The following is a 115,343-nucleotide window of genomic DNA, read 5'->3' as shown; positions in this document are numbered from 1 at the left end:
AGATAGACTTTATTTTTAAGCTTTTCTTTATTATACTTCATGCAAAAATATTATCTCTCAAAAATGAACCCTTCAATCTTATAGTTTTCTATTCAATCTTGTTGCCATATGAGACAATCTTCTAAAAGACCTTTCTTGGTAACAAAAACAAATTAATAAAGGAGAAAGTCTTATGGCAAATATTATGCTATTTTACAAAGATATCACACCAATCAACAAAATTTCCCATAAAAATCTAAAATTTGCTCCTCCAAGTGATATGTCTTTTGCCAAGGATACTCATTGGGTTCCTTTAGCAAGTACTGAATATTTTCAAGCAGCACTAGACTATCCTATTTTATTTATGTGCGCCGAAGATGAACAAAAAAAACGGCACTACACATCCGCAGCTCTTGTCGGTCTTTCTAATGACGAAAATGACTATATCGCTTCTGATAAAAGTTGGAAAAACAATACTTATGTTCCTGCTTTTGTCCGTCGCTATCCTTTTGTTTTGGCACAAATTAGCAATGAAAAAGAACTTTCTGTCTGCTTTGATCAACAGTCCGGTATGTTTAATGAAGTTGCAGGAACAGAACTTTTTAATTCCGATGGCTCTATTTCTCCTTTTATGGAAGAACGTATTCGCTTTCTTGAAAGTTTTAAAATCGCTATGGAGAAAACCTCTGAGTTTATTGATGTTCTTGTAGAAATGGATCTTCTAAGCCAAAAATCCATCAATGTGAAAAACGATAAAGGTCTCTCAGCGCAATTGGAACATTTTTGGGTTGTTGATGAAGAAAAATTGAATAAATTATCAGCAAGTCAACTTGCCAAACTTCATAAAAATGGCTTTTTAGGATTAATTTTTGCGCATTTGATGTCAACACACAATCTTGTGAAAATACTCTCTCTCAAAGGTGAAAAGCAACTTATCAATCGTGAAGAGCAACCCCAAAACAAGAATGGTCATTCTAACGATGAAAAATCTAAAAAGAAAGAAACTCTCAACTAGATAATGCCCATCAAAAACGACAAGAGAAAAGATGAAAATATTCCTCTCATTCCAGCAGACCATGCACTTTTAAACGCAAGGAAAAATTGGTTAGAGTGTCTTACCCAAACACGTCGTATGTCAGCACAAACAGTGCAAGCCTATGAACGTGATACGCGGCAATTTTTGTCTTTTCTCTGTCAACACTTAAATCATACACCAACCCTTACAGATCTTGCTCATTTACGCATCAGTGACTTGCGTGCTTATCTTGCTTATCGGCGTACAAACAATGTAAGTGCTCGTTCTTTAAGCCGCGGAGTAGCAGGCATCCGTTCTTTTTTCAAGTACCTATCACGTGAAGGAATCGTCAATGTTCCGGCGGCTCAGCTTATCCGAAGCCCCAAACACCCAAGATCGCTCCCAAAACCTTTAGCGATCAAATCAGCACTTCACATAGTCAAACAAGAAAACCAGCTAGAAAATGAACCTTGGATTAGCGCTCGTAATGCGGCTGTCCTCATGCTTCTCTATGGCTGTGGAATGCGAATATCAGAAGCCTTAAGCCTCACACCAGAACAATTTTCTGATCCTAAAAAAACAAGTTTATTTATAACAGGAAAAGGCGGCAAAACACGCCTTGTTCCTCTCATCAAAATTGTTTACGAAGCTGTACAAAATTATCTCAAATGTTGCCCATATCCTTTAGTGGATAACCAACCCATATTTCGCGGGGCACGAGGCGGTCCCCTACAGCCCGCCATTATTCAGAAAACTGTACGCAACTTACGAGCAAGCCTTGGTTTACCAGAAACTGCAACGCCTCATACACTGCGCCATTCTTTTGCCACCCATCTTTTATCACGGGGGGGAGATTTGCGCACGATTCAAGAGCTTCTTGGGCACGCTAGTCTTTCCACCACACAAATCTATACCCACGTCGATACAGACCATTTGTTAAAAATCTATCAAAAGGCCCATCCCCGTTCCTAAAAACGTCTCATCAAAAAATTAGAGTGTTTCAACCTCAAGTGCCAAAGCATGAACACAAGTAGCTAACTCTTCTTGTAAAACTTTATAAATCGCTCGATGTATTTCTACGCGTGTCATATTAGAAAAAGAAGAAGATAAAATTTTCACTCGAAAATGTGTTTCTCCTTTACCATCAAAAGCATGTTCATTATGAGGATGTCCCTCATGAAGATGACTTTCGTTAATCACTTCAAGCTTTTGCGGATGAAAAGCATCCTGAAGCTTTCTTTGAATTATTGTTTCTATAAACATTTTTTATTCCTCAAACAAAATGAACGTGCAAAAATACACCTTTTTCATAATAGAATAAGTGTGAAAACAAATTTTTCAAAAGTCAATTCTTGTAAAATTAATCAATTTTGCATAAACCAATAATATGACAATAACATCTAAATTATTCGATTCAATTCGCATAAGCTCAAATAAAAAACAAAAAGCTGAGCCAGAAGCACAACAGTGTCAGTGGGAAGGTTGTGAAAAAACAGGGTCCCATAAAGCACCAGCAGGTCGAAATCACGAAGGACAATATTTATATTTTTGTATTGAACACGTCCGCGCCTATAATAAAAATTTTAATTACTTCTCTGGTCTTAGCAATAAAGATATCGCAAAATTTCAAAAGGATGCTCTCACAGGACATCGTCCGACATGGCCTACAGATCTGAGCAATGGTACATCGAAAAAAACAGCCGCGAATTATGCAAAGATTCGCTCTGGCACAGCTGCCTATCAAAATCGCATGCGCGATCCCTTCACGCTTTTTACTGGGCAGCATTCAAACAATAAGTTCTCACGAAAATTAAAGCCCTTAGAAGCAAAAGCTTTTGATACACTGGGACTACAGGCAAACGCTTCAGCAGAAGACATCAAAATGAAATATAAAGAGTTGGTAAAAAAGCACCATCCTGATTCCAATGGTGGTAATCGTGCTTCAGAAGAGCGCTTTCGTGATGTTTTACATGCTTACAATTTGCTAAAAAAGTCTGGTTTGTGCTGAAAACATGCGCTTATATGAGTCTATTTTCATTTAGACCATCATTATTTGCGCAAAATGTTACTTTTTTTGCAAAACATTATAGAATACGTAAAAAAATCTTTCTTCAATATCTAAGGCTCTCATTATAGAGCATTGCATAAATACTTTAACTCTTGTATCGTTTCTAATGAATAAATAGCGTCCTCTCCCTTCCAGAAACATAATGACAAATCTTACCGTTGAAAATTTGCCCGATATTACACTTTGTGCTCGCGATCTATTTCATATTGAAACAGATCTGAAAGTCCCTGCTTTTAGCACAAAAAGTCCCCATGTTCCTGATATCGATCCTGATTATCTTTTTGATCAGCAAACAACTTTAGCGATTCTCGCAGGTTTTACCTTTAACCGCCGTGTAATGGTTTCTGGCTATCACGGTACAGGGAAATCAACGCATATTGAACAAGTTGCTGCACGTCTTAACTGGCCTTGTCTTCGCATTAATCTTGATAGTCATGTAAGTCGTATCGATCTTGTAGGAAAAGATGCTATCGTTTTAAAAGATGGCTTACAAATCACTGAATTTAAAGAGGGCATTTTGCCATGGGCTTATCAAAATAATATTGCTCTTGTTTTCGACGAATATGATGCGGGGCGTCCCGATGTTATGTTTGTTATCCAACGCGTTCTTGAAACCTCTGGAAAACTAAGCTTACTTGATCAAAGCCGTGTCATCTCTCCCCATCCAGCATTTCGTCTTTTTGCAACGGCAAACACCATTGGTCTTGGTGATACAACCGGTCTCTATCATGGTACCCAACAGATCAATCAAGCTCAAATGGACCGCTGGTCTATTGTTACGATACTCAATTATTTACCCCATGATAAAGAGGTTAATATCATTTGTTCAAAGGTCAAATCTTTTCAAACGGCTGAGGGAAAAAAGACAATTTCACAAATGGTTCATGTTGCTGATATGGTACGCCAATCTTTTATCAATGGAGATCTTTCAACTGTCATGAGTCCACGTACCGTCATTACTTGGGCAGAAAATACAACAATTTTTCAAGATGTCGGCTTTGCCTTCCGATTAACCTTTCTCAATAAATGTGATGAACTCGAACGTGCCACTGTTGCAGAATTTTATCAACGCGCCTTTGGACAAGAGCTTCCCGAATCACTCATTCATGGTGTTTCGCCTTAAGGAATCTGTCACTCATGGCTACCGATATTGGCGACAACAAAAATCTGGCAAAGGACTCTTCCAACAACACTCTTAATGCTGAAGCTTTTAAAAAAGCACTTTCCACCTGTATGCGTGCAATTGCAGGCACAAACAACCTTGAAGTTTCCTTTAGTCATAACCGACCATCTTTAAGCGAAAGTTGCGCGCGTTTACCAGAATTACCTCAATACGCAACGAATAAAGACATCACCATTACCCGCGGATTAGGTGATTCCATGGCTCTACGCAAAGCATGGCATGATAACCGTATTCACATGCAATTTGCTCCACTAGAATCAGAAGCACGTGCCGTCTTTGATGCCCTCGAACAAACACGTGTTGAAGCAATTGGTACTTTAGCCATGGAGGGACTTGCAAAAAATCTTGATGTCATGCTCGCCGATAAATACAAAAGAGCCCATTATCATAAGATTAGCAACCAAAGTGAAGCCCCCATCCAAGAAGCGATTGCACTTTTATTGCGTGAAAAAATAACAAAGCGCGCAGCTCCAAGAGAAGCGGGTTCTGTCTTAGAATTGTGGCGTAAAGAGCTCGAACAAAAAGCAGCAGCAGAACTCAATGAACTCCCACATTATATTTACAACCAACAAGCTTTTGCACAGATTGTTCGCCAAATGCTTGTTACACTCAAAATGACAGTGCAACAAGCTGAAGCTTCTAACAATGAAAACAATAAAAAATTAAAAAATGCGTGTGAACCTCAAGACCAAAGAGAAGAAGAGAGTAACAACAAAAAACACGCTCAAAGTGAAGAACAAACCAGCACTGAACAAGAAAGTGATGTGCAAGATGATGGAAAAACACAAGCGACACAATCAAACAACAATGATCAAGCTGACGGCGAGCAAAAAAATGGACCTTGGCAAGAAAAGCCGAGCAAACCCAAACACCTTTTTTCTGATTCGGAACAAATGCAAAGACTTGGCAATTATAAAATCTTCACCCGTCAATTTGATGAAATTTTGGAAGCAACAGATTTTTGTTCTGAAAACGAGTTAGATCACTTACGCCGTTATCTTGATAAGCAAATCAATCATCTGCAAAACATCGTTGGACGTTTAGCAAACCGTCTCCAGCGCCGCTTGATGGCGCAACAAAATCGCAACTGGAACTTTGACCTTGAAGAAGGATATCTTGATACAACACGGCTTCCACGTCTAATTATTGACCCCATGCAACCCCTTTCTTTTAAAATGGAAAGCAACACCCAATTTCGGGACACAGTTGTTTCACTCCTCATTGATAATTCTGGCTCAATGCGCGGACGCCCCATTAGCGTTGCTGCAAGTTGTGCTGATATTTTGGCACAAACTCTTGAACGTTGTGGTGTCAAAGTTGAAATTTTAGGTTTTACCACCAAAACTTGGAAAGGGGGCAAATCGCGCGAACAATGGCTTACCCAAAACAAACTCCATAATCCTGGACGCCTCAATGATTTATGCCATATCATCTATAAAAGTGCTGATACCCCATGGCGTCGCGCACGACGCAATTTAGGTTTGATGATGCAAGAAGGATTATTAAAAGAAAATATCGACGGAGAAGCTTTGATTTGGGCTCATCAACGCCTTTTATCACGGCGTGAACAACGTCGCATCCTCATGGTCATTTCTGATGGTGCTCCTGTTGACGATTCGACACTATCGGTCAACTCCAGCAATTATTTAGAAAAACACTTACGCGCAGTGATTCAAGAAATCCAAACACACTCCCCTATCGAACTCATTGCCATTGGAATTGGTCATGACGTCACACGTTATTATCAACGTGCTGTAACAATTATGAATGCTGAAGAACTCGCCGACGCCATAACAAAACAATTAGAAATACTTTTTAGTGATAAAAGAACTCATATTCATAAGAAATAAACCTGCCTTGAATCAGCAACGATTACATTTTAAAAAATTATCTCTATCATTAAACCATCGGAATTTGATGACTAACAACCTGAGAAGATAATCCCACAAATTGAATATCGAACTTTAAGGAAGCTTCTACTTTACTGGATGCATTATGAATCCTAAAAGAAATGCTCCAACCATCTTCAAAAATTATAATGAGTTTGTTTTTACTTTCTGGTTTTAGTGCAACGGATAAAATTTTGCTTGGAATTTTCCATTTACGACCATATCCTAGAGTGCCATTCAAATTAAAAGACTGAATAATAACCCGTTTTTGTTTAGATCTTGTATCTATCATAATCTTATAAAAATCATAAGAACCTATAACATACTGAAACAATAGCTTCACAAATTTATCTTGATAATCTAAACAAAGCCTTTGAAGTTCTTTAGAAAAAGCTTCTAGGATTGGAAGATAAACTCTGCTGTCTTTATCCTCTATATCTCTAAAGAACATCTTCTTATCTCTAAGCTCTGCTAAATAATCAAAAATAGGACTAACTTCATTGAAATAAACGCTGCTACAAGAATAACCTGTCCATTCTTTACCAAAATCTATTTTACTGGAAAGGCGAGGATGTTTGATAGCGCTATGATTATGTTTTGCAGAAATACCAATAGGATTTTCAGGAACTTTTAAAATAATATCACGGACATCTCCTTTGATCCCAACAAAATCTTCCTGAAGAACAATAGTTTTCGTGTTTCTAATATTTTTATCATGTAACTGTAAAAAATGGCTGCTTCAATAGAAGCAAGATTTAAAAGCCTTTTTTCAGTATCATTAAATAAATTATAAAAAGACTCCGCTATTTGAAAAGACGAATTAAACTCTATAGAAGCCTTTGTTGCTTTTTTAAAACCCATAGCCAAAGCATATTCAAAGGCTTTTCCATTTTCTACCTGATTCATGCAATTTCCTAAAGATCCTTACTCAAAATTACGAGTTCATTTGATTTTTTATTGTTTCCCATACCGTAAGTCCATTCAGGATTAAGTATTGTATGTCCTTTATAAAGTTCTCTAACTTCCACACAATCATTATAAGATAAAACCCATCCTTGACGCTTTCTCAAAAGTTCAGCAAGAGCTTGATGATCAAAAGAATTATGTTTATCGCCTTTGTGACCGTAAAGTTTTTGATTAATAAGGTACGGAGGATCACAATAAAGAAAATCGTTAGAGTGTTTAGGAATACTTTCTGTAAAATCTCTGTGTTCCACTATGAAGTTTTCAATCTTAAAATCTTTAAGCCGTTCAATAGAACGATAATTGAATCGGGGGTGTCCTGGAGACATACCACCAGAAAGTGTCGTTCCGGAAAAAGAAGAACGATTAAGAACAAAAAAACGGCAGCAATCTCTAATTGATTTTTAATATTCCCAAAAGTTTTTTGGAGATTATAAAACATTACGGGAGTCATATCTTCATATTCTCTCACTTTTTCTGCAAGAGCTGAAGCATCTTTCAAAAGCATCTGCCAAAAAATAACAAGCGGCTTAAAAGCATCATAAGCATAAACCCTTGTTCCTCTTTTTGCTAAGGTTAATTCAATTGAACCGCCTCCTACAAAAGGAGAACATAAAGTTTTCTGTTTCCTTATATAGTTATTAATAATCATAGGAACAGCACGACTTTTCCCTCCCGGATAACGAAGAAGTGATTTTACAATAGGCAACTCCCTAGTCTCTCTCTGTTTTTTCAAGGAAGTTAATACAAAATTATCAAATAAAGCCTCTGTATGATCTGTTTGATTTATCATTTTATTCATACTATCAGCTCCAAGTATCGCATTTCTAACCTACAATTATCTAAAATAAACACTCGAAGCGTTTGCCAAATTCTACAGAGATCGCATTATAACAAATTGTAAATTCATTAACATATCTGCACAAACATTTGTTACTAAAATAATGATAAATATCAGTATAACCAAATTTTAAAACTGTCAAAAAATACTTGATACCATTGGTATTTATTTTTCTATTTATATACTACCCAAATGTATATCGAAATGTTTTTTCCTTTATAAGAACCAAGTTTCTTATAGCTCAAATAATCATAAGTAAGACATCACAACTCTTAACAAAACATTTTTGATCCTTTATAAGAGCTTTATTATCTGTTTTTAATGCTGATAAGATGCTCTTATCCCATACTGAATCAGTCAAAACCATTTCCTTACACATCGTAAGCATAGATGATGTATGGATAAATACAACTTGAGAAAAGAATCAAAATACCTCTTATAAATCCGCTTAAATTCTGCCCTTAGAGGACATAAATCCCCTCCCCTCTTCTTTAGCAAAACAAAAGAACAAAGACCATTATTTGTTACAAACAAAAGAAGAATCATCCTTTGAAGGACTTTGATAAAGAGGAAGCTTTACAATATTAAGAATTGTTCCATAAGGAATCAACATAAACAGGCTCATAATAATTTTTACCGAAAAATCACCAAAAGCAAGCGATAACCAAACTGGCATGCCTATCCCTCCCAAAACAGTACTCTCCACTAGTGAACTATCAGCATAGCCTGTTATCTTATCAAGAACAGCAAACGAGCTAGAAAAAGCAAGAGCAAAAAACAGCACTGTATCCAAAGCCGAACCAACCAACGCTGCTGCTAAAGGTGCTTTCCACCATGTTTTACGTCGCAAAGGAGTAAAAACAACAATATCAAGGAGTTGCCCAAATAAAAATGCAAAACTAGAAGCAAGTGCAAGCCGTGGTGTCGCCAATATCCAAGAAACAAAGACACCCGTAAAAAAACCAGCATAAACCACACGCCGCGCAGCAGATGGACCATAAAAACGATTGGTCAAATCATTGATTAGAAAAGAAAATGGATAGGTAAAAGCCCCATAAGTCAACAGTTCATTCAAATCAAACCAATAGACAGGATATTGAACTAAAATATTAGAAGCCGTGACAGCAAGGCACATTGCAAAAATAGAAAAAACAACATACCTTTTCTTTTGCTGTTCTAATAAAGGACCGCTTGAAGACATTTTTTTAACCTGGGATATGGAACCAATAAAACAGAGCGATCAAAAAGAAAAAAGCCAAAAACAATAACGCTGAAAATTACGCTGCTTGTTCAGCCTTCTGCTCACCTTCTTGCTCAGCTTTTTTCTTAACGATTTGGCGTTTTAACAAACGCGCACGTTGTGACAACTCTTTATCGTCTGCTTTAATCAAAAAACCATCAAGACCACCGCGGTGCTCAACAGAACGCAACGCATTTGCTGAAATACGCAAGCGATAACTTTGCTGTAACACCTCTGAAATCAATGTCACATTGCAAAGATTTGGTAAAAAACGACGCCGAGTCTTATTATTCGCATGGCTAACATTATTACCATACAGAACCGTCTTCCCTGTCAATTCACATGCACGAGACATAAACTTCACCCTTAAACTCTAAGAAACTTTCAAATCCCCATACCCAAAGGACACAATGAACGCAAAACACGCGCAATGCAACCTTGAACGGGCATCATTGGGAAGTTTCTTTCTAATAGGGGGTCGACAACAAAAGGTCAAGTCTTTTATAAAACCTTTTTCATCTCTTGTTGGCTCATTTTTCATCTTTTTCCTCAATAAGGCGTGCAAATTCCACCAAAACGCGTACAAAATGTTTTTTTTAATATATACATGTTAGAATAAAAGCCTATTGTCCCGAAAGGAAGCACAAATCATGAGCAAAAAAGAGCCCCCTATGACAAAGCTTCAGGGAAATTCTTGCCGTTTTTCTTCTTTTTTATTTGGAACTTTATGTATTTGTTTTTTTCTTCTCTTCAGTGCATTAGGTATATGGCAAGTACAACGGTTAAACTGGAAAACAAATCTTATCACCAGTACCAATCAACGCATTCATTTGCCCCCCATAAAAGCCCCTCCAAAAAATCAATGGTCAGATGTTACTTTTGAAAAATATGAATATCAACCTGTTATTATCACAGGAAAATTTTTAACAGATAAAAATATTTTAGTCACTGCTGCCGCTCAAAATACTACAGGCTATTGGGTTTTGACTCCTTTAAAAACTGCTGATAATACACTGATCTTTATCAACCGTGGCTTTATCCCCATGGATGAACGTAACAATTTTCAAAACACAGAGCAATCACATACAAATGCCTTATCTCAGCAAAATTCTACCACAGACACAGAACAAACAACGATTATAGGTTTATTACGCATGAGTGAAAAAAATGGATTTTTCCCGCGTAAAAATAATCCTGACAAAAATTTATGGTATACGCGCGATCTCCCCGCTATGGCACAAAAACTTGGTTTGTCCACTGTTGCCCCTTATTTCATTGATGCCAGAAAAACATCTCCACAAGCAAAACTTCCCGTCGTTGGTCTTACGATTATCCATTTTCGAAATAATCATCTCGTTTATGCAATCACGTGGTTTATTTTAGCTACTGGTGTGTTAGGAGGTTTTCTTTTTCTGCTACGGCAAAAAAACTAAAAAAAAATACCTCTTCCATCTCAAGTAACAAAAATTTTTAGAATCTTGAAAACTGATAAAGAGAATAAAAGCTACCAACTTGCGCCTTTGTTAAATTAAAGATCATAAGCATACAATGAACTTTATACCATCCACAAAAGATTTACGCGACACTCTTAAAAAGAATTGTCATAAACGCTTTTAAAAAATATAAAGCTAAATTTTAAAATAATAGAAAAGATGAGCACTCATTTTTGCCTTTATAATTTTATATTCTTGCTTCATTATATTGTTTCCCATTTCAGAGATTACTCCAATTGATATACGCAATACTTTCGCCTTCATCTAATATAGCAAAGAACATACGGATACATTTTTTGTTTCACAACTGCTATGAAGATGAGATATTGAGTTATAAGCAACAAAAAAATATTTAATGTCTCAATGAGACTTTTATACCTATCACCACACCTCAAATGAGAGGTTTTTACAGGATAATAGAAAAAGGTGAATCATCCTATATTCTAAAAAGACAGTTTATCCTTTCAGTGTATTTTGCTAAAGGCTTATGCTATAAATGTATAAGCTTGTTTTACTAGAATTTTAACTCTTTCATTTTTAAGGCTGCTGTTATGGGTGTTGTTGCCAAAAATTTTCCCGTACCTGATCTTCATCGGGTTTGTCGTGTTCTCTTTTCTGTGTCTGATAAAACGGGTGTGGTTGCTTTTGCACAAGCCCTTCATGCTACTTACAATGTTGAATTAATTTCAACAGGAGGAACAGCCAAAACCCTCATAGCGGCTGGTTTACCCGTAAAAGATGTTGCTGAAGTTACCGGATTTCCTGAAATAATGGATGGGCGTGTAAAAACACTCCATCCTTTGATTCATGGTGCTTTGTTAGGGGTAAGAGAAGATCCTAACCATAGGGAAGCTATGGAAAAGAACAGCATTCATGGAATTGATCTTTTGGTGGTGAATCTTTACCCTTTTGAAGAGACGATCCTTTCGGGAGCTGATGGGCAAACGATTCTTGAAAATATTGATATCGGTGGACCGGCGATGATTCGCGCCGCGGCAAAAAATTATGCTTATACCGGTGTTGTAACAGCGATAAAAGATTATGATTCGATTCTAGCTGAATTAAAGCAGCATAATGGATGTTTAAGCTTATCTATGCGTCATCAGCTAGCAATGCGCGCTTATGCACACACCGCTGCTTATGATACGGCAATAGCATCATGGTTTGCACGGGATTTAGAAATTGAAACTCCATCGTGGCAGAGTTTTTCTGGTCATCTTGAAAACGTTATGCGCTATGGAGAAAATCCACATCAACAGGCAGCATTTTATCGCAATAATGAAAAACGTTTTGGTATTGCAACAGCAAAACTTTTACAAGGCAAAGCGCTTTCTTATAACAATCTGAATGATACAGATGCAGCCTTTGAACTTGTGGCAGAATTTGATCCGCAAAAAACCGCTGCTGTCGCTCTTATTAAACATGCCAATCCTTGTGGTGTTGCGGAAGGAGAAAATTTGAAAGAAGCTTATTTGAAAGCTTTTATGTGTGATAATGTATCGGCATTTGGTGGAATTGTTGCTTTAAATCAAATCCTTGATGAGGAATGTGCTGAAGAGATTGTTAAAATTTTCACAGAAGTGATTATTGCTCCTGATGCCACAATGGCGGCACGTGAAATTATTGCCAAGAAAAAAAATCTTCGTTTGCTCATTACAGGTGGAGTTCCTGATCCACGCTGTGGAGGACTTCTTGCGAAAACACTTGCAGGAGGTATTTTAGTGCAATCACGTGATAACGTGGTAGTCGATGATCTTAAATTGCAAGTAGTGACAAAGCGGGCACCAACTCAAGATGAAATGCGTGATCTTCAATTTGCTTTTCGTGTAGCAAAGCACGTTAAATCAAATGCTATTGTGTACGCGAAAAATAGCGCAACAGTTGGAATTGGAGCCGGACAAATGAGCCGCATCGATTCAGCCAAAATTGCTGCAAGTAAAGCAGCAGAAAGTGCGCAAAGAGCAGGCTTAATAGAAACTCTCACAAAAGGATCTGTTGTTGCATCAGATGCATTTTTTCCTTTTGCAGATGGTTTATTAGCAGCAGCTGAAGCAGGAGCAACAGCAGTTATTCAACCAGGAGGCTCCATGCGTGATGAAGAAGTTATCGCCGCTGCTGATGCACAGGGGTTAGCGATGGTTTTTACAGGAACACGTCACTTCCGCCATTAATAATTTTGCTGCTTTTCTTTTCGTATGAGACAAATGTTTCAAGGAATTTTTCATAATTATCGTATGACTATTGATAACTGTTGAAATGGAAGCAGTTATTCAATCCAAAGAATCTACACGTGAAGAAGTTTATCACCGCAGAAAATGCACATAATTTAGCCATTGGTTAGGGATAAGATGTTCTTGTTGATATTTTTAATGGTTACCCTTTCGCATGAGGAAAATGTTAAAGGGATATTATCTTGTATGTAGATGCATACCTGCTATGATATTATAACACAACTCTTTTTAGTAATATACTCTATTCTTAAACTAAAGAGTGTAATGAAAAGTTTGAGTAGAGGATATGAATATTCTACGTTTTTATAGTAATTGGCGCCGTTATCGTCGAACCGTTAATGCGTTAAGTCGTCTTTCAACATATGAACTCAGCGATCTTGGAATTTGTCGAGGTGATATTGATTCAATTGCACGACGTTATTCGCGTAAATCTTTATGAAAATTGTTTGAGATATTTGAGAGAATGCTTTGCTATAAAAAAGTGCGCATTTTGTGGTTTGTTATTATGACTTCATTTTTAGTATAATAACAAAGAGCAGAAGGGTTATTTTTCTTGGCCATTGTAATGTATTGTTTCTCGAATTTTCAATGCTTCTGTGATGTACAACATTTGATTTGTAATAATAATTTAGCGTTATTCATATTAAATTAGAACCCCGAATACCGTAAGTTTCTCTCATTTCAAATCTATGTATGTTGAATCAACCAAAACCATTCGCCTGCACGTTACAAGCGGGGGGAGCTGTATGGATAAAAGCCATTAAGAAAAGGCTAAAAATGCCTCTTATGAACCCTCTCTAGTGCCAAGAGCTTGTTACAAACATTGGACACTGATCAATAGTGTGATAGTGCCGAGCTGCTCCTTCATAAGCGTAAAGATGGGGGGTGCTTAATGGATTTACCGTTATACCCATCACGGGCATCGTCGCAAAATAGGCTTGGAAGCGTTAAGGGATTTTTCTTTAAAATAAGTCCGTGAATATACAATACAATAGCGCTCTGTTTTTCGTGAGGAGTGTAGCCCTATTAATGCAACTCTCTCAGAGAGAAATATTGATCCCAACATCACACTTAAAAACTTATCGAAGATAAGCAACGACTTAATTTTCTCTCCATATCTTTAAAGGATCAAAATCCTTAACTAGTACTCATCTGTCAACAAGGGTCTTTCAAAAACTTTTTTTCTGAAGCCAATCCCTTTAGCATCACCTCATGAGATTCTATGAGCAAACCTTGCCTAAAAACATCCAACCCATACTCCCAAAAAATGCTTCGTGTATAAAATTGATATGATCTTCAAATTTTGAGAATATTACCACAATAAACAATAATGTTTTGCGACACGCAATATAAAACGCAATATACTATGAGTTGGAACAATGTTCTAATTTTTTATCAAACGCTTTACGGATAAAACGCCAACGAACTTTTTCCTGAAATGCAGGACGAAAATATAAAACAATCTGTTGTGTCCGTTGTGGACCTGTTAATTCTGCAAAATCAATCGAATCTTCAAGACAAATATCTGCGTCAGGCGATATAAAATACCATATTTGTTCGCTCTTCACGTTCTCGTTCTTTACGGCTAAACACACACGTTTGCCATCATAGTTAACTTCAACTTGTGGATGAAGATGAAATCGAACAGCAACATAATTTTGTTCATTTTGCACACTCTTGTGTCTTTTTCTCCCTTTACTTGGCATAAAAAAGCGATCAAAACCTTCGATCGTATCTCCATTTGTCGCCAAAATAAGACCACGCTCATGAATAAGATTAAAGGGTCGCACATAACCATTATGACTCGCAATAAAACCTGTCTTCTCTGAATCCTCTATACGGCACACTTGAACATCTGTTGGTCCATCAAACAAAAATGGCGCGCCATTTTTCTTTTTATGATAAAAAGCACCCACTGAACAATCATTAAGCGTAGCTGTTGAATGTGCTGCAGTAACACGCCCTAAATGTCGATACTCTTCCCGCCCATCAGGATTAACACCGGTATTGATAATAAAACGGTGCCCTTGTGAAGACATTTCAAAAGACAAACACCCCGAACAAGCCTGCTGTGCTACAGAGCGGGGTGGAAACTTTCCTGTATCTGCAAGCACTGTTGTTTGATTGGCTTTTAAGCGCTGAAATCCTGAATAACGGGCATAACTAAAAGGATGTCCTCCTGTTTCATCAAGCTCCAAAAGTGATGATAATCGTTCCGATACAAGGGGACCAACCCCATTAAAATGGGCCAACGTTTGATCCTCATGGATAAAGAATCGTAAAGCTGGCAACATACGCTCAACAGAATCAATCAAAATACGGGGTGCTGTTTCATTGCTACGCATAAAAAGATGCCGTAACGACAATAAATCCGATAACAAATTCAGCAAAATAACAGGACTACGGGAAATATGCCCACCATCAACTAGGATTTGACGGGAAAGCTCCTCTATAAGTGTGGTTTGTACCTTTTTTTTCACTGCCACAGAAACAGGCAAAGCAAGAGATGCGAATGTCAAAGCCACTGCTGCTTGTAAACGTTGATCATTGTGCTCCATACTACAAATTGTCACGCGCAAATAACGAAATTGCAAACCAAGTGCACGCAAAAAGCGTTTTTCAAACCGCTCACTTGCCCCTTCTAACAACATTTTCGAATGACAAATCCATGAAATCAAGCGCCGCGCCACAACAGGACCACTCCAAGCAAGCCCTTTTACCTTCTTGCCAGCATGGTCAAACCAATCTTCTAAAAGAGAGCGTGCATGTGCAGAAGCTAAATCACTTCCTGCTGCCTCCATATGGCGCAACCAATGAAAATCATGTAGAGCCGCTTCCCATTCTAGCGTTGGTGGAACCAATGAAAACGGCGAAACAGCACCAGAATGAACAATGTGACCAGCAAAAGCAAAACGACCATGATAAAATTCATGCGCCATCATCGGATCTGCTACATGCAAATCCATGGGATGCGCTAAAATTTTATGAGGACGAAACCCTGAAAATCGCCAACGAAACAATGGTCCAACCCATAAACGCCGCATAACATTCTGTATCGTATCGATACAGGCTGCCACTTTTACCTGAGGAGCTTTTACCGCAACCGCCAAAATTTCATCTCCATTTATGCTGAATCAAATACAATTTCGACCATTTTTGTAAATGAAGCGTTAATTAAGCAATTTTTCGTAAGCGCGCAGCAAAAAAACCATCCATTCCTAAAAATACGGTTTTCTCAGCATCAAAATTTTTATGACAAAAATCCGCAGGCGTTGTCCGTAACATCCCCCCACAAAGCAAATGTTCCAGTGCTCCCATTTCCTCTGGATAAATAGGGTCTAAAACAATGTCATTGCGTGTCGATAAAATTTTCTCAATAAGATCTTCACCTTCTTCTCTTGCCAATGAACAATTGGAAAAAACAATCCGCCCCCCTACCTTCACCAAAGAAATTGCTGCGACAAGCAAATCATATTGCAACGCCGCTAACTTGACGATATCTTCCCTCGATTTCGTCCATAAAATATCTGGATGACGACGGATTGTTCCTGTAGAAGAACAAGGAGCATCAAGAAGAACCACATCAAAAAGCTGTGTGGGATAGAAATTTCTCACATCGCCCTGCCAAATGTGAACTGAAAAATGAAGCCGTTCCATATTTTCTTTTAAACGCTTTATGCGGTTAGCAGAAAGCTCAATTGCAGTCACCTCAGCCCCTTGCAAAGCCAATTGTGCTGTTTTTCCTCCAGGGCTCGCACAAAGATCAGCAACGCGTTTACCCTCAATATTCCCAAGTAAACAAGCAGGCAAAGCTGCTGCAAAATCTTGGACCCACCAAGACCCTTCACGATAGCCTGGTAAATCAGAAACAGAACACTCCAGACGCTTCAATCGAACAGAACCATTGGGCAATACCACACCGCCAAGCCTTTCAGCCCATCCACCACTATCAGATTTTACTGTCAAATCGAAAGGAGGTTCCACACTTTGAATTGCGATAATCTTATGCGCCTTTTCTGTTCCATAAGCTGACACTAAAAGCTGTCCAAACCACGCTGGAACACCTTCAATGGTAGGAACTTGTTGGCGTAAAGGCTCTGCCTCACGCGCAACATTGCGCAAAAGAGCATTCACCACCCCTGAAAAACGGCGCATTCGAGGATCAAGTTTCGCCACACGGACAGCTAAATCAATAGTCGCATGATCGGGAATATCAAGATAAAGAATTTGTGCAACACTGATATGCAAAAGATGCTGAAGTGAAAGTGCTTGTGAAGGCAAAGGACGCACCAAAAAGCGTGAGAGAGCCGCCATAATCTGCCCTCGATGACGCAATGAAGCTGTTAAAATAGCCCGACATAACAAACGATCTCGTTGTGAAAGCTTCAAATATTGTGGATGTCCGTGTTCATTATCCGTCAAACCAGACAGAGGCGTGTACTTATCAACTACCGCCCCCAAAAGACGCACACACACCTGTCGAACAGCTAATCCTGGAACATTTTTTTCAGACACATGCCCCGCTTTTTTGTGTTTCAAAACACCACCTTTATATCACAGTTTTCTCAAAAGCTCCCTCAATAACTCTATGAACGAGATCTTTTTGAATTTTCATAACGAAGCCAAGAAGGACGTTTTGTAACACGCTGAAAAGAACTGTTTTCCTGTTCACCTAATACATGAGTCTGACCACTATGAAAATCTCCATAGTTCATCCCGCTGCTTTTTTCATGTATAGCGTCTTCTTTATTCCATCCCACACTTTTGGCAAGAGCCCCTTTCATCTCTTCTGCTTGCTGATAAAGAGCAGCGATACGATTTGCAGTTGCTGGATGTGTCGAAAAAAGACTATCCGCTCCCTCACCGCTCAAAGGATTAATAATAAACAGATGCGCGGTTGCTGGATTATGCTCTGCTTCTTCATTATATACCCCACATCCTCCATCAGCAATCTTACGCAATGCCGAAGCCAACCATAAAGGATTACCACATATTTCAGCCCCTCTACGATCCGCAGCATATTCCCGTGTACGGCTAATCGCCATTTGCACCAGCATCGCTGCAAAAGGCGCCACGAGCAATGCAATAAATCCTCCAATTGCCCCAGCGCCATGAGAATCTTCTGAAGAATTACGCTGTCCTCCCATAAAGAAAGCAAAATTACCAAGCATTGAAATTGCCCCTGCAATCGTTGCGGTTAGAGTCATTGTTAACGTATCACGATGCTCAATATGTGCGAGCTCATGCGCCATAACGCCGGCAATTTCCTCAGCGCTTAACCGCTCTAACAACCCAGTACTTGCAGCAACAGCTGCATTTTGCGGATTACGTCCCGTCGCAAAAGCATTTGGCTGTGCATTCTCAATGACATAAACCTTTGGTTGAGGAAGAGAAGCTTTTTTAGCTAAATCGCTTACAATCTTATAATAAACTGGTGCTGAATGCTGATCAACTTCACGCGCCCCGTACATGCGTAAAACGATTTTATCTGAATTCCAATAAGAAAAAAAGTTTAAACCACTTGCCATTAAAAGAGCAATGACCATGCCACCACCCCCTCCAACAAGATAACCAACTCCCATAAAGAGAGCAGTTAAAAAAGCCAAAAGCATAGCTGTACGCATTATATTCATTACTCAAAAAACTCCATGATAAAAGTCAATCAATACTATATGATGGTGTTTTCTTTCTGCTTTTTCAATGGAATAGGTGTAAAATGAATAAAAAAGATGAGAAAACAAGCAAAAAAAATGCAACTGTCATTAAACAGCAATCTCTTTCTCCCGCAGCACAACGCGCCCTTAAAGAAGCTGAAGAAAGACGAAAACGCGCAACAAAAAAAGAACAACCTTTAGAAAACGGCGGACGCGGCGGCAAAGACCCTTCCCGCTATGGAGACTGGGAAATTAAAGGCCGCGCCATTGATTTTTAAAACCATTGATTTAAAAAACCAGCGCGATTTAAACAAGCAACTTTTTAAAGAAAATCCGTTTTTGATAGACAAAAACGGATAATATTTATTTTTCTAAAGCTTTTAAAAACACGTTGATTAAACAACTATGCTTCTTATGCTGTAGCAGATTCTGCTTCAGCCGCTGCCGCTGCTTCTTCTGCCGCTTGCTTTGCTGCTGCTATACGTTCTTGTGCTTTTTTACCCGGTTCACCTTTATGTGGATTATTACGAGTTGGACGCTTTTTCAAGCCAGCTGCATCTAAAAACCGTAAAACGCGATCTGTTGGTTGAGCCCCTTGCGCAAGCCAATATTGGATACGTTCTTCATTAAGTTTCACCCTCGGTCCATCTTTAGGCAACATTGGATCCCATGCACCAACACGTTCAAGAAACCGCCCATCGCGCGGACTACGAACATCTGCAACGACGATATGATAGTAAGGACGTTTTTTTGAACCTCCACGGGACAAACGAATTTTCAATGCCATATTTTATCTCCTATTGTCAGCTCTGGCTTTCGTTTAAATTGACTTTTTTTATTTTTTGCTCTTCAGCAATAACTTCATGATGACTCACAACTTCTTTAATAATAAATTTTAAAAATCTTTCAGCAAAATCAGGATCAAGATGACTATCTATAGCCAATTGCCGCAAACGTGCTACCTGATATTGCTCACGCAGAGGATCTACTTTAGGCAAATCATAACGCGCTTTTAAGCGCCCAACAGCTTTCGTACAACGAAACCGCTCTGCTAAGATATGAATCAAGGTTGCATCAAAATTATCAATGGATGCTCGTAAATGTGCCAATTCGTTTAATACTGTTTCCTGCATTATATTCCTTTCCCTCTTTACATCTTATTTTTTCTTAGGATGCTGAGGAAAATTTCCCCCATCGACAATGCCATTGGAAAGACCAGGAAATGTAGGTCCACGCTTAGGAAGTCCGGGCAAGAGCTTCCCTCCATTACCATTTTCAATTTGCTTTTGAAGCATTGAGAATTGCTTTGGATCCAATCCCGACAAATCCGGCATAGCTGGAGAATCCCCTCCCAAGTTTCCCATACCACCCAAACCCATTTTGGAACCAAGGCCTCCCAACATTTTTCCCATAAAACCACTTTTTCCTTTACCACCCATGGCTTTCATCATATCAGCCATTTGGCGATACATCTTCAAAAGTTTATTAATATCAGCCGCTGTCGTACCAGACCCCTTAGCAATTCGTTGTTTGCGGCTATGTTTTAAAAGCTCTGGATTCGCCCGCTCTTTGGGTGTCATAGATGAAATAATGGCCAATTGACGATCAAACAAACGATCATCAAACCCCGCAGCCGCAATCTGCTCTTTGACCTTCCCCATTCCTGGCAACATGCCCATAATACCGCCCATTCCACCCAGTTTTTTCATTTTCTGCAACTGTTCTGCAAGATCATTCAGATCAAATTTTCCGGCTTGCATTTTTTTTGCAAAAGCAGCAGCTTTCTCGTGATCCATTGTTTCAGCAGCTTTTTCAACCAAAGAAACAATATCCCCCATTCCGAGAATACGATCAGCAATACGACTGGGATGAAATTCTTCTAAAGCATCTATTTTTTCACCAGTTCCAATTGCTTTAATTGGTTTACCTGTAACAGCAAGCATAGAAAGAGCAGCGCCACCACGCCCATCACTATCCATCCGTGTTAAAATAATCCCCGTAATCCCTACACGCTCATCAAAAGAACGAGCAAGATGAACGGCATCTTGCCCCGTCAAACTATCAGCCACCAACATAATCTCATGAGGAAGGGAACATGCTTTAATTTCAGCCAATTCGAGCATCAAAGCTTCATCAATATGATTACGTCCTGCTGTGTCAAGAAGAAGCACGTCATAACCACCCAATTTAGCAGCCTGCACGGCACGTGATGCAATATCAACGGGCAGCTGACCCGCAATAATAGGCAAGCTTGCAAGTTTTGCCTGCTCTCCCAATTGGCGTAATTGCTCCTGTGCAGCGGGACGGCGTGTATCTAATGACGCCATGAGAACTTTTTTATTGTGCTTATCAGTAAAACGTTTTGCAAGCTTTGCTGTTGTGGTTGTTTTTCCCGAACCTTGCAAACCAGTCATCATGATAACAACAGGAGCTGGTGCATTTAAATCACTCAGAACGCTTTCATTTCCAAGAATATGAACCAATTCATCATGAACAATTTTAACCACCATTTGGCCTGGTTTAATTGATTTAACGATTTCGGCCCCAACAGCTTTTTCCCGAACTCTATCGGTAAAAGAGCGCACAACATCAAGAGCAACATCAGCTTCCAATAAAGCGCGACGAATTTCACGCAGCGCCTCTACAACATCCTGATCCGATAAAGCGCCACGTCCCGTCAAATGAGACAGGATAGAACCAAGTCGCTCTTGCAAGGATTCAAACATCATTTACCTCATTGTTGCATAACAAACAAACCAAAATAGCATCCGAGAACGCATCGCGCCGTCGGATGTTGACCTCTGAGATCTCTTTATACCCTTAAACCGGGGTCTCAGTCGGTGGCTCCAAGTTAATTTTGTCACTGAAAGCTTGCTCCTTCAAACAATAAAACCCCAGCTTTGTCAAGTTTTATCATAAAATATCTTTTTATACGAAGAAATAAAAACAACAAATACTATACTTCAAAACTTTCAACTTCAACACGCATAAAACAACCTGTTTCCTGTTCCATGCTCCATAATTTTCCGCTAGAGATATCAAACCAAACCCCATGCAATGTCAAAAAACCTTGATCTTTGCGAAGCTTTATCCACGGAAACGTCTCTAAATTTCTCAACGAATGGCGAATAGAAAGCTGCTCTAATGCCGTCTGTTTTTCTGGCCAAGACAGCGACTTATTATTCAAAACGATTTCTGCTGCTGGAGCTAAGAGACTTATCCATTGACCGATAAAATCATTTGATAATAAAGATTTATATGTCTCATTAAGAGCAGTACGAATGCCTCCACAATGGGCATGACCAAAAACGACAATATGTCTCACCTCAAGCAATTGCACAGCATATTCAAGAGCTGCTGATGTTGCGTGATATTGGTCATCAGGAGAAAAAGGAGGAACCACATTCGCCACGTTGCGCAGAGTGAAAATTTCCCCTGGCTTAGCATCAAAAATCATTTCTGGTACTGCACGCGAATCACAACAAGCAATGACCAAAACTTCAGGTTTCTGCCCCTCAATCGCCAATTGCTGATAATCTGCTATTTTATATAAAAAATGATTGTTTATAAAGTTTTGGTAACCACTTAAAAGTCTTTCTGGTAAATGCGCCATTCTCTCTTTACTTTTGCTTCTTTTTTTACTTTCATTTTGTATAGTTTAAAAAACAAACTATTAACATACAAAAATACTAAAAATGCCCTTTCCTTGAAGCAAAATATTTCTTTAAAGTACAAAATATTACTAAAAATAGCAAAAACAAACTCATTCTTTCTAAATAAAGTGCTATTTTCTTCAGAAAGAAGGTGTTACAGTATATAAAAAATATAATGGTCTGCTTTTAAAAAGAGAAGAAAAGACCCCTTAAGAGCAAAAAGGGAGAGTGAATGTGTTGCAACAAAAAAAAACAGAAACAAAAAACACCCAAGATAAAATAGAACAAATCCTTTTTGCCCAAACCGATAAAGAAGATATTGCTTATTATGAAAATGAAGAACTTAAAAAGGCCACAGCCATCGCGGTAAAAGCTTTTAATCTCCATCAGACGGGAAACAACACCATCTGCTTTGAACAAAATTTAACCCGTAGTAACAGACCTGTAACCGTTATCACGCTTGTCAATGATAACAAACCCTTCCTTCTCGATTCTATTTTAAATGTTTTTAATCAACACAAAAACCATATCTATTTGATTGCACACCCCATTATTGATTGTGCTTCTGGAAAACGCATCAGTCTGATGCAAATTCACATCGAGTCATTAAACAAACAGCAAATACAAAAACTTGAAAATGAACTCACCTTAGTTCTTGAACAGGTTAATGCTGCTGTACAAGACTGGAAACCTATGCTTGAAGAAGTTGAAAAGCATATTCATGCCTACCAAATAAGTCTTCCCCCGCACTACAAACAAGAAGGCGAAAAAGCCATTGAGTTTCTTCACTGGCTAATGGACGATAATTTCATTTTCCTTGGTATGCGCACTTACAACTTCATCAAACACCAAAAACCCCTAAAATCCTTTACAGCGAGTAATATTGAACTTGGTATACTCACGGATGCTTCTATTCATATTATTGACGATAAAAGCATGAAAGAACCTCCTCAAGAAGTTTTATCCTTCATGGAAAGCGATAATCTGTTTATCGTGACAAAAGCGAACAGCCGCTCCAAAATTCACCGTTCTGTTTGGCTCGATTATATTGGTCTTAAAATCTTTGATAAAGAAAACCAACTCTGTGGAGAATTACGCATTGTAGGGCTTTTTACCTCCTCAGCTTATACACGTTCTATTTTGCAAATTCCTTTCTTAAAAGAAAAAGCCCGAACTATTATTCAACGTCTTGGACACAATCACGCCGATTATTCAGGAAAAGCACTCATCAGTGCTTTAGAAACCTATCCAAGAGATGAAATGTTTCGCTCTGATGTTGATACATTGACAGAAAACACTAAGCTTATTCTACAATTAGATGAGCGCCCACGTTTACGGGTTCTTGCCCACACTGATTCTTTTGGACGCTTTGTTTCTATCCTTGTCTACGTACCGCGTGACCAATATAGCAGCAGCCTGCGTGAAAAAGTTGGCGAACATTTTGTTGAGCTTTATAAAGGTGACTTTTTTGAATCTTATCCGCTATTTTTGGAAAGCACCCTTATACGTGTCTATTATATCATCCATCGCAAAGGAAATGAAACTGTTCCTCTTCACGAGCGCTCCACACTTGAACAACATGTACGTTCGATTGCACGAAGTTGGGAAGACAGGGTTCAAGCCATCGCTCTTAACAAGAAAATAACAGAGCAACAAACACGTCTAGCCAGTGAATTCCCCAATAGCTATCGTGATTTATTTTCAGCTGAAGACGCTATTAACGATGCCGGACATATTCTAAGTCTTCATGATGAAAAGCCCCTTTTCGTGATCTTTTATCACGCACAAAACAAAGAAAAACAGTGCATTTCTCTTCGGCTTTTTCACCGCCATGAAGCACTTGCCCTTTCCAAACGTGTACCACTCCTTGAAAACATGGGGTTTCGCGTTATTGCTGAACAAACCCTTGAATTACCAGATGGCAATGGGCGCTCTGTGTATCTTCATGATATGCAGCTAGAAAGTACTTTCCAACGCTGTATCGATTTTGAAAAAGACGGTCAAAAACACGCCGAAACCTTTGAAGCCATTTGGGCACAAAATGCTGATAATGACGGCTTTAATGCTCTCACCCAAACAGCTGAGCTTGATTGGCATGAAATTGTTATTTTGCGCCATTATGGGCGCTATCTCCAACAAGCTGGAATTCCTTATTCGCAAGATCGCGTTGCCCAAACTTTAAATGCTTATCCTGACATTACCCAAGATCTTTATGCTTTATTTCATTTAAAATTTCATCAAAGCCATACAGAAAAAGAACGGGAAAAAAACCAACAAGTCATTCAAAAGCGCATTGAAGAAAAATTACGGAAAGTCTCTGGTTTAGATGATGATCTCATTTTACGCCGTTATTGTAACCTTATCGAGGCGAGTTTACGAACGAATGCCTTTACACCTCTTCCTGATGGAAGTCCACGGCGTATTTTAGCCACCAAATTAAATCCGCGCCAGATTGAAGGTTTGCCTGAACCGCGCCCTTACCGAGAAATTTTTGTTTATGGACCAGAAGTTGAAGGGGTCCATTTGCGTTTTGGACCTATCGCTCGTGGCGGAATTCGTTGGTCTGACCGTGCATTAGATTATCGCACCGAAGTGCTTAGCTTAGTCAAAGCCCAACAAGTTAAAAATGCGGTTATCGTTCCTGCAGGTGCAAAAGGTGGATTCTATCCCCATCGGCTTCCCCAAACAAATGACCGTGCTGTCATCATAGAAGCAGCACAACAAGCTTATATAGACTTTATAACAGCTTTGCTCTCCATTACAGACAATCTGATTAACGGCAAAATAAGTTCTCCCCACAATGTCATCTGTCATGATGACCCTGACCCCTATTTTGTTGTTGCGGCAGACAAAGGAACAGCAACTTTTTCTGATACAGCCAACGCCATCAGCCAAGCAAACCACTTTTGGCTTGATGATGCTTTTGCCTCTGGAGGTTCAGCAGGTTACGACCACAAAGACATTGGTATTACAGCTAAAGGTGCATGGGAAGCCGTCAAAAGACATTTTAGAGAATCATTTAATCACGATATTCAAACAACGCCCTTCACCTGTGTCGGTGTTGGCGACATGTCTGGTGATGTTTTTGGCAATGGGATGCTGCTTTCCAAACAAACAAAATTGATTGCCGCTTTTGATCACCGCGATATCTTTATTGACCCAGATCCGAACATAGACGAAAGCTATGCAGAGCGTACGCGTCTCTTCAAACTGCCTCGCTCAAGCTGGCAGGATTACGACCAAAGCAAATTATCAAAGGGCGGTGGTATCTTCTCACGAAAAGAAAAAACCATTACTCTCTCACCTGAAGCAGCAAAAGCCATTGGTTTCGAAAAACAAACAGGAACACCCTTTGAAATTATCTCTGCTCTTCTCAAAGCCCCTGTTGATCTTTTATGGTTCGGTGGCATTGGTACTTATATCCGTGCTGCAACAGAAAACGATGCCCAAGTAGGTGATCGCGCAAATGATGCAATACGCATTACCGGAGAACAAGTGCGTGCAAAAATTATTGGTGAAGGAGCTAATCTTGGTGTTACACAACGTGGACGGATTGAATATGTCTTAAATGGTGGTCGATGCAATACGGATGCCATTGACAATTCTGCTGGTGTGAATTGTTCTGATATTGAGGTCAATCTCAAAATTGTTCTTGCATCAGCACTACGTGCCAAAACGTTAACCCGCGAAGATCGCAATAAGCTCTTGAAAAAAATGACGCCTCAAGTCGAGCAACTCGTCTTGCGCAACAATTATCTACAACCCCTTGCGCTTTCTTTGGCGGAAAACCAAAGCACTACTGATTTGCCCTATCAAATACGCTTTATGCACGATTTGGAACAAAAAAAGCTTCTAGATCGTAGAGTTGAAATACTCCCTGATGAGCAAATTTTACGACAAAGAACAACCCAAGGCAAAGGTCTTCTCCGTCCAGAACTCGCCGTTATTTTTGCCTATGCTAAATTGACCTTAAAAGAAGAAATTGCTAATAGCCCCATTGTTGATGATCACTATTTCAATACAGCCTTGCTGAACTATTTTCCAACCCAAATTCAAGAAAATTTTAAGAAGGAAGTTATTAACCATCAATTGCGTCGTAATATTATCGCAACGCTGATTGCCAACGATATTGTAAATCGTGGAGGCCCCACTTTTGTTAATAGACTACACGATGCAACAGAACAAAAGACTGAAAATATTATTCGCGTTTTCATTGCCATCCGCGATGGTTTCGAAATTCCTCAATTGTCTGAGCAAATTGATAAGCTTGATAATAAAATACCCGGTCTTGTCCAAAATAAATTCTACGCAACAATGACCCCAATGCTCTTTGAAACAACCAATTGGGGTTTGCACAACATAGATCTCTCACGTCCATTAGAAGAAATTGTAAAAACAATAAAGCAAGCCCGTAGCGTTATTGAAAAAGAGCTTATGCATTCTCACGACAACGATATTAAGCAAAAGATTGAAGAAAAAGCATTACACTACAGCGAAGAGGGAGCACCAAAAGCATTAGCGAAACAATTAGCCCTCTTGGAAGCTGCTTCAACAATCTGTGATATTTCTTTAATTGCAAAAAAAAGCAACAGTGATCTTATTAAAACCGCAGAGATCTACTTTTCACTTGCGCAAATCATTCGTATAAACCGCATTAACGAAGCAAGTCGTATAATCCCTGTAGTAGATTATTATGATAGTATGGCTTTAAGCCAAGCCAAAGAAAATGTTTCTGAAAGCTTTCGGCAAATCGTTATGAAAATCCTCAAAAATCATGGAAAGAAAAAAGATCCTTTTGACACTTGGAAAAAAACAGAAGAAGATCATATTCACAACATTACAAACCGCATTAGCGCCCTTATTGAAAATGATCTCAATATTTCTCGTTTTACTTTTGCAGCAGGATTGATTTCTCAACTTCAAAATATTGGCTTTCAAACCTAAAGCAAATACAAAACGACCCACTCAATCTCCCGTTCTATCCCACCACCACAACAAACCAACAAAAATAGAGAGCGGGAGTTTGCATTTTTAGGCAAGGTTCCAAAAATAAAAATCTCGCTATTTATCACAATAGAATTGTTTGCAACAATTTCAAAAAAACAACAGGATTTATTTTTCACCCTAAAAACATAAACTTTCAGACTTAAAAGCAGTACAAAACAGCTAAGCTTTTGCTCCGTTCTATCCATCCATGACTAATCAGCAAGGGAATAACGGAAGCCCTATTCTGCATTTTTAGACAGAGCACTCAAAATAAAAAATAAATTCAAATTTTACTGTCAATTAACCCCATTTCCCCTTGCATATTGCAAATGGGAAAGCCGAATAGATAAAAACAGTAAAGAAAGGACTAAAAATGCCCCTCATAAACCGCCCCAAGTGCCAAAAGCTGCAGTAACATTGGGAGTTAGCAAATATAATATGATGGTGTTGCCCCCTAGCTTATTACTCCATAACCGAAAAGATGGTGGTGTTTAATGGCTTTATCGTTATACCATTCATAGGCGACATCGTGAAATAAGAAGCACTGAGAAATATTGTTTTAATAAATACGTAAATATGCAATACAAATATATTCTGTTTTACGTGGAAGACATATGGCTTCATTAAAAAATATCAGAAATAAAAGGATAAGTTTAATCCATTATTTAAAAGATATAACTGTAACTGCTTTTGAAATGCGTAAAATCGAATAAAAAATGACAGTAAAGATGGATGTTGATTTTCCCCTTTACAACTTCATATCTTCCTCCAACTAGGCTATTTACTTGTTTTAAGAGGTTACACCCAAACAAATATATGCAATATGCTCATTCCATATATAAAGAAAAAGGTTCCTAACAAAAACCACACCACCTGTATAAAAAGGCAATTCAGCATACTTTAAAATGCCACTTTTTCCATACAAACACTGTTGCTATATGTAGTTTGACATAAGATTTTGTACTAAGTGAAAAGAGGTTGGACGAATTAGGAGTAGGTGGTAATTTTTTATTTTTATAGCTATTTTTTTACCATTAAATACGCATTTTGTTAAAATAGATTTTGACACTCTAAAATTGCAAAAAAGTATGAAAATCAGAAAAAATCGAAATTTGGTAGTAAAAATGAAAAAAGACTTTGGTACAACACCTAAAGCGGAGCAAGACGACCAAGTTTTAAAAAGCCTAATTTTACCCACCCATTGTTAATGAGCAAGGAAAGAACGGGAGTGCCGTCCGCATTTTTAGGCAAAACACCCAAAATAAAAAATAACGCTTGAAGATTATTGGCTTGCGCGGGAAATAAGTGCTGCAGAGTGTCAAGAAGCTTCATGGACTGAATAAGGACAAGTTCAAATTTTGCTGTCAAATATCCTTCATCATCAAAAGAAAAAGGTCCACTAATACGCACTGCACCACCTGTATGAAAAGCCAATTCACCTTGCTTTAAAAGTCCACTTTTTCCATACAGTCGCTGTTGCCAATTTTTTTCTTCATCTTCAGACTGAAAAGAGATGTCATTTAAAATCCATTTCAAATTGCCATCAATTTTAGGAATATCAACAAAAGAAGATTTTAAAAAAGGAGAAGCATCAAAACCGTCAAAAGTTATATGTCCCGATAAATTATTCTTTTCATGTTTTAGATCAAAACGCAAAAATTCTGCCGTTATTTTTTGAGGCATATCTTGTGGCTCTAACGGCTGAATAATCACGTCATGCGTATTTTGCAAAGATGCCGGATCTTCAATATTTTCTTGTGTCGTTTTTTTATCTGCCGTTTGTGCTCTTAATGCTTCTTGAAGCTTTTGATCTTCAGGGGAAGAGGAAAAAGATGAAATATCAAGCCCTTCAGCTATAAATTTCAATGTTTTACCCGTTTTCCAATAAGGCTCTGTTTCAATCACCAAATTGCGCCAATGCGATACTATGGGAGTTTTTCCGGAAAAAACAATTAATGCAGGAGAATGAACATTAAACTCGACCAAATGAGGTGCGTAAATTGGTGCACCAGCTGTCAAACGCCCCGTCGATAAAGAAACCCCATGTAAAGGCCAAGAAAATTGAAACTTGTCACAAACAACACCGACACGTAAAGGATAACCATCCTTGTGCACATTCTCACATACCGCCGCCATATTATAGGAAGATACTTTTGTGAATATATCAGAAACATAGTCTTCTATTTTACGTGAAAAAAAACCAGAGTGCGCTATAAATAAATATCAGAGCAAGACAAAAGAGCCCACAAATTAAATAACTCAAAGAAAAACTTTTTTGTGATGATGGTATTTGAAAGGATTTAGACAATATTCAAACTTTCTTTATCTCTTAACTTCCTCCCCACCCTAAAAAGGATAAAGATTCCCAACCACGTTCAGTTTATACACAATCCAACTTCTTAATCGATCGGATTTTATCTACTGATCACTTCAAGAAGTCCCTATACATCGTTCTAAAGTACAGTATCTCATAAGCTCAATAAACAAGATTTTCTTAAAAAAACCATTACACCCTTTAACAAAAAACACCTCATGTGTAAAGTTTTACATAGATTTTCTACCTCTGCCTTAAACCATACTGTTTTACAGCACAACAAAAATGATAATGAATAGTGTTTCTTAACGATAAAGCCATTGAGCCCCCTCTTTACGCTTATGGAGGCCCCAAAGCCAGCACCATCATTATATTTGGCTAGCCCCCAAATGTTGCGACAGCCCTTGGCACTTAAGACAGTTCATAAGAAGCATTTTTAGTCTTTTCTTATACAGTTTTTGCCCACACGCCAGCCCCACTTGTGACATGCAAGCAAGAAGTTTTTATTGAGTCAACATACACAGGTTTGGAATGAGAAAACCTTACTATATTCGGGGTTCTCATTCAATATACAAAACCGTGAATTACCTATATAAATCAATGCTTTGTCAACAATCACACAAGTACGGGCGGTGTACAAAAAATCTGGTGTAATGCGCTTTCAAACCATTGGCTCAAAGCTCGATCATAGATTAAACGACCTTTCAAATGTGCACAAGCAGGTTGAGCACCTTTTTCAGTCAATTTATGTGCCGAACGCACGACCAAACGCCGCATCATAGCGCGTGTAAATTCAGCATGAAACTGCAAGCCCCATGCATTGTTTCCATAACGAAAAGCTTGTGTAGGATATGTATTCCCTGTTGCCAAAAGCATTGCCTCTTTCGGTAAATCATAAATACCTTCATCATGGAAATGGTAGACCATCTCTGGCCAATTCATCAATTCCTTCCCTTGTGGGGTTGCTTCTAGTGGATACCAGCCGACTTCAACAGTCCCATCACTTCTTGTACCAACGCGCCCCCCTAGATTTCGCGCTAACATTTGTGCTCCAAGACAAATACCCAAAAAAGGCTTATTTTCCTTTAGTGATAACGAAATCCAATCAATTTCCTCACCAATATAGGCTTCGCTGTCATTCACACTCATCGGTCCCCCTAAAATAACAACGCCGGCATAATGCTCTAATGTATCAGGGAGTTTTTGTCCAAAAATAGGACGATAAATATCAAGAACAAAACCATTTTGTTGTAAAAATTTTCCCAAACGACCAGTATAGGTAGAGCGCCGATGAATAACGACAGCAATCCTTGGTTTGTTATTTTTTTGTTTTTTATCAAGACATCTCTGATTTAAAAACATTTTTTAACCAATCACCTCTGCTACCAAGCAAAACTTTATTTTTAAAACATAAGAGAATAATTTTATTGGATAAGACTAACGATATTTTTTCTTCTAGGTCAATTGTTTCTTCTGAGAAAACATTCGTATTATCACATTGGTGCAATTTAAAATAAACGAAATTTTTTCCTCGATAAAGATGTTTCTTCTTCTGTTTTAACCCCTGGATCATCAACATTTAAGTGAGTTTGACTGAACATTTTTACATCTTTTTCTTTTATATCTTGTTTCTCCACCTGCGCATTATGCAAAAGAGAATCATCTATAGGTGTTGATTTTTCAAGCTTCTTATCTCCAACATCATCACTTTTTCCCATAACATACTCTTTGTCTTGCCTTTTCGACACAATATTGTCCGCCTCTAATGTGAGAGAAGGCATACAAGGAGGCGCCTTCCATTCAAAACAGCCCAAACGTCCACTGATTGGAGAAACCGCTGACCAAGAAGAAAAAATGGCCCCATCACACATCCACACTGGATCACGTTCAGCACGAAGTGCTAAAGAAAGCCATTGACGCACAGCACCTTGATTGTTTCCCTGTGCCTCTTCAATATCTGCCAACAATAAATAAACACTTTCCCGTGGATGACATTGTAATGCTTTTTGTGCCTTCTCTCTTGCTAATGCTGTTTCACCAGCATCCAAAGCTGCTTTAGCAATAAGGAAAGCCGACTCAAATGCATCTTTATTATAAGAAGCAAGTGTCTTAGCCCTTTTCAATCGCCCAATGGCTCCTTCTTCTCTTTCAAGATAAAGCGCTCCCAAGTCAGGATGAGGCTCCTTTTGCCAAGCCGCTATAATCATTTTATCCGCTTTACGCGTTTCGTTTAATTTATAAAGAATATCAGCGGCAATAACTATTGTTGGAACAAAATCATGCGCCAATTTATGGGCTTTCAAAATAGCTTCACGTGCTTGTACAGGATGTGTATCAAACAAAGAAAGTGCCTGCCCACTTAGTAGTAAAACCTGTATATGCTGCCGCTCTGGAGTCGCGCGAATAGAACGCGGGAGAGCTTTTTGCGTTCTTTCAAAAATAGTAAGTGCCTTATCCCATTTACCCTCAGTACTTAACCGATCAAGCACCGCCTGATGCGCCCATAAAAGTGCTGGCGATAAAGTCAGTGCCTCTTCGGCATATTGTTGCGCTGCCTCATAAGCTTTACTCTTCATCGCTTCACGAAACAAACCATAAAGTCCAACCAGTTTTGTCGGATCTTCCTTTCTCATCTCTTCATAAAGACCGATGGCGCGAACAGAGTCATTTTGTAAAGACAAGGTTTGCGCTTGTAAGAGTTTTACCAATGGCTCTTGTTTTCCTGCAAGATATTTAGCAACCCGTGCTTCCATTTTTTGCGCAACCATACTATCACCAGCAAAAGTTGCAAGAATCCCCTTTGAAAGAGCTTCGTAACCACGCTTTTGATGGCGTTTATAAAAATAATTGCAAAGAGCATTCGGTATGGAAAAAAAGAAAGACAATAACCACCATAAAAGCACCAGCGTTATAAAAAACAAAATAAGCACACTTAACACTGTAAGAAATGAAGCAGAAAATCTGAAATGCAAAAATGTGAGAACAAAAATACCATTGTGATTAGCTACCCACGTGAAAGCTAAACCGAGGATACAAACAACAAAAATATAAATAAAAACACGTATCATCTTGGGCCTATTTACATCTTTGTTGCTTTAAAAGATCCTTGTTGCACAGACAATAACAATTGCTGCAACAACTGTTGAATAGCAATATGTCTTTCAAGCTGCTTAACAAAATCCATTGAAACATCTTTTGCACTTTGAGGCAATGATTGCCATTCGCTCAAAGCCTTTTCGTAATCACCAGCTTGAATGGCAACTTCCATGCGTGCCGCAATAGCCCCCAGTGTTGGCCCTTCAACATTTCCAATCGGTCGCGAAACAATGAGCCCTTTTATCCATGCTAAAATTCGGTCAAAAAAACCAGCATCTGACGCAACAAGATTTTGCGTACCAACAATTGCATCGGCAACATTAGCAAAATCAACTGAAAGTTGTGCTGAACTTGGAAGACCCACAGTAGCTGTTTTTTGCAACACATCAAGTCCATTAATCGAAGGCGATAATTGCTGTAACAGCTTTAATTCATTATTATAAGATCCACCACGCTCTACAGCATTTTTTAATGAACTAATTGCAGTAAAGAGCGCGGTATCTATTTCTTTTTTCTCACTATTTTTAACAGCAGTTTCTTCCTGTAGTGCTTCTAACTGTTGTTTTAACGCAGAAAAATTATTTGCATTGCTCTGCCCAACAGACAAAGCCGTCTCTATATCTTTCGACTTTCTAACAAAAGTTTGTACAGTTTCTTCAAGAGCTTTTACTTTTTCCTCTAAAATCGCAAAAGCTTTTTTGCTTTCTTCTTTCGATAGTTCATCATTTTTCGTTGTTTTAAACTGTTGTGATGAAAAAGAAGAAAACTCTGTTTTTAACGTATCAATTTCTTGAAAGACCCGCCTCAATTGTTCCTTTGTGTCTTCACCTTGACTTTTTGCGGCTTCAGCAATCTGCAAAGCTTTTTCTCCTCCAGCAGAATTTTCCACAAAAGGAGAAGGAAAAAAACCAGCCCATTGAAGCCCCATAAAAATTCCCAAAGCAATGAATCCTCCCAAAATCCCAGAAAGGGACAAGAAAAGCCAAGTTGTACTAGAGGTACTTTTATCCTGACCTTGCATATTCTGTTTTTCTCGCGCATGAGCTTCTACAGAATTGTGGATTTTTTCCTCTGAATCATGAGGAACAGCTTCATGTTCAATAACTGGTTTCTTACGGCGCGTACCAGCATAATGTGGTTTAACTTTTGGTTTTGAAGAATCGACCATCTCTGTCACTTTTCGTGCACACTTTTTTTAATGATAAAATAATAAAATGAAAAAAGTTTTAAAAATGCAGCTTTTCTCAATAATATTTACAATTATCGCCTTTAATAGAAAAGTTTTTAAAAAACATTTGCATTTTATACTCGAAAATACAGCTTTATTTTTTAATCAACGATATCATAAAATTCAAAGAAAATGCCAAAACACATATTTTTCATAGAAAAAAACAATTCTAAGAGAAATACTTTGCATCTTTTTCTGTTCATGGTACGCACGCAGGAAAGAAGCTTCAATATAAGGTTTTGTTTAAAATGCGTCTGCTGGGAATAGAAACAAGTTGTGATGAAACGGCAGCGGCTGTCATTGAATATAACAATGAATCAAACAGCCGAATTCTTTCCAATGTTGTTTGGAGTCAAATTGATCACCATGCACCTTACGGCGGTGTTGTTCCTGAAATTGCTGCTCGTGCCCATGTTGAAGTTCTTGATCATTTAATTCTACAAGCACTAACAGAAGCAAACACAAAATTAAAAGATATTGATGGCATTGCAGCCACCAGTGGACCTGGTTTGATAGGAGGACTGTTGGTAGGGGTTATGAGCGCAAAAGCACTCTCTCTTGCTACTGGAAAACCATTTATTGCCGTAAATCACTTAGAGGGACATGCTTTAACAGCTGTGTTGACGCACAATGTCAACTTTCCTTATTTATTACTTTTAGTTTCAGGTGGCCATACACAAACAATCCTTGTTCATGGAGTAGGTAACTACCAGCGTTTAGGAACCACCATTGATGATGCATTAGGAGAAGCCTTTGATAAAACAGCAAAACTTTTAGGTCTTCCTTATCCTGGTGGACCAGCACTTGAAAAAGCAGCTTTATTTGGTGATAAAAATCGCATCCCTCTTCCACGACCTTTAAAAGGTGAAAAACGGTTAGACTTTTCTTTTTCAGGACTCAAAACTGCTGTTCGACAAGCCGCAACAGCCATAGCTCCCCTTACAGAAAATGATATTGCTGACATTGCCGCAAGTTTTCAAGCCGCCGTGACCGATACAATACATGATCGTATTCACCTAGCCCTACAACACTTTGCCCACCAATATCCTCTCTCTCATGATCAAGAAAAGCGTTCTCCTGCTTTGGTTGTCGCAGGCGGTGTTGCCGCAAACCAAGCCATTCGCTCTACGTTGCAAGAACTTGCCCATCAACATGGTTTTGAATTTATAGCCCCTCCTCTTTCCTTGTGTACCGATAATGCTGCAATGATTGCTTTTGCCGGTGCACAAAAACTCGTACGAGGAGAAACAAACTCTCTTGACATTGCACCCCGCTCACGCTGGCCATTAGATGAAAAAGCCCCGCCCTTGATCGGGATGGGACGCCGTGGAACAAAAGCATAATAAAATTGACGTCCTACACACATCTTAAAGAACGAAGATTTCTACTCAATCCGGTCTATAGATAGTCCGAATTCTCTATCGAGCAGATTCCACCTGCTTCCCACTCACACAATTCACTTAACCCAAAGATCGACACGTAAACCTAAATATTCACCACACATTCTTAAAAACTTCATGTTTCAAAAAACTGCCTTATATCATTACACTTCAAATGACGGTATTTTACAGCATAATAAGATCTACTCTCTCCCACGAAGCATAGATATGAATGCCATTCGTTGACCTCATCATCTTTGATCATTTATTCGTTTCATTGTCATTGTAATCTTAAAGCTTTTTAGAACCAATTTTCTTAATTTTTTCCAACAAACTCTTATAGTAACCGCATTTCAAACCATAGCTGAAAAGATAAGCAAAGAGCAAAATACTTTTATACAACATGAAATATCAATGGAGAGCGTCTCTCTACTACACATTATTTTGAAACAAGAAAAAATAGATAATAGCCGTTCTTTACCCCATTTTTAAAATCATCGTTGATGGTATTACAAAGATGCTTATAAAAATGCATAACAGTCTATGAAAAAGGAGAACTCATGGCTTATTGGCTTTTTAAATCTGAACCCCATAAATGGTCATGGGAGATGCAAAAGAAAAAAGGAGCTGATGGCGAACAATGGGATGGTGTACGCAATTATCAAGCCCGTAACAATATGCGCGCTATGAAATATGGTGATAAAGGTTTTTTTTATCATTCAAATAAAGGTTTAGAAATTGTAGGAATTGTAGAAATATCTGCTGAAGCGCACCCTGATTCTACAAGCTCTGATCCACGCTGGGAATGTGTGGACATCCGTGCACTTTGTGACATGCCAACACCTGTTTCATTAAAACAAATTAAAGCCAATCCCAAACTAGCAAATATGGTGCTGGTCAAAGCCAGCCGCTTATCAGTGCAACCCGTAACAGAAGATGAATGGAAAGAAGTCTGTTTAATGGGCAACCTTAAGGAGGAAATGCTTTTATCTTAAAACAATAATTTTTATTCATTAACTCATATAAAAAGATGCTTCATAGCGCAGAAGAATAAGCTCAACACATCCTTCTGTTGAGGTGTTCTCATGCTAAATGCATAAATATGATATTTTTCTTTGTCATTTTTTATCCTGCACTCTTTCTCAATACAGTCTCCTTCCAAATTACACAAAAAACCTCTTTATGATGCATCTTTTCGGCATTGCTAAAGGCAAAGCTTGCTCAACGATTATAATAAGCAACACCACGAACATAACACACAATCCCCTTCGCACACAAATGCAACAAAAAAACAAAACTGAACGTGGATAAAAACAATAAAAACGATCGTGAAGTTCTCCTAAACAGTGCATATGTGCTAAGTGTTGCACAATTCTCTTCACGCTTAAAAAACGCATCATATTGCGTGTTCATTGTTTTGCATGTTGGACGAGTGCGCCTCATACCGCAGGATTCTCTCATTCCCAACCTGTTTTATATTGAATCAATCAAAAGCTATTGGCTTGCACATTCTAAGCGGAGAAAGTCCCATATAGATAAAAAACGTGAAAGAAAGCACTAAAAATTCCTCCTATGAATCGTCTCAAGTGCCAAGGACTGTCCGCAACACCCACGAACTGGCAAAGTGAATGATAGTGCTAGCTTGTTTCTCCATAAGCGTAAAGATGATGACACTCAATAGCTAAAACACGTTCTAGAACATAAAAAACGCTTCCAACCAATACGTAAAATACTCTGCAGACGGAATACCTTCTTTTCAGCAAGCAACCATTAGAAATTATAAAAGTTTATTTTTTAGAAGCGTTCTTTTTTAATTTTCTTCTTTTAATTTTTCTTGCATGAAATCTCATTTTTCATGAAACTATATCAATCAGTGCATCAACATGCCTATAAGGAAAAACATGAACCACTATACTCTTTTAATCGTTGAAGACGATGATCTACGCCCCATTTTAGTAGAACAATTGCAAATGCATCAAGAGTTTAAAATTTTCCAAGCAAAAACAGCAGAAGCGGGAATGAGAATAATCCAAGAAGAAAATATTGATCTCACTATTTTGGGATTTCAACTTCCTGATCTTGATGGCTACAAAGCCGTTAAACAATTACGCACCCAAGGATTTCGTGCCCCCATTATCATGATAACAAATTATGATACAGACTGTGATAATATTTTAGATCTTGAAACAGGCGCCAATGATTATGTAACAAAACCCTTTCGCTTTGCGGTGTTATTAGCGAGAATTCGAGCACAGTTGCGCCAATATGAACAAAATGAAGACGCAACCTTTCATATTGGTCCCTATACTTTTAAACTAAGACAAAAACTTCTTCTTGATCAATGCAACAATAAAATCTGTCTCACAGAAAAAGAAGCAGCGATTCTTAAATGTCTCTATTATGCCAATGATAAAATTGTCAGCCGTGAAACATTGTTAGAACAAGTTTGGGGTTATAATGAAAATATTGTCACTCATACTTTAGAAACCCATATCTATCGTTTGCGACAAAAAATCGAAAAAGATCCCTCCAATGCACAAATTCTCATGACAGATCAAAATGGTTATCGTTTAAATCTTTAATTCGAGATTTACTGTTTCAAAAATAATTTTAATATCCTAAATGAAAACAGAAACGAGATGAAAAAACTTTCACGTATAATTCGAATGCTATTACATATACATAGAACTTACTCTTATCTGTACTCTTATGACAAAATATATAACATTATGAATAAAAAACGAAATATTCCAACATGAGAACCAGAAACAAAAATGCTTTCAACCCTCACGATATACTTTGTAACTTCTGTTTCACATGCTTTTGTTCTTTCTAAAGTTTTTAATATGTTTCGCATATAAATAATCGTGATATCTTTTAGCAACATTCTTGATCATAACTATCATCTTTAGATGAGTGCTATTTATGACTATTTTTTCAGAAAAACCGCTCCACGCACTGCTTTATCTCATATTCACTAGCCTAAATTGAGAGATGTTTTTTATCTTTATAGTTTTCTTCTATTCTTTATGATTTTATCTCCTCTTAAGAGGTTATATAATTAATGATATAACGCTAAATGTTTATCCTAACGATAAAGCCACTGAGCACCACCATCTTTACGTTTATAAAAGAATAAGCCAGCACCATCACACACTTATGTTAGATCTCGATGTTGCAGAGGAGCCCTTGATACTTGAGATGGTTCATAAGAAGCATTTTAATCCTTCCTTGTACAGTTTTTAACCACCATAAACCATATTATGCAAGATCCCTTGGACTCTGCTATTTTTACGAAGATACCAGCATTTTTTTCTTTTAAAATGTTTCCACTATTCATGAAATATGGTTCGGTATATAGATACTTGAGATTTTTATTCACATACCAATTCCACATATTAATGTACAAAAGAATATTTTTAAATTGTAAATGCAAAAAATTGAAATAAGAGAATCCTTCTATACTTGCGGTTCTTATGACAATGACAAAATGATTAATTATCTTTATAAATTAAAATATTTCTTGTCTGTGGCGATAAAGCAGGAATAAAAATACGTCGCGACTGACGACGCTGTACGAGCAAACCCTGATAAACACGTTTTTGTGCCTGACACATTAAGAGTCCACCAAAATAAGGCAAAAGATAGCGAGCAAATGGCTCGTAAAAAAATGAGAACAACCGCGAAAAATACCCCGTAGAGGGCATATAGTGTACAATTTCTTGTATTGGACCAGAAACAAAATTTGTTTTTTCGAACAAACGAGTAATTTGTTGCCGACTATAGGGTTCGCCATAACCAAAGGGCGTAGTAATATTGCGCGCCCAAAAGCCAGAGCGATTAGGTACAATAACGATCAAGTGGCCATTGGGTGCTAAAACACGCCATATTTCATTCAACGTTTCAAATGAATTTTCTGTATATTCTAATGCATGTACTAATAAAATACAGTCAACTGACGCATCAGGAAGCGGCAAATCTTCTTCAAAAACAAGCGCTGTAGCAACTTGCTCAGAACAAGGCCAAGGCGAAACACCCTGAGCAGCAGGCATAAAAGCAAAACATTGTTGGGCACGTTCACGCAATGTAGAAAGATAAGGAAGTGCATAACCCAATCCCATAATCCGTTTATCCGTAAGATCAGGCCACCATAAATTCAATTGGTCACACAGCGTCTTTTGCACACGTAGTCCAAGTGCAGAAGCATAAAAATCTTTCAGCGTAACGATATCCAACTCAACATACCATGTAGAAACAAATTTCAAACATTACAGATTTTCATATACCAAACCTATATGGACTTCTGCTTTTTTTCCGCAATAGCGAACATTTCAATATTGCATATTTTAAACTTAAATGATTAAAAAATCAGTACAACAGGATGATTATTGCCTTACAAGCACTTTAATCATTTTTTTGGAGATAAACCCCATAGAGGTTCTTCATACACTGTTTTTGACATCAATTAAGAAAAAAGCCAACACTGGTTAATTAAAATGAAGCAATCTTTCAAGATAGTTTTTTTCTTCTTCTGAAAGATGCTCTTTACCAAGACGTTTGCGAATTTCATCCAAAATCTGCCGCGTACGCATTTGATCACTTTCTTGTGGTAGTGCCTCGCCTTCTTGTTCTTCATCTGTTTTTGAAGAAAGTGGACGTCCTAACGGATCTTTAGGACCAGAATCAGCATTTTGCTCATCTCCCGTTTCTTTAAGTGTTTCGCGCATTTTTTTCAAAACATTTTGTGCACCTTGCCTCAAAGATTCCAAAGCATCAGACTGATTTTGTATAGATACCTGATGATTTCCATTATCAAGCGCATTTTCCGCAGAATTCATTTTTTCTTCTGCCCTTTTCAATGCGCCCCCTGTTTCAAATCCTCGTTCTGATAATTCTTTTTCTAATGTTGATAATTCAGATTGCAATTCAGCTTGACGTTTTTTTAAAGATTTTTTTTGTGTTTCCGGTACATTTTCTCCGCGTTTTTGTTCCATCTCTAACTGATGTGTTTCATTGAGAATTTCTTGCTGACGACGCATTAAATCTCCAAGCTGGTCCATCTTTTCTTTCATTTGTGCAGATTGGCTTTTTTCTCCCTCATTTTGATTGCCTTTTTGCACATGCAAATGATCAAGCGTCTGTTCAACTTCCGCCAAGAGTTGTTCAGCTGCTAAAGAAGAGCCTGTTTTAGCCATTTCCTCAATTAAATTTAGCTTTTCTTGTAATGTAGCTTCAGAAAGATTAGGACTTTTTGAGCTTTTAGAATTTTTAGAAACTTGACTATCCGGTGCTTTTTCAGCCAAAGCACGAATATACTCATCCATAGCTTGACGTAAATCTGCCATAAGCCGTTCAATTTCTGCCGCTGAAGCACCGTAACGCAATGCATCACGTAAAGCAGCTTGTGCTTGTTTTAACTTTTTTTGCACGGATTCAAGTTGATTGCCTTCAATACCCAAAGCAATTTGCCATAAATAATCCACCACATCGCGCAAATCCTCGTCTGTTTGCGCTAAAGAAAGTCTTGTCCACGCACTTTGTAGAACAATAAAATGCGATGCATTTTGCAACCCCTTTTCTGGACGCACAAGCAAAGCAGAAAGCATATCAAGTACCCGCTCTCGCGCTAAAGGATTAAGAGCTAATAAACGACGCAGTTCAACCACTGCGCGTGCAACAGGATTCGAAAAAACACACTGTGGTAATATCATAACAAAAGTTTTGCTACGCCCTTTCTGCCCCGCACCATCTTCTGCCACCAAAGTAATTTTGACTTGCGAACCCGCCCATGGATGCGCTGATATATCCTGCACCATTCGCATTTTCCCCTTTCCACCACGCGGAAGAAGAAGCTCTATTTCCGGAGCATTATAAAGAGAAGAAGCACTTTTATTCTGAGGAAGAAAAGGCTCTATTTCAACAAAAGCCTTTGTCACACCATAATCATCATCCACCACATATCGTAACTCCAATGATCCTGTTAAAATCCTCCCTGGTTTTTCCAACCAATGAATTGTTGGAAGCGTGTCCTTAATTATCTGCAAATGCCATTGCTGTTTTTTACGACGTGATGATACAAATAAATTTATTGAATGCTTTAAATGTGTTTCAAAATGAACAATTGGATCATTCAAAGCTGTTTGTTCCGTTTTCTCTGAAAACGAAACTTCCCTCCCATCTTCTACAGACTTTGCTTTTACTGTAATGCCAGCCCCATTGACAACACGCACAACAACATTACTCCCTTCAGGGATTTCTAGTTGTGTTTTCTCATCTTTTGTCAAATAAATCGGTGCCACACCGGTATAAGCAGGTGGTGTTACCCAAGCATCAATCCGCATGAGTTTTTCATCAACGACAGGACGAAAATCAAAGGCATCAGCCAAACGCCCCCCTTGTGAACCAAAAGAAAAACTAAAAGCGCACACAAAAAGAAGAGCACACAAAGCCCTTAAAGCCAAAGGATCATAATCCGCACTATTAAGAGAGATAAATCCCGTTTTTAAATGGTATAATTGCTTTGCCATTCGGCGTTGATGTTCACGCCAAATAACAGCACTAAAATCTTCATCATTTTCAGAACATAAACGATCTGTCTGAATATTCAAAGGCTGATGTCTAAGATCATTGACGCGTTCAAGGCGGCAATTTACTTCCCGCATTGTGGGAAACCGAAAACGAATAAGAAAAAATAAACTCGCCCCAGCACAAATAAGTATAACCCCAAGTAAGAGCAAATGTGACCAATAGCCCAAAATACCAAAAAGTCCCAACCAGCTAAACGAACAAAAGAGACTAAGAACGAGGAAAAATGGCAACAACCGTACCCACATCCGTTCAAATGAAAGGATCCCCCACATCAAAATGCGCACACACAAAAGCTTCATTGCAAAACCTTTGATGTTTTTATTTTTCATAAACAAGCATTTATCCCCTTTTATCGTGGTGCATTAAGATCATAAACCCCATACAAAACAATTTCTAGAAAATAAATTGTTTCATCAAAGTTTAGTAAAAATAAGACCCAAAATATTTAATAATGCTCAATCTAATTTGGGCTCAATCCAATCTGGAATATGATCACAGCCTATCAATTGTGCATAATCAAGGCGTGGACGAATGACTGCATAACGCGTATCCTGAACCAGAACTTCCGGCACCAAAAGTCGACTATTATAAGTGCTTGCCATCACTGCGCCATAAGCCCCTGCTCCTGTTAACATCAAAACATCACCCGCTTTCAACACTGGTAAAGAACGTTCCAAGCCTAAATAATCACCAGTTTCACAAATAGGACCAACAATATCAGCATTAATCAGAGGGGCATCTACTGGTGTTTTTTTCACTGGCATTACATTTTGCCACGCATCATAAAGCGTTGGACGCATGAAATCATTCATCGCCGCATCAACAATAACAAAATTTCGTCCTTCCCCCTTTTTTAAATACACAACCGATGTTACCAATACACCGGCTTCACCAACAATACTACGCCCAGGTTCTAGGATAATATTGATCCCTAAAGGCGCAATATGTTTCTTTACCAGTGCTGCATACTCAAAAGGAGAAGGTACTGGATGCTGCTCATAACCATAAGGAATACCAAGCCCGCCCCCAATATCGATATGGGTTATCGCATAACCATTATTCCATAATTGACGCACAAAATCTGCAACAATAACAAATGCATCTTCAAACGGTTTTAAATCACAAATTTGACTGCCAATATGGAGATCAACACCACACACATGAAGACCGGGCAATTGGGCTGCTTTTTTATATGCATCACCCGCCAAAGACAGTGGAATACCAAATTTATTCTCAGACTTACCTGTTGTAATTTTCTTGTGAGTCTTAGCATCCACATCAGGATTAATGCGTAAAGAAATACGAGCCGTTTTTGAAAGCGCAGCAGCCCGCGCCGATAATTGTTCAAGTTCTGGCTCTGATTCAACGTTAAAACAATAAATATCTTGTGCAAGAGCAAAATCTATTTCTCTCACTGTTTTACCAACACCAGAATAAACAATATTCTGCGCAGGAATACCAACAGCAAGTGCACGCCGTAATTCCCCTTCTGAGACCACATCAGCTCCCGCTCCATTGTTAGCTAAAAGTTGTAAAACTGCTTGATTGGAATTCGCTTTAACCGCATAAGCAATTAAACTCGGCATATCATGAAATGCATTCTGATAATCTTTAAAATGTGCAACGATTGCGCTAGCTGAATAACAATAAAAAGGTGTTCCAACTTCCCGCGCAAGTTCCAAAAGAGAAAGACCTTCAGCGTAAAGCACACCCTGATGATAAGAAAAAAAACGCATAAAAATTCCTATTGTATTAACCGATCAAGAATAAAAGGTTTATCTGTTTTGCCTTGAGAAACAAAAGTTCCTTGTGAAGAATTCACTCCTGTTGAAGGAGGTAACTCTAATGACCCTTTACGCCCACACCCAACAATACCCAAGCCCCCCAAAAGGACAATCACCAACCCCTTTAATATAATTTTCATTTGTCCTCTTTCCTCATCTCGATTTCTTTTTTACCTTTAAAATACAATCACTCAAGCGCTCACGAGACGCTTTTTCCAATACGCAATTTGCCGAAGAACCTCTGAAGGCGCTGTTCCCCCAAAGCTTTTACGACTTTCAACAGATTTTTCAACGGTCAAAACATCAAAAAGTGTCGCATTGATATCAGGACAAATTGCTTGAAGTTCATCTAATGATAAATCATGAAGGCGACACTGTTTTTTTTCTGCCAATGCCACAGCACACCCTGTGATGTGATGTGCTTTGCGAAAAGGAATCCCTAAATTGCGTACAAGCCAATCCGCAAAATCTGTAGCTGTTGCATACCCTAAATCCGCTGCTTGTTTCATGGCTTTTTTATTCACTTTCAAATCAGCAATCATCCCTGTCATTGCTGCTAGTGATAATTCCAAACTCAAAGCCCCATCAAACACATATTCCTTATCTTCTTGCATATCCTTTGAATAAGCAAGCGGTAATCCTTTCATCACCGTTAACAATCCCATAAGTGCACCATTCAATCGACCTGCTTTCGCTCGTACTAACTCTGCCGCATCAGGATTTCTCTTTTGTGGCATAATGGAAGACCCTGTTGAAAAAGCATCTGATAAATGAATAAAACAAAACTGTGCACTTGACCAAAGGACAATTTCTTCCGCCAATCGCGAAAGATGTGTTGCACAAAGAGCGCCAGCGCTTAAAAATTCCAATGCAAAGTCACGATCTGAAACACTATCAATTGAATTGCGTGTAGGTTCCCGAAAGCCTAGCGCTTTTGCTGTCATAAAACGGTCAATTGGAAAGCCTGTCCCCGCTAAAGCAGCCGCCCCTAAAGGCGATTCATTCATTCGCTCAACAGCATCACGCATCCGCGATAAATCTCGACCAAACATTTCAACATAAGCCATCATATAATGACCCAATGTTACGGGTTGAGCCAATTGTAAATGCGTAAAGCCTGGCATAAAGGTATCAACATGTTGTTCTGCGCAAATAAGTAATTGCTCTATCAATCCTTTTAAAGCTTGTGCTATTTTTTGCGTTGCTTCACGTACCCACAAGCGAAAATCAACAGCAACTTGATCATTGCGTGAACGCGCCGTATGCAAACGTCCTGCTACAGGACCAATCAACGCACTCAACCGCGCTTCAATATTCATATGAATATCTTCAAGCTTTCGTGAAAAAACAAATTTACCGTCTTCAATTTCTTGGCGAATAAGTTTCAAACCATGAACAATTTTTTCATAATCTGATTGTGAAATGATTTTCGTTTGCGCTAACATAGCTGCATGAGAAAGAGAACCTTCAATATCTTGTCGATAAAGTTTTTGATCAAAATCAATAGAGGCATTAATTTCTTCCATAATTGCAGCAGGACCTGCCGCAAACCGACCACCCCACATTTGGTTCTTTAACTTCTCATCTGTCATATTCTGAAAACACCCATCCAAAGGACAAAATTATGATTTTTCAAATTTTCATCAGCGAAAAAAACAATAAAAAAAGGCAACTCTCCCTTGCATTCTTTATCATTGCACTGAGTTTATACGCAACCATAAACTACGATACCAAAAGAGAGTTTTTTCTTTTCAATTTCATTTCAGCAGCACAAGCACAAGAAATAAACATTAATAAAGCACGAGCAGAAAAAATGATGGCGATACGAAAAGCAGCAAAAGGCTTTTTTAGCCACATACGATTTGCTGATACGCTCTCAGATATGAATAAACTCTCTTTCAAGGATATTCAAGGAAAAGAGCGCACACTCAGCGAATTTACCGGAAAACCAATGCTGGTCAATCTATGGGCTATTTGGTGTGCACCTTGCCGCACAGAAATGCCTGAACTTGCGCAATTAAAACGTGAATTAGGTGGAGAAAACTTTGATGTCATAGCTATTAATATCGATAAAACTGCTTCTCCTGAAAAAATTCAGCAATTTTTACAGAATATTCATTCAGATAATTTGCTTTATTATCGCGATGAAACAATGGATATTTTCAACAATGTTAGAAAACAGGGTCTCGCTTTAGGACTCCCCATTACATTGCTCATTGATAAAGAAGGATATCTCATTGCTTCTTTCAATGGTGTAGCTCCATGGGCCAATGACGATGCCAAAGCACTTATAAAAGCAGTCATTAAAGAAGCCCTATAACTTTAATAACCGCGTCTTTTTAAACGTTGTATAACAAGATCCAGTGCTGACAAAAAAGCAGAACGGTCTTTACGAGAAAAAGGACGGGGACCACCTATTATACTACCCTGTCCACGCAAATCTTCCATCAAATTGCGCATCGCCAAAGCCTGACCAATTGAATTTACATCAAAAATACGCCCCGTTGGCGAAAGACAAAAACCCCCAGCTTGCACAACCCGCGCTGCTAAAGGAATATCACTGGTAATAACGATACTTGCCTCATGCACATGTTCTACGATCCAATCATCAGCACCATTGAATTCACCAGCAACGACCACTCTTTCAATGAGTGCTTCATCTGGAAGGGACAAAGAACGATTTGCCACAACAAATGTCTTAAGCTGATAACGATTCATCACACGATAAACTTCATCTTTTACGGGACAAGCATCTGCATCAATCAACAAAGTGATAGCAGGCTTTATTGGGATACTCATACCTTGGCTTTCAAGTAATAATAAACTCTTTCATTCATCTGAATGTTGCAAATCCTTGCGATAAAACATTATCGCCGCGTTTATTTCTCCTCCCAAAATAAAAATTGCACTCAATATGTAGAGAAAAATAATAGCAACCATAATAGATGCCAACCCTGCATAGGTAGAAATATAATCAAACATCGTTAAATATTGCGCAAAAGCGATAGAAGCCATAAACCATATAAACATTGTCACCACTATTCCTGGTAAAATATCTATAAATTTCCGCCGCCCTGCTGGAAGCCATTTATGAACAATCAAAAGACTGATAAACAAAATAATGATTGCAACTGTATAACGCCATACACGAATAGCAGCAATATATTCAGTCATAAAAAAAGAATGATTTTGCATAATTTTGATCAACAAAGGCGCCAGAATCAATAAAAAGCTAATCACAACAAGACCAACAGCTCCAAGGATTACAAAAAACAGACTTTGAAAACGACAAAACAACAAACTCCGTCGATCAGTAACACGGTAAGCTTTATTTAAAGCCGTACGCAAAGCCTCTATCCCATTAGAAGCAAAATAAGCCGCTCCAATGACAGAAAGCGTCAACACACCTCCTCGATGAATGGTTAAAACATTGACAATTTCCTGAGATAAAGGCTCTGCGATAACATCAGGCAATAACTGCACCAGTGCTTTAATTTTTTGCGGTGTATAGGTAAAAGCACCTAGAAAACGAGCAAACGATGTTCCAAAAATAAAAAAAGGGAAAAATGCTAAAAGCCCCGATAGCGCAACATGGCTTGCAAAAGCACTCCCATTATCACGCCAATAATGACTTACTGCGTCACCCAAAATACGATAGCTATACCAAAAGATATTTTTTAACAAAACTCAATACTTTCTGGTAAAACTCTTCCTCAGTCTATTTCAAGTTTTATAAAAATCATCAAAGCTCTGCAAATAAACATTTTGCAATGTTGCAATATAACGGTCAATAATCAATACGGTCAAGCCCGACTTTATACCAAAACAAAAACAATAACCCACTCTATGAAGTTCTACAACGACCTCATTTTTTTGTTACTTCTACAGATCAGTAACCTCTTCTGTACATCATATGCCCTATAGAGAGCTAAGCAAGATGATCGTGCACACATAAAACCTTTTAAAGTCATGGTTATCTGTATCGGAGCAATCGTCACTCTTTTTTATTGCAATCTATGACTGAATAAAGAAAAAACTTCTTATCGATTTCTAGAAAAAACCAACGAAATTCAACAAAAACCCCTTGCTTTTATTCACCCTTTTTTAGAAACACTCTGACGTCCAAAATCAGGAGCATCAATTTCCTGTCCAGCATCAATAATATTGCGACGTACAGCACGCGTACGTGTAAAAAAGTTAAACAGTGTCTCACCATCTCCTAAATGAATTGCCCGTTCTAAAAAAGCAAGCCCCTCACTAAAACGGCTCAACATTTCTAAAATAGCATCCTTATTATGCAAACAAATATCTCGCCACATAACGGGATCAGAAGATGCTAAACGCGTAAAATCACGAAAACCGGAAGCGGAATAAGCAATTACTTCCGAATTTGTTACTTTTTCTAAATCACTCGCTGTCCCAACAGTATTATACGCAATCAAATGGGGTAAATGTGAAACAATAGCCAAAACAAGATCATGATGCTTAGGTTCCATCTTTTCGACACGCGCACCACAAGCTTCCCAAAACGCTGTTAATTGTGCGACAGCAGCAGCATCGCTATCCGCAAAAGGCGTTAAAATACACCAACGATTCATAAATAAATCAGCAAAACCAGCATCCGGTCCTGAATATTCCGTTCCAGCAATTGGATGCCCTGGAATAAAATGAACCGTTTTTGGCAATAAAGGTGCCATTTCCGCAATAACCAACGCTTTCGTAGAACCAACATCACTCACAATCGCTCCAAGTTTTAAATGATCACGAATGGTTTTTGCCACTTCTGCACTAGCCCCAACAGGAACAGAAAGAATAACCAAATCTGCTCCTTCAACAGCTTTTGCATTATCTGTCGTATAAAAGTCCCCAAGCTCCAATTCACGCGCTCTTTTCAGGGTTTCTGGACGACGTGTTGCAATAGAAATCTGAGCCGCAAGATTTTTCTTTTTAATCACTCTTGCTAAAGAAGACCCAATCAGACCGATCCCAATGAGTGCTATTTTTTCAAACTGAATATGGAGCATCTTTCACCTTCAAAGATTCTTTGCAAATGGCAATAAAGACAATTGTAAAATCACAATTTTCTTGTTTGTTTGTTCAAGAGTTATGCGTAAAACATTAAAAAATGACAACTAGGGAATAAAGAATAACGCAGTTTACCAATTATCACCTGCGCAAGCTGACAACAGATCACTTTACCTAGAAAACACATAAAAAATAAATGACGAGAAATCTAACATCACGCTCTAAAACTCCCTCTTAATTACTGATCAAAGCGCATCACCGAAACAAAATAAAATGCACTCTCAATTAGGATAACAACGACTCTACATAAAATCCCATCAGTTTACTTTATCTTACTAATTTTACTCACAAAAAAACACATCAAAAGCGTAAGCAGACACTAGCTCTTCTCCAATTATCCCGATACGTTCATTAATTTGTACATCAGACCTATATAAAAACGTATTACGCCTCCACCTACAACAACAACATAAGTTTCGCGAATATTGAAAACACCGTAAAACAACGCATACCAAAAGATACCATTAAAAACATTTTCCTCTCCAGATTCCGGATACCATAAATCAAATAAATATGAGAAAAACACGACCTCTCAATAAAGAAAAAGTTTGATAATAAAAACACCGAATATCCCTTTAATGGAATCACACCCCTCACGTAAAACAGAACGCCCTAAATAGAATAGATTTGGATTACAAATTCATGCGTTTGTTTTAAAAAGGCATCTCGCTCTCTAGCCTATCTCACGACAGTGTTCGTAAATGTTATAACTATAAATCTATTAAGCACGACCCTCTTCACACTTAATAAAACACTATCATTATATTTTCCTACCCCCAATGTTGCAAAAAACCTTGGAATTTGAGAGCATTCATAAGAGGCATTTTAGTGCTTTCTTGCACAGTTTTTATCCACACGCCCCCACTTATGACGTGCAAAAGACATTGTTCTGATTGATTCAATATGAAAAATAATAAATTATTAATAATAAACAATGGCTAGCTCTGTTTATGAGACACATTCATTGCTAAGATAATCATCTCTATATCAAACATAAAAGTTTCCCCATAGGTGTTGTCATTTTCATCATAATCTATTTTGACTTTCTCCTCACCCCACGAAGATTCTTAATTCATACCAATCTGCAAACAATTCATTTTCTTGTCTAAAAGATTCCTCTGGCTCACTATTTTATGTGATTCAATTAATCTATAATACATTGATTTATAAAAATAATACTTTTTTCAATTTGAATCATAACTTCGAATACTGTAAAATTCTTCCATCACAAACCCTCTTATCAATTAAAATCTCTTGTCTACACATCACAAGAAGACATGTGAGCAAAAATGATGAAAAACGCTTTCTAATGCTAAAAACTGTAGCAACATTAGAGGCTAGCAAAGTATATAATGAGTGTCGACTTGCACTTTTATTAAGCGTAAAGATAGAGTTGCTCTATGGGTTTTATATTCTTCACAAGGAACTTTACTTCTACACCATTCATAAACACCGCCGCAAAATAGTTATAACGCGCATTGAAAAATATTTCTAAGAAAGCGTATGAATCTACCATACAAGTGTCTTCTGTTGTTTGAGATACTCTTTTTTACACGGGGGTGTTACTCCATTAAGACTCTATGAACCAACCTAATATTCACCAAATACCCACACAAAAAAACATCGAACACATAAAATTTGATATGGGCCTCGTATCACTACCCTAAAAAACAGTATTTTACGACACAACAAAATAATAAAACTGTTTCAAAATGGCCTTTTGAAAATAAACTATTTCTTTTGAAGAAAAATTTCTATCAAGCTTTCAAGCTCCTAAAATGCATCCTCAAAAATACAAGTTCCCTCAACCTCTACTTGATAGCATAACAGTTTTAATTACTGAAAATACCTCTGTGGTATACCAAAAATAAAAAATCATTATATTTCTAGGCTGTTAAGCTGCCATCTGGCGTCGTGCAATAATTGTAAGCCCTAACAAAACTTGACGAATGATAGCTTCGCCCAAAAGTGGATTTTTACGACTGTCTAAAACAGCACTCTGAATTCTTTCCATTGCATAAGAAATTTGTTCTAACTTCCAATATTTTAAAGCTTGTTCAACGATCTTTTTCCGTTGAAAAAAAATGGGAGGACGTGCCTGAGAAACCACCGTAAAAGGTGAATTTCCTTCAACCTCTACCTGATAACGCAATAGCTGTAATTGCTGAAAATGCCTTTGAGCTGTACTCAAAATTAAAAAAAGTGCCCCCTGCACTGCTGCATGTCGGTTAAAATGCGCTTCAAAGCCTGATATATCGCCCAATAAAAGAGCATCAATGACTTCATCTTGAGAAAGAGCACTGACATCGCTTACAACAGCTTTCACATCTTCAAGAGTAATACGAACATTTGCAGCGTAAAGACAAAGCTTTTCTAATTCACCTCGTGATACAAGGCGATCCGCCCCTAAACATTCATGCAACCATCTACGTGCATCTAAAGAAAGAGTCTTCTTAAACTGTCCTAAAACCTCATCAATCAAACCGTCAAGAGAACGCATATCATCGGCAAAACAGGGCAAAGCCATCGCTTTTGATGCTGTTTCAACAGCATTGCGCAACCCTGTTCCTTTTTTTAAATCCCCTGCCTCAATGAGAATAAAACAAGCTTCTGGTGGTTTCTCAATTAAAAGCTTTAAGGCAGCAAGAAAACCTTTTTGGTTAGCAGCATTAGAGATCCATATCAAACGATCTCCCCCAAAAAGCGATAACGTACGCGCTTCATTTTCTAAACGTGCAGGATCTTTATCAATTTCAGCAGCATCCAAACGAATTGTCGAAAATGGATCTTCTATTGCTACCCGTGTAAGTTTTGCAAAACATTGTGCACGCTCACAAATAAGACCACGATCTGGCCCATAAATGAGAACAATAGGAAAAGCACGTGAAAAGCGCATTAGAAACTGATCAACTTCATGTGCTTTTTTCTGAGCCACACTATTAATCCATTAACAGTTCATCATCATCAAGAACTTCCCCGCGAACTTTCTGAAACATGCCAATTAAATCATTTACATCCAAGCCCTTACGCTCTTCATGACAGACATCCAAAATCACTTTTCCACCATGCAACATCAAGGTACGATCGCCATAATCAAGAGCCTGACGCATAGAATGAGTCACCATGATAGTCGTTAATTTTTTCTCTTCAACGATTTTTTCAGTCAACCGCATCACAAAATCAGCCATTCCAGGATCAAGCGCTGAGGTATGTTCGTCAAGCAATAAAACATCCGCATGTGCTAATGTTGCCATCACAAGACAAACTGCTTGGCGTTGCCCACCTGACAAACTATCCATAGGATTATGTATATATGCTTCAAGACCAATGCCTAATTGAGCAATTTTCTCTCGAAAAAATTGCCGTTTCTCATGATTTAAAGCCGCACGCAAACCACGACGACTTCCTCGAAGAGCAGCAAGAGCCAAATTTTCTTCAATTGTTAAAGAACCACAACTTCCCTCTAAAGAATCTTGAAAAACACAAGCAATCTTTCCAGCGCGTTCACTGACTGATTGCCTAGAAACATTTTGTCCATTGATAACCACTTTCCCCGTTGAGGGAAGCGTTGCACCCGCTAAAACACTGAGCAAAGTTGATTTACCAGCACCATTTGAACCAATAACCGTAACAAAACTACCCTGATCAATTTTCAGGTTAATATCAATTAAAGCCTGTTTTTCCAAAGGTGTTTGCGGTTTAAATGTGACCCCAACATGAAAAAATTCAATCACGTTTATGCCTCCTCCAATAGCGTGGCACAATAAGGGTTAAAACAACCAACAACGAAGTAATCAACTGAAGATCTGTCGACGTATCAATACCAATGCCATTTGCTTCAAATGCAAATTGCACCGCCACACGATAAAGTACAGACCCTACAATACAGCTGATTATAATCCAAAAAATATTGCGCGTACGAAAGAGAGTTTCACCAATAATCACGGCTGCCAATCCAAAAACAATTGTTCCAATTCCACCGGTAATATCTGTTGCAATCGCAGTTTGAATATAAAGAGAACCACCAAGTGCCACACACGCATTGGAAAGCCCCATTCCAAAATATATCAATGCTGATGTATGAACACCTTGCGCCGTCGCCATGCGTGGATTAGCGCCCATTGCACGCATAGCAAGACCAATTTCACTTTCCAAAAAGCGCCAAATCAAAAACGCCATAACGAGCAACACAATACCAACGAAAAGAGGACGCACAAAAATATCAGACAAACCAAACAGATTATAAAAGGGCGTTAACGCCGTATCAGCAAGAGCTAAATTAACATTAGACCCTCCCATAATTCCCATAATACGAAGATTAACCGTATAAAGTGCCGACATTGTTAAAATAGAAGCTAAAAGATTCAAAATACCAAAATGCAAACTCAACAGAGCGGTTAATAAACCAGCTACCATGCCTGCACAAAAAGCACATGCCATAGCTGTCCATGCATTAAAACCTAAAAGAATCAAGACGCCACAGACACAAGACCCAAGAAGAAATGAGCCATCAACTGTTAAATCAGGAAAGTCCAAAACGCGAAAAGAGAGATAAACCCCTATAGCCACAAACGCATAAATAAGACCTAATTCTACAGCGCCAGAAAACGCAAATATATTCATGTAAAGACAATCCCCATGAAAACTTAACGTATTTTATTGTATCAACATCCTATCAATGAAAGTCATTGAATCACTTTTGTTGCACGATCAATAACTGCCTGCGGAATAACAATCCCCGCTTTTTTTGCTGCTTTCATATCAATTCGAATGTCATTATTAGCCGCCTGCACAACATCAATATCACCAGGCTTTTCACCCTTTAGAATACGCACAACCAGCTTCCCAGCATCAACCCCTACATCATAGAAATTCACACCTTGCGTCATAAAGGGACCGCGTCCAATAGAATTAGCATCAACAGTAAATACAGGAACATTTGCTTCCTGTGAGACCTTTACTGCCCCCTCTAAAACAGAAAGAACCGTATTATCAGCGGGAATAAAAATGATATCTACCTTACCTATTAAAGCCCGTGTTGCCGCCTGAACATCTGAAGGTTTTGGTGCTGATGAAGGAATGATTTCAATTCCAACTTTTTTTGCCGCATCTTTTAACACCTTAAGTGTTGAAACAGAATTTGCTTCAGAAGCATTATAGAGATAACCAATTTTTTTCAAATCTGGTTTTACTTCTTGTAAAAGTTTAACACTTTCTGCAACATCTATACGATCAGAACTCCCCGTCATATTACCGCCAGGTTTGGTAAGCGAAGAAACGATTTTAGCTCCGATAGGATCAGAAATCGCCGCAAAAACGATAGGAATTGTTTTTGTTGCCGCAAGCATCGTTTGTGCTGAAGGCGTGGTAATTGCTACAATAACATCGGGTTTATCACCAACAAATTTACGTGCAATTTGCGTTGCTGTTGAAATATTACCCTGCGCTGATAAAAAGGTAAGTTGAAAATTTTCACCTTGCTTATAACCATTTTCTGCAAGAACATCTTCCACACCTTTACGAACGGCATCCGCAGCAGGATGGACCATAATTTGCGTTATTGCAACTTTAACGCGTTTAACTTGGTCATCTGCCTTTGCAACACTGTTCATCATAAAAACAGTTGCAATGATAATCCCTAATATATTTATTCTCTTCAACATTATATTCCACCCCTCTCCATGCAAAAATTAAAAAAAGAATAATCTATTACTGAAGAATTTTCTAAAATCAATCTTTATTTCATTTTATTTAAACATGGACAAAATAAATCAAACTAAAATGATATTTTTTTGTTGCAATTCGTAGAAGCCTACGCCATACAGACAAGACATATATCGAATCGGTAAGCGGGTGTAGCTCAGGGGTAGAGCACAACCTTGCCAAGGTTGGGGTCGTGGGTTCGAATCCCATCGCCCGCTCCATTGAATTTTGTATTTATTCGTTCTTGTGTGGAGTTATAGCTTGTCATCGGTTGTTGTAGCTTCATGTAGCTTGCCAGCAGGTTTTGTATATTTTTCCACTCGATCTTGTATCAATTTATTTTTTTTTCAAAGTTTTTCTAAGATTCGTAATTTCTTATGAAGCATCTATTGGATTGGGGGCTTAGATCTAAGATAATAATTTTTAACTTAGACGGATTTTTACAGCCCCCGTATAAAAGATTAATTAGAAATGATGAGCAATGACAAGAAAAACAAATGTTAAACAAATCAAAAATTGACTTATCATTAGAGAATAATTTTTGTTCAAAAGTACGTTTTTTACCAAAATTGTGCCCTAAAATGAAGGTTGTTGATTTTTCAAATGGCGTGTCTTCTATTAATTCAACATTCGCTTCAGATACATTCAATATTATCTCTTCTAAAAATTTACAAGAAACTATACCTGTAGAGCAGGAAAAATCTATAATCGCTTCCTTTAATGCGCAGAAACTACCTTTAGTTTAGTGGGTTGGACCTCATTCATCTCATTATAAAGTTGATGAAGTTCTCTTATCTATTGGCTTAGAGCATGTTGAAATAGAGGTAGGAATGGCAGCTTTAGCGCAAGATATAGACTCACATGTTACTTCTATGCCAGATAGCTTCAAAATCAAGGAAGTTGAATCACTTCAAGATTTTAGAGATTATGGAAATGTCATGGCATCAGTCTTCGAGCCTTTTAATGAAGAAGCAGTTATATTTTATGAAACAATAGGCCGTTGTTATAAAAAAGACTCTGATGTAGAGATGTTCGTTGGTTATATAAATAACAATCCTATAGCAATATGTTTTTGTATTAAAGCGGATGGGATTGGTGGATTGTATGATATTGTCACCAAGCCAGATTTTCAGAAAAAAGGTATTGGGACATTCATGACAAAAATTGCTATTGAGCATTTAAAAAGAAAGAGATGTCATGTTATTGGTATGCAAGCCTCTCACGAGGGAATTAGCATTTATAAAAAATTGGGCTTTACAAACTTCTGAATTCTTTTTTGCTCATCAATTAAAAGAATTTATTATTTTCAGCAGAACTCAAATATGATCAAGCAATCGATATAACCAAGGAAGCTTGGCCAATCCCCTTTAATACTGATAGTGAAAAGCTAAAATCAGTTTTACAAACATAATTGTTTCAAATGACTCACTCAAATTTTCTTATTTTTTACTTTGTCTTAAAAAAGATATCTATCACAAATCTAAGTTGAACAAATGTAATTTTTTATATGATCGATAATCTACTGTCTGTTACTGATATTTATGAAGAGCTCGAAAGCAAACATTTAAAACGACAGTTGCATCATAATTTGTTAGATGGTTAGTCTGTTAGTTAATTAATAGAAAAAATTTTCGCTTTATAAAATAACCAAAGGAGCTTAAAAAATCTTTCAAAGATCATTTAAAGGTCCTTTATGTGTATTGTTTCTTTTTCTATGTCACAGTTGATGATGAAAAATCCCTCACGCTAATTGTAATTATTTTCAAACGAAATAAACTGTTTTCACCTATTATTTAGAGTAAATTAAGTTTTTGGGATTTCTGGCACATCATTTGATAATCCTCTTTCTTGAACAAATTCTTATCCAGAATAATCTTCAACACAAAAATAAATTAATAACTTGATTTATAAAGATAATTTATCATTATTCATATTGAGCAAGCGTCTCAAATATCATAGGATTATCTCATTTCAAATCTCTATACATTAAAATCACTCACAATCATCTGCTCACGCATAACAGGAAAAATTGAGGCATCAATAAAATTCACTTGAAGAAAGGAATAAAAACTCTTCTTCTGAACGCTCTGAAATACCAAAGATTATCGCAACATTGGGAGCTAAAATAGTATAGGGAGGTACCCCTTTCACCTTGAAAACGTAAAAATGGGAAGCATAATAGCTTTATACACTTCATAGAGGCTTTAGACCATTCACGAACGTTATTATAAAATGGATGTGACATACTTTGAGAGAAATCTCTTTAAAATAGACATGTGAATTAACAATATTAAGTGCATTCTATTTTACATGAGGAACATAACTTCAAATCAAGATAAGGTAACATAAAGTATTGAAACCGTCATAGTGCACAATAAAATCAGACCATTTTAAATGTTTAATGGTAACATCAGCTAAACAACAGAATAAAAATTCAATTTTGAAAAGATTAAACCATACGCTACAAGTCTATTGAAACTCCGATTGTGCAATCGACTACCTTCTCGCTAAAACTGAATCACTATAAATATAAAAACCTTAAAATCCGCTCTAAATTCGTAAAAGTTTCTAGATCTTGCTGTATTAAATGTTGAAACTCCTCATGGCTACTCATCTGAAACGCCAATAATTCTATAAAGCAGTTCCATAAAAAAGGATAATGACGTTGTAATATCCGAAAAAAATTTACCACATCACCTGAAAGATCATTAATAATTCCATCAGGAAGTATCAATTTCTATTTAGAAAACCCTATCCATGCCGACAAAAACTATGTAAATGTTAGATATATAATAATTTTGATGACGATTTTGGCTCACCCTGTTTTGCCACCAATATAAGAAACAGCGAATATAGCGGGATCCGCCAGCTTTAATATCGCCTTGTAAAAGGTCTTTCCCTCTACTCTTTTTGCTATCAAATCCTGATTTTACAATTCCTTGCTCTCTTTTTTATACTCAAAATTGCCTCTGAAACAGGATAGATTAATCGTAAAAAATATATAAAAGAAGCAAATTATAACATTTTTTCTTATCCTTCTTAATACAAAATAACTGTTAAGCTACAATGCGCTAACACTTATCAGTCATAAGTCCAAAACATCATATAATGACGAAACAAATTCATAGAGTGAAGATTTTTCACAATCAATCGTTGTATTAATCTTTCCATAATGCATAAAAATGATGAAGCGGCCCTCGCCCTTTCCCTACTTTTAAAGCATCTGAAGCAGTTAAAGCGCCATGCAAATAATCTTTTGCTTGTTTAACAGCGCAATCCAAAGGTTGAGTAGGTAACAGAGCTGCAATGGCAGCAGAAATGGTACACCCTGTCCCATGATCATGAGTGGTTGAAAGACGAGAAGCTTCAAGTATAAAAAGGTTTTCACAATCACAATAAAGATCTGGACTAGAACAATCGTAATTTTCTGTGCTATTTTTGGTAAGCGTATTCAAATGTCCCCCTTTTAACAAAACTGCATGACACCCTAGCGCCAAGAGTCGTGGAGCATATTGATACATAGTCTCTAAAGACCATTGCACTTCACACCCCAATAACAGTGCAGCTTCAGGCAAATTTGGCGTGATCAAAGTTGACATCGGCACAAGAACATCACGCATAATTTCAATTGCATCAGACTTTAAAAGAACATCACCACTTTTTGCAACCATAACCGGATCAAAAACAATGAAACGCACTTTATGATAAGCAAGACGTTCTGCAATAACCTGTGCAATCTGAGCATTTGCAACCATACCAATTTTAACGGCATCAACATGGATATCCTCAAAAACAGAATCAATTTGATCTGCAACAAAAGAAGCATCTAATGCCTGAAAAGAACGCACACCCTGAGTATTTTGTGCAACAACAGCTGTAACCACACTCATACCATAAGTTTTCATAGCTGAAAAAACCTTCAAATCCGCCTGCATTCCAGCGCCACCAGAAGGATCTGTTCCCGCAATAGATAAAATCCGTGGAATAAAAAGTTTATCTTTTTGTAATTCCATTAACCTCTTTCCTTCTGTTTTTAAATATCGGAAAATGAGTTACCGAAAAAATAGATGCTTGAGAAAACATAAAGAAGATGTTTTCTCATGTGAATTATATTATATATGAAGTCTTCTTATAGATATAAAATGGAAAATGTAGTGCTTATCCTTCGTTCTATTCTTTTTACGTTCGCTTTTTATACAACAACTTTCATACAAATGATTCTTTACGCTCCCGTTTATTTTTTAATGCCCCGCAAAAAGGCATGGATTGTCCCTAAAACATGGGCACGCGTTACACTCTTTTTGCAAAAATACATCGCAGGCACAAGTTATGAGATTGAAGGTTTAGAAAATCTTCCCAAAGGCCCCTATATCATTGCTCCAAAGCATCAATCAGCTTGGGAAACTTTCAGTCTTGTTCCTTATTTTGATGATCCCACTCTCATTTTAAAACGTGAATTGATGTGGATTCCATTGTTTGGCTGGTATATGGCAAAAACGCAAATTATCCCCATTAACCGCACAACACCCATCAAAGCTTTAAAAATGATTATACAAAAAGCAAAAGAGAAAGTAAAACAAGGGCGCCAAATCTTGATTTTTCCCGAAGGAACACGCCGACAACCCGGTCAAGAACCAGATTATAAGTCAGGAATTGTCGCGCTCTATAATGAATTAGGACTTCAAGTTGTCCCTATTGCACACAATGCGGGTTTATATTGGCCACGCAATAATTTTCGCCGCTATCCCGGAACAATTCGTGTCCGTATTCTTCCCCCGATAGAAGCGGGTTTAAGCAAACGTGATTTTCTAGATCAACTTGTCCAAAAAACTGAAAAAGCGTGTGATGAACTGCTTCTCTTAGCAGCTCAAGATCCTACCCCTCCTCCTATGCCACCATACGCTGTTCAGAAACTTCAAAAACTAAATCATCATGAAACAATGCACTAATTGATAAGAATAATGCATAACTTTGTATATTGAGCGGAGTATAGGGAACAAAAATATAAGAAAGATACTTCAAACTTTCTAATTCAAAATTATAAAACACATGTACATGATAAGAAATAATCAATGTGTAAATTTTTTTGAAAAAGAATTCTTCCTCTCTTTAAAATCATTTAAATAACATACATCTCATTGACTTATAAGGATGTTTTAGCGTTATTCAACTTGAATGAGAACCCTGAATACCGTAAGATTCTCTCATTTCAAATCTATTCTAGGTTGAATCAATTAGAATCATTTTCTTACACATTACAAGCGGGGATATCTGTGTGAATAAAACGATACAAGAAAAGATTAAAATGCTTTTTACGAACCGTCTCAAGTGCCAAGGGCTATCCTAACAGGAGAGCAAGAAAAATGCATGATTATGCAGATTCATTCCTTTCTGAGAAATTCAATCCCTCCAAGAACATGAAATCTTGTACAATCTTCATTATTTAAAAAGTATTTCTTGAGATACTTAAGTCATCAAACCAAATTCAAGGGGAAAATAAAAATGAGTGTTGGTTTTTATCCCACAGACACAACGGATACAGCAATTAACCATCTTTCCTCCCTATCCTAGACTTAAAAGCTTTGTGTGCTACATTAAAACAATTCTAAATAACGAATAAGAGGGAACTAGATTTAAATTAATGCAACGTCTCTTCTATAATTTATTTTTTTCTGTGATTTTGAGTTTATCCAGCGCTGTTGCTTTAGCGCAGCCTTTTATTTCTGTTGATGTTACAACGAGGCGTATCTTAAAACATAATCAAGCTTTTGAGCGTTGGTATCCTGCTTCCTTGACAAAATTAATGACCGCTTATGTTATTTTTCGTGCCATGAGCCGAGGAGAAGTTTCACCAAACAAACATATCACCATCAGCGAATACGCCGCAAAAGCTCCCTCATATCGTTCAGGCTATAAAGCTGGTTCTGTACTCACACTTGATACAGCCTTAAGTATCACCATGGTTAAATCTACCAATGATTTAGCCATTGCCATGAGTGAAGCTGTTGCGGGTTCACAGAAAGATTTTGTACATAAAATGAATAGCGAAGCTAAACGTTTAGGCATGTTTGGCACCCATTTTGCGAACGCAAGTGGTTTACCAGATCCTCAAAACTATTCCACGGCACGCGATATTGCTCTTTTAGCCGTTCAAATACGTAGAGAATTTCCACAATATGCTCATTATTTTTCTATTCCAGCCATTGATTTTGGTAATAATCGAAAAATCCAACATAACTCAAACAACCTCATTGGCCGTTTTTATGGGATAGACGGTATGAAAACAGGCTTTATTTGTGCCTCTGGTTTTAATCTTGTTGCCTCAGCCACCCGCAATAAACGTACAATTATTGCTGTCATTCTAGGTGCTAACAACATAAGTGAAAGAGAAGAAAAAGCTGCACAACTTCTTGAAATAGGATTTTTGCACCAAGGAAACCCCCAATTAACACTAGCAACATTAAAACCTTATGGGAGCAACATAACAAAAGCCAACAATATGAGACAACAAACATGCACACCTGAAGCCATAAAAATGCATGCAAAATCATATGATGATCAAGGAAATATTATTCTCACCTCACCTTTTATCACTGCTCCACCTTCTTTTTCTCATCCTTTATCAGTACACCTCATTCGTACGCCACAAACACCTAAAATGACAGTAAAACCACTAAGAAAACCCTATATTCCGTATAAAAGGCACGCAAACCATTCTATAAAAAGCCATAAATCATAATCTACAATTAATTATAATACTTTGATTTATAATGATAATTAATTATTTTGTACCTTATGTCAAAACCACAAGTATTGTAAGATTCTCTCATTTCAAATCTGTATTTGTTGAATCAATAAAACCAGTCTCTTGCGCGCCACAAGGTGGATGAACATGTAGATAAAATAATTAAAACAAGGAATAAAAATCCTTCCTATAAGTCCTTTCAAGAACCAAGAATTATCATAACATTGACGCTAAAAAGTGTATAATATACCCACGTGCACCTACCTTTATAAGCGTAAAGATAGAGGTACAATGGATCTCATGAGGGATTAACCATTACATCCCTCACGGACATCATTATAAATTGGTTAGACATACTGAGATATATTTTTTAAAAACAAAACTATGATTGATGATTAACATGAAAATAAAGCGCATCCCTCTCACGCTTATTACGGGTTTTTTAGGCTCTGGCAAAACAACTTTGCTCAACCGTATGCTACAAGACCCTCTTCTAACAGAATGTGCTGTTATCATCAATGAATTCGGCGAAATCAGTATTGACCACCTTCTGGTTGAAAAAACAACAGAAGGAATTATTGAGCTTGCCAATGGTTGCTTATGCTGCAATTTACGCAGTGATCTCATCGACACATTAATTGATTTAATAAATCGCGTTCAGACAGGACAGATCAAACAACTCCATCATATTATCATTGAAACCACAGGGATGGCTGATCCCGCCCCTATTTTACAAATACTTTTAAGCCACCCATTGTTTATTCAAACATTGTCCATAAATGCTGTTCTTGCAACATTTGATACATTAAGCCCACTTTCCATATGTGAGCGCTATCCTGAAATATATAAACAATTAATATTTGCTGATAAAATCATTCTCACCAAAACAGATCTTAGAGACCCACAAACGCTTTCAGATGCACTCCTTAGCACACTTAAAACAATGAATCCTACAGCACAAATCATTGACGCCCATTCTAAAGATTTCTGTTCAAATCTATTAATAAATAACACATTATGGGATGAAAAAGTAGAAAATACAAAACTTAAACAAAATCTTACGACTACCCCACATGATCATAGCCCCCATAAAACCATTCGTACCTTTTCACTAAACTGTGAGGGTCCTGTTGATTACGCCACAATTGAGGCTTTTTTAGATCTCCTACAAGAGCGTTATGGTACAAAATTATTACGTATTAAAGCAATTATCGCATTACGTGATGACCCTTATCGCCCACTTGTATTACATGGCGTACAAACATTTTTTCATCCTCCCATAAGATTGCCAGCATGGCCAAAAGGAATAAAACAAACACGTTTCGTCATCATTGCCGATGGTGTTGAAAAAGACGCAATACAAAAGCTCCTCAATGCTTTTTTTAATAAACCAGCAATAGATACTGCAGACAAAACAGCTCTCTTAGAAAATCCCCTGGTCATTCCAGGAATAAAATTTTAATTTTTTCTCCCCTTCAATGATATAACATTAAATTCATTAGCACCACCATCTTTATGCTTTTAAAGGAGCAAACCGGCACCATTACACACTTTGCTAATTCCCAATGTTGAAACAGCTCTTGGTACTTGAGACGGTTTGTAAAAAGCATTTTAGTCTTTCTTGCACAGTTTCACCCACGCGGCTATCCCCGCTTGTAACGTGCAAGCAAATGGTTTTAATTTATTCAACATGGAACGGCTTTGAAATGAGAGAAGCTTACGGTATTCAGGGTTCTAATTTGACTTAAAAACTAAATTATCATTATAAATCAAATTGTTATGATACAAAATTTAATACCCATCAATCTGCAAATAGATTGTTTTCTTTCTAAATGCGCTTCATCTGCAAACCATTTCATGTGATTCATTTCACAGACCGATTGGCCAAATTCTTGGTTCTAAAATATTCTGCTCAACTCTATATTTATTCAAGCTAATTGAAATCAAAATCCCTGTTAAGAAAAAAACCAAAATTAGACAGAGGCAATATCGCATTTTAAAATATGTGAATGTATCTTATATAACAGCACGACAAGACAATATTTCACAGCATAAAAGAATAAAACTCTTTGAAAGAAATAAAAAGAGAGGTACATTTTATATTAACTTACTCTTCACTAAAAACGAAGATTGATACCAGTAACGATGTGCAAACAATCCAACTTCTTTGAGAAAATTCCTCTTGGCTTCCCACTTCATATGATTTACTTACATAAAGCTCTATGAAAAAACTCTGCACTTTAAAATATTGACCACTCACTTAAACATCTTATGTGCAAAGTTTTTGCATATCCTGTATCACCATTATTAAGTGATAGTGTTTACGGTGCAGTAGGATACAATACCACTCACTGCATTAGAGAAACTGAATTTTTATCAATATCGCGATTAAAAACGTAACGTTTTCCATAAACCTCAACAGTTGGAGGTTGACGATTTTTTTCAAAAAAATCATAACCTTTCTTAAGCATAACCCAGAATTGATAATGAGGATTCTTGCTATGACGTGACATATTAACCTCGGTCATGCGGAAAGGAAAAGCCTGCAACTGAAACTCTCTTTGTCCTCCTTTAAAAGCATCCCGTGCAAACGCATAAATCTGAGCCATGTTCTTATCACTCATAGAATAACAACCTGCGGAAAAGCAAGAACCATGCACCATAAGATTGCTTCCTGTGCGACCATTTTCCTGATCATAAAGGTTAGGAAATCCTATATTAAAAGAGAGATAATATTTTGAATAAGGATTCATTTGGTTTGCGCTAATAGTATAAAAACCCTCTGGTGTCTGAAGATCCCCTTCTTTATATTTAGGTCCAAGCTTACCAGACCATTTGCAAATGCCATAGCGAGCAACCAAGATAAAAGGTCCTGAACGAGATTGCTTCCAAACTTCAGCAAGATTTTCTTCCTTAAAAAACCGCATCATAATCGGTGCATAGGGATCTATATCATACAGAACCATTCTATTTTTGATTTCTTGCGGCAACGGCTGCTCAACTTTAGCGCGAATAGAGGCTGGTAATCTTCCTTCACATGCTGTCAATAGTCCCATTACAAACAACACACACACAGCGAGGAATCTGCTAAATGTCATCGAATAAAACTCCAATCCAACACCCCTCACAAAAAATAACCTATGTTAGAGATCGACCAATTTGAAGGTATTTTTCCCTTCGCTCTTGTTTAAGCACTTGACCATCTTTTCCAGCCATAGCTTTTAAAGCCTCTGAAATAACATCACCCGTTGCATCAATGACAATCTCTTTGCCACGATGCGCTCCCCCTAAAGGTTCCGAAATAATGCCATCAATAATCTTTAAGCGATACAAATCTTGAGCGGTAATACGCATATTCATTGCAGCATCTTTTGCACGAGCTGGATCACGCCATAAGATAGAAGCTGCTCCTTCTGGTGAAATAACAGAGTAAATTGCGTGCTCCAACATATAAACTTTGTTGGCAGCCGCGATTGCTATCGCCCCTCCAGAACCGCCTTCTCCAATAACAACGGAAACTACAGGAACTTTCAAACGCAAAGTTGTAGCTGTTGATTGAGCAATTGCTTCCGCTTGCCCACGTTCTTCAGCGCTTACCCCAGGATAAGCACCTGCTGTATCAATAAAAGTGAGGAGTGGCAAACCAAAGCGGTCAGCCATTTCCATAATACGTACAGCTTTACGATAGCCTTCTGGACGTGCAGAACCAAAATTATAGCGCAAACGTGTTTGCGTATCGTGACCTTTCTCTTGACCGATATAAGCAACGGCCTCACCTTTAAAGCGTGCAAACCCCGCTTGAATAGCCTCATCTTCAGCAAACTTGCGATCTCCGGCCAAAGGCGTAACGTCACTCAATAGGCGTTTAGAATAGTCCATAAAATGGGGACGATCCGGATGACGAGCGACTTGTGTTTTTTGCCACGGCGATAATTTTTTATAAATATCGCGCAACGCTGTTTGGGAACGCGTTTCAAGACGAGCAATCTCGTCACTCATATCAAGACTGCCTTTTTCCTGAGAAATTTTTTTTAATTCAAGAATTTTCCCATCAAGATCAGCAACTGGTTTTTCAAAATCAAGATAATTATACATTTGTATCAACTCATTCAGTGTCACTTATACACTTATAATTTGCTTTATAAAGTCTTTTTCAAAAACATCACCTTTTCTTTAACGAGCCTTTTGCTCATCGGCAAGTGGATGATGCTCATTGACTAAACGATAAAGTCCCTCTTCCAACACATGGGTATAAATCTGAGTGGTAGCAATATCAGAATGACCTAACAAATGTTGAACGGCACGCAAATCAGCACCATTTTGCAAAAGATGACTAGCAAAAGCATGACGCAACACATGGGGAGAAAAGCTATCACTTCCTATCCCTGCTCTTCTAGCGAGATTTTTCAACTCTCGTGCAACGACTTGACGAGCAATATATCCTGTCTCGGAATGCGCAGGAAAAAGATAAGAACTCGTAGCATCCTTTCCCTGATCACGCAAGTTTAACCACTGTGAAAGAACTTGGCATGCTTTTTTTGATAACAGCACCATTCGTTCTTTTTTGCCCTTACCACGAACCAAAACGCTGTATTCCTTCCTTCGAACAGACTGAACCGGCAGACTCACCAACTCACTAATACGTAACCCTGTTGCATAAAGCATTTCAATCAATAGCTGAAGACGCAGTGCACGGAAATAACCTTTGGACCCATAGTCTGCTTGATTGACTTCTAACTCCGCAAAATCAAGCAATTTTATCACTGCATCTTCACTCATGATTCTGGGCAAAGGACGCCTCTGACGAGGTGCATCAATATCATGAGAGGGATCATCTGCTCTCAACCCTTCAGCATAAAGGAATTGATAAAACTGACGCAAAGTTGATAAACGGCGCGCTTGCGACGATGCCGCAAAACCAAAAGTATGCATAAGCGACAAAAGGGTAATTAAATCTTCTTTTTGTGCTGAAAAAAGCGAAACAGAGTGTGAAGACAATTCGTCTTGTGCCCACTGCAAATCATGCTGATAAGCCGCAAGCGTATGAGACGAAGCCCCTCTCTCCGCACTCATCATCTCAAGAAAATGATCTATCACAGCACCACTTTTCATTTCATTGATTCGCTTCCGTAGAAAAATTCCATGAATCCAAGGGAACATCAATGTACATATCCACAGTTACTGGTTCAACCCAAACCACAAGAGCACCCATTATAATGAAAAGAACAGAAAGCAAAATGAAAAGAATCATCAAAAATCTAGTCAATGTTGGCATAAGACAATAACCTACCCAAAAATATTCTATCTCGTATTATGCCTCACAAAGATTAACAGGAATTGACTTTAAGATGGATAAATGCCGAAATAAAGTTATGAAAAGCAATCGACCAAAACGCGTCCCCATAACACAAATAAAGAATCAGCTCTTATCGTCCCTTGATAAAAGAGCACTTGTCCTTGTTGGTCTTATGGGGGCAGGCAAATCAGTGATCGGAAGACGCGTCGCCACCATGCTCCGTTTACCTTTTTATGATTCTGACCAAGAAATTGAAAAAGCTGCACAAATGACAATTACGGAACTCTTTGAAATTTATGGTGAATCCGAATTTCGTGCTCTTGAACAGCGTGTTATTCTAAACCTCATGAAAAAAAATCCCCTTGTTTTAGCAACAGGTGGTGGTGCCTATATAAATGAAAATATCCGAAAAGCCATTCACAAAAATGGTATATCCATATGGCTAAAAGTCGATCTTGATATCCTCATGCAACGTGTCTCAAAGCACCCGACACGTCCCTTGCTTCAAACAGCCAATCCTAAAGAAACCATGCAAAAACTCATGGAACAGCGTTATCCTATCTATGCAAAGGCAAACTTAACAATTAACAGTCATAAAGAAAGCCGTCATACCGTAGCACGAAATGTTATACGATCCGTACAGCACTACCTATACACAGAAATTAACAATAGGGATAACCAGCATGCAAACCAAAACCGTTACTGTTAAACTGGACAAACACTGTTACGATATCATCATTGGTCCGGGTCTGATTACACAAGCTACTTCACAAATTAAACATGCTCTTAATAAAAAAGATCCTCATCAAACGCGCTTGGCACTTGTTACAGATACAAATGTTGCTTCCCTTCATTTGGAGATATTGCAAGCAGAATTAACAAAAAATAAAATTCATACTGTCCCTATTATTGTAGAAGCGGGAGAACAATCAAAATCATTTTCAACCCTGCAAGTTGTCATCGATCAAATTCTTGCTGCGCGTTTAGAAAGAGGCGACTGTGTTATTGCTTTTGGCGGTGGTGTCATTGGCGATCTAGCAGGATTTGCGGCAAGTATAATCCGCCGTGGTATGAACTTCATTCAAATGCCCACAACGCTTCTTGCACAAATTGATTCCTCTGTTGGTGGAAAAACTGGAATCAATAGCCAATATGGCAAAAATCTTATTGGTGCTTTTTATCAACCACAATGCGTTATTGCTGACACGTGTCTTCTTGATACCCTGCCGCCGCGCGAATTTCGCGCTGGCTACGCAGAAATAGTAAAATACGGTCTCATTAACCAACCTGACTTTTTTGAGTGGCTTGAAAAAAATGGGCAGAAAATTTTCTCTAATGGCCCTATACGAACAGAGGCCATTGTTCGCTCATGCCAATTTAAAGCTGACATTGTAGCACGCGATGAGTACGAAACGGGAGAGCGCGCACTCTTAAATCTTGGCCATACATTTGGACACATGCTTGAAACAGCAACCGCTTATGACTCCAACCGTTTAATCCATGGCGAAAGCGTAGCAATTGGGATGATTCTAGCTCATCAATTCTCTGCTCAATTAAATTTAATAAGCCCCACGCTTACACAACGCATTGAAGCGCACTTCAAATTTATAGGATTGCCTACACAATTAAAGGATATCCCAGGGTGTCTACCAGATGCTGAAACTTTAATGACTCTCATTGCCCAAGATAAAAAAGTTTCGCAAAACAATTTGACTTTCATCTTAACACGCGGACTTGGCCAATCATTTATTGCAAAAAATGTTTCACCAGATGCAGTTTTATCCTTTTTGGAACAAAAATTAACAGAAATTCGTTAATTCATATTGAATATAATTGATTCGTTTTTATACTTCTATTAAAGATTAAATATGATGATGTCTGCGTAGCTCAGTAGGATAGAGCACAGGATTCCTAAAGAAATTGGGCACTTTGAGGAGAAATCCTCAAAGTGAATCTGCTCAAATTCGGGGAAAGCTTCATGGGCGACTATATGCCAATCCCGAGCCAAGTCTCTTTTCAAATGAGAGAAAGGTGTAGAGACTGAACGGGCAGCACCTAAAGAGCAAAAGCTTCAAGGTGAAGAGACAGTCCAGACCACAAACAGCCGATAAGGCTGGCGGTGAAAATCGAAGTGGTATGAATCCTGGGGTCGCAGGTTCGAATCCTGCCGTAGACACCATCGTATCAGTCAAATTATTCTTTGTGCACAATATTAGAAATATAGGGAAGCATCATGAAAAAAACTTTGCACATTTTAGGATTTTTCACCGCTTTAAGTTTATCACTCTTCAGCTCAAACAATAGCTTAGCTGGTTCTTTAATCATTGAAGTACCAGACAATCCAGAGCCCAAAACAGAGACCATTACCTATCAGTGTGATACTGAAACAGGTAAAGAGCGCGTAGAGGCAGTTTATCTTAATGCTGACAATATTTCGTTGGTTGATTTCAAATGGAACGGTGATCGTGTCATTGCTGCTAATGTCATCGCGGCAACAGGAGCAAAATTTGCAGGAGCTCAGTACATCTGGTGGGAGAAGAACAAAGAAGTCACGCTTTATGACCTTGCTCAGGATCCAGAAGAAAAAAAACCTATCCTATGTAAAGATGAGTCAACATTATTATTTTAAATAACACGGGAAATATTATGAAAAAAATTTCTTTTACTAAACAATTTTTCATTACTTTAAGTGTGTTCCTCCTCGGTTCAATTAATGCATTAGCAAGTTCTTTAGTCATTGAAGTACCAAATGATCCAGAACCAACAACAGAGACCGTCTCCTATCAATGCGACATGGGAACAAGCAAAGAGCATGTTGAGGCAACTTATCATAATGCTGGCAATATTGCGCTTGTTGATTTAAAATGGAACGGTAAGCGCATCGTTGGTTCTAATGTAATTGCCGCTTCTGGAGGAAAATATGTGGGTGGTCAATACATTTGGTGGATAACTAAAAATGAAGCCATATTTTACGATCTTATTAATGATCCAAAAGAAGAAAAGCCCATCCTCTGTGTAGAAGAAAAAAGCACAGAATAAAGAAGGTTCTTACATTTCAAGAACCGCGCTGGCTCTCATCTCTTGATGTTCCTTCTGACGTGGATAACTTTTCCTCCGTCTGGTGTAATAAAAGAGCCAGCGGTTTTTCTGACTGTTCTTCTGAATGATGTCGATAAGCTGCTGTATGTGAGAGCAACATAGAAGCTACCGGTGCTGTTAAAAATAAAAAAAACATTAGCAACACTTCATGAAAAACAAAATAATGGTCCACAAATATTGAATAAAGAAATGAAGAAATAAGAATACTACCAACGCCCCAACTCGTACATACTGAAAGCATATGCAAACGCTTATAAAAATTGGAAAAACGCACCAAACCTATCGTTGCGATCAATGTCAATCCAGACCCTAATATTAAGAAAACTGTGATAGCAATAGCAACCACAAGCGATATATCATCTTTCATTCAATAATCTCCCCCCGCATAAGAAATTTCGCCAAAGCGATGCTTGAGACAGATCCCAACAATCCAATAATGAGAGCTGCGACAAAATAAGCGGTTGTTCCTGAACGAATATCGAATGTAAGAAACAAAAGAATAGTGCTTATATAAAGGGCATCCAAACCAACAATTCTATCCTGCGCCCGTGGACCACGAATCAACCGAAACAGCGCGAAAATCACCGCTAAACTTAAAAAAAACTGTGAAAAGAAAAGCCCCCAATAAAGAATCACCATACTCATAAAAAAATCTCCAAAAGCAATTGCTCATACCGTTGTTTGATCAACTGTTTGTAATCATATCCATTTTTAAAATTTAAGACATGAAGCAAAAGTTCACCCTTTTTACTATTATAGGCAACCCAAGCAGTTCCAGGGGTTGCCGAAAGGATGCATGCTAAAATAGCCAAAGCAGTGCGATTATGAAGCAGAAGAGGTACTACAATAAAACCAGATTTCTGCTCTCGAGACCTTTTTGTTAAAACAAACCAAGTCACCGAAACATTTGAGAATATAGAATCTATAAATACTCGAAAAACGAGACGAAAAACCGCACTCCAGCTTTTAATAACAGCCTTCTCCGGCTCCAGAAGCCGTATCATCCAACCACAAAACAAAGCGGTTAAAATCCCTAAAAGCAATTGCCCTAAACTAAAACCATTTAAAATAAGCCACATAAGGACAATGACACCACTGAAAAAAGGGGAAGGACAAAAACGATTCATTTACTCACCTCCCTATTTTCGAGAGAAAAATCCGTTAAAACGCTCCCAATATAGTTTTGAGGTTCATACAAAGTCTTAGCAGTTTCAGACATATAATGACTAACAGGACTGGCTACAATTGTTATAAGAAAACACAAAGCAAGGAGAACGGCAATAGGCGCAAATTCTATCACTTGCACACGGGGAATACGCCCTTCAAGAGAAACCCAAAAAGTTCGGATACCCGTTCGTGTCAATGCAATCAAAGCCGCAAAACCAGAGAGAGTGACAAAAACTACAAAAAGCCAATCTTGGTAAACCGGTAGAGAGACAGAAAAATCCTCTCTACTGTGATTTAAAATTGCCATGAACATCATAAATTTAGCAACAAAACCAGAAAAAGGCGGCAATCCAATAATCAAAATGGCACAAATACCAAAACAAGCTCCAAGAATTGCCAAGGTTACCGGAAAATAGATGCCAACTTCATCTTCTTCCTCCTCTTCATCGTCACCATACACCTCCATTGTGACAGCAAGAACATTTGCAGCCACATCTTGACAGCGTTCAACCAACTCTACCAAAAGAAAAAAAGCTCCCAGTGCTAAAGTTGAAGAAACAATATAAAAAAGTGCACCTGCTGTCAGTGCTGCATTGCCGATCCCGATCGCGGCCAACAATGTACCAGAAGAGACAAGGACACTATAAGCTGCCAAACGCACCAAAACTTGGCTTGCCAATACCCCAATAAAACCAACAATCATAGTGGCAAGCCCACCATAAAACAAAACCGTATGACCAAAATGGTTAAAATATTCACTTTCAGAACCAAACCATAGCAACGTTAAACGTAAAATAATATAAATACCCACCTTGCTCAAAAGTGCAAAAGAAGCTCCAACTGGCGCTACTGCTGCACTGTAAGTTGGAACCAACCAAAAATTAAGCGGCCACATACCCGCTTTAAGCAAAAAAGCAATACCTAAAAGTGCAACACCTATTTCGAACAAAACAATATCTGTAGAAGATATATATTTTATTTTAACAGCCAAATCGGCCATATTAAGAGTACCAACGACTCCATAAATGAGCGCTATACCAACTAAAAAAAATAATGAAGCAACAAGATTAACCACGACATAATGCAACCCTGCGCGCACGCGTGTCTGACCAGAACCATGCAAAGCAAGCCCATAGGAAGCTGTTAACATAACTTCAAAAAACACAAATAAATTAAATAAATCACCAGTCAAAAAAGCACCATTTATCCCCACCATAAAAAATTGCATTAGTGACTGAAAATGAGAACCAGCTTTGTACCAATGAGCCCGCGCAAAAACCAACACGCTAGTCACCAACAAGCTGGAAAGTAAAAGCATCATAGCGCTTAAGCGATCAAGGACTAAAACAATTCCAAAAGAAGACGGCCAATTACCAAGTCGATAAACATCGCAAGCCGGTGCTATTTCAAGAGTACGTATAATCAATAAAATGGCAGTAACGACCAACAGTCCCGCAGAAGAAAGACTGATGAATGATTTAAGTCTTGCACGACGTTCATCATAAAAAAGAAGAAGTGCTCCAGTGATTAACGGCAAAAGAATAGGCAAAATAAGGAGATGATGCACTCCTATTTTCATTATTGCACCTCACGTCCATCAACGTGATCAGAACCCGTTAAACCACGTGAAACCAACAAGATAACTAAAAATAAAGCTGTTGTTGCAAAACCAATCACAATTGCAGTTAAAACCAAGGCTTGTGGGAGAGGATCGACATAATTAGCTGGATTAATAACAGGGGTAGGATCAACAATTGGAGCAGCATTACTACGCGGTCTACTCATTGAAAATATAAAAAGATTAACACCATAGGAGATCAAGGACAAACCAAGAATGACTTGAAAAGTACGTGGACGCAAAACAAGCCAAATACCTGATCCGACAAAAACACCGATACCCAAAGAAAGAACAATTTCCATTAATTTTCCTTCTCTTTTAAAATAGGTTTCTTACCGATTCGGTAACTCCGAATTGACTGGTGTGCAAGTGCAATTAAAATGAGAACAGTTGCTCCTAACACAAGAGAAAGCACACCAAAATCAAACAAAAAAGCGGATGCCATGGAAACTTTCCCAATTAACGGAAGATGAATATATCGAAAAAAGGATGTTAAAAAAGGATATCCAAAAAACCAAGAGCCCATCCCCGTTACGACTGACAACAATAAGCCAAAGCCTATCCAACGCAAAGGTAAAACTCTCAAATGCGTTTCCACCCACCGAATATCGCGTGCAAGATATTGTAAAATAAATCCTATAGCCAAAGTAATCCCACCGACAAATCCACCTCCTGGCAGATCATGCCCTCGCATGAATAAATAAATAGCAAAAGCGATAATAATCGGAAAGAGCCAACCCATAATAACAGCAGGAACAGCTAAATAATTCAATACTGTATCTCCCACATTTCGATTAGGCTGTGCTATATCAAAGGCTTTCTGGATACGTTGTTGAAAAGGCGCATCAATACTCTCAGGCGCAGGACGAAAACGTCGTAAGAGTGCAAAAACAGTAAGGGAAACAACACCCAAAACCACAATTTCTCCCATGGTATCAAAACCACGGAAATCAACCAATAACACATTCACAACATTGCGACCACCAGCATCTGAGTAAGCATGCGTTAGAAAAAAATCAGAAATCGTTGTACCTTGGGGACGTGTCATCACTGCAAAAGAAAGCCATGCTACACCAGCACCTCCTACAAGGGATATGACGAAATCACGGAAACGACGCAAGCGAACCCAAAAACGAACAGCAGCTGGCCCAGGGTCATGCAAACGTTTAGGCAACCACCGTAAACCAAGCAATAATAAAACGACTGTAACAACCTCAACAACCAATTGTGTTATTGCTAAATCAGGAGCAGAAAGCCATAAAAAGGTTGCACAAGTCATCAAACCAGCTCCCCCTAAAAGCATAAGTGAAGCAAGACGATGAAACTTTGCTCGCCAAGCAACTAAAAGCGCACATAATCCGCCAACCAGCCAAAGAGCGAGAAAAGGAATATCAAGTGGAAAAAGCGGTAATGTCCCCACTGGAATGAAACCATCGCACCAAAGTAAAAGACCAACAAAGGCAAAACAGACCCAAAAAATCCAATGCAATTGGATCTGCAAACGGCGTGTTGACAAAGCAGATTCCACCGCACGGGCCCATTTCCAAGAAATAATTACGAGAATGCGTTCAAAAATACGCGGTCCTTTTAAGTGACGGAAAAAAGGAGCCCCATCATCACAGGATAAAAAATAACGATGCCCGACAGCATAGAGCAATCCGCCCCCTAATAATGCAACAAAACTCATCACTAATGGAGTGTTAAACCCATGCCAAACAGCCAAACTATAAGGAATTGTCATTGGTCCTAAAACAGACACGACCGCATTATCTAAAATAGGTCCTATTGTTAAATTAGGAAAAATACCAACCGCTAAACAAATAAACACCAAAAGCTCCATTGGTAAACGCATGAAATGCGGTGGTTCATGGGGAGTCTTGGGTAAATTGTCAGGCTTTGGTCCTAAAAAAACGCCATGAATAAAGCGTATAGAATAGGTCACACTAAACAGACTAGCTAGCGTTGCCACATAAGGTGCAATCCAATCGAGCCATGATTCCATATGCGTTTCAACAGCTTCAGCAAAAAACATCTCTTTCGATAAAAAACCATTCAACAAAGGAACCCCAGCCATCGCTGCACTCGCAACTAAAGCAAGAGTCGCTGTAATAGGCATAGAACGATAAAGCCCTGACAGTTTGCGCATATCACGTGTTCCCGTCTCGTGATCAATAATGCCAGCAGCCATAAATAAAGAAGCTTTAAAAGTAGCATGATTGGCCATATGAAAGATCGCCGCAACACATGCAAGTGGACTACCAAGACTTAAAAGTGTTGTAATTAATCCAAGATGACTAATAGTCGAGTACGCAAGCAGTCCTTTCAAGTCTTGCTGAAACATGGAAAAATAGGCACCTAGAAGAAGAGTTGAGAGTCCTGAAAAGCCAACCAGCCAAAACCAAGATTCTGTTCCAGAGAGCACAGGCCATAAACGAACAAGCAAAAACAATCCTGCTTTTACCATTGTTGCCGAATGCAAATAAGCCGATACAGGGGTTGGAGCAGCCATCGCGTTGGGTAGCCAAAAATGAAAGGGAAATTGCGCGCTTTTTGTTAACCCTCCCAATAAAATGCAAATAAGGATAGGACTATAAAGAGAACTTGACCGGATCATATCTCCAGACTGCAGAACCTTATCCAAATCAAAACTGCCAACAGTATACCCAATCAATAAAACTCCAATAAAAAGGGCAAAGCCGCCAAAACCTGTGATCGTTAGAGCCATACGCGCACCCTCACGCGCACTTGCATTATGGTACCAATAGCCGATCAACAAAAAAGAAAAAATACTGGTGAGTTCCCAGAAAACAACCAAAAAGACGAGATTACCTGATAAAACTATTCCTATCATTGATCCCATAAAGGCCAAAAAAAAGGAAAAAAAACGCGGTACAGAATCCGCTGGATCTATGTAATAACGTGAATAAATGACAACAAGCAGCCCAATCCCTGTAATAAGCAAGCAAAAAAGCCACGACAAACCATCTATGCGGAGAATCAAATCGCTTCCCCATTCTGGAAGCCAAGAAATATCTAAACGCACTATGTGGTTTCCGCAAACTTCCGGATAAAGCATTATTGTAAAAATAAGACAGAAAAGTGCGACAACCCCAGCAAACCACGCTTCATTATTTTTTGCTGTCGAACGAAAAAAGCCAATGACAGCACTTCCACCAAAGGGAAGCAAAACGAGCAATACCAACATTGCTTCCCGTGTTGTCATTCTTTAAACTCCATTTTGCCTTAATATTTTGTCATCGACAAAACAAAAACTTATATTCTCACCCCCCATTCCACACTTAATGATAATAAGATTTAATAAAACTTAAAAGCATTTAAAATTTTTAAAAAAACAATGCTGGCATGAAAATACTGCGCACAACAAAAGTCTTCTCTTTATTGTAAGAACAATAACGCCCACGACAAGAAGCAATTAAAATTTTATTTAATTTCTATCCTTTAAAAAAGCGTGATAAACACTGCCTACGCCCCCCATGAAAAGGCTGAAAACTATTATCATTTTTATTATAAGAGCGATAACGCGCACGGCAAGATTCAATATGTTGTTTAAGCATCCATGGCTCTTTTTTTTCTAATTTTTCCGAAGAAGACGTTAAAAACACTTTTTTAGCATTTGATACAACTTTTAATGATGCGCCTTTTGTGCTTAAGTGCGGTGATGTAACAAATGCCACTTCAGGATACCACCAATTATCACTGTATTTACGATAACCACGCCGATAATGACGATAACCTTTGAAACCATTAAGTTCTCTACGCCCCGTAAAAATCAGAGGCACCGAACTATCTAGGACAGAAGTCTGAGTAACCAGTTTGGCTTTAGCGTCACTTCTATTTTGCCCCCAATTAACAAGAGTGGTTGTTATAATGAAAAAACTGCTAACAAATACAAAAGCTAAAGCATAATATAATTTTTTTTTCATACTCATAACAAAAAACTCAACATAATAAACAACAGTAATTACAGAAAGCCTTTCTCTTGCTAGACAGAAACAGATTCTTTTCTTAAGATTCTTTTTTCTTGAGACATTCTGTTACTCTTTGTACTAAACGTTGATCTTGGCAATAAGATCCTTCAAAAAAGAATGAATAAATGATGATAAAAACCCCCTACTATCTTATAGACAAATCGAAACTCATCAAAAACATGCAAACAATTTCTCGTTTACGGGAAATGTCCGGAGCTAAAATTTTACTTGCTTTAAAATGTTTTGCCACATGGAGTGTTTTTGATTTAATGTCTGAGTTCATGGATGGAACCACATCATCATCCCTTTATGAACTACGTTTAGGAAGAGAAAAATTTGGCAAAGAAACCCATGCTTATTCAGTGGCTTGGGCAGATGATGAAATTGATGAAGCCTGTGGTTATGCAGATAAAATCATCTTTAATTCCATCCAACAGCTTCAACGCTTTTCTGATGCAACAAAAACCATTCAAAGAGGTTTAAGGTTAAACCCAGGAATCAGCGCATCAAATTTTGATCTTGCCAACCCCTCTCGCCCTTTTAGCCGCTTAGGAGAAACAAACCAAAGCGCTATCAAAGAAGTTCTGCCTCTTATCAACGGATTGATGATCCATAACAATTGTGAAAATGCTGACTTTAATCTTTTTAACCAAATGCTTGGATATATGGAAGAAAAATTTGCAGAACTTTTTTCTGCTGTTGACTGGATAAGCCTTGGCGGCGGAATCCATTTTACGGCTGAAAATTATCCTCTAGAAGCTTTCGCAAAACGCTTAAAACAATTTTCTAAAACTCATGGTGTCACTCTTTTTCTAGAACCAGGAGAAGCTGCTATTACCAAAAGCACCACATTAGAAGTCAGTGTTCTTGACACATTGTATAATGAAAAGAATCTAGCCATCGTTGATAGCTCAATTGAAGCACATATGCTTGATCTTCTCATTTATCGTGAAAATGCCAAATTAGAACCCAATCTAGGACCACACGAAATTATGATTTGTGGAAAATCTTGTCTTGCCGGCGATATTTTTGGAACATTTCAATTTCAAAAACCTCTTAAAATAGGCGATAGACTGTCTTTTCAGGATGCAGCAGGTTATACAATGGTCAAGAAAAACTGGTTTAATGGCGTTACAATGCCTGCTATTGTTCTCAAAGAGTGCGATGGTACATTAACACTTCAACGCCAATTCAGCTATAACGACTATCAGGAAAGCCTTTCATAAAGATAAACCATAAAAAACGTCATACAACAGTATTAAAAAGGGAGATGGACCTACAATGAAAAAAAATGTTCTCATTATTGGTGCTGGAGGTGTTGCACAAGTTGTTGCACACAAATGTGCTCAAAACAACGATATTCTTGGTGAAATTCATATTGCTTCACGAACACTCAAAAAATGTGAAGCCATCATTGCTTCTATTAAAGAAAAAAACACAATGAAAGAGCAAGGTGTTCTCAAAAGCCATTCGCTCAATGCCATGAATGTAGAAGAAACTATAAAGCTCATCCAAAAGACCAAATGTGAAATTGTCATTAATGTTGGTTCTGCCTTTCTTAATATGTCTGTTCTTTCAGCTTGTATTGAAACAAAATGCGCTTATATCGATACAGCGATTCATGAAGACCCATTGAAAATTTGTGAAACACCTCCTTGGTATGGCAATTATGAATGGCCTCGGCGTCCAGAATGTGAAAAAGCTGGTATAACCGCTATTTTAGGAGCAGGTTTTGACCCAGGTGTAGTGAATGCTTATGCAGCATTAGCGCGCGATGATTATTTTGATAAAATCACAGATATTGATATTATTGATATTAATGCCGGAAATCATGGACGTTGGTTTGCTACAAATTTTGATCCAGAAATTAACTTCCGTGAATTTACAGGACAAGTATGGTCATGGCAAAATAAAAAATGGACTTCCAATAAAATGTTTGAAGTCAGCCATGAATGGGATCTTCCCGTTGTGGGAAAACAAAAAGCCTATATGACAGGACATGATGAAATTCATTCACTTTCCAAAAATCTTGATGTAGAGAATGTCCGTTTCTGGATGGGATTTGGTGATCGTTATATCACTGTTTTTACGGTTCTGAAAAACCTCGGACTCTTATCCGAACAACCGATTAAAACAGCAGAAGGTCAAGAAGTCGTGCCCTTGAAAGTCGTGAAAGCCGTCTTACCCGACCCTTCCTCTCTCGCCCCAGACTACACAGGAAAAACCTGTATTGGAGATCTTATTAAAGGCGAAAAAGATGGACACCTGCGAGAAATTTTTATCTATAATATAGCCGATCACAAACAAGCTTTTCATGAAACTGGGGCACAAGGCATTTCCTATACGGCTGGCGTACCAGCAGCCGCAACAGCTCTTCTTATTGCCACAGGTGAATGGGATGTAAAAACTATGGTCAATGTGGAAGAATTACCACCCCACCCTTTCCTTAAATATCTTGATCATATGGGGCTTCCCACTTTTATAAGAGAACAACAAGAGGATAAAAAATTACAATTTTAATACCTATAGAAAGCATATGCTTGATTTTTTAAGTTATCACAAAACTGCCCAATGAAAACAAACTTAATATTCTCGTGTAATTATGGTTTTCAAAAAAATTTTAGCTATTCGTTATATTTTGGCAACATTGCGATTTCTTAACAACCCTAAAGAAGAGACATAGCATCTTTTTAAGACATAGCGAGCAATGATCAAGAAAAACAGAGAAGAAAAAACTAATTTAATCACACTGTATAACTTGTCATTATCATCAAAAAGATAGTGTCATAAACAAAAGATATAAAAATACTGCTCTTTTAAAGAAGAGCGGTATTTTGTAGAATATTCAATCCCTCCCCCCTCTTCATCTTAAATGACAAAGATCCTTAACCCACACCAATCATTAAACAATTCAATTTCTTTGGGTGAATTCCTCTTGGCTTCTCTCTTCATATGATTCACCATCGTATACAACATGTTGATTTATAACGCTGAATACTGTAAAATTCTCTTAATCACAAACTCTCTCACATTGAAGCAATTAAAATCTTTTGTCTGCACATCACAAACAAAACGAGCGTGTGAGGTAAAATGATAAAAGAACAGAATAAAAATTCTCTTATGAAAACTCTCAAATAATAAAGAGCTTTAGCAATATTGAGAACTGAAAAAGTGTATTATAATACCAGCGTGTACTTTTACTAAACATAAAGATGATGGTGCACAATAGGTCTTATAACAGTTTGAATGAATTTCATATATTTCAAGAGGAACTTTACAGCTATACCATTCATGAACACCATCGCGAAGTAGATTTAAGCATTTTGAGAGATGTTTTCTTAACACAAAGCACACAGATAGGTTCAGAATCTTATCTTAAATATTTTATAACAGTATAAAAACTACCCCATATATAAAACTTTACATAGACTAAACACCACCGCTCTAAACGATAGTGCACAACAGAATAATCAATCAAAACTGCACAACAGATATCTAAAACAGTAATTATCGAAAAGCATACAACAAATGGAACATTTCAATACAATTGGTTATATTCTTTTTTTAAGTTTTAAAATGTTGTTGCATGCTTCACAAATATTTTCTGCCCCCCGTACCTTTTAAAATTTACTTTTTAAAAGCTTTTTAAATATGAAGTGGTTTAGCAAATGTTGCCAAAGCTGCCTCACGCACGGCTTCTGATAAGGTAGGATGTGCATGGCAACAACGTCCCAGATCTTCTGATGAACCACCAAATTCCATTAAAACTGCAATTTCATGGATCATTTCACCAGCACCAAATCCAAGAATATGCCCCCCTAATACCCGATCTGTTTTTTTATCAGAAAGGATTTTAACGAACCCATCACTCTTTTGCATTGCACGTGCACGACCATTGGCCATAAAAGGAAATTTGCCAACATTATATTCAATACCAGCAGTTTTTAGCTCTTCTTCTGTCCTTCCTACACTCGCAATTTCCGGCTGTGTATAAACAACACTAGGAATAACATCAAAATTAACATGCCCTTTTTGACCTGCCAAAATTTCTGCCACAGCAACGCCTTCTTCCTCTGCTTTATGTGCTAGCATTGGCCCTTTTACAACATCACCAATCGCATAAATTCCTGGAACATTCGTCTGCCAATGAGCATCAATTGAAATAAATCCGCGTTCATCTAACTGAACACCAACCTCTTGTAAGCCAAGCCCCTCTGTATAAGGAGAACGTCCAGTAGCAATAAGCACAACATCAGCCTCTAAAGTTTCAGATTCACCACCTTTGACAGATTCAAAGCTCACCTGAGCAGTTGAGCCAGATTGTGTAACAGCTGTTACCTTTGCACCCGTTTTATATTCAATCCCCTGTTTTTCCATTAATTTCTGAAATTGCCGTGAAACTTCACCATCCATTGAGCCCAAAACTTTATTAAGATACTCAATAATGGTCACCTTAGCACCTAAACGGCTCCAAACTGATCCAAGTTCTGAACCAATGACACCAGCACCTACTACAATCATATGCGTTGGTACTTTTTCAAGTGAAAGAGCTCCCGTAGAAGAAACAATAGTCTTTTCATCAATTTCAACATTTACTCCTGGAATGCCTGAACTCTCTGAACCGGTAGCAATAATAATATTTTTTGTTTCAATTGTTTGTTTATTACCATCTCTGGCAACAACTTCCACATGACCCGCACTCAAAATTTTGGCTGTCCCAAAAAAAGTATCAACTTTATTTTTTTTCATCAAAAAAGAAACACCACTCGTATTGGCTGTCACCACAGCTTTCTTATGAACCATCATTTGTTCAAGATTAAGCTTAGATTTACCAATAGAAATACCAAGCGTTTCAAAACCATGCTGGGTTTCAGAAAACACTTCTGAAGCATGCAGCAACGCTTTAGAAGGAATACAACCAACGTTGAGACATGTTCCTCCTAATGTTGTACGCTTTTCAATAATTGCTACTTTAAGTCCCAGTTGCGCCGCTTTTATTGCTGCTACATAACCACCTGGACCCGCTCCGATCACAGCCACATCATAAGACATCCGTTTCTCCTTTCATCCTGAAAACTGTATTTTACAAATCAAGAACAAGGCGTTCCGGATCTTCTAAGCTTTCCTTAACACGCACAAGGAAAGTCACAGCTTCTTGCCCATCCACAATACGGTGATCATAAGAAAGCGCTAAATACATCATGGGGCGGATCACAACTTGACCCTCAACAACCATTGCTCGCTCTTTAATCGCATGCATTCCCAAAATACCAGATTGTGGTGCATTCAAAATCGGTGTTGACATCAACGATCCATACACACCACCATTGGTAATGGTAAAAGTTCCGCCCTGCATATCAGAAACGGCTAATTTTCCATCACGCGCAAGACGCCCCAAACGACCAATCTCTTTTTCAATCTCAGCCAATGACATTTGATCTGCATCTCGCACCACTGGAACAACAAGCCCTTTATCCGTTCCAACAGCAATTCCAACATTGACATAGTTTTTGTAAACAATATCTGTCCCATCAATCTCTGCATTAACAGCAGGAAGTTCTTTTAATGCATGACAAACAGCCTTGGTAAAAAAACCCATAAAACCAAGCTTAACACCATGTTTCTTTTCAAAAAGATCCTTATAACGCTTGCGCAAATCCATCACCGCTGACATATCAACCTCATTAAATGTGGTTAACATTGCTGCTACATTTTGTGCATCTTTAAGACGGCGAGCAATTGTTTGACGCAATTTCGTCATACGAACCCGCTCTTCACGTGTTTCTTGGACAGGAGTTGCCGAAGAACTCGTCGCAGAAGAAGAGGGTGTAGGAGCATTTGTACTTTGTTTTAATCCACCAAGAACATCTTCTTTAAGAATTTGTCCACGTTTTCCAGAACCTGAAATATCGCTTTTTGCAACATTATTTTCAGCCATCAATTTTGCTGCTGAAGGAGAAGGAGGCATTGCACTGCTCAAAGCAGGCTTCTCCGATTCAGATGAAGCCGCTGGAACAAGTGTAGCAGAAGGTGAAAGTGATTGGGAGATACCAGCTTCTCCAGCCTTCACCACTCCTAAAAGAGCATTTACTTCAACCGTATCGCCTTCTTTTGCAATGATTTCAGATAATTTCCCAGCAACAGGAGAAGGAACTTCAACGGTTACCTTATCAGTTTCTAATTCAACCAAAGGCTCATCCATAGCGACAGCTTCGCCAAGTTTTTTAAACCATTTGCCAACCGTTGCTTCGGTAACCGATTCGCCCAAAGTAGGAACACGAATTTCAGTAGTCATAATATTTTTCCATACATCAGAGTAGTAATAAATTAAGAACCTAACGCGTCTTTAAGAAACGCAGCCAGTTGTTCAAGGTGTTTCACCATTAACCCAGAGGCCGGTGACGCACTCGCAGGACGTCCTGCATAACGAGCACGTGAATATTGCGCATTAATATGCGTCAAAACCCATTCCAAATAAGGCTCAATAAATGACCAAGCCCCCATGTTTTTTGGTTCCTCTTGGCACCAAAAAACTTCCGCCTGCAAAAAGCGCGATAATACATTCACCAAAACTTTTGCAGGGAAAGGATAAAGCTGTTCAACACGAAGGAGGTAAACATCATCAATACCCCTTTTTTCACGTTCTTCATAAAGGTCGTAATAAACCTTACCAGTACAAAGAACGACACGGCGAATCTTATTATCTTTTTGCAACTTAATGACAGAATCTTTGAGACATTCTGCATCATCAAGCAACACACGACAAAAACTTGTTTCTGGCCCCATTTCATTGAGAAAAGAAACAGCTCGCTTATGACGTAAAAGTGATTTCGGTGTCATCAAAATCAATGGCTTCCGGAAATCACGCTTAATTTGTCGACGCAAAATATGAAAATAATTTGCAGGGGTTGTACAATTAGCAACCTGCATATTATCTTCCGCACAAAGTTGAAGAAACCGTTCTAAACGTGCAGAAGAATGCTCCGGCCCTTGCCCTTCAAAACCATGAGGCAATAAACACACAAGACCAGACATACGAAGCCACTTACGCTCTGCGGATGAAATAAATTGATCAAAAATGACCTGTGCACCATTAGAAAAATCACCAAATTGTGCTTCCCAAAGTGTTAATCCTCGTGGTTCAGCAAGAGAATATCCATATTCAAAACCAAGAACAGCTTCTTCAGAAAGCATAGAATTAACAACATCATAAAGCGCTTGTCCCTTTTGTAAATGATTCAAAGGAATATAACGCGCCTCATTTTCTTGGTCATAAAGAACTGAATGACGTTGTGAAAAAGTTCCCCGTTCAACATCTTCACCGGAAAGACGAACCGGTGCCCCTTCCAAACAAAGTGAACCAAAAGCTAAAGCTTCAGCAGTTGCCCAGTCAACACCCTCACCGGTTTCAAAAATTTTAGCACGATTATTTAAAAAACGTTGAATGGTTTTGTGAACGTGAAAATCTGCCGGAATTTCAACAATTTTCTGACCAATTTCCATTAAAGTTTTTAATTCAACACCAGTTGTTCTAGAATGCTGCTCATCAGAACTACTAAAAGCTTTGAGTCCCGTCCAGCTTCCATCAAGCCAATCAGCCTTATTAGGTTTATAAGAAGCACTTGCTTCAAGTTCACCTTCAAGCTTATCGCGCCATAATTTTTTTTGTTGCTCAATCTCTTCTGAAGTAACCATTCCTTCTGCTACCAATTGGTCACTATAAAGTTGAAGTGTTGTTTTATGATTACGTATTGCTTTATACATAAGCGGCTGCGTAAAGGAAGGTTCATCACCTTCATTATGCCCATAACGGCGATAACAAAACATATCAATAACCACTGGTTTATGGAAAATTTGGCGAAACTCTGTTGCTATTTTGGCAACAAAAACAACTGCCTCAGGATCATCACCATTCACATGGAAAATTGGTGCGTCAATCATTTTTGCGACATCTGATGGATAAGGCGAAGAACGTGAAAAACGTGGAGATGTTGTAAAACCAATCTGGTTATTGATAATAACATGAAGTGAGCCTGCAACACGATAACCTTTAAGACCTGAAAGACCAAAAGTTTCTTGGATAACGCCTTGTCCTGCAAAAGCAGCATCACCATGAATAAGCAATGGCATCACTTTTGAACGCTCACTTAATGGGAGTAAATCAGTATGCGCAGGTCCCATAAGTTGATCTTGTTTAGCACGTGCTTTTCCCATAACAACCGGATCAACAATCTCAAGATGAGATGGATTGGCCAACAGCGATAAATGAACTTTTTTACCATCAAAGTCCAGATCAGCGGTAGTTCCCAAATGATATTTGACATCACCGGATCCCTCCACATCATCAGGCTTGTAAGACCCTCCTTTGAATTCATGAAAAATAGCCCTATGCGGTTTGGCAAGAACTTGTGAAAGAACATTTAAACGACCACGATGTGCCATTCCTAAAATAACTTCCTGCACCCCCAAAGCACTACCACATTTGATAATCTGCTCAAGAGCGGGAATCAGCGCCTCACCACCATCGAGTCCAAAACGCTTTGTACCTTTATATTTAGTGTCTAAAAACTGTTCGAATCCCTCTGCCTGAATAAGCTTATTCAGAATAGCTTTCTTGTCTTGTTGTGTGAAAGAATTTTTTTTATCTCGCCCTTCAATGCGTTCTTGAAGCCATACTTTCTGAACCGGATCAGAAACATGCATATATTCCACACCGATTGTTGAACAATAGGTACGATTGAGAATCTCAAGCATTTGCGGAATAGTTGCATATTCCAACCCTAAAACATTATCAATAAAAATGGGACGCTCGTAATCAGCTGGAGTAAAACCATAAGCTTCTGGAGAAAGTTCCTTATAATCTTCTTGTTTTTCGGCCAATTGAAGAGGGTCAAGTTGCGCATGAAGATGTCCCCGTTCTCGAAACGCACGAATCATCATAATTGCATGAACGGAATCACGTGTTGCACGAATAATATCTTGTTCACTGGAAGTTTTTCCCTTTTGTGCAGCACCTGTTATTGCTTTTTCCTTTAATTTATCGCCAAAATATTTTTCAAGAGAAGACCAATCACCATCAAGAGCAGAAATCAATTCACCCTCTGCTTTTAATGGCCAATGATCACGCTGCCATGTTGCTCCTTCAGCATTTTTAAGAACATCTTCTTTATTATCATGAAGTCCTTCAAAAAAAGCACGCCACTGTGAATCAACACTGGTAGGATCTTTTTCATATTGAGCATAAAGTTGATCTATATAATCCGCATTCCCACCATAAAGAAATGATGTCTGTGCAAAAAGGCTATTTATTTCGTCCTGCCTTGCCATATACTTCTCCGGAACATTTATTCCGTCTCCTTATATCTCTTTTTGACCTTTAAATGCTTACAAACAAGCAGTGATTCGAACATTCAAAAAAGTTTTACCTTTTTATACTCAAGCTTTTTCACCTGAATCTAAGAACCTTTTCTTATTCAGGTGAAACTTTCTTTTAGCCTTTCAAAACTGACATCAAAGTCTTACCTATCTGTGATGGCGAAGAAGACACACGAATCCCTGCTGATTCCATTGCCGCAATTTTATCTTCTGCTCCACCTTTACCACCAGAAATAACAGCACCAGCATGTCCCATTGTACGTCCTGGAGGAGCCGTACGGCCAGCAATAAAACCAACAATTGGCTTTTTACGACCTTTTCTTGCTTCATCTTGCAGAAACTGTGCTGCTTCTTCTTCAGCAGAACCACCAATCTCACCAATCATAACAATAGACTCGGTTTCATCATCCGCTAAAAACATTTCCAACACATCAATAAATTCAGTGCCCTTAACAGGATCGCCACCAATTCCTATCGCAGTTGTTTGTCCGAGACCTTCCTGACTCGTTTGAAAAACGGCTTCATAAGTTAAAGTTCCCGACCTCGAGACAACCCCAACAGAACCTTTTCTAAAAATAGAACCAGGCATAATACCAATTTTACATTCATTTGGTGTAAGAATACCGGGACAATTAGGACCAATAAGACGAGACTTTGAGTTTTCTAATCGCGCCTTCACTTTAACCATATCCATAACGGGAATACCTTCCGTAATACAGATAATTAAACGAACTTCAGCTTCTATAGCCTCTATAATAGCTGCCGCAGCCCCTGCAGGAGGAACATAAATAACGGAAGCATCTGCGCCTGTTTTTTCTTTTGCTTCTGCAACATTAGCAAAAATAGGAAGAGTTTCGCCTTTTGAACCTTCCCATGCTTCTCCACCCTTTTTAGGATTAACACCACCAACCATTTGCGTACCATGATAAGCAAGCGCCTGTTCTGTATGAAATGTTCCTGTTTTTCCTGTAAGCCCTTGAACTAGAACTTTTGTCTCTTTATTCACAAGAATCGACATAGCTTAAGCTCCCTTCACGGCTGCAACAATTTTTTGGGCAGCATCATCTAAATCATCAGCAGGAATAACATTCAAACCACTCTCATTGATAATTGCTTTACCTTGCTCAACATTAGTGCCTTCAAGACGGACAACCAAGGGAACCTTTAAACCAACCTCACGAACAGCAGCAACCACACCTTCAGCAATGACATCACAACGCATAATACCACCAAAAATGTTAACCAAAATGCCCTTAACATTTGGATCGGCCGTAATAATTTTAAAAGCAGCTGTCACCTTTTCTTTTGATGCTCCACCACCAACATCCAAAAAATTCGCTGGCTCTGCTCCATAAAGCTTAATGATATCCATTGTTGCCATAGCAAGCCCAGCACCATTAACCATGCAACCAATCGTACCCTCAAGAGCAACATAAGCAAGATCATGCTTTGATGCTTCTATTTCCTTTGGATCTTCTTCTGAAAGATCGCGCAATTCTAAAATATCTGGATGACGAAACAGAGCATTATTATCAAAAGAAACTTTCGCATCAAGAACACGCAAGTGACCATCTTTCATCACAATAAGCGGATTGATTTCTAAAAGGCTCATATCTTTTTCACAAAATGCCTTATAGAGAATCGGAAAAAGCTTTTCACCATCTTCTCGCGCACTACTTTGTAGTTTCAACGCATCACAAAGTCTTGCACAATCAGCAGAAGTAACACCCTCTACAGCATCAATGGGAAGCGTGAATATTTTTTCTGGTGTCTCTTCAGCAACCGTTTCAATATCCATTCCACCTTCTGTTGAAACAACAAAAGCAATTCGACCAACGCTACGATCAACCAAAAGTGAAAGATAAAGCTCCCGTTCAATATCGGCACCATCTTCAATATAAAGGCGGTTGACCTGCTTACCCTCTGGACCAGTTTGTTTGGTTACCAAAGTTTTTCCAAGCATTTCTTGAACATTTGCAACAACTTCTTCAACAGATTGTGCAAGCCGAACACCACCCTTTGCATCAGGACCAAGTTCTTTAAACTTACCCTTACCACGACCACCAGCGTGTATCTGACTTTTAACCACATAGAGAGGTCCGGGCAATTTTTCCGCCCATTTTTCAGCTTGCTCTACAGAATAAACAGCGACACCATTTGCAATTGGTGCTCCATATTCATGAAGCAGACGTTTGGCCTGATACTCATGGATATTCATGCATTTGTCCTTTTCTTTTATGGATCTTATTAATCCTAAAGTTTTAACACTCTAAATACTTATTTTAATGAATTAAATCTTGTTCAATTTACTTGAGACTAGGTACAAGAGCAATACAAGCTTCACAAAGCTTTTTAACCGCATTTACTGAATGATCAAAAGCGCCTCTTTCTTCTTTGTCAAGATCAATTTCAATGACTCGTTCAACACCACCTGCACCAAGTACAACAGGTACCCCAACATAGGTATCATTAACCCCATATTCTCCTGAAAGATAAGCTGCAACAGGCACAACACGCTTAGTATCCTTTAGGTAGGCCTCAGCCATAGAAACAGCAGAAGCTGCTGGTGCATAATAAGCAGAACCTGTTTTTAACAAACCAACAATCTCTGCACCGCCATCACGGGTACGCTGGATAATTTGATCAATTCTTTCCTGTGTTGTCCAGCCCATCTTTATAAGATCAGGCAAAGAAATACCACCAACTGTTGAATAACGCACGAGAGGAACCATTGTATCACCGTGCCCCCCTAAAACAAACGCTGTCACATCTCTAATAGAGACCTTAAATTCCTCAGATAAAAAATGACGAAAACGCGCTGAATCAAGAACACCAGCCATACCAACTACTTTATGTGTAGGGAGACCTGAAAATTTCTGCAATGCCCACACCATCGCATCAAGGGGATTGGTAATACAAATAACAAACGCTGAAGAAGCGTATTTTTTAATTCCAGCTCCAACTTGTTCCATAACCTTTAAATTAATGCCCAAAAGTTCATCACGGCTCATACCAGGTTTTCGCGCAACGCCTGCTGTTACAATAACAACATCAGCATCTTCAATTGCTTCATAAGCATTAGCACCTTTTAGACTGATATCAAAACCATCAACGGGAGAAGATTCGGCGATATCTAGAGCCTTACCTTGTGGCACACCTTCCGCAATATCAAATAAGACCACATCAGCAAGCTCTTTAAGCCCAATAATATGTGCTAAAGTACCACCAATCATACCTGAACCAATGAGAGCTATTTTTTTCCGTGCCATTTTATTTTTTCCTAACTTTTAGATAATTCAGCGCACACCCAATCAACGTCCGTATACTGAATATTTTTGACTTCAACCATATTCAAACAATATCATAAAAAGGAGTAAAGAAATGAAATTTACAAATTTATCTCCTTACAGAAACAACAACCCTCCGCTGAAACAACTATTAGAAAATTATCACGATGTATCGATAAAGTGAATTTAAAAAAAATACAACAGAATTATTATATTTCTTTAATTTCAAAAAGTTATTGTTTTGACAGTTTACGTAAAGGTAAAAGTATAATCAATGCTTCTTCTTCAAAAGAAAATGTTCTTCCCAAAGTTTTAAATAATCGTAGCTTTGCATTTCGAAAAGACGTGATTGTGTTCTTTGAAATTCAAATGTTTCCGTAATCTGCGCATGCCCTTTATACAAATCCCCTATCCCTGCGGCTGCCGACATAAACAACCGTATATGCCGCTCATAAAGAATATCAATAAGCAAAATAAACCGTTTTGTTTCATTGCGACATGTATCATCCATGACCGGTACATTATCAATAAAAATCGTATGATAATGCTCTCCTAATAATAAATATTCAGCTGCGGCCAAAGGCTTTGCACATAAATCCCCATAATCAAAACGAGCACATCCTGCACCAAAGCGCGGAATAGGAATAAAGCGCCCTTTTATAGAAAGCTCATCAGACATCTCCTTATGTCCTTGCAATACAAGTGCCCATGCTTGATCCATATATTCATTTGCTTGGACCCCCAACGGCGATACATACATCTGTTGTAGATTTGATTTTTCAAGGCGATAATCTGTTTTTGCATCAAGATTAACAACACGAACATATGCTTTCAAAACTTGAATAAAAGGCAAAAAGAGCTCACGATTCAAACCGTTACAATAAAGGTTATCCGGCGCCACATTTGAAGTCGCAATAAAGAAAATTCCTTTATCAAACAGAGCAGAAATAAGCCGCCCCAATACCATAGCATCAGCAATATCCGTTACACTAAACTCATCAAAACAAAGTACTTTTGCTTCTCGTGCAAGATCTTTAGCAACAGCTAAAATAGGATTATCTTGTTTAAATTTTGTACACCCAGATGCTTGACGATAAGAATTAATACGCTCATGCACATCAGCCATAAAATCATTAAAATGGGCACGCTTTTTATGAACTTTAGGCAAACAAGAAAAGAACAAATCCATCAGCATGGTTTTGCCCCGTCCTACTTCACCATAAATATACAGTCCCTGAAAAAAACCTGTTTCATCTCCTTGTTTTACAACGCAAGAAATATTTTGTTTTTTCCTTTTAAATATTCTGTTAAAGAAAGAGCAAAATATCCAAGGCAAAGAATGAGAGATATTTTGTTCCGCAATTTTTTTTAATAAATGATCAAAATATTCTGTTATAGCTAATTGAGCGGGATCAAAACAAACCTCTCCTTTAGCGACAAGCTCCTTATAACGTGTTGAAACGAGAATCATCCAAAAAACCTTTTTCAAACTGATCTCAATGAAAAATACAAATACTTTTCAAGAATCTGTCCGTCTAGTTTAGTTTATCATAAACGATCAAAAATGATTTAACGACTTAAAATAACGGGATGATCATCAAGTGTACGTCCCTCAAAACGATCAACATTTGAAGAATAAAGAACGAGGATAACACGTCCAGAGTTATTATAAAAATATAATCTTTTTCCTTTAACAGCCCACGATCTCACTTGGGAAGCAATTCCTGGACAGTGTAAAGGACCAGCACGGTACCCTTGTCCAAACTTTGTTTGTGGAGTTGCAATCCGGCAAACTTTTCCTCCCATAGAAAGATTCCATACCCCAGCAACACTTGCAGGAAATAAATCAGTGGCATTACTTGGCAATTCGAGACTAGCCATTCGTCCATCGCTCTGAGAATCTCCTTTTTCATACATCGGAGCGTTTGCATCTTCAGATATCGACGAAGAAGTAGACGACAGATCAGACGCTTCTAATATTGTCATTTGTTGAGATGGATAAAAAACTTCTAATGCGTTACCATCGTCATTACCATCAAACCGTGTTGTTGAACATCCCCCTAAAAACATTACAGTTGATAGTGCAACGAAAAACGAAACTTTTGAAAACGCCATGTCTGTACTCTCTCCCACGACAATAAATAAGTTCACAAAAAAATTAAGCGAATATTTGTTATAGTTACAAAGATAAATTAACAAATTAAAAAAAACAGATTAAAATCACTTATTTTAAAAGAAATAATTTATGTACCCAATTTTATATTTATTAAACACTAGGAATTTATAATATTTTCAGTCATATATCTTTTTATAAGTAATCATTAGAAATAGAGAAGTTTCATGAAAACGCCATTTAGCAAAATGGACGGTCTTGGAAATCAAATTATTGTTGTTGATATGCGTGAAAGCACATACGCTCTTACACCACAAGCAATCCTTGCTTTGTCGGCAGATCCTGAAATGCATTTTGATCAAATCATGGCTATCCACACACCAACCCAGAAAAAAACCGACTTCCGCATAGAAATATGGAATGCTGACGGATCAATGGCTAAAGCTTGTGGCAATGGTACCCGCTGTGTCATCGCATGGCTTAAAGATCACAATTTTGGTGAAAAATTTCATTTAGAAACTCCCGCTGGAATTATTGAAGGAAAATACCAAACCGATAATCTCATTTCTGTTGATATGGGATGCCCAAATTTCAATGTAAAAGAGATGCCTGTTTCACGTGAAATAGTTGATACCAATCACGTAGAAATTATGGCTGGTCCCCTAAAAGACGCTTGTCTCATATCCATTGGCAATCTCCATGCTATCTTTTTTGTTGAAAATGATATTCAACATATTCCATTAGAAAAATATGGGCCAAAACTTGAACATGACCCCCTGTTTCCCGAACGGTGCAATATTTCCATTGCTTGCATAACGTCAAAGAAAAGTCTAAATTTACGTACATGGGAGCGAGGGGCAGGATTAACACAAGCATGTGGGAGTGCTGCTTGTGCAAGTGCAGTGGCTGCTTATCGTCGTGGACTTACAGAGCGCCATGTTGATGTAAATTTACCTAAGGGAACACTTAATATTTTTTACCGAGAAGACGATCATATTATCATGACAGGACCAATTAAATATCACTTTAGTGGTTTTTTAAGCCCTTTAACAGGGTGCTACAAAAAGGATCACTCCTGATGGCAATAGAAATTGTAACTTTTGGTTGTCGACTTAATAGCTACGAATCGGAAATCATTCGCAAAGAAAGTACTTCTTCAGGGCTAGATCAACTTAAAGATGGTGCTATTATCTTTAATACCTGTGCTGTCACTGCCGAAGCCGTACGACAAGCAAAACAAGCTATCCGCAAAGCAAGACGTGAAAATCCTCATACGCGTATCATTGTAACAGGGTGTGCAGCCCAAACAGAAGCACAAAATTTTGCCTCAATGACAGAAGTAGATCTTGTTTTAGGAAACGAAGATAAACTTCACGCTCATTCTTATCGTCAACTTCCTGATTTTGGTATTAATCATTCTGAAAAGGTGCATATCAATGACATTATGGAAGTACAAAAAATTGCTCCACATATGGTCAGTGCAATGCAAGAGCGCACCCGCGCTTTTGTACAGGTACAAAACGGATGCGATCACCGCTGTACATTTTGCATTATTCCTTATGGACGAGGACCATCTCGTTCAGTTCCCATGGGTGTTGTCATAGAACAAATTAAAAAGCTGATAGGTGGGGGTATCCAAGAAGTGGTCCTTACAGGTGTTGACCTTACAAGTTATGGCCACGATCTTCCTGGAAAAGCTACTCTAGGAAAATTAACTTCAGCTATTTTGCATCATGTCCCTGACTTAGCCCGATTACGCCTCTCATCTATTGACTCTATTGAAGCAGACGAAGAACTCATAAATCTTTTAGCTTATGAAACAAGAATCATGCCCCATTTGCATTTATCTTTGCAAGCAGGTGATAATATGATTTTAAAACGGATGAAACGGCGTCATCTGCGCGAACATGCCATTCAATTTTGCCAAGAATTGCGTGCCAAACGTTCTACAATGGTTTATGGTGCCGACTTAATTGCTGGTTTTCCTACAGAAACAGAAGAGATGTTTCAAAATAGTCTTGCCTTAATCAAAGACTGTAATTTAACCCATCTCCATGTCTTCCCCTTTAGTCCAAGAGAAGGAACACCTGCCGCACGTATGCCACAAATCAACCGTAAAATAGTTAAGCTGCGTGCTGAAAAATTGCGTAAAGCAGGTGATATGGCTTACCAAAAGCATCTTGCTCATTTACAAAACAGTCTGCAAACAATTCTCGTTGAAAAAGATGAAATCGGACGAACAGAAGATTATACTCTTGTACAAGTTAAAGGTGCAAAAGCAGGAACAATTGTTCAAGCCCTTATCGTTGATCATGATGGCGATAAATTGATTGCTGTCCCTCCAAAATTAAACGCTGCTTGAGCAGGAGAATTCTTATGACTAAATCTTTTATAAAAAAAATATTCTCTTTTAACAAATCTCAAGAGCAAGAAATTGAACAACAGATTTCTATTCCTGATAAAAGCGATATAATAGAAGAAAATAAAGACAAAAATGAAAAGACAAAAAATAATCAAATCTCTATAAACACAGAAAAAGAAGAACAAACAAAAAATCCAGAGTCAATACTTACAAAATATGATGAAAAATCTCCATTTCTAGAATCCCATTCTGATAAAATTCCCTTTTCTGGTAAAATTATTGTCACAGACAACATCCGTGAAAAAAAGAATGAAGAAATTTTATCTGAACCTTCTGTTGAACAAAAAAAGACAGCGTGGTTTGGGCGCCTTAAAAAAGGCCTATCCCTTTCTTCACAACGCCTAAGCGGATCAATTGGCGATCTCTTTGTTAAAAGAAAACTTGATGAAGATACATTGCAAGAGCTCGAAGATATTCTTATCCAAGCTGACATAGGTGTAGAGACGGCAACACGCATCACAAATACTTTAGCTTCCAGTCGTTACGGAAAAAACCTCTCCCCAAATGATATTCATACTATTGTAGCTGATGAGGTCAAAAAAGTTCTGGAACCTGTTGCAATACCATTAGAACTTGATCTCAGCCATAAACCTCATGTTATTTTGCTGGTAGGTGTAAATGGCACTGGAAAAACGACAACTATTGGAAAACTTTCAGCCAAATTAACAGAAGGGGGATTAAAAGTTATGCTGGCAGCAGGTGATACTTTCCGAGCCGCTGCTATTGAGCAATTACACATTTGGGGTGAACGTACCAATTCTCCTGTTATTTCGACAAAATTGGGTGCAGATGCCGCCAGCTTAGCATTTGATGCTTATGAAAAAGCAAAAAAAACAAACAGTGATGTATTAATTATTGATACAGCAGGGCGTTTACAAAATAAATCTGAATTAATGGATGAGTTGGCAAAAATTATTCGTGTTTTAAAAAAACACACCCCCCAAGCACCCCACACAATCCTTCAAACTCTTGATGCAACAACCGGACAAAATGCACTCAACCAAGTAGACATTTTCCGTGATATTGCTGGTGTTAATGGTTTAGTTATGACAAAGCTAGATGGGACTGCACGAGGAGGAATTCTTGTCGCTATAGCAGCAAAATATAAATTACCCGTTTATTTTATCGGTATAGGAGAAGATATTGAAGATCTTCAACCCTTTTCTGCTTCTGACTTTGCCGAAACTATTGCAGGAAAACACGCATGAAACAGCCTTTATCTAATCTTAATTTACACAATAATTCTGAAAAAAAGATGAATAACAATAAAAAAATTTCTCTCTCACCAACACTTAAGTTTCTTTTGGAAATGGGTCCATTGGTTGCCTTCTTTTTTGCCAATTATAAGGGAGAATGGCTGATAAAAAACATTGGATTTTTTCAAAATTTTAGTAAGCCTATTTTCCCTGCAACAGCTATTTTTATGGTGGCTATTATTATTTCCCTAAGCTTATCATGGATCCTTGCAAGACAAATTCCTATTATGCCTCTTATTTCAGGAATATTTGTTTTAGTTTTTGGCTTTCTAACTCTCTGGCTTCATAATGAAACTTTCATAAAAATGAAACCAACAATCATTAATAGCTTATTTGCTTTTATACTTTTTGGTGGGATGTTTTTTAAAAAACCACTTTTACGTTATGCTCTTGATTCTACCTTAAAACTTGATGATTTAGGTTGGCAAAAACTTACCTATCGTTGGGCGTTTTTTTTCATTTTTCTTGCCATTTTGAATGAAATAATTTGGCGTAATTTTAGCGATAATTTCTGGACAAGTTTCAAAGTATTTGGCGTCATGCCTATAACAGTCCTTTTCATGCTTACCCAAATGCCTATAATTATAAAACATTCAAAAGGACTTTTTACAGAAGAGGACAAATCTGATTCTTAAAAAAATCATCACTACCGATTATTTTATAGATTCATCGCCAAACACTGTTCACGAGAAAAAATATGTTGATTGAACAGTTTATTTGTCGAGAAGACAATTTCGGTGTACTCCTTCATGATGAAAAAAGTGGTATGACAGCTGCAATAGATGCTCCTGAAGGCAAAGCGATTCACAATGCCTTAAAGCGCCGCAATTGGACACTTAACACTATTTTTGTAACTCATCATCATCACGACCATGTAGAAGCCCTATCAGAATTAAAACAAGTTTACAACGCTACGGTTATCGGACCAGAAGCAGAAAAAGAAAAGATCAATCATCTTGATAAAACACTTCAACCTGATGAAAGTTTTTCTTTTGGCTCACACCTTCTTTTAGCTCTTTCAACACCTGGTCATACTCTAGGCGCATTATCTTACTATTTTCCTGAAAAGAATTTACTCTTTGCTGGAGATACACTTTTTTCATTGGGCTGTGGACGTCTTTTCGAAGGAACACCAACACAAATGCTGAATTCTTTAAAAAAACTTCGTAAACTTCCTGATGAAACACTTCTTTATTGTGGACATGAATATACAAAAAATAACGCTCTTTTCGCACTAACAATTGACCCACATAATAAAAAACTCCACCAAAGAATAGAGGAAGTTTTTTTGCTACGTGCAAAAAACGCTATGACTTTACCAGTAACCTTAGGGCAAGAAAAAGCCACCAATCCCTTTCTCCGCTGGGATGATAGTGTGTTGCGAAGAAACCTTGTAATGGAAGAAGAAACAGATGAAGAAGTCTTTGCTGAAATTCGAAGAAGAAAGGATAATTTTTAACTATGCGTAAGTTCGTATTACGTTTGTTCCTGCTTTTTCTTTTCGTGATACATATTCAACAAACAATGGCAGAGGAAAAGGAAACAGATAATTCTTCTCTTATATCATCTCTCATTGCAAATTATCCCTTAACAGAAGATTTTCTTTTAAAGCTGGAAAAAATTGAAAAAGAATGTAAAAACTTACTTCCAGAAACAAAAAATAATCTTATAACTTATGATTCTAGTATCCAATCTAGTATTGAAAATTACACTACCTATATTTCTAGTAAACCAAAACTTGTAAATATTTTAAAAGAAAATAATATAACACCGAAAGATTTTGCTTCAGGAACCTTAGCTCTTAAAGAAATATCAACGCTTCTCATATTTGTACCTGAAAAGGAATATTCTACTGAGAAAAATACTATATTTCTAAACAATCTTGAATTTGTTAAAAAACATTTTTTTAAAGCGACAATTCTTTTAGATAACTGTGAAAAACTCATTTTGAGCAACTAATCAGCTATGACACATTAAAAAATCACCGTGTTTTTATCATTCCTAATAATTGGGTTTATTTCGATTATATTTATTGAAATTCAAAAAAGAAAGGATAATTTTTAGTCATGTTTAAACTTCTATTGTGCTTTTTCTTCATTTTTCCTTTTGCATCATACGCTCAAGAAAAAAAACAAGAAATAGATGATCTTTCTTTTATACCGCCTTTCATTGCAAATTATCCCTTAACGGAAGATATTCTTTTAAAGCTGGAAAAAATCAAAATAGAATGTAAAAATTTATCTTCAGAACCAGAACAAACAAATAAAAAAAGTGATTTCAATAATTATAATGATAATATTGAAAAATACGCTGCCTATATTTCTAATAATCCAAAACTTGTGAATATTTTAAAAGAAAATAATATAACACCGAAAGAGTTTGTTATTGCTCACCTAGCACTTCAAGCGACATTGTATGTACTTACTGATGAAGGAAATTCTACTTATGAAAAAAACTTTTTACCTCCAAGCAATATAGAATTTGCTAAAGAGCATATGTATAGAATAATAAAAATTTTAAAAGATAACTGTTAAAAAACTTTTTAGAACAATTGATTAACTTTGTAAACGCCGACAAATTTCATCTAATTGTTCTAATGAAGAGTAATGTATTTTTAAATCTCCACCTTTTTTACCATGTCGAATAATAACTTTCATTCCTATCACATCTGCAAGTAATTTTTCTAAAGATTTTGTTTCAGCATCTTTCTCCGTATTGGTACGCTTTTTAGTTTTAGGATTAGCTTGCTCATATGCAAGTATTTCTGTTTGACGTACTGAAAGCCCTTCACGAATAATTTTCTCAGCTAAATTTTGTGGATCATCAACGGTTATAAGACAACGTGCATGACCTGCAGAAAGTTGTCCATCAGTTAAGAATTGTTGTACTTTTTCTGGAAGTTTTAACAAACGAAGCGTATTTGCAACATGACTACGACTTTTTCCTATAACTTGCGCTAAATCTACTTGCGTATAATCATGTTCATTTAGAAGCATCTCATATCCCTTTGCTTCTTCGATAGGATTAAGATCTGCACGTTGAACATTTTCAATAATTGCCAATTCCAAAGCCGTTTTATCGTCCACATCACGAATAATAACGGGTAATTGACTTAAATTTGCACGTTGTGCTGCACGCCAGCGCCGTTCACCCGCAATCAATTCAAACCGATGAGGATGATCTCTTAAAGGCCTCACAATAACTGGTTGAACCACACCGTGTTGACGAATTGATTGTGTCAAATTATCAAGCTCTGTTTCAGTAAAATGACGCCGAGGATTATGAGGATTACATGAAATAGATTCAATAGAAATAAATCGCTCAGAAATACTACCGGATTCATTTAATTTATCAAAGCTTGATGAACGTGCAATATTGTTGTTTAAATTGATATCTCCAATCAATGCCGCTAATCCACGTCCTAGTCTTTTTTTTGATAGATCATCGTTCATAATTTTGCTCTTTGAATTTTCTTACAAAATTTTTTACATTTTTAAGCAGCAGCACGTGCTTGTTTTTCACGTTGAATCATTTCTGATGCTAGACGCAAATAAGCTTGGCTTCCAGCACATTTAAGATCATAAAGCAATACAGGTTTGCCAAAAGAAGGCGCTTCTGATACTCTTACATTTCGTGGAATAACAGTACGATAAACTTTATCTCCCATAAAAGAACGTACATCTTCAACAACTTGATTTGAAAGGTTATTACGTCCATCATACATTGTTAAAACAATACCTTGGATTTCTAAAGATGGATTAAGTACGGATCGCACTTGTTTTACTGTTTCAAGTAATTGACTTAAACCTTCAAGTGCTAAAAACTCACACTGCATAGGCACTAAAACAGAATCCGCAGCCCCCATAGCATTAAGTGTTAAAAGATTAAGGGAGGGAGGACAATCAATTAAAATATAATTGAATTTTTCTTCCATTTCCGGATCATCATAGAGAGCTTTACGTAAGCGTTGTATGCGATCTTTTGATGAAGAAATTTCCATTTCCACACCTAAGAGATCAAGTGTAGAGGGAACTATATAAAGATTGGGTACGGCTGTTTTTAAAGCCGCCTGTGTAATTGAAACGCCCGAAACCAAAACATCATAAGAAGATAAAGGACGGCTATTACGATCAATCCCTAAACCTGTACTAGCATTACCTTGTGGATCAACATCCATAATAAGGACATTTTCACCAATAGCCGCTAAAGCTGTAGCAAGATTAATTGCTGTGGTTGTTTTTCCGACTCCACCCTTTTGGTTTGCAATAGCGATAATTCGTGTTTCGCTCATTTTGCTCTACCCTCTATATGATCGAATATGAGAAATTTCCAAAATAACAGAATTTTCATCAACTTTACTTTTATGTTTTAACAGATCAAAGTGCCAATTGGCAGAGGCATTTTTTATTTCTGTAGCGTAATCCCGACCTTTTTGCAAAAGAGCTATTGTTTTTTCTGTTAATAAAGGAAAAATGAGTTGTAAAAGAGTATCAAGCGGCGCTAATCCCCGTGCCGTTATAATATCAGATATGGGAATTTTTTGATATATATCTTCAATTCTAGCGTGATAAACCGTTGCTGGAAGATTAAGTTGAGCAATAACTGTTCGCAAAAAAGCAACTTTTTTCCCATTACTTTCAACAAGATTAATATGTGCTGTTTTTTTTTCTTTCAAAAAGATAGCAATCACAATTGCAGGAAAACCTCCTCCTGATCCTAAATCACACCAATGTAAAGAATGAGCATACAAAGGAAAAATTTGTGCTGAATCTAGAATATGTCGTGTCCATAGATCTGGTATAGTTGTAGCAGATATCAAATTAATATGTGTATTCCACTGAAGTATTAAAGACTCAAACTGAATTAAATTTTCCATCGTTTCACGTGAAACAGAAGGAACAATATTTAATAATTGTTGATATTTTTTTTCTGTAGAAAAATTCATTAAGCTGTTTTAGCCTTTTCACGTCGTTGACGTTGAATATGTGTAATAATAAGCGATAACGCGGCGGGTGTCATGCCATCAATTTTTTGTGCATCAGCAATTGAACGCGGCGACACTTCTTGAATTTTTGATTTAAGTTCATTTGAAATACCTGAAATTGCCTGAACATCAAGAGAAGAAGGAATTTCTAAACGCTCATCTCTCTGAAGAGAGGCAATATCTTGTGCTTGTTTATCTAAATAAACCGCATATTGTGCTTCAATTTCTAAAGATTCTGCTGTTTTAGAATCAATTGTTTGTAATTGTGGCCAAAAATTTGAAAGACGCTCTAAGTTCATATGAGGATAAGCAAGAAAATCATAAGCCGAACGCCGAATTCCATCATGATTAACATGTAATCCATGAGCAGAAGCTTCATTGGGTGTTAAAAAAAGATTTTGACATATTGATCGTGCTTGATCAAGCCGTTGTTGTTTTTTCTGATAACATTCCCAACGTATTTTACTCACAATACCCCATTTTTGTGCCAAAGGTGTTAAACGCGTATCAGCATTATCAGATCGTAAAGATAAACGAAATTCAGCACGTGATGTAAACATCCTATAAGGTTCACAAACACCACGTGAAACCAAATCATCAATCATAACACCAATATAAGCAGTAGAACGACTTATAAGTATTTCATCTAATTTACCTACTTTACGTGCAGCATTTAATCCAGCTAAAAGTCCTTGTGCTGCTGCTTCCTCATATCCTGTTGTACCATTAATTTGGCCTGCTAAGAACAAACCCGGTAAAGAACGTAATTCTAAGTTTCTCGTTAATTGTTGTGGATTAACAAAATCATATTCAATAGCATAACCAGGTTGCAAAACTATAGCATTTTCCAATCCTTCAATGGTTTTCAATAGAGAAATTTGTACATCTTCAGGAAGAGAAGTAGAAAGACCATTTGGATAAACAGTATCATCATTTAATCCTTCTGGTTCCAGAAAGATCTGATGTCCATCACGTTCTCCAAATTTCACAATTTTATCTTCAACAGAAGGACAATAACGTGGTCCTAACCCTTCAATATTTCCAGAATATAAAGCAGAGCGATAAATATTCTCGCGAATAATTTGATGTGTTTTCTCATTTGTACGTGTTATTGCACATTCAATTTGTGGTTGTTCAATTTTCTCTGTTAAAAGAGAAAAGGGTATGGGATTTTCATCTGCTTGTTGTTTTTGGAGAGCTTCCCAAGCAATTGTTTTTTTACTCAAACGAGCAGGGGTTCCTGTTTTTAATCGTCCAAATTTTATATGATATTTTTTCAAATGTTCAGCAAGTTTTACACTTGACTGATCTCCCATACGACCAGCAGCCCATGTTTTATTACCAATATGAATAAAGCCATTTAAAAATGTACCTGTTGTTAAAACAACAGCACCAGAAAAAATTGTTCCTTGTTTTTTTAAAATAACACCTGATACACAATTATCTTTAACAACCAGATCAATAACTTCATCCTCAATAAGAGTAAGATTTTCTTGTTCTTTTAATAATTTTTGAATTGCTTTTTTATAAAGTTGTCTATCTGCCTGTGTCCGTGGTCCTCTTACTGCCGGTCCTTTACTTCTATTAAGTAGTCTAAACTGAATTCCAGCAGCATCTGCTGCTCTTCCCATAAGACCATCTAACGCATCTATTTCACGAACTAGATGCCCTTTTCCAAGTCCACCAATAGCAGGATTACACGACATTGTTCCCAGTGCTGATATTTTATGTGTAACAAGCACTGTTTTGGCTCCTACACGTGCTGAAGCTGAAGACGCTTCACAGCCAGCATGACCACCACCAACAATAACAACATCATATGATTGCATTTAATTCATTCCGTAGAAAATATTACAAGGTTTCACGTGAAACAGGATATAAATTACATAATCTTTATAATCTGTCTATGAAATAATCAATGTTTCACGTGAATCATTATTTACCAACACAAAATTCTGAAAAAATAATATCAAGCAAATCTTCAACATCAATATCTCCTGTAATTTTCCCAAGAAAATCACTTGCACAACGGAGATGTTCTGCACGTAAACTGAGATCAAGAGAATGATAATTAAGAGAAAATTCAATCTCTTTAACAGCCTGCTTTAATAATTGAAGTTGCCTTTTACGTGCTGGAACAATATTTCCAATTTCAGAAGCACGATAATGACAAAATGATTCAAGTTCTTTTATAAAATAATCAAAATTTAAACCAGTTAATGCGGAAAATTGTATAGACCAACGCTGATCATTTTTTTTATAAAGATCAAGCTTATTGCCAACACACCATATTTCAGCCGATGTTTCTGGTAAATCAACTTGCGTAGGATTTCCTATATCATAAACCAAAATAACCAAATCAGCTTCCATAACATGCTGTTTAGCAACTTCTATTCCCATCTGTTCTATTTTATTTTCTGTTTTTCTAAAACCAGCAGTATCTGTTAAAAAAATAGGTAAACCACCAAGAATAATTCTCATTTCTAAAGCATCACGGGTTGTTCCTGCTTCTTCCGTTACAATAGCAACAGATCTTCCTGAAAGGCGATTCATAATGCTTGATTTTCCAGAATTTGGAGCACCAGCAATAACAATTTTTAATCCATCACGTAAAATACTCGCACGTTCTCCTTCAGTAATATATTCCCGAATAGAAGTACAAAGATCCTCAACATCTTTCCAAACTTTATCAGATATTGCGTTGGGAATATCTGCTTCATCAACAAAATCAAGTTCTGCCTCAATAAAAGCACGCGCCTTCATAAGCTTATGACGCCAATCACGATAAAGCGTCGTTAAATGTCCACTTGTACCCATAACAGCTAAACGCCGTTGGCTTTCCGTTTCTGCTTCTATTAAATCAGCAAGACCTTCTGCTTGAACAAGATCTAATTTTCCTTCCATAAAAGCACGACGTGAAAATTCACCTGCCTCTGCAATACGGCATCCAGAAAATGTCGACAATTCATCGAGAAAACGATTAACGACTGCTTTTCCTCCATGTAAATGGAATTCTGCACAATCTTCCCCCGTAAAACTATGAGGAGCAGGAAAAAAAACAGTTAAACCAGAATCTAAAAAACTACCATCACGAGCAGTAAGATTTCCATAATGCATAAAACGTGCTTTAGGTAAACGACCACAAAGCGTTTTAACTATATCCACAACATGAGGACCAGAAAGCCGAATGACTGCAACCCCTGAAGGTAACAATCCACTCGAAACAGCAAAGATTGTATCCACAGGTTTTATCCTAATAAAAACTTTAATGACTCTACGTATTCATTGAATCAAAAAATTCACTATTATTTTTTGTTTGCTTTAATTTATCAATCAAAAATTCAATTGCATCTGTTACATTCATAGATGCTAAAATACGACGAAGAACAAAAATTTTGTGTAAATCTTGTCGTTCTACCAGAAGTTCTTCTTTACGCGTTCCTGACTTTAAAATATCCATAGCAGGGAAAATACGTTTATCAGCAACTTTTCGATCAAGAACAATTTCCGAATTACCTGTTCCTTTAAATTCTTCAAAAATAACCTCATCCATACGACTTCCTGTATCAATCAAAGCCGTTGCAATAATAGTTAAAGATCCGCCTTCTTCAATATTACGTGCTGCACCAAAAAAACGTTTTGGACGCTGGAGGGCATTTGCATCCACACCACCTGTTAAAACTTTACCCGAAGAAGGAACAACTGTATTATATGCACGTCCAAGACGTGTAATAGAATCGAGAAGAATAACAACATCACGCCCATATTCAACGAGACGTTTGGCTTTTTCAATGACCATTTCTGCCACTTGTACGTGACGTATTGCTGGTTCATCAAAAGTAGAAGAAACCACTTCTCCTTTTACTGAACGCTGCATATCAGTAACTTCTTCTGGTCGTTCATCTATTAAAAGAACAATGAGATAGCATTCAGGATGATTAGTGGTAATAGAATGAGCAATATTTTGAAGTAAAACTGTTTTTCCCGTTCGAGGAGGAGCTACAATTAACCCTCTTTGTCCTTTTCCCAATGGAGATATCAAATCAATCACGCGTGATGACATATCTTTCTCTGTAGGATCTTGTATTTCCATTTGGAAACGTTCATTTGAATAAAGAGGAGTAAGATTATCAAAGTGGATTTTATAACGAATCTTTTCAGGTTTTTCGAAATTAATTGTATTAATTTTAAGGAGAGCAAAATAACGTTCTCCCTCTTTTGGACTGCGTATGGGTCCTTCAATTGTATCGCCTGTTTTTAAAGAAAACGACTGTATTTGTGCAGGTGAAAGATAAATATCATCAGGACCAGGAAGATAATTAGCATCAGCAGATCTCAAAAATCCAAATCCGTCTTGTAAAACTTCAACAACACCTTCTCCTATAATTTCAACGTCTTGTAGAGCAAGTTTTTTCAAGATAGCAAACATTAATTCTTGTTTGCGCATAAGGGAGGCATTTTCAACTTCTAATGTTTCAGCAAAAGAAACAAGCTCAACGGGATTTTTGCTTTTAAGTTCTTGTAGTTTCATTTTTTGCATGAAATATGCTCTTTGTAATTAAGGAGAAGATTTTCTAAATAATTTATGGAAATTTATGAGTGAAATATTATTAAGAAAAAATATCCTACACTCAATTTTTTTAATCTGCAAGTACCATTTATATGAAATTTGTTCCTGTAATATTAAGTAATTATATGAAAAACTTGAAAAAATAAAATCCAAATAGTATTTAATTATTTTAATAACAAAAATGTTAGTTATAATTATAGCATTAATGAAATGCTATTCAAAAGTATTTTTTACAGAAATTTATATTAATAAATTTGTATTAAAGAAAGGATTATTCTTATTTATAACTGTGTTTAGTGTGGATTATTATTTATCCTCAATTTTATCCACAAAAGGAACTGAAAAAAGAATAAAAATATCACTATCTTAAAGATATTATCCCCTCTTTTTTTATAAGAGGGATTAAATTATCACAAGCATTTAATTTGTGCATAAAAAAGGAGAATTTTTCATAAATTTTAGTTTTATAAAAAACGGTGAGGATATATACACATGTCTTAACAAGGAGTTAAAATTTTTGTGACAAAAGAAAAAAAATTCTTTCATTTACACATGCTTTCTGATGCAACAGGAGAAACATTAATTTCTGTTGGAAGAGCTGTAGCATCGCAATATGCAATGATTCAGGCAACAGAGCATATCTATCCTATGATTCGTAATAGAATACAGTTACAGAAAGCTCTTAATGAAATACAACAAGAGCCAGGTATCGTTCTTTACACAATGATTGATGAAGAATTTAAACTTCTCCTTCAAAAAAGGTGTAAAAAAATGAAAGTTCCCTGTATTGATATATTGCATCCTGTTTTAAATGCTTTTCAGTCTTACCTTGGAATGCCAACACATTTACGTGCGAGCGCACAACATGATCTTAATGCAGATTATTTTCGCCGTATTGAGGCACTGGATTTTACAATAGAGCATGACGATGGACAGTCTTCCAGTAGCTTATCCGAAGCAGATGTGATCCTTGTGGGAATTTCAAGAACCTCTAAAACGCCAACAAGTATCTATTTAGCAAATCGCGGAATAAAAACGGCTAATATTCCTCTTATTCCTAATATTGATTTGCCAGAATCCCTTTTAGAGGCAAAAAATTCTTTAATTATTGGTTTAATTGCTTCAGCTGAAAGAATCTCACATATCCGCCAAAATCGAGATTTGGGAGAAAGTTTTGCTCTTGATAATTATACAAATCGTATCAACATAGCTGAAGAATTAATCTATGCAAAACGCATTTGCGAACGTTTTGGTTGGCCTATTATTGATGTCACAAGACGTTCTATTGAAGAAACTGCTGCTGCAATATTTGAACTGTTATCACGATTTCGTGAAGGAAATGAGAGAAAATTCTCATGAACGCAGATACTTTAATATTAGCATCTCTTAGTTTTTACCGTGCAAAATTATTAAAAAAAGCAGGCTTAAATTTTTCCATTGAAGGAGCTTCTTTTGATGAAAGAGAAGTAGAAAAAAAAGCAAAAGAAAAAAAAACTAAAGAACTCAGCTGTTTTCTTGCGAGTGCAAAAGCAAAAAATGTTTCAGATCGTTTTCCTGATGCTTTCGTTATTGGTTGTGATCAAGTTCTTGATTTGGAAGGTCAAGTTTTTCACAAAGCAAAAAATATTAAAGAAGCACATCAACGTTTATGTGAGTTATCAGGAAAAACCCATTCTCTTCATAGTGCGGTAGCTTTATTTAAAAATGGTCAAAAAATTTGGGTTGAAGCTTTTAGTGCACATATGTCCGTCCGTTTACTCTCATCAGAATTTATTGAACGTTATTTAGCACGCGTAGGAAAAGATGTTTTAAACAGCGTGGGAGTATATCAAATTGAAGGAGAAGGAATTCATCTCTTTGAAAAAATTGAAGGAGATTTTTTTACCATTGTTGGTTTACCTTTGCTGCCTCTACTCATAAAACTGCGCCACTTAGGAATTATTGATGGTTGACTTAACAATAAAAAAAACAAATTATCCGCGTGCTTTTGTTGTTGGTTCTCCAATTCATCATTCAAAATCGCCAAGAATTCACAATTTTTGGCTTAAACAATATGGTTTACAAGGAGAATATCTTGCACAAGAAGTAACATCTGAAGAGTTCAGTCATTTTATTGCGTCTTTACAAAAAATAGGCTTTTGTGGAGGAAATGTTACTTTGCCTTATAAACAGGAAGCTTTTCGTTTAGCAGATTATAAAGATGAGAGAGCAACAATGATTGGTGCTGTTAATACACTTTGGTATGAAGGAGATAAGCTTTGTGCCACGAATAGTGATGCCTATGGTTTTAGCGCTAATCTTGATGATTTTGTATCTGATTGGGGAGGGGAAACAGCTCTTGTTTTTGGAGCAGGTGGTGCCGCACGCGCTATCATATATGCCTTAAAAAGACGCGGATTTGAACAGATTTATTTAATTAACCGTACAAAACAACGTGCTGATAATTTAGCTCAGCATTTTGGAAAAATCATTAAAGTTTACGATTGGCATAAAATCCATGAAATACTTCATCAAGCTGATTTGATTGTTAATACAACCTCTATTGGCATAAAAAGTCCAGAAGAAAAAAGTGATTCTTTTTTTTGCGATTTTCATAAAGCAAAAAAAACGGCATTAGTAACAGATATTATTTATACACCATTGATAACTCCTTTTTTACAACAGGCAAAGGCTTGTGATCTCAAGACGGTTGATGGACTTGGGATGCTTCTACATCAGGCTGTTATAGGGTTTGAACAGTGGTTCGGAATAAGACCACAGGTAACAAAAGCGTTACGGACAGCTATTTTAGAGGATATGAGTGAAAAAAGAGAATGAAGATCATAGGATTAACGGGATCAATTGCTATGGGAAAATCAACAGTTGCTGATTTTTTCAAGCAAGCGGGTATTTCTGTTTTTAGTGCTGATGAAGCAGTACAACAGCTTTATAAAAGTGAGCCAGCTTTGTCATTCATAGAGCGTATTTTTCCAGGTGTTGTTGAAAACGGTGAAGTTAATCGTTTGAAACTTTCTGAAATTTTGATTGATGATAAAGAAAAATTACAAACATTAGAAAAAATAATTCATCCTTTGGTGCAAGAAAAAGAAAGGGAATTTATTGATATAGCGCGTGAACAAGGGAAAAAATTAGTTATTCTTGATATTCCACTTTTGTTTGAAAAAAATGGTGAAAGTCGTGTGGATAGCGTTATTGTTGTTTCTGCTCCACCAGAAATACAAAAAGAACGTGTCATGATTCGCCAAGGTATGAATGAGAAAAAATTTGCCTTTATCAATGCTCAACAAATGCCAGATGAAAAAAAACGAGAACGTGCTGATTTTATTATTGATACAGGGAAAGATTTAGAAAATACCCGTCAACAGGTTTTTGATATGATAAAAAAATTGCTAAAGAATTAAAATCATGCGTGAAATTATTTTTGATACAGAAACAACAGGTTTAGATAAAGAGAAAGATCGCATAATCGAAATTGGTTGTGTAGAAATGGTTGATCGTTATCTCACAGGACGCCAATTTCATGTTTATTTAAACCCTGAAGGCGTTATTATTCCTGATGAAGTTGTAGCAATTCACGGATTAACCAATGAACGCTTGAAAAACGAGAAAAGTTTTAGTGATATTGTTGATGAATTTTTGGAATTTATCAAAGACGCGACAATGATTGCGCATAATGCGAGTTTTGATATTGGTTTTATTAATGCAGAATTAAAACGCGTCAACAAACCGCTTATCAGTGTTGATAATATTCTTGATACATTGGCTATGGCGCGGCGTAAATTTCCTATGGGTCCTAATTCTCTTGATATTTTATGCAAACGTTTTGGAATTGATAACAGCCATCGTGTTCTTCATGGTGCTTTGCTTGATGCAGAGATTCTAGCTGATGTTTATATTGAGCTCATCGGTGGAAAGCAAGGTGTATTGGGTTTTGATAACAGAAGGGGTATTGATGAACATATCCAGAACGATAAAGATACATCTTATGCCGTTAAAATTCGCCCACAGGTTTTACCTTCAAGATTGAGTACGCAAGAAAAAAAGTTACACGCTGATTTTATCTACAAAATGGGTGAAAAAGCTCTGTGGAAAAACTTCAAAATTCATGAATAACATCATCTTTTATCTAAAAGAGTCACGATTGAAATTAAAGAATATAGATGTCAAAAAAAACGGTCGTTGTGGGGAGGGGAACACCACAACGACCCTGTCGCTACATCGTACCTCAGCTATCATAGGAGGAGCAAAATGAAAGCTATTAATCCTGTAACAGCAAAGAAAAGCTCTAGGTACTTAATATAAAGTGCAACGACTTCACGTTTTATGAAGAGAAAAAATGGCTTTTTAGAGGCAAAGTGAAAAAATATATAAGGGTAATTTGTTTTTTTAGCTGAAATGGAGAAAAAATTGTTATGAAAGCAACAGATCATCTTTTTTTGGTTGACGGATCAGGCTATATTTTTCGTGCTTATTATGCTTTGCCGCCTTTAAAACGTAAAAAGGATGGACTTCCTGTAGGAGCAGTAGCTGGTTTTTGCAATATGTTATGGAAATTACTTTGTGATGCTCGTAATACAGCTACGGGTGTTGTTCCAACACATTTTGCTGTTATTTTTGATTATTCATCTGATACTTTTCGGAAACAAATTTATCCTGAATATAAAGCGAATCGCGTTGAACCTCCTGAAGATCTAATTCCTCAATTTGCGCTAATACGCCAAGCAACGAAGGCTTTTAATTTGCCTTGTATTGAAAAGGAAGGCTTTGAAGCGGATGATTTAATTGCTACCTATGCAAAGTTGGCAACAAAGGTTGGGGCAAAAACAACCATTATTTCTTCTGATAAGGATCTTATGCAACTCGTAAATACGCATGTATCTTTGTATGATGGAATGAAAGATAAGCATATAGGTATCTCGGAAGTTATAGAAAAATGGGGTGTTGCGCCTGAAAAAATGATTGATTTACAAGCATTAATTGGAGATTCAACGGATAATGTACCGGGTATTCCAGGCATTGGTCCAAAAACTGCAGCTCAGTTGTTAAATGAATTTGGTTCTCTTGATCTTTTATTGCAAAACTTAACAGAAATTAAACAAACAAAACGACGTGAAAACATTCAAGTTTATAGAGAACAAGTTAAAATATCTCGTGAACTTGTCAGGCTTAAAACAGATGTTCCTATAGATAATGATTTAGATGATTTTATTTTGGAGCCACAAGATGGTCCACGTTTAATTGCTTTTTTGAAAGCGATGGAGTTTTCAACATTAACGCGTCGCGTGGCAGAGGCAACGACATGCGATGCAGCTGTTATTGACGCACTTGATATAGATGTTGAATGGGAAAAACTAAGCCCCAGGAATGATTCTGATATCAGGCATGATTCTTATATCAAGAATACTGAGCGCGCATCTCTTCATAATTTTTCTGAAAATTCTCCACAAGTTTTTGCACAAAAACGTAAAGATCAAGCGCTGACTCAAAAAATTACAAGAGATGCTTATACAACAATTCTTGATGAGGAAATTTTAAAAGACTGGTTATCACAAGCACAAGAGCAGGGTTTTTTCGCTTTTGATACTAAAACAACATCTCTTGATCCGATGCAAGCAAAGCTTGTTGGTTTTTCACTCGCATTACAGCCGGAAAAAGCAGCTTATATACCTCTTGAACATTTTGATGAAGGAGAAGAGGACCTTTTGAGGGGCGGGCGCATTGCCTCACAGATTGAGGCCCAAAAAGCTTTAGCACTTTTAAAACCGATATTAGAAGATTCAGCGGTGTTAAAAATTGGTCATAATATAAAATATGATTGGTTGGTGATGAAGCAATACGACATTATGATAAGCTCTTTTGACGACATCATGCTTTTATCATATGCTTTTGATGCTGGAATGTTAACCCATAATATGGATGATTTGTCTGAACGTTGGCTTGAGCATAAACCAATTGTCTATAAAGATTTAACGCATAACGGGAAAAAAATTACTTCTTTTGCACAAGTAGATTTAAAACAAGCAACCCTTTATGCGGCGGAAGATGCTGATATAAAGCTACGTCTTTGGCAAGTATTGAAACCGCAACTTGTTGCTCGTGGAATGACAAAAATTTATGAACGTCTTGATCGGCCTCTTGTAGAAGTTCTTGCAAGAATGGAAGAACGGGGGATTCTTATTGATAGGCAGATTTTATTGCGTCTTTCAGGAGAGTTAGCACAAGCTGCTTTGATTCTAGAAGAGGAAATTTACAAACAAGCTGATGAAAAGTTTAATCTTGCTTCGCCAAAGCAATTAGGGGATATCCTTTTTGGCAAAATGGGATTGCCTGGAGGCGCTAAAACTAAGGGTGGACAATGGTCAACTTCTGCACGGACCTTAGAAGAGTTGGCTGCTGAAGGTCATATTTTACCGCGTAAAATTATTGAGTGGCGTCAACTTTCAAAGCTAAAATCTACCTATACAGATGCCTTGCCTTCTTATATTTTTTCAAAAACAGGGCGAGTTCATACAAATTATTCTTTGGCAATAACATCAACAGGTCGGTTATCATCATCAGAGCCAAATTTGCAAAATATTCCAGTGCGAACTGCTGAAGGACGTAAAATTCGAACAGCTTTTATTGCTCCCAAAGGACATGTGTTACTTTCTGCTGATTATAGTCAGATTGAGTTGCGCATTCTTGCACATATTGCGGATATAAAAGCATTAAAAAAAGCTTTTGCTAAAGGGCATGATATTCACGCTATAACGGCATCACAAATGTTTGGTGTTGCGATAGAAGGAATGCATTCAGATATACGACGGCGTGCAAAAGCGATTAATTTTGGTATTATTTATGGTATTTCAGCTTTTGGACTAGCTAATCAATTGGGAATTTCACGCCAAGAAGCGGGTCGTTATATTCAACTGTATTTTGAAAGATTTCCAGGAATTAAAGATTATATGGAGAAGACCAAAATCTTTGCACGTGAAAATGGTTATGTAGAAACAATTTTTGGACGTCGTATCCATTATCCAGAGATAAAAGCAAAGAATGTAAAAATTCGTTCTCTTAATGAGCGGGCAGCTATCAATGCTCCAATTCAAGGTTCTGCAGCAGATATTATTCGCCGCGCTATGATACATATGGGAGATGCTTTAAAAGAAGAAAAACTATCAGCAAAAATGTTGCTGCAAGTTCATGATGAACTGATTTTTGAAGTACCAGAAGAAGAAAGTAAAAAAACCATGACTGTTGTTAAAAATGTTATGGAAAATGCTACAATACCGGTTCTATCTTTATCTGTCCCGCTTGAAGTAAAAGTTATGACGGCTCAAAATTGGGATGAGGCACATTAATTTTTTATTTATTTTTAAGAATATTGATTGCGTTGGAAAGATTAAGATAGGCTTTGATAGGCAAATGATCTGAAGCAATGCGTGCAAGTGGTGAATAATGATTTTCAATACTTGTTACCAATTGGTGGGGAAAAGAAAAAACTCTATCAAGGGCTAATAAAGGAAAACGAGAGGGAAAGCTTGGTACAACTTCAAAAGTGCTATCAAAATAGGGAGAAAAATGATTTAAAGATGAGCCTTTTCCCATTCGCCATTCATTAAAATCTCCTATGAGGAGTGTAGGCATAAGGGGGCGTTTTTGGAAAATTTCAAGGAGCATTTTTGTTTGTTGTTTACGAGAGTAACGTAATAAGCCAAAATGAGCCGCAATAATACGAATAGGGCCTGCTGCCATTTCCAACTCTACAATTACAGCCCCACGTGGTTCAATACTAGGAAGAGTGACTTGTAAAGTATCACGTACATATCCCTTTTGCAAAAAAAGAGCATTCCCATGCCAACCATGGCCATGAGGTGACATAGTATTAAGAGGTACAGGAATCAAACCGGTTTCAGCTTTTAATAGCTGAAGATTAATCAAACCGATGCGTTCCCCAAAACGTTTATCTGCTTCTTGAAGAGCAAGGATATCAACTTGTAATTCAGTAATAACACGGACAATTCTTGTAGGATTAAAAACTTTATCAACACCTACACATTTATGCACATTATAGGAAGCAACGGTCAGATCATAATTACTATTTTGATTGACGATGTTTGATTGATGATGAGAGCGGCTGTGAGTTGTATTTAAAAGGGAGCTATGGAGTTTTTGTTGGATAAAACCGGTAAACCAAGGGAATTTTTGCTTATAAGGGATTTTTGTCATTTTGCGAAAAGAATAGTTTCTAAGAAGCAGAGGGTAAAGATTTACACTAAAAACAAAAGAACCTTGTCTCTTTTAGAAACAAGGTTCTTTAATTAAGTAATGATTTTTGCAATCAATCACGGTTTGAGCCAAGAAACTGTAGCAAGAAGACAAACATATTGATGAAATCAAGATAAAGATTCAGCGCGCCCATAATAACTTTACGTCCTCTGGTATCGCTTTCATCTCCTTCATAATACATCAACTTAATGCTCTGGGTATCGTAGGCTGTTAAACCAGCAAAGATAAAAACACCAATCACAGAGATAGCAAACTGCAAAGCGCTTGATCCAAGAAAAATGTTCACAATCATGGAAAGCAACAAGCCGATCAATCCAATGAATAAGAATGAACCGATTGCTGTGAGATCACGCTTTGTTGTGTATCCATAAAGTGAAAGAGCTCCAAAAGTTGCGGCGGAAATGACAAAGGTTTGCACAACACTTTCTGTCGTATAGCGCAAAACGATTGAAGACAGTGAAAGACCAACCAGAGCAGCATAACCAAAAAAGAGGCTACGAGCAGCATTTGTGCTCAATGTATTAATTTTAAAACTGAGGAATAAAACTGCTATGAGTGGTGCAAACATAACAATGTAAGAGAATGGCGATGTATAAAATGTTACTCCAAATGATGTTAAATAAACACTGCTATTGATTTGAGCTGCTGCTTGGTTCATATCTGTTGTCGTTGCTAATGATACAATTACATAAGCGGCAGCAGCTGTAATAAGCAAACCAATGGCCATTGTATTATAGACACCCAACATATAGTCGCGCAATCCCTGATCAATTGATGCATCGGCGTGAGAAGTAGGCGCCGAACGTAAATTTTTAAAATTAGCCATAATATAAAATCCTTTAGCATATGTTCTGTCAGGTATAGGGCTTTAAAGGTGTCTCTGTCATTACACAGATAAGCTTGGTATAAGCCTTAATTGGGCAATACAAAAACCCTTAAGAATCACTGACAGAATTCCAGCATATATGCTCTTATTATGGAGATTTATTTAAAAATTACAAGAGATTTATATGAAGAAGGAACCTTACAAATTGGTAAGGAAATAGTTCATTTTAATAAAAAATATTTCCATTTTTTGCCATATTTTTGCAAAATAAAAAGACTACACTTAGAAAATTTTCTATTATGCACAGAAACTATGTAATACAATCCCTTATAAAATATTCACTATTTTTGCGTTTATGAGAAGAGCGGCAAGTATCATCACACTATTTTCAACTTCCAATATTGCATCTGTTTTGCACGGTTATAAGAGCTATTGAATTGGATTTTTATATAAATATTGATGTATAATGATAAATTGTCTTTTTGAATGCTAAATGATACTCCGAATATCGCAAGATTCTCTGGTTGAAAATCTGTTCATATTAAATCAATCAAGATTATTGACTTGCTTGTGTCTTACAAGAGACATGGTTTTAATGGATTCAACATGAACAGATTCCAAATATAAAGAGATTTAGGATAGTAAGGGCTTTTATTCAATATGAAAAACGGTAATTTATATTTATAATCAATATGTTGGTTTAACAAGACACCATTGAAAATAGTTGAAAAAATGTTTTTTATTAAACAATATATAAAATAAAAAAGGAGAGTTTTTAAACGAAGCACTTAAGAAAGGCTCTGTAAAAGCGATATCTGTAAAAACTAAAAAACATACGAAAAGCAATTGTTCTAATCAAATAAACAGAACTTCAAATGCTGTGAAATGTCTCCTCAAAAATTGTGATGTAGGACACATGGATAAAAAATATTGATTCTATTTGGGTTCATTTCTTTTGCACTAACTAAGTGTAGAAATGTAAAGTTGGAAAGAAAGTAAGATCTTATAGTCCCATGAAGAGAAACACGTGAAATGACGAGCAACAAGAATTGATTAAGAGAAATCAATGTGTAATCAGACTTGTGATGGTCAATAATCTCTGTTTTCTAAGGCACTGAACATATCAATGAGAAGATGTACTATTGGAATGACGCCTTGCTTTCATCCAAGTACGCAATTCTTCAATAAGGATGGCAATAACACCGAGAGTGATAAAACTATCTGCAAGGTTGAAAATAGCAAAATAAAAAATATCATCAATATGAAAAAGTATATAATCAGTGACATGATGAAAGCGAATACGATCAATGAGATTGCCGATGGCTCCCCCAATAATAAGAATAAGACCAAAGCGCATTAAAGACTTATTATATTCAGTATTTTTCCATAACCATAGAAGAAAGATAATCACAATGATCGTGATGGCGATGATTCCCCACTGAGAAAAGGAAGAAAAAAACGAAAATGCAATGCCAGAATTGCGCACATGATAAAGGGAAAGAAAAGGAATAAGCGAAATTTCTGTTCCTAAAGGCATATTGTGCATAACCCAGTATTTGACAGCTTGATCAAGTACTACTGTAAAAGCCAAGCCCAAGAGAAGAAAAGGGAGTGATTTACGAATCATGTTTTTCCTCACATGGTTCCAGTATTAAATAGGGGCGACGGATTTCATAAAGCATAACAGCTGTTGCTACAGCTAGATTAAGCGAGTCTGCTCGTCCGCTTTGTGGAATACGCGTAAGTTTATCACACCGATTCGTAAGAAGATCTGATAATCCCTGTTTTTCATTTCCCATTAAAAGGATAATAGGGCCATTTTTGAAGTCAAGTGTGCGATAATCCAGAGAACCTTTGAGGTGTGTTCCAACAATCATACCTTTAAAGTGAGAAGACCAGTTTAAAAAGCCGTTTTCATCAAAACGATAAAGTGGTACAGAGAAAATAGATCCCATG

96 protein-coding genes, 1 tRNA gene and 1 pseudogene (2 of these 98 only partly in view) are annotated in these 115,343 nt (G+C 37.5%); 39 read left to right on the top strand and 59 right to left on the bottom strand.

The window, feature by feature from the left end:
* Positions 1-41: the start of a ribosome maturation factor RimM gene (gene rimM, locus ACFIK1_RS02960; protein ID WP_375639818.1), read on the bottom strand. Its footprint begins 517 nt before the window's first position; 41 of the gene's 558 nt are visible here — the first part of the coding sequence; its start codon is at positions 39-41; its stop codon lies beyond the left edge, outside the window.
* A 131-nt stretch (positions 42-172) separates the two neighbouring features.
* Between rimM and ACFIK1_RS02955 the strand changes: the two genes are divergently transcribed.
* Both ACFIK1_RS02955 and ACFIK1_RS02950 read left to right on the top strand, forming a co-directional pair.
* A complete protein-coding gene (locus ACFIK1_RS02955) occupies positions 173-994 on the top strand; it encodes a SapC family protein (protein ID WP_375634358.1) in 822 nt (273 codons plus the stop codon).
* A 3-nt stretch (positions 995-997) separates the two neighbouring features.
* Positions 998-1,966, top strand: coding sequence for a tyrosine recombinase XerC (locus tag ACFIK1_RS02950; RefSeq protein WP_375662045.1), 969 nt, complete (start codon positions 998-1,000; stop codon positions 1,964-1,966).
* An 18-nt stretch (positions 1,967-1,984) separates the two neighbouring features.
* Here ACFIK1_RS02950 and ACFIK1_RS02945 read toward each other — a convergent pair whose 3' ends face one another.
* The gene (locus ACFIK1_RS02945; protein ID WP_375612716.1) at positions 1,985-2,257 is read right to left on the bottom strand and encodes a BolA family protein; all 273 of its coding nucleotides are present in this window, start codon (positions 2,255-2,257) and stop codon (positions 1,985-1,987) included.
* Between the two features lie 124 nt (positions 2,258-2,381).
* Between ACFIK1_RS02945 and ACFIK1_RS02940 the strand changes: the two genes are divergently transcribed.
* The 3 genes from ACFIK1_RS02940 (at position 2,382) to cobT (ending at position 6,095) form a co-directional block, all read left to right on the top strand.
* Positions 2,382-3,002 carry a J domain-containing protein gene (locus ACFIK1_RS02940; RefSeq protein WP_375612239.1) on the top strand — a complete coding sequence of 207 codons (621 nt, stop codon included), beginning with the start codon at positions 2,382-2,384 and terminating at the stop codon, positions 3,000-3,002.
* Positions 3,003-3,204: 202 nt separating this feature from the next.
* The gene (cobS, locus tag ACFIK1_RS02935) at positions 3,205-4,185 is read left to right on the top strand and encodes a cobaltochelatase subunit CobS (protein WP_375612717.1); all 981 of its coding nucleotides are present in this window, start codon (positions 3,205-3,207) and stop codon (positions 4,183-4,185) included.
* A gap of 14 nt (positions 4,186-4,199) precedes the next feature.
* Positions 4,200-6,095, top strand: a complete 1,896-nt coding sequence (cobT, locus tag ACFIK1_RS02930) for a cobaltochelatase subunit CobT (protein WP_375662044.1) — start codon at positions 4,200-4,202, stop codon at positions 6,093-6,095.
* Positions 6,096-6,144: 49 nt separating this feature from the next.
* On the opposite strand, the gene ACFIK1_RS02925 is transcribed toward cobT, so the two are convergent.
* The 5 genes and pseudogenes from ACFIK1_RS02925 to rpmB form a co-directional block, all read right to left on the bottom strand.
* On the bottom strand, positions 6,145-6,795 hold the full coding sequence (locus tag ACFIK1_RS02925) for a HaeIII family restriction endonuclease (protein WP_375662052.1): 651 nt from the start codon (positions 6,793-6,795) through the stop codon (positions 6,145-6,147).
* Positions 6,765-7,040, bottom strand: a complete 276-nt coding sequence (locus ACFIK1_RS02920) for a hypothetical protein (protein ID WP_375633585.1) — start codon at positions 7,038-7,040, stop codon at positions 6,765-6,767. Before ACFIK1_RS02920 ends, ACFIK1_RS02925 begins: the two co-directional genes overlap by 31 nt.
* Before the next feature lie 8 nt (positions 7,041-7,048).
* Positions 7,049-7,749: pseudogene (locus ACFIK1_RS02915) on the bottom strand (DNA adenine methylase).
* Positions 7,750-8,455: 706 nt separating this feature from the next.
* Entirely contained in the window at positions 8,456-9,139 is a 684-nt protein-coding gene (locus tag ACFIK1_RS02910) for a VUT family protein (RefSeq protein WP_375636546.1), read from the bottom strand.
* Positions 9,140-9,215: 76 nt separating this feature from the next.
* Positions 9,216-9,533 (bottom strand): 50S ribosomal protein L28, encoded by a 318-nt coding sequence (rpmB, locus tag ACFIK1_RS02905; protein WP_375633587.1) that lies wholly within the window; start codon positions 9,531-9,533, stop codon positions 9,216-9,218.
* Positions 9,534-9,828: 295 nt separating this feature from the next.
* Between rpmB and ACFIK1_RS02900 the strand changes: the two genes are divergently transcribed.
* The 3 genes from ACFIK1_RS02900 to ACFIK1_RS02890 all read left to right on the top strand — a co-directional run bounded on the left by ACFIK1_RS02900 (position 9,829) and on the right by ACFIK1_RS02890 (position 13,341).
* Positions 9,829-10,611, top strand: coding sequence for an SURF1 family protein (locus ACFIK1_RS02900; protein WP_375633588.1), 783 nt, complete (start codon positions 9,829-9,831; stop codon positions 10,609-10,611).
* 611 nt (positions 10,612-11,222) lie between these two features.
* Positions 11,223-12,842: a bifunctional phosphoribosylaminoimidazolecarboxamide formyltransferase/IMP cyclohydrolase gene (purH, locus tag ACFIK1_RS02895; protein ID WP_375662043.1), complete on the top strand. Its 1,620-nt coding sequence runs from the start codon at positions 11,223-11,225 to the stop codon at positions 12,840-12,842.
* A gap of 346 nt (positions 12,843-13,188) precedes the next feature.
* Positions 13,189-13,341: a DUF1127 domain-containing protein gene (locus ACFIK1_RS02890; protein ID WP_273790070.1), complete on the top strand. Its 153-nt coding sequence runs from the start codon at positions 13,189-13,191 to the stop codon at positions 13,339-13,341.
* Between the two features lie 925 nt (positions 13,342-14,266).
* Here ACFIK1_RS02890 and ACFIK1_RS02885 read toward each other — a convergent pair.
* From ACFIK1_RS02885 to htpX, 3 genes are all read right to left on the bottom strand, one after another.
* Positions 14,267-16,012 carry a heparinase II/III family protein gene (locus tag ACFIK1_RS02885; RefSeq protein WP_375662042.1) on the bottom strand — a complete coding sequence of 582 codons (1,746 nt, stop codon included), beginning with the start codon at positions 16,010-16,012 and terminating at the stop codon, positions 14,267-14,269.
* Between the two features lie 64 nt (positions 16,013-16,076).
* Positions 16,077-17,441 carry an RsmB/NOP family class I SAM-dependent RNA methyltransferase gene (locus tag ACFIK1_RS02880; protein ID WP_375662041.1) on the bottom strand — a complete coding sequence of 455 codons (1,365 nt, stop codon included), beginning with the start codon at positions 17,439-17,441 and terminating at the stop codon, positions 16,077-16,079.
* A gap of 47 nt (positions 17,442-17,488) precedes the next feature.
* Positions 17,489-18,535: a zinc metalloprotease HtpX gene (htpX, locus tag ACFIK1_RS02875; protein ID WP_375662040.1), complete on the bottom strand. Its 1,047-nt coding sequence runs from the start codon at positions 18,533-18,535 to the stop codon at positions 17,489-17,491.
* Positions 18,536-18,618: 83 nt separating this feature from the next.
* On the opposite strand from htpX, the gene ACFIK1_RS02870 reads away from it, so the two are divergent.
* Positions 18,619-18,834, top strand: a complete 216-nt coding sequence (locus ACFIK1_RS02870; RefSeq protein ID WP_375606032.1) for a DUF1674 domain-containing protein — start codon at positions 18,619-18,621, stop codon at positions 18,832-18,834.
* A 134-nt stretch (positions 18,835-18,968) separates the two neighbouring features.
* Here the strand turns inward: ACFIK1_RS02870 and rpsP are convergent, their stop codons facing one another.
* The 4 genes from rpsP to ACFIK1_RS02850 form a co-directional block, all read right to left on the bottom strand.
* Positions 18,969-19,343 carry a 30S ribosomal protein S16 gene (gene rpsP / locus ACFIK1_RS02865; protein WP_375634339.1) on the bottom strand — a complete coding sequence of 125 codons (375 nt, stop codon included), beginning with the start codon at positions 19,341-19,343 and terminating at the stop codon, positions 18,969-18,971.
* 16 nt (positions 19,344-19,359) lie between these two features.
* Complete coding sequence (locus tag ACFIK1_RS02860) at positions 19,360-19,689, bottom strand: chorismate mutase (RefSeq protein ID WP_375662039.1); 330 nt, start codon at positions 19,687-19,689, stop codon at positions 19,360-19,362.
* 24 nt (positions 19,690-19,713) lie between these two features.
* The gene (gene ffh / locus ACFIK1_RS02855) at positions 19,714-21,282 is read right to left on the bottom strand and encodes a signal recognition particle protein (protein ID WP_375662051.1); all 1,569 of its coding nucleotides are present in this window, start codon (positions 21,280-21,282) and stop codon (positions 19,714-19,716) included.
* Positions 21,283-21,512: 230 nt separating this feature from the next.
* Positions 21,513-22,169 (bottom strand): carbonic anhydrase, encoded by a 657-nt coding sequence (locus ACFIK1_RS02850; protein WP_375612226.1) that lies wholly within the window; start codon positions 22,167-22,169, stop codon positions 21,513-21,515.
* A 274-nt stretch (positions 22,170-22,443) separates the two neighbouring features.
* Here ACFIK1_RS02850 and ACFIK1_RS02845 point away from each other — a divergent pair, with 274 nt between their 5' ends.
* The gene (locus tag ACFIK1_RS02845; protein ID WP_375662038.1) at positions 22,444-27,153 is read left to right on the top strand and encodes an NAD-glutamate dehydrogenase; all 4,710 of its coding nucleotides are present in this window, start codon (positions 22,444-22,446) and stop codon (positions 27,151-27,153) included.
* A gap of 1,191 nt (positions 27,154-28,344) precedes the next feature.
* Here the strand turns inward: ACFIK1_RS02845 and ACFIK1_RS02840 are convergent.
* The 4 genes from ACFIK1_RS02840 to ACFIK1_RS02825 all read right to left on the bottom strand — a co-directional run bounded on the left by ACFIK1_RS02840 (position 28,345) and on the right by ACFIK1_RS02825 (position 33,773).
* Complete coding sequence (locus ACFIK1_RS02840; RefSeq protein ID WP_375662037.1) at positions 28,345-29,331, bottom strand: DUF2125 domain-containing protein; 987 nt, start codon at positions 29,329-29,331, stop codon at positions 28,345-28,347.
* 793 nt (positions 29,332-30,124) lie between these two features.
* Entirely contained in the window at positions 30,125-30,871 is a 747-nt protein-coding gene (locus tag ACFIK1_RS02835; RefSeq protein ID WP_375606037.1) for a glutamine amidotransferase, read from the bottom strand.
* A gap of 146 nt (positions 30,872-31,017) precedes the next feature.
* Positions 31,018-32,577, bottom strand: a complete 1,560-nt coding sequence (locus ACFIK1_RS02830; protein WP_375662036.1) for a heme biosynthesis protein HemY — start codon at positions 32,575-32,577, stop codon at positions 31,018-31,020.
* An 11-nt stretch (positions 32,578-32,588) separates the two neighbouring features.
* Positions 32,589-33,773: a COG4223 family protein gene (locus ACFIK1_RS02825; protein ID WP_375662035.1), complete on the bottom strand. Its 1,185-nt coding sequence runs from the start codon at positions 33,771-33,773 to the stop codon at positions 32,589-32,591.
* A gap of 308 nt (positions 33,774-34,081) precedes the next feature.
* Here ACFIK1_RS02825 and tsaD point away from each other — a divergent pair, with 308 nt between their 5' ends.
* The 3 genes from tsaD to ACFIK1_RS02810 all read left to right on the top strand — a co-directional run bounded on the left by tsaD (position 34,082) and on the right by ACFIK1_RS02810 (position 37,794).
* Complete coding sequence (gene tsaD, locus ACFIK1_RS02820) at positions 34,082-35,176, top strand: tRNA (adenosine(37)-N6)-threonylcarbamoyltransferase complex transferase subunit TsaD (protein WP_375662034.1); 1,095 nt, start codon at positions 34,082-34,084, stop codon at positions 35,174-35,176.
* Between the two features lie 596 nt (positions 35,177-35,772).
* Positions 35,773-36,207 (top strand): EVE domain-containing protein, encoded by a 435-nt coding sequence (locus ACFIK1_RS02815; RefSeq protein ID WP_375662033.1) that lies wholly within the window; start codon positions 35,773-35,775, stop codon positions 36,205-36,207.
* A 906-nt stretch (positions 36,208-37,113) separates the two neighbouring features.
* On the top strand, positions 37,114-37,794 hold the full coding sequence (locus tag ACFIK1_RS02810) for a response regulator transcription factor (protein ID WP_375639838.1): 681 nt from the start codon (positions 37,114-37,116) through the stop codon (positions 37,792-37,794).
* A 912-nt stretch (positions 37,795-38,706) separates the two neighbouring features.
* Here the strand turns inward: ACFIK1_RS02810 and ACFIK1_RS02805 are convergent.
* The 5 genes from ACFIK1_RS02805 to argH all read right to left on the bottom strand — a co-directional run bounded on the left by ACFIK1_RS02805 (position 38,707) and on the right by argH (position 45,176).
* On the bottom strand, positions 38,707-39,477 hold the full coding sequence (locus ACFIK1_RS02805; RefSeq protein WP_375632423.1) for a class I SAM-dependent methyltransferase: 771 nt from the start codon (positions 39,475-39,477) through the stop codon (positions 38,707-38,709).
* 222 nt (positions 39,478-39,699) lie between these two features.
* Positions 39,700-42,129 (bottom strand): TIGR02302 family protein, encoded by a 2,430-nt coding sequence (locus ACFIK1_RS02800; protein WP_375642812.1) that lies wholly within the window; start codon positions 42,127-42,129, stop codon positions 39,700-39,702.
* Positions 42,130-42,255: 126 nt separating this feature from the next.
* A complete protein-coding gene (gene lysA, locus ACFIK1_RS02795; RefSeq protein WP_375662032.1) occupies positions 42,256-43,536 on the bottom strand; it encodes a diaminopimelate decarboxylase in 1,281 nt (426 codons plus the stop codon).
* An 8-nt stretch (positions 43,537-43,544) separates the two neighbouring features.
* Complete coding sequence (locus tag ACFIK1_RS02790) at positions 43,545-43,724, bottom strand: LPS translocon maturation chaperone LptM (RefSeq protein ID WP_375618333.1); 180 nt, start codon at positions 43,722-43,724, stop codon at positions 43,545-43,547.
* A gap of 51 nt (positions 43,725-43,775) precedes the next feature.
* On the bottom strand, positions 43,776-45,176 hold the full coding sequence (argH, locus tag ACFIK1_RS02785; protein WP_375662031.1) for an argininosuccinate lyase: 1,401 nt from the start codon (positions 45,174-45,176) through the stop codon (positions 43,776-43,778).
* Positions 45,177-45,208: 32 nt separating this feature from the next.
* Between argH and ACFIK1_RS02780 the strand changes: the two genes are divergently transcribed.
* Positions 45,209-45,904, top strand: coding sequence for a TlpA disulfide reductase family protein (locus ACFIK1_RS02780; protein ID WP_375642810.1), 696 nt, complete (start codon positions 45,209-45,211; stop codon positions 45,902-45,904).
* A gap of 2 nt (positions 45,905-45,906) precedes the next feature.
* On the opposite strand, the gene ACFIK1_RS02775 is transcribed toward ACFIK1_RS02780, so the two are convergent.
* The 7 genes from ACFIK1_RS02775 to ACFIK1_RS02745 all read right to left on the bottom strand — a co-directional run bounded on the left by ACFIK1_RS02775 (position 45,907) and on the right by ACFIK1_RS02745 (position 54,332).
* Entirely contained in the window at positions 45,907-46,383 is a 477-nt protein-coding gene (locus ACFIK1_RS02775; RefSeq protein WP_375618336.1) for a YaiI/YqxD family protein, read from the bottom strand.
* A 30-nt stretch (positions 46,384-46,413) separates the two neighbouring features.
* On the bottom strand, positions 46,414-47,268 hold the full coding sequence (locus ACFIK1_RS02770) for a YihY/virulence factor BrkB family protein (RefSeq protein WP_375633605.1): 855 nt from the start codon (positions 47,266-47,268) through the stop codon (positions 46,414-46,416).
* A gap of 410 nt (positions 47,269-47,678) precedes the next feature.
* Positions 47,679-48,608: a prephenate/arogenate dehydrogenase family protein gene (locus ACFIK1_RS02765; protein WP_375618338.1), complete on the bottom strand. Its 930-nt coding sequence runs from the start codon at positions 48,606-48,608 to the stop codon at positions 47,679-47,681.
* Positions 48,609-50,563: 1,955 nt separating this feature from the next.
* Positions 50,564-51,604 carry a DNA polymerase III subunit delta gene (gene holA / locus ACFIK1_RS02760; RefSeq protein WP_375633607.1) on the bottom strand — a complete coding sequence of 347 codons (1,041 nt, stop codon included), beginning with the start codon at positions 51,602-51,604 and terminating at the stop codon, positions 50,564-50,566.
* Between the two features lie 4 nt (positions 51,605-51,608).
* Complete coding sequence (locus ACFIK1_RS02755) at positions 51,609-52,403, bottom strand: ABC transporter ATP-binding protein (protein ID WP_375618340.1); 795 nt, start codon at positions 52,401-52,403, stop codon at positions 51,609-51,611.
* On the bottom strand, positions 52,396-53,292 hold the full coding sequence (locus tag ACFIK1_RS02750; RefSeq protein WP_375634319.1) for an ABC transporter permease: 897 nt from the start codon (positions 53,290-53,292) through the stop codon (positions 52,396-52,398). The genes ACFIK1_RS02755 and ACFIK1_RS02750 overlap by 8 nt, the downstream gene beginning before the upstream one ends.
* A 62-nt stretch (positions 53,293-53,354) precedes the next feature.
* Positions 53,355-54,332 (bottom strand): ABC transporter substrate-binding protein, encoded by a 978-nt coding sequence (locus tag ACFIK1_RS02745; protein ID WP_375654838.1) that lies wholly within the window; start codon positions 54,330-54,332, stop codon positions 53,355-53,357.
* Between the two features lie 186 nt (positions 54,333-54,518).
* On the opposite strand from ACFIK1_RS02745, the gene ACFIK1_RS02740 reads away from it, so the two are divergent.
* The 3 genes from ACFIK1_RS02740 (at position 54,519) to ACFIK1_RS02730 (ending at position 55,640) form a co-directional block, all read left to right on the top strand.
* Positions 54,519-54,593: transfer RNA gene (locus ACFIK1_RS02740), tRNA-Gly, on the top strand.
* A 276-nt stretch (positions 54,594-54,869) separates the two neighbouring features.
* On the top strand, positions 54,870-55,118 hold the full coding sequence (locus tag ACFIK1_RS02735) for a hypothetical protein (protein ID WP_375662030.1): 249 nt from the start codon (positions 54,870-54,872) through the stop codon (positions 55,116-55,118).
* An 84-nt stretch (positions 55,119-55,202) separates the two neighbouring features.
* A complete protein-coding gene (locus tag ACFIK1_RS02730) occupies positions 55,203-55,640 on the top strand; it encodes a GNAT family N-acetyltransferase (RefSeq protein WP_375633610.1) in 438 nt (145 codons plus the stop codon).
* Between the two features lie 1,890 nt (positions 55,641-57,530).
* Here the strand turns inward: ACFIK1_RS02730 and thiD are convergent.
* Positions 57,531-58,385, bottom strand: coding sequence for a bifunctional hydroxymethylpyrimidine kinase/phosphomethylpyrimidine kinase (gene thiD / locus ACFIK1_RS02725; RefSeq protein ID WP_375633612.1), 855 nt, complete (start codon positions 58,383-58,385; stop codon positions 57,531-57,533).
* Positions 58,386-58,514: 129 nt separating this feature from the next.
* Here thiD and ACFIK1_RS02720 point away from each other — a divergent pair, with 129 nt between their 5' ends.
* The 3 genes from ACFIK1_RS02720 (at position 58,515) to ACFIK1_RS02710 (ending at position 62,579) form a co-directional block, all read left to right on the top strand.
* Positions 58,515-59,321: a 1-acyl-sn-glycerol-3-phosphate acyltransferase gene (locus ACFIK1_RS02720; protein WP_273790137.1), complete on the top strand. Its 807-nt coding sequence runs from the start codon at positions 58,515-58,517 to the stop codon at positions 59,319-59,321.
* 692 nt (positions 59,322-60,013) lie between these two features.
* Entirely contained in the window at positions 60,014-61,111 is a 1,098-nt protein-coding gene (locus tag ACFIK1_RS02715; RefSeq protein ID WP_375642807.1) for a D-alanyl-D-alanine carboxypeptidase family protein, read from the top strand.
* Between the two features lie 406 nt (positions 61,112-61,517).
* Entirely contained in the window at positions 61,518-62,579 is a 1,062-nt protein-coding gene (locus ACFIK1_RS02710; protein WP_375633924.1) for a CobW family GTP-binding protein, read from the top strand.
* Between the two features lie 886 nt (positions 62,580-63,465).
* Here the strand turns inward: ACFIK1_RS02710 and ACFIK1_RS02705 are convergent.
* From ACFIK1_RS02705 to ACFIK1_RS02695, 3 genes are all read right to left on the bottom strand, one after another.
* Positions 63,466-64,215: a L,D-transpeptidase family protein gene (locus ACFIK1_RS02705; RefSeq protein WP_375662029.1), complete on the bottom strand. Its 750-nt coding sequence runs from the start codon at positions 64,213-64,215 to the stop codon at positions 63,466-63,468.
* 40 nt (positions 64,216-64,255) lie between these two features.
* On the bottom strand, positions 64,256-65,212 hold the full coding sequence (locus ACFIK1_RS02700; protein ID WP_375611312.1) for an acetyl-CoA carboxylase carboxyltransferase subunit alpha: 957 nt from the start codon (positions 65,210-65,212) through the stop codon (positions 64,256-64,258).
* Positions 65,213-65,290: 78 nt separating this feature from the next.
* On the bottom strand, positions 65,291-66,229 hold the full coding sequence (locus ACFIK1_RS02695; protein WP_375617420.1) for a site-specific tyrosine recombinase XerD: 939 nt from the start codon (positions 66,227-66,229) through the stop codon (positions 65,291-65,293).
* Positions 66,230-66,489: 260 nt separating this feature from the next.
* Between ACFIK1_RS02695 and ACFIK1_RS02690 the strand changes: the two genes are divergently transcribed.
* The 4 genes from ACFIK1_RS02690 (at position 66,490) to ACFIK1_RS02675 (ending at position 69,452) form a co-directional block, all read left to right on the top strand.
* A complete protein-coding gene (locus ACFIK1_RS02690) occupies positions 66,490-67,122 on the top strand; it encodes a shikimate kinase (RefSeq protein WP_375662050.1) in 633 nt (210 codons plus the stop codon).
* Positions 67,097-68,230 carry a 3-dehydroquinate synthase gene (gene aroB, locus ACFIK1_RS02685; RefSeq protein WP_375662028.1) on the top strand — a complete coding sequence of 378 codons (1,134 nt, stop codon included), beginning with the start codon at positions 67,097-67,099 and terminating at the stop codon, positions 68,228-68,230. Before ACFIK1_RS02690 ends, aroB begins: the two co-directional genes overlap by 26 nt.
* A gap of 416 nt (positions 68,231-68,646) precedes the next feature.
* Positions 68,647-69,042: an MliC family protein gene (locus tag ACFIK1_RS02680; RefSeq protein WP_375617422.1), complete on the top strand. Its 396-nt coding sequence runs from the start codon at positions 68,647-68,649 to the stop codon at positions 69,040-69,042.
* A gap of 17 nt (positions 69,043-69,059) precedes the next feature.
* The gene (locus ACFIK1_RS02675; protein ID WP_375662027.1) at positions 69,060-69,452 is read left to right on the top strand and encodes an MliC family protein; all 393 of its coding nucleotides are present in this window, start codon (positions 69,060-69,062) and stop codon (positions 69,450-69,452) included.
* 16 nt (positions 69,453-69,468) lie between these two features.
* Here ACFIK1_RS02675 and mnhG read toward each other — a convergent pair whose 3' ends face one another.
* The 7 genes from mnhG to ACFIK1_RS02640 form a co-directional block, all read right to left on the bottom strand.
* Positions 69,469-69,879: a monovalent cation/H(+) antiporter subunit G gene (gene mnhG, locus ACFIK1_RS02670; RefSeq protein ID WP_375662026.1), complete on the bottom strand. Its 411-nt coding sequence runs from the start codon at positions 69,877-69,879 to the stop codon at positions 69,469-69,471.
* Positions 69,876-70,157 (bottom strand): K+/H+ antiporter subunit F, encoded by a 282-nt coding sequence (locus ACFIK1_RS02665; protein ID WP_375633620.1) that lies wholly within the window; start codon positions 70,155-70,157, stop codon positions 69,876-69,878. The genes mnhG and ACFIK1_RS02665 overlap by 4 nt, the downstream gene beginning before the upstream one ends.
* A complete protein-coding gene (locus tag ACFIK1_RS02660; protein ID WP_375662025.1) occupies positions 70,154-70,639 on the bottom strand; it encodes a Na+/H+ antiporter subunit E in 486 nt (161 codons plus the stop codon). The genes ACFIK1_RS02665 and ACFIK1_RS02660 overlap by 4 nt, the downstream gene beginning before the upstream one ends.
* Positions 70,636-72,258, bottom strand: a complete 1,623-nt coding sequence (locus tag ACFIK1_RS02655; RefSeq protein ID WP_375662024.1) for a monovalent cation/H+ antiporter subunit D — start codon at positions 72,256-72,258, stop codon at positions 70,636-70,638. Before ACFIK1_RS02655 ends, ACFIK1_RS02660 begins: the two co-directional genes overlap by 4 nt.
* Positions 72,258-72,599 (bottom strand): Na+/H+ antiporter subunit C, encoded by a 342-nt coding sequence (locus ACFIK1_RS02650; RefSeq protein WP_375617427.1) that lies wholly within the window; start codon positions 72,597-72,599, stop codon positions 72,258-72,260. Before ACFIK1_RS02650 ends, ACFIK1_RS02655 begins: the two co-directional genes overlap by 1 nt.
* Positions 72,599-75,520 carry a monovalent cation/H+ antiporter subunit A gene (locus ACFIK1_RS02645; RefSeq protein WP_375662023.1) on the bottom strand — a complete coding sequence of 974 codons (2,922 nt, stop codon included), beginning with the start codon at positions 75,518-75,520 and terminating at the stop codon, positions 72,599-72,601. Before ACFIK1_RS02645 ends, ACFIK1_RS02650 begins: the two co-directional genes overlap by 1 nt.
* Positions 75,521-75,749: 229 nt before the next feature.
* Positions 75,750-76,247, bottom strand: coding sequence for a BA14K family protein (locus tag ACFIK1_RS02640; RefSeq protein ID WP_375662022.1), 498 nt, complete (start codon positions 76,245-76,247; stop codon positions 75,750-75,752).
* 167 nt (positions 76,248-76,414) lie between these two features.
* Here ACFIK1_RS02640 and ACFIK1_RS02635 point away from each other — a divergent pair, with 167 nt between their 5' ends.
* Together ACFIK1_RS02635 and ACFIK1_RS02630 are read left to right on the top strand one after the other, a co-directional pair.
* A complete protein-coding gene (locus ACFIK1_RS02635; RefSeq protein WP_375633736.1) occupies positions 76,415-77,512 on the top strand; it encodes a carboxynorspermidine decarboxylase in 1,098 nt (365 codons plus the stop codon).
* 55 nt (positions 77,513-77,567) lie between these two features.
* Positions 77,568-78,806 carry a saccharopine dehydrogenase NADP-binding domain-containing protein gene (locus ACFIK1_RS02630; RefSeq protein WP_375662021.1) on the top strand — a complete coding sequence of 413 codons (1,239 nt, stop codon included), beginning with the start codon at positions 77,568-77,570 and terminating at the stop codon, positions 78,804-78,806.
* Between the two features lie 1,125 nt (positions 78,807-79,931).
* On the opposite strand, the gene lpdA is transcribed toward ACFIK1_RS02630, so the two are convergent.
* The 8 genes from lpdA to ACFIK1_RS02590 form a co-directional block, all read right to left on the bottom strand.
* Positions 79,932-81,338 carry a dihydrolipoyl dehydrogenase gene (lpdA, locus tag ACFIK1_RS02625; protein WP_375662020.1) on the bottom strand — a complete coding sequence of 469 codons (1,407 nt, stop codon included), beginning with the start codon at positions 81,336-81,338 and terminating at the stop codon, positions 79,932-79,934.
* A 31-nt stretch (positions 81,339-81,369) separates the two neighbouring features.
* Positions 81,370-82,581: a 2-oxoglutarate dehydrogenase complex dihydrolipoyllysine-residue succinyltransferase gene (odhB, locus tag ACFIK1_RS02620; protein WP_375606076.1), complete on the bottom strand. Its 1,212-nt coding sequence runs from the start codon at positions 82,579-82,581 to the stop codon at positions 81,370-81,372.
* Between the two features lie 32 nt (positions 82,582-82,613).
* A complete protein-coding gene (locus ACFIK1_RS02615; protein ID WP_375662019.1) occupies positions 82,614-85,613 on the bottom strand; it encodes a 2-oxoglutarate dehydrogenase E1 component in 3,000 nt (999 codons plus the stop codon).
* A gap of 163 nt (positions 85,614-85,776) precedes the next feature.
* Positions 85,777-86,679: a succinate--CoA ligase subunit alpha gene (sucD, locus tag ACFIK1_RS02610; protein ID WP_375662018.1), complete on the bottom strand. Its 903-nt coding sequence runs from the start codon at positions 86,677-86,679 to the stop codon at positions 85,777-85,779.
* A gap of 3 nt (positions 86,680-86,682) precedes the next feature.
* A complete protein-coding gene (sucC, locus tag ACFIK1_RS02605) occupies positions 86,683-87,879 on the bottom strand; it encodes an ADP-forming succinate--CoA ligase subunit beta (RefSeq protein WP_375612755.1) in 1,197 nt (398 codons plus the stop codon).
* A gap of 88 nt (positions 87,880-87,967) precedes the next feature.
* Complete coding sequence (gene mdh / locus ACFIK1_RS02600) at positions 87,968-88,930, bottom strand: malate dehydrogenase (RefSeq protein WP_375662017.1); 963 nt, start codon at positions 88,928-88,930, stop codon at positions 87,968-87,970.
* 289 nt (positions 88,931-89,219) lie between these two features.
* Positions 89,220-90,419, bottom strand: coding sequence for a cell division protein ZapE (gene zapE, locus ACFIK1_RS02595; protein ID WP_375662016.1), 1,200 nt, complete (start codon positions 90,417-90,419; stop codon positions 89,220-89,222).
* 98 nt (positions 90,420-90,517) lie between these two features.
* Positions 90,518-91,063, bottom strand: a complete 546-nt coding sequence (locus tag ACFIK1_RS02590) for an AprI/Inh family metalloprotease inhibitor (RefSeq protein ID WP_375620904.1) — start codon at positions 91,061-91,063, stop codon at positions 90,518-90,520.
* 225 nt (positions 91,064-91,288) lie between these two features.
* Here ACFIK1_RS02590 and dapF point away from each other — a divergent pair, with 225 nt between their 5' ends.
* The 7 genes from dapF to ACFIK1_RS02555 all read left to right on the top strand — a co-directional run bounded on the left by dapF (position 91,289) and on the right by ACFIK1_RS02555 (position 97,273).
* On the top strand, positions 91,289-92,140 hold the full coding sequence (dapF, locus tag ACFIK1_RS02585) for a diaminopimelate epimerase (protein WP_375662015.1): 852 nt from the start codon (positions 91,289-91,291) through the stop codon (positions 92,138-92,140).
* Positions 92,140-93,423, top strand: a complete 1,284-nt coding sequence (mtaB, locus tag ACFIK1_RS02580) for a tRNA (N(6)-L-threonylcarbamoyladenosine(37)-C(2))-methylthiotransferase MtaB (RefSeq protein WP_375633947.1) — start codon at positions 92,140-92,142, stop codon at positions 93,421-93,423. Before dapF ends, mtaB begins: the two co-directional genes overlap by 1 nt.
* A gap of 14 nt (positions 93,424-93,437) precedes the next feature.
* Positions 93,438-94,691 (top strand): signal recognition particle-docking protein FtsY, encoded by a 1,254-nt coding sequence (ftsY, locus tag ACFIK1_RS02575; RefSeq protein ID WP_375612760.1) that lies wholly within the window; start codon positions 93,438-93,440, stop codon positions 94,689-94,691.
* Positions 94,688-95,374: a septation protein A gene (locus tag ACFIK1_RS02570; RefSeq protein WP_375620900.1), complete on the top strand. Its 687-nt coding sequence runs from the start codon at positions 94,688-94,690 to the stop codon at positions 95,372-95,374. Before ftsY ends, ACFIK1_RS02570 begins: the two co-directional genes overlap by 4 nt.
* 62 nt (positions 95,375-95,436) lie before the next feature.
* Positions 95,437-96,198 (top strand): hydroxyacylglutathione hydrolase, encoded by a 762-nt coding sequence (gene gloB / locus ACFIK1_RS02565; RefSeq protein WP_375633636.1) that lies wholly within the window; start codon positions 95,437-95,439, stop codon positions 96,196-96,198.
* A gap of 2 nt (positions 96,199-96,200) precedes the next feature.
* The gene (locus ACFIK1_RS02560; RefSeq protein WP_375633637.1) at positions 96,201-96,698 is read left to right on the top strand and encodes a hypothetical protein; all 498 of its coding nucleotides are present in this window, start codon (positions 96,201-96,203) and stop codon (positions 96,696-96,698) included.
* A 107-nt stretch (positions 96,699-96,805) separates the two neighbouring features.
* A complete protein-coding gene (locus ACFIK1_RS02555; RefSeq protein ID WP_375662014.1) occupies positions 96,806-97,273 on the top strand; it encodes a hypothetical protein in 468 nt (155 codons plus the stop codon).
* A gap of 21 nt (positions 97,274-97,294) precedes the next feature.
* Here ACFIK1_RS02555 and ACFIK1_RS02550 read toward each other — a convergent pair whose 3' ends face one another.
* From ACFIK1_RS02550 to rho, 6 genes are all read right to left on the bottom strand, one after another.
* Positions 97,295-98,191 (bottom strand): ParB/RepB/Spo0J family partition protein, encoded by an 897-nt coding sequence (locus tag ACFIK1_RS02550; RefSeq protein WP_375662013.1) that lies wholly within the window; start codon positions 98,189-98,191, stop codon positions 97,295-97,297.
* Positions 98,192-98,232: 41 nt separating this feature from the next.
* Positions 98,233-99,030 (bottom strand): ParA family protein, encoded by a 798-nt coding sequence (locus ACFIK1_RS02545; protein ID WP_375617447.1) that lies wholly within the window; start codon positions 99,028-99,030, stop codon positions 98,233-98,235.
* A 6-nt stretch (positions 99,031-99,036) separates the two neighbouring features.
* Complete coding sequence (gene rsmG, locus ACFIK1_RS02540; protein ID WP_375654813.1) at positions 99,037-99,684, bottom strand: 16S rRNA (guanine(527)-N(7))-methyltransferase RsmG; 648 nt, start codon at positions 99,682-99,684, stop codon at positions 99,037-99,039.
* On the bottom strand, positions 99,684-101,552 hold the full coding sequence (mnmG, locus tag ACFIK1_RS02535) for a tRNA uridine-5-carboxymethylaminomethyl(34) synthesis enzyme MnmG (protein WP_375662012.1): 1,869 nt from the start codon (positions 101,550-101,552) through the stop codon (positions 99,684-99,686). Before mnmG ends, rsmG begins: the two co-directional genes overlap by 1 nt.
* 106 nt (positions 101,553-101,658) lie before the next feature.
* Positions 101,659-102,966 carry a tRNA uridine-5-carboxymethylaminomethyl(34) synthesis GTPase MnmE gene (mnmE, locus tag ACFIK1_RS02530; protein ID WP_375662011.1) on the bottom strand — a complete coding sequence of 436 codons (1,308 nt, stop codon included), beginning with the start codon at positions 102,964-102,966 and terminating at the stop codon, positions 101,659-101,661.
* Between the two features lie 31 nt (positions 102,967-102,997).
* Positions 102,998-104,263, bottom strand: coding sequence for a transcription termination factor Rho (gene rho / locus ACFIK1_RS02525; protein ID WP_015857121.1), 1,266 nt, complete (start codon positions 104,261-104,263; stop codon positions 102,998-103,000).
* Positions 104,264-104,812: 549 nt separating this feature from the next.
* Between rho and ACFIK1_RS02520 the strand changes: the two genes are divergently transcribed.
* From ACFIK1_RS02520 to polA, 6 genes are all read left to right on the top strand, one after another.
* Complete coding sequence (locus ACFIK1_RS02520; RefSeq protein ID WP_375617451.1) at positions 104,813-105,652, top strand: pyruvate, water dikinase regulatory protein; 840 nt, start codon at positions 104,813-104,815, stop codon at positions 105,650-105,652.
* Complete coding sequence (locus ACFIK1_RS02515; RefSeq protein WP_375662010.1) at positions 105,649-106,245, top strand: Maf family nucleotide pyrophosphatase; 597 nt, start codon at positions 105,649-105,651, stop codon at positions 106,243-106,245. Before ACFIK1_RS02520 ends, ACFIK1_RS02515 begins: the two co-directional genes overlap by 4 nt.
* Complete coding sequence (locus ACFIK1_RS02510) at positions 106,238-107,110, top strand: shikimate dehydrogenase (protein ID WP_375629126.1); 873 nt, start codon at positions 106,238-106,240, stop codon at positions 107,108-107,110. Before ACFIK1_RS02515 ends, ACFIK1_RS02510 begins: the two co-directional genes overlap by 8 nt.
* A complete protein-coding gene (coaE, locus tag ACFIK1_RS02505; protein ID WP_375662009.1) occupies positions 107,107-107,694 on the top strand; it encodes a dephospho-CoA kinase in 588 nt (195 codons plus the stop codon). Before ACFIK1_RS02510 ends, coaE begins: the two co-directional genes overlap by 4 nt.
* Before the next feature lie 4 nt (positions 107,695-107,698).
* Positions 107,699-108,406: a DNA polymerase III subunit epsilon gene (gene dnaQ, locus ACFIK1_RS02500; RefSeq protein WP_375662008.1), complete on the top strand. Its 708-nt coding sequence runs from the start codon at positions 107,699-107,701 to the stop codon at positions 108,404-108,406.
* A 299-nt stretch (positions 108,407-108,705) separates the two neighbouring features.
* Positions 108,706-111,633, top strand: a complete 2,928-nt coding sequence (gene polA, locus ACFIK1_RS02495) for a DNA polymerase I (RefSeq protein WP_375662007.1) — start codon at positions 108,706-108,708, stop codon at positions 111,631-111,633.
* Between the two features lie 4 nt (positions 111,634-111,637).
* Here polA and ACFIK1_RS02490 read toward each other — a convergent pair whose 3' ends face one another.
* The 4 genes from ACFIK1_RS02490 to ACFIK1_RS02475 all read right to left on the bottom strand — a co-directional run.
* On the bottom strand, positions 111,638-112,501 hold the full coding sequence (locus ACFIK1_RS02490; RefSeq protein ID WP_375662006.1) for an endonuclease/exonuclease/phosphatase family protein: 864 nt from the start codon (positions 112,499-112,501) through the stop codon (positions 111,638-111,640).
* Between the two features lie 112 nt (positions 112,502-112,613).
* A complete protein-coding gene (locus ACFIK1_RS02485; protein WP_375654801.1) occupies positions 112,614-113,387 on the bottom strand; it encodes a Bax inhibitor-1/YccA family protein in 774 nt (257 codons plus the stop codon).
* Positions 113,388-114,510: 1,123 nt separating this feature from the next.
* A complete protein-coding gene (lspA, locus tag ACFIK1_RS02480) occupies positions 114,511-115,014 on the bottom strand; it encodes a signal peptidase II (RefSeq protein ID WP_375611348.1) in 504 nt (167 codons plus the stop codon).
* Positions 115,004-115,343: the end of a TrmH family RNA methyltransferase gene (locus tag ACFIK1_RS02475; protein WP_375662005.1), read on the bottom strand. The gene runs 515 nt beyond the window's last position; the window shows 340 of its 855 coding nt (coding positions 516-855); the start codon falls outside the window, past its right edge — the gene reads right to left on this strand; the stop codon is at positions 115,004-115,006. Before ACFIK1_RS02475 ends, lspA begins: the two co-directional genes overlap by 11 nt.

Source organism: Bartonella sp. OC16QHHD (assembly GCF_042194035.1).
Lineage (GTDB): Bacteria > Pseudomonadota > Alphaproteobacteria > Rhizobiales > Rhizobiaceae > Bartonella.
The sequence above is the reverse complement of the archived record's forward strand: the minus strand, read 5'-3'. Positions and strand labels throughout refer to the sequence as shown.

Bases quoted from the DNA above. Each gene is read 5' to 3' on its own strand.
- ACFIK1_RS02955 (WP_375634358.1), top strand. From the start codon at position 173: ATGGCAAATATTATGCTATTTTACAAAGATATCACACCAATCAACAAA.
- ACFIK1_RS02950 (WP_375662045.1), top strand. From the start codon at position 998: ATGCCCATCAAAAACGACAAGAGAAAAGATGAAAATATTCCTCTCATT.
- ACFIK1_RS02945 (WP_375612716.1), bottom strand. From the start codon at position 2,257: ATGTTTATAGAAACAATAATTCAAAGAAAGCTTCAGGATGCTTTTCAT.
- ACFIK1_RS02940 (WP_375612239.1), top strand. From the start codon at position 2,382: ATGACAATAACATCTAAATTATTCGATTCAATTCGCATAAGCTCAAAT.
- cobS (WP_375612717.1), top strand. From the start codon at position 3,205: ATGACAAATCTTACCGTTGAAAATTTGCCCGATATTACACTTTGTGCT.
- cobT (WP_375662044.1), top strand. From the start codon at position 4,200: ATGGCTACCGATATTGGCGACAACAAAAATCTGGCAAAGGACTCTTCC.
- ACFIK1_RS02920 (WP_375633585.1), bottom strand. From the start codon at position 7,040: ATGAATCAGGTAGAAAATGGAAAAGCCTTTGAATATGCTTTGGCTATG.
- ACFIK1_RS02910 (WP_375636546.1), bottom strand. From the start codon at position 9,139: ATGTCTTCAAGCGGTCCTTTATTAGAACAGCAAAAGAAAAGGTATGTT.
- rpmB (WP_375633587.1), bottom strand. From the start codon at position 9,533: ATGTCTCGTGCATGTGAATTGACAGGGAAGACGGTTCTGTATGGTAAT.
- ACFIK1_RS02900 (WP_375633588.1), top strand. From the start codon at position 9,829: ATGAGCAAAAAAGAGCCCCCTATGACAAAGCTTCAGGGAAATTCTTGC.
- purH (WP_375662043.1), top strand. From the start codon at position 11,223: ATGGGTGTTGTTGCCAAAAATTTTCCCGTACCTGATCTTCATCGGGTT.
- ACFIK1_RS02890 (WP_273790070.1), top strand. From the start codon at position 13,189: ATGAATATTCTACGTTTTTATAGTAATTGGCGCCGTTATCGTCGAACC.
- htpX (WP_375662040.1), bottom strand. From the start codon at position 18,535: ATGAATATAATGCGTACAGCTATGCTTTTGGCTTTTTTAACTGCTCTC.
- ACFIK1_RS02870 (WP_375606032.1), top strand. From the start codon at position 18,619: ATGAATAAAAAAGATGAGAAAACAAGCAAAAAAAATGCAACTGTCATT.
- rpsP (WP_375634339.1), bottom strand. From the start codon at position 19,343: ATGGCATTGAAAATTCGTTTGTCCCGTGGAGGTTCAAAAAAACGTCCT.
- ACFIK1_RS02860 (WP_375662039.1), bottom strand. From the start codon at position 19,689: ATGCAGGAAACAGTATTAAACGAATTGGCACATTTACGAGCATCCATT.
- ffh (WP_375662051.1), bottom strand. From the start codon at position 21,282: ATGTTTGAATCCTTGCAAGAGCGACTTGGTTCTATCCTGTCTCATTTG.
- ACFIK1_RS02850 (WP_375612226.1), bottom strand. From the start codon at position 22,169: ATGGCGCATTTACCAGAAAGACTTTTAAGTGGTTACCAAAACTTTATA.
- ACFIK1_RS02840 (WP_375662037.1), bottom strand. From the start codon at position 29,331: ATGGCGGCGGTATGTGAGAATGTGCACAAGGATGGTTATCCTTTACGT.
- ACFIK1_RS02835 (WP_375606037.1), bottom strand. From the start codon at position 30,871: ATGTTTTTAAATCAGAGATGTCTTGATAAAAAACAAAAAAATAACAAA.
- ACFIK1_RS02830 (WP_375662036.1), bottom strand. From the start codon at position 32,577: ATGATACGTGTTTTTATTTATATTTTTGTTGTTTGTATCCTCGGTTTA.
- ACFIK1_RS02825 (WP_375662035.1), bottom strand. From the start codon at position 33,773: ATGGTCGATTCTTCAAAACCAAAAGTTAAACCACATTATGCTGGTACG.
- tsaD (WP_375662034.1), top strand. From the start codon at position 34,082: ATGCGTCTGCTGGGAATAGAAACAAGTTGTGATGAAACGGCAGCGGCT.
- ACFIK1_RS02815 (WP_375662033.1), top strand. From the start codon at position 35,773: ATGGCTTATTGGCTTTTTAAATCTGAACCCCATAAATGGTCATGGGAG.
- ACFIK1_RS02810 (WP_375639838.1), top strand. From the start codon at position 37,114: ATGAACCACTATACTCTTTTAATCGTTGAAGACGATGATCTACGCCCC.
- ACFIK1_RS02800 (WP_375642812.1), bottom strand. From the start codon at position 42,129: ATGAAAAATAAAAACATCAAAGGTTTTGCAATGAAGCTTTTGTGTGTG.
- lysA (WP_375662032.1), bottom strand. From the start codon at position 43,536: ATGCGTTTTTTTTCTTATCATCAGGGTGTGCTTTACGCTGAAGGTCTT.
- ACFIK1_RS02790 (WP_375618333.1), bottom strand. From the start codon at position 43,724: ATGAAAATTATATTAAAGGGGTTGGTGATTGTCCTTTTGGGGGGCTTG.
- argH (WP_375662031.1), bottom strand. From the start codon at position 45,176: ATGACAGATGAGAAGTTAAAGAACCAAATGTGGGGTGGTCGGTTTGCG.
- ACFIK1_RS02780 (WP_375642810.1), top strand. From the start codon at position 45,209: ATGATTTTTCAAATTTTCATCAGCGAAAAAAACAATAAAAAAAGGCAA.
- ACFIK1_RS02775 (WP_375618336.1), bottom strand. From the start codon at position 46,383: ATGAGTATCCCAATAAAGCCTGCTATCACTTTGTTGATTGATGCAGAT.
- ACFIK1_RS02765 (WP_375618338.1), bottom strand. From the start codon at position 48,608: ATGCTCCATATTCAGTTTGAAAAAATAGCACTCATTGGGATCGGTCTG.
- ACFIK1_RS02750 (WP_375634319.1), bottom strand. From the start codon at position 53,292: ATGAATATATTTGCGTTTTCTGGCGCTGTAGAATTAGGTCTTATTTAT.
- ACFIK1_RS02745 (WP_375654838.1), bottom strand. From the start codon at position 54,332: ATGTTGAAGAGAATAAATATATTAGGGATTATCATTGCAACTGTTTTT.
- ACFIK1_RS02735 (WP_375662030.1), top strand. From the start codon at position 54,870: ATGTTAAACAAATCAAAAATTGACTTATCATTAGAGAATAATTTTTGT.
- ACFIK1_RS02730 (WP_375633610.1), top strand. From the start codon at position 55,203: ATGGCAGCTTTAGCGCAAGATATAGACTCACATGTTACTTCTATGCCA.
- thiD (WP_375633612.1), bottom strand. From the start codon at position 58,385: ATGGAATTACAAAAAGATAAACTTTTTATTCCACGGATTTTATCTATT.
- ACFIK1_RS02720 (WP_273790137.1), top strand. From the start codon at position 58,515: ATGGAAAATGTAGTGCTTATCCTTCGTTCTATTCTTTTTACGTTCGCT.
- ACFIK1_RS02715 (WP_375642807.1), top strand. From the start codon at position 60,014: ATGCAACGTCTCTTCTATAATTTATTTTTTTCTGTGATTTTGAGTTTA.
- ACFIK1_RS02710 (WP_375633924.1), top strand. From the start codon at position 61,518: ATGAAAATAAAGCGCATCCCTCTCACGCTTATTACGGGTTTTTTAGGC.
- ACFIK1_RS02705 (WP_375662029.1), bottom strand. From the start codon at position 64,215: ATGACATTTAGCAGATTCCTCGCTGTGTGTGTGTTGTTTGTAATGGGA.
- ACFIK1_RS02700 (WP_375611312.1), bottom strand. From the start codon at position 65,212: ATGTATAATTATCTTGATTTTGAAAAACCAGTTGCTGATCTTGATGGG.
- ACFIK1_RS02695 (WP_375617420.1), bottom strand. From the start codon at position 66,229: ATGAAAAGTGGTGCTGTGATAGATCATTTTCTTGAGATGATGAGTGCG.
- ACFIK1_RS02690 (WP_375662050.1), top strand. From the start codon at position 66,490: ATGAAAAGCAATCGACCAAAACGCGTCCCCATAACACAAATAAAGAAT.
- aroB (WP_375662028.1), top strand. From the start codon at position 67,097: ATGCAAACCAAAACCGTTACTGTTAAACTGGACAAACACTGTTACGAT.
- ACFIK1_RS02680 (WP_375617422.1), top strand. From the start codon at position 68,647: ATGAAAAAAACTTTGCACATTTTAGGATTTTTCACCGCTTTAAGTTTA.
- ACFIK1_RS02675 (WP_375662027.1), top strand. From the start codon at position 69,060: ATGAAAAAAATTTCTTTTACTAAACAATTTTTCATTACTTTAAGTGTG.
- mnhG (WP_375662026.1), bottom strand. From the start codon at position 69,879: ATGAAAGATGATATATCGCTTGTGGTTGCTATTGCTATCACAGTTTTC.
- ACFIK1_RS02665 (WP_375633620.1), bottom strand. From the start codon at position 70,157: ATGAGTATGGTGATTCTTTATTGGGGGCTTTTCTTTTCACAGTTTTTT.
- ACFIK1_RS02660 (WP_375662025.1), bottom strand. From the start codon at position 70,639: ATGAATCGTTTTTGTCCTTCCCCTTTTTTCAGTGGTGTCATTGTCCTT.
- ACFIK1_RS02655 (WP_375662024.1), bottom strand. From the start codon at position 72,258: ATGAAAATAGGAGTGCATCATCTCCTTATTTTGCCTATTCTTTTGCCG.
- ACFIK1_RS02650 (WP_375617427.1), bottom strand. From the start codon at position 72,599: ATGGAAATTGTTCTTTCTTTGGGTATCGGTGTTTTTGTCGGATCAGGT.
- ACFIK1_RS02645 (WP_375662023.1), bottom strand. From the start codon at position 75,520: ATGACAACACGGGAAGCAATGTTGGTATTGCTCGTTTTGCTTCCCTTT.
- ACFIK1_RS02640 (WP_375662022.1), bottom strand. From the start codon at position 76,247: ATGAGTATGAAAAAAAAATTATATTATGCTTTAGCTTTTGTATTTGTT.
- ACFIK1_RS02635 (WP_375633736.1), top strand. From the start codon at position 76,415: ATGATAAAAACCCCCTACTATCTTATAGACAAATCGAAACTCATCAAA.
- ACFIK1_RS02630 (WP_375662021.1), top strand. From the start codon at position 77,568: ATGAAAAAAAATGTTCTCATTATTGGTGCTGGAGGTGTTGCACAAGTT.
- lpdA (WP_375662020.1), bottom strand. From the start codon at position 81,338: ATGTCTTATGATGTGGCTGTGATCGGAGCGGGTCCAGGTGGTTATGTA.
- odhB (WP_375606076.1), bottom strand. From the start codon at position 82,581: ATGACTACTGAAATTCGTGTTCCTACTTTGGGCGAATCGGTTACCGAA.
- ACFIK1_RS02615 (WP_375662019.1), bottom strand. From the start codon at position 85,613: ATGGCAAGGCAGGACGAAATAAATAGCCTTTTTGCACAGACATCATTT.
- sucD (WP_375662018.1), bottom strand. From the start codon at position 86,679: ATGTCGATTCTTGTGAATAAAGAGACAAAAGTTCTAGTTCAAGGGCTT.
- sucC (WP_375612755.1), bottom strand. From the start codon at position 87,879: ATGAATATCCATGAGTATCAGGCCAAACGTCTGCTTCATGAATATGGA.
- mdh (WP_375662017.1), bottom strand. From the start codon at position 88,930: ATGGCACGGAAAAAAATAGCTCTCATTGGTTCAGGTATGATTGGTGGT.
- zapE (WP_375662016.1), bottom strand. From the start codon at position 90,419: ATGATTCTCGTTTCAACACGTTATAAGGAGCTTGTCGCTAAAGGAGAG.
- ACFIK1_RS02590 (WP_375620904.1), bottom strand. From the start codon at position 91,063: ATGGCGTTTTCAAAAGTTTCGTTTTTCGTTGCACTATCAACTGTAATG.
- dapF (WP_375662015.1), top strand. From the start codon at position 91,289: ATGAAAACGCCATTTAGCAAAATGGACGGTCTTGGAAATCAAATTATT.
- mtaB (WP_375633947.1), top strand. From the start codon at position 92,140: ATGGCAATAGAAATTGTAACTTTTGGTTGTCGACTTAATAGCTACGAA.
- ftsY (WP_375612760.1), top strand. From the start codon at position 93,438: ATGACTAAATCTTTTATAAAAAAAATATTCTCTTTTAACAAATCTCAA.
- ACFIK1_RS02570 (WP_375620900.1), top strand. From the start codon at position 94,688: ATGAAACAGCCTTTATCTAATCTTAATTTACACAATAATTCTGAAAAA.
- gloB (WP_375633636.1), top strand. From the start codon at position 95,437: ATGTTGATTGAACAGTTTATTTGTCGAGAAGACAATTTCGGTGTACTC.
- ACFIK1_RS02560 (WP_375633637.1), top strand. From the start codon at position 96,201: ATGCGTAAGTTCGTATTACGTTTGTTCCTGCTTTTTCTTTTCGTGATA.
- ACFIK1_RS02555 (WP_375662014.1), top strand. From the start codon at position 96,806: ATGTTTAAACTTCTATTGTGCTTTTTCTTCATTTTTCCTTTTGCATCA.
- ACFIK1_RS02550 (WP_375662013.1), bottom strand. From the start codon at position 98,191: ATGAACGATGATCTATCAAAAAAAAGACTAGGACGTGGATTAGCGGCA.
- ACFIK1_RS02545 (WP_375617447.1), bottom strand. From the start codon at position 99,030: ATGAGCGAAACACGAATTATCGCTATTGCAAACCAAAAGGGTGGAGTC.
- rsmG (WP_375654813.1), bottom strand. From the start codon at position 99,684: ATGAATTTTTCTACAGAAAAAAAATATCAACAATTATTAAATATTGTT.
- mnmG (WP_375662012.1), bottom strand. From the start codon at position 101,552: ATGCAATCATATGATGTTGTTATTGTTGGTGGTGGTCATGCTGGCTGT.
- rho (WP_015857121.1), bottom strand. From the start codon at position 104,263: ATGCAAAAAATGAAACTACAAGAACTTAAAAGCAAAAATCCCGTTGAG.
- ACFIK1_RS02515 (WP_375662010.1), top strand. From the start codon at position 105,649: ATGAACGCAGATACTTTAATATTAGCATCTCTTAGTTTTTACCGTGCA.
- ACFIK1_RS02510 (WP_375629126.1), top strand. From the start codon at position 106,238: ATGGTTGACTTAACAATAAAAAAAACAAATTATCCGCGTGCTTTTGTT.
- coaE (WP_375662009.1), top strand. From the start codon at position 107,107: ATGAAGATCATAGGATTAACGGGATCAATTGCTATGGGAAAATCAACA.
- dnaQ (WP_375662008.1), top strand. From the start codon at position 107,699: ATGCGTGAAATTATTTTTGATACAGAAACAACAGGTTTAGATAAAGAG.
- polA (WP_375662007.1), top strand. From the start codon at position 108,706: ATGAAAGCAACAGATCATCTTTTTTTGGTTGACGGATCAGGCTATATT.
- ACFIK1_RS02490 (WP_375662006.1), bottom strand. From the start codon at position 112,501: ATGACAAAAATCCCTTATAAGCAAAAATTCCCTTGGTTTACCGGTTTT.
- ACFIK1_RS02485 (WP_375654801.1), bottom strand. From the start codon at position 113,387: ATGGCTAATTTTAAAAATTTACGTTCGGCGCCTACTTCTCACGCCGAT.
- lspA (WP_375611348.1), bottom strand. From the start codon at position 115,014: ATGATTCGTAAATCACTCCCTTTTCTTCTCTTGGGCTTGGCTTTTACA.